Origin of the sequence: Pseudomonas sp. FeS53a (genome assembly GCF_000931385.1) — a bacterium.
GTDB lineage: Bacteria > Pseudomonadota > Gammaproteobacteria > Pseudomonadales > Pseudomonadaceae > Metapseudomonas > Metapseudomonas otitidis.
The window spans coordinates 1-111,085 of sequence record NZ_JYFT01000045.1 but is presented as its reverse complement, the minus strand read 5'-3'; the positions used below and the strand labels follow the sequence as shown (position 1 = coordinate 111,085).

Annotated in this window: 102 protein-coding genes, 4 tRNA genes and 1 pseudogene (1 of these 107 cut by a window edge); 49 read left to right on the top strand and 58 right to left on the bottom strand. The window is 67.1% G+C overall.

Going from position 1 to position 111,085, the window contains the following annotated elements; translation table 11 throughout:
• The 3 genes in view from SZ55_RS13285 to ptsP are tightly spaced (each overlapping or abutting the next) and all read right to left on the bottom strand, a layout consistent with a single transcriptional unit that may run on beyond the window.
• On the bottom strand, positions 1 to 942 hold the 5' portion of the coding sequence (locus SZ55_RS13285) for a fructose-specific PTS transporter subunit EIIC (protein WP_044406550.1). Its footprint begins 786 nt before the window's first position; 942 of the gene's 1,728 nt are visible here — the first part of the coding sequence; its start codon is at positions 940 to 942; the stop codon falls past the left edge of the window.
• Positions 939 to 1,895 carry a 1-phosphofructokinase gene (gene pfkB / locus SZ55_RS13280; protein WP_044406547.1) on the bottom strand — a complete coding sequence of 319 codons (957 nt, stop codon included), beginning with the start codon at positions 1,893 to 1,895 and terminating at the stop codon, positions 939 to 941. Before pfkB ends, SZ55_RS13285 begins: the two co-directional genes overlap by 4 nt.
• Positions 1,895 to 4,762, bottom strand: a complete 2,868-nt coding sequence (ptsP, locus tag SZ55_RS13275) for a phosphoenolpyruvate--protein phosphotransferase (protein WP_044406544.1) — start codon at positions 4,760 to 4,762, stop codon at positions 1,895 to 1,897. The genes pfkB and ptsP overlap by 1 nt, the downstream gene beginning before the upstream one ends.
• Positions 4,763 to 5,019: 257 nt before the next feature.
• Between ptsP and cra the strand changes: the two genes are divergently transcribed.
• Positions 5,020 to 6,009, top strand: a complete 990-nt coding sequence (gene cra, locus SZ55_RS13270; RefSeq protein ID WP_044406541.1) for a catabolite repressor/activator — start codon at positions 5,020 to 5,022, stop codon at positions 6,007 to 6,009.
• 368 nt (positions 6,010 to 6,377) lie between these two features.
• Here the strand turns inward: cra and SZ55_RS27105 are convergent, their stop codons facing one another.
• The 5 genes from SZ55_RS27105 to zwf form a co-directional block, all read right to left on the bottom strand.
• Positions 6,378 to 6,785, bottom strand: a complete 408-nt coding sequence (locus tag SZ55_RS27105) for a DUF4952 domain-containing protein (RefSeq protein WP_052807597.1) — start codon at positions 6,783 to 6,785, stop codon at positions 6,378 to 6,380.
• Positions 6,785 to 8,407, bottom strand: coding sequence for an NADP-dependent glyceraldehyde-3-phosphate dehydrogenase (locus SZ55_RS13260; protein WP_044406538.1), 1,623 nt, complete (start codon positions 8,405 to 8,407; stop codon positions 6,785 to 6,787). The genes SZ55_RS27105 and SZ55_RS13260 overlap by 1 nt, the downstream gene beginning before the upstream one ends.
• Before the next feature lie 20 nt (positions 8,408 to 8,427).
• Positions 8,428 to 9,066: a bifunctional 4-hydroxy-2-oxoglutarate aldolase/2-dehydro-3-deoxy-phosphogluconate aldolase gene (locus SZ55_RS13255; RefSeq protein ID WP_044406639.1), complete on the bottom strand. Its 639-nt coding sequence runs from the start codon at positions 9,064 to 9,066 to the stop codon at positions 8,428 to 8,430.
• A gap of 90 nt (positions 9,067 to 9,156) precedes the next feature.
• Entirely contained in the window at positions 9,157 to 9,873 is a 717-nt protein-coding gene (gene pgl / locus SZ55_RS13250) for a 6-phosphogluconolactonase (protein WP_044406535.1), read from the bottom strand.
• Positions 9,860 to 11,332: a glucose-6-phosphate dehydrogenase gene (gene zwf, locus SZ55_RS13245; RefSeq protein ID WP_044406532.1), complete on the bottom strand. Its 1,473-nt coding sequence runs from the start codon at positions 11,330 to 11,332 to the stop codon at positions 9,860 to 9,862. Before zwf ends, pgl begins: the two co-directional genes overlap by 14 nt.
• Before the next feature lie 182 nt (positions 11,333 to 11,514).
• Between zwf and SZ55_RS13240 the strand changes: the two genes are divergently transcribed.
• On the top strand, positions 11,515 to 12,375 hold the full coding sequence (locus SZ55_RS13240; protein ID WP_172435076.1) for a MurR/RpiR family transcriptional regulator: 861 nt from the start codon (positions 11,515 to 11,517) through the stop codon (positions 12,373 to 12,375).
• Positions 12,376 to 12,810: 435 nt separating this feature from the next.
• Here the strand turns inward: SZ55_RS13240 and SZ55_RS13235 are convergent, their stop codons facing one another.
• From SZ55_RS13235 to SZ55_RS13210, 6 genes are all read right to left on the bottom strand, one after another.
• Entirely contained in the window at positions 12,811 to 13,713 is a 903-nt protein-coding gene (locus SZ55_RS13235; protein ID WP_082078225.1) for a D-hexose-6-phosphate mutarotase, read from the bottom strand.
• Positions 13,714 to 13,725: 12 nt separating this feature from the next.
• On the bottom strand, positions 13,726 to 14,949 hold the full coding sequence (locus tag SZ55_RS13230) for a maltoporin (RefSeq protein ID WP_044406526.1): 1,224 nt from the start codon (positions 14,947 to 14,949) through the stop codon (positions 13,726 to 13,728).
• Between the two features lie 143 nt (positions 14,950 to 15,092).
• Positions 15,093 to 16,253 (bottom strand): ABC transporter ATP-binding protein, encoded by a 1,161-nt coding sequence (locus SZ55_RS13225; protein WP_044406523.1) that lies wholly within the window; start codon positions 16,251 to 16,253, stop codon positions 15,093 to 15,095.
• Between the two features lie 47 nt (positions 16,254 to 16,300).
• Complete coding sequence (locus tag SZ55_RS13220; protein WP_044406521.1) at positions 16,301 to 17,146, bottom strand: carbohydrate ABC transporter permease; 846 nt, start codon at positions 17,144 to 17,146, stop codon at positions 16,301 to 16,303.
• Entirely contained in the window at positions 17,139 to 18,047 is a 909-nt protein-coding gene (locus SZ55_RS13215) for a carbohydrate ABC transporter permease (protein WP_044406518.1), read from the bottom strand. The genes SZ55_RS13220 and SZ55_RS13215 overlap by 8 nt, the downstream gene beginning before the upstream one ends.
• A gap of 108 nt (positions 18,048 to 18,155) precedes the next feature.
• Positions 18,156 to 19,409, bottom strand: a complete 1,254-nt coding sequence (locus tag SZ55_RS13210; protein ID WP_044406515.1) for an ABC transporter substrate-binding protein — start codon at positions 19,407 to 19,409, stop codon at positions 18,156 to 18,158.
• Positions 19,410 to 19,585: 176 nt separating this feature from the next.
• On the opposite strand from SZ55_RS13210, the gene SZ55_RS13205 reads away from it, so the two are divergent.
• The 9 genes from SZ55_RS13205 to SZ55_RS13165 all read left to right on the top strand — a co-directional run bounded on the left by SZ55_RS13205 (position 19,586) and on the right by SZ55_RS13165 (position 28,661).
• Positions 19,586 to 20,836, top strand: coding sequence for a methyl-accepting chemotaxis protein (locus tag SZ55_RS13205; protein WP_152644480.1), 1,251 nt, complete (start codon positions 19,586 to 19,588; stop codon positions 20,834 to 20,836).
• A gap of 14 nt (positions 20,837 to 20,850) precedes the next feature.
• On the top strand, positions 20,851 to 21,216 hold the full coding sequence (locus SZ55_RS13200) for a response regulator (protein WP_044406509.1): 366 nt from the start codon (positions 20,851 to 20,853) through the stop codon (positions 21,214 to 21,216).
• Between the two features lies 1 nt (position 21,217).
• Positions 21,218 to 21,535 carry an STAS domain-containing protein gene (locus SZ55_RS13195; protein ID WP_044406507.1) on the top strand — a complete coding sequence of 106 codons (318 nt, stop codon included), beginning with the start codon at positions 21,218 to 21,220 and terminating at the stop codon, positions 21,533 to 21,535.
• Positions 21,536 to 21,547: 12 nt separating this feature from the next.
• A complete protein-coding gene (locus SZ55_RS13190; RefSeq protein ID WP_044406491.1) occupies positions 21,548 to 23,758 on the top strand; it encodes a chemotaxis protein CheA in 2,211 nt (736 codons plus the stop codon).
• A 12-nt stretch (positions 23,759 to 23,770) separates the two neighbouring features.
• Positions 23,771 to 25,420: a methyl-accepting chemotaxis protein gene (locus SZ55_RS13185; RefSeq protein ID WP_044406488.1), complete on the top strand. Its 1,650-nt coding sequence runs from the start codon at positions 23,771 to 23,773 to the stop codon at positions 25,418 to 25,420.
• Between the two features lie 10 nt (positions 25,421 to 25,430).
• Positions 25,431 to 25,940 carry a chemotaxis protein CheW gene (locus tag SZ55_RS13180; RefSeq protein WP_044406484.1) on the top strand — a complete coding sequence of 170 codons (510 nt, stop codon included), beginning with the start codon at positions 25,431 to 25,433 and terminating at the stop codon, positions 25,938 to 25,940.
• Positions 25,940 to 26,749, top strand: a complete 810-nt coding sequence (locus tag SZ55_RS13175) for a CheR family methyltransferase (RefSeq protein WP_044406481.1) — start codon at positions 25,940 to 25,942, stop codon at positions 26,747 to 26,749. The genes SZ55_RS13180 and SZ55_RS13175 overlap by 1 nt, the downstream gene beginning before the upstream one ends.
• A 23-nt stretch (positions 26,750 to 26,772) precedes the next feature.
• Positions 26,773 to 27,852, top strand: coding sequence for a protein-glutamate methylesterase/protein-glutamine glutaminase (locus SZ55_RS13170; RefSeq protein ID WP_044406479.1), 1,080 nt, complete (start codon positions 26,773 to 26,775; stop codon positions 27,850 to 27,852).
• Between the two features lie 167 nt (positions 27,853 to 28,019).
• A complete protein-coding gene (locus SZ55_RS13165) occupies positions 28,020 to 28,661 on the top strand; it encodes a response regulator (protein ID WP_044406476.1) in 642 nt (213 codons plus the stop codon).
• A gap of 3 nt (positions 28,662 to 28,664) precedes the next feature.
• Here the strand turns inward: SZ55_RS13165 and SZ55_RS13160 are convergent, their stop codons facing one another.
• Complete coding sequence (locus tag SZ55_RS13160) at positions 28,665 to 29,360, bottom strand: dual specificity protein phosphatase family protein (protein WP_044406472.1); 696 nt, start codon at positions 29,358 to 29,360, stop codon at positions 28,665 to 28,667.
• 167 nt (positions 29,361 to 29,527) lie between these two features.
• On the opposite strand from SZ55_RS13160, the gene SZ55_RS13155 reads away from it, so the two are divergent.
• Positions 29,528 to 29,779, top strand: coding sequence for a hypothetical protein (locus tag SZ55_RS13155; protein WP_044406468.1), 252 nt, complete (start codon positions 29,528 to 29,530; stop codon positions 29,777 to 29,779).
• 3 nt (positions 29,780 to 29,782) lie between these two features.
• Here the strand turns inward: SZ55_RS13155 and SZ55_RS13150 are convergent, their stop codons facing one another.
• On the bottom strand, positions 29,783 to 30,187 hold the full coding sequence (locus tag SZ55_RS13150) for a hypothetical protein (protein ID WP_044406465.1): 405 nt from the start codon (positions 30,185 to 30,187) through the stop codon (positions 29,783 to 29,785).
• Positions 30,188 to 30,375: 188 nt separating this feature from the next.
• Here SZ55_RS13150 and SZ55_RS13145 point away from each other — a divergent pair, with 188 nt between their 5' ends.
• Together SZ55_RS13145 and SZ55_RS13140 are read left to right on the top strand one after the other, a co-directional pair.
• Positions 30,376 to 32,748: a glucose/quinate/shikimate family membrane-bound PQQ-dependent dehydrogenase gene (locus tag SZ55_RS13145; protein ID WP_044406464.1), complete on the top strand. Its 2,373-nt coding sequence runs from the start codon at positions 30,376 to 30,378 to the stop codon at positions 32,746 to 32,748.
• A 2-nt stretch (positions 32,749 to 32,750) separates the two neighbouring features.
• The gene (locus tag SZ55_RS13140; protein WP_052807596.1) at positions 32,751 to 33,872 is read left to right on the top strand and encodes a lactonase family protein; all 1,122 of its coding nucleotides are present in this window, start codon (positions 32,751 to 32,753) and stop codon (positions 33,870 to 33,872) included.
• Here the strand turns inward: SZ55_RS13140 and SZ55_RS13135 are convergent, their stop codons facing one another.
• Positions 33,873 to 34,205, bottom strand: a complete 333-nt coding sequence (locus SZ55_RS13135) for a hypothetical protein (RefSeq protein WP_044406462.1) — start codon at positions 34,203 to 34,205, stop codon at positions 33,873 to 33,875.
• 150 nt (positions 34,206 to 34,355) lie between these two features.
• Here SZ55_RS13135 and SZ55_RS13130 point away from each other — a divergent pair, with 150 nt between their 5' ends.
• Positions 34,356 to 35,117: an EAL domain-containing protein gene (locus SZ55_RS13130; RefSeq protein ID WP_044406459.1), complete on the top strand. Its 762-nt coding sequence runs from the start codon at positions 34,356 to 34,358 to the stop codon at positions 35,115 to 35,117.
• A 116-nt stretch (positions 35,118 to 35,233) separates the two neighbouring features.
• Here the strand turns inward: SZ55_RS13130 and SZ55_RS13125 are convergent, their stop codons facing one another.
• The 3 genes from SZ55_RS13125 to SZ55_RS13115 are packed head-to-tail and all read right to left on the bottom strand — an operon-like array spanning position 35,234 to position 40,958.
• A complete protein-coding gene (locus SZ55_RS13125; protein ID WP_044406457.1) occupies positions 35,234 to 36,646 on the bottom strand; it encodes an efflux transporter outer membrane subunit in 1,413 nt (470 codons plus the stop codon).
• Positions 36,647 to 36,651: 5 nt separating this feature from the next.
• Positions 36,652 to 39,783, bottom strand: coding sequence for an efflux RND transporter permease subunit (locus SZ55_RS13120; RefSeq protein WP_044406455.1), 3,132 nt, complete (start codon positions 39,781 to 39,783; stop codon positions 36,652 to 36,654).
• Positions 39,784 to 39,809: 26 nt separating this feature from the next.
• Entirely contained in the window at positions 39,810 to 40,958 is a 1,149-nt protein-coding gene (locus tag SZ55_RS13115) for a MexC family multidrug efflux RND transporter periplasmic adaptor subunit (RefSeq protein WP_044406450.1), read from the bottom strand.
• A 183-nt stretch (positions 40,959 to 41,141) separates the two neighbouring features.
• On the opposite strand from SZ55_RS13115, the gene SZ55_RS13110 reads away from it, so the two are divergent.
• The 4 genes from SZ55_RS13110 to treS all read left to right on the top strand — a co-directional run bounded on the left by SZ55_RS13110 (position 41,142) and on the right by treS (position 46,527).
• Positions 41,142 to 41,699 carry a TetR/AcrR family transcriptional regulator gene (locus tag SZ55_RS13110; RefSeq protein WP_044406448.1) on the top strand — a complete coding sequence of 186 codons (558 nt, stop codon included), beginning with the start codon at positions 41,142 to 41,144 and terminating at the stop codon, positions 41,697 to 41,699.
• Between the two features lie 58 nt (positions 41,700 to 41,757).
• Positions 41,758 to 43,614, top strand: a complete 1,857-nt coding sequence (locus SZ55_RS13105) for a sensor domain-containing diguanylate cyclase (protein WP_044406446.1) — start codon at positions 41,758 to 41,760, stop codon at positions 43,612 to 43,614.
• A gap of 82 nt (positions 43,615 to 43,696) precedes the next feature.
• On the top strand, positions 43,697 to 44,377 hold the full coding sequence (locus SZ55_RS13100; RefSeq protein WP_044406444.1) for an HAD family hydrolase: 681 nt from the start codon (positions 43,697 to 43,699) through the stop codon (positions 44,375 to 44,377).
• Between the two features lie 89 nt (positions 44,378 to 44,466).
• A complete protein-coding gene (gene treS, locus SZ55_RS13095; protein WP_044406439.1) occupies positions 44,467 to 46,527 on the top strand; it encodes a maltose alpha-D-glucosyltransferase in 2,061 nt (686 codons plus the stop codon).
• 1 nt (position 46,528) lies between these two features.
• Here the strand turns inward: treS and SZ55_RS13090 are convergent, their stop codons facing one another.
• On the bottom strand, positions 46,529 to 46,732 hold the full coding sequence (locus SZ55_RS13090) for a hypothetical protein (RefSeq protein ID WP_044406437.1): 204 nt from the start codon (positions 46,730 to 46,732) through the stop codon (positions 46,529 to 46,531).
• A 270-nt stretch (positions 46,733 to 47,002) separates the two neighbouring features.
• Complete coding sequence (locus SZ55_RS13085; RefSeq protein WP_044406436.1) at positions 47,003 to 47,935, bottom strand: LysR family transcriptional regulator; 933 nt, start codon at positions 47,933 to 47,935, stop codon at positions 47,003 to 47,005.
• Positions 47,936 to 48,019: 84 nt separating this feature from the next.
• Between SZ55_RS13085 and SZ55_RS13080 the strand changes: the two genes are divergently transcribed.
• Positions 48,020 to 48,502 carry a GNAT family N-acetyltransferase gene (locus SZ55_RS13080; RefSeq protein ID WP_044406432.1) on the top strand — a complete coding sequence of 161 codons (483 nt, stop codon included), beginning with the start codon at positions 48,020 to 48,022 and terminating at the stop codon, positions 48,500 to 48,502.
• On the opposite strand, the gene SZ55_RS13075 is transcribed toward SZ55_RS13080, so the two are convergent.
• The 5 genes from SZ55_RS13075 to SZ55_RS13055 all read right to left on the bottom strand — a co-directional run bounded on the left by SZ55_RS13075 (position 48,499) and on the right by SZ55_RS13055 (position 54,667).
• Positions 48,499 to 49,902, bottom strand: a complete 1,404-nt coding sequence (locus SZ55_RS13075; RefSeq protein ID WP_082078228.1) for an ATP-binding protein — start codon at positions 49,900 to 49,902, stop codon at positions 48,499 to 48,501. The two genes, SZ55_RS13080 and SZ55_RS13075, sit on opposite strands and share 4 nt — an antisense overlap.
• A 28-nt stretch (positions 49,903 to 49,930) precedes the next feature.
• Positions 49,931 to 50,656 (bottom strand): response regulator, encoded by a 726-nt coding sequence (locus SZ55_RS13070; RefSeq protein WP_044406428.1) that lies wholly within the window; start codon positions 50,654 to 50,656, stop codon positions 49,931 to 49,933.
• Positions 50,657 to 50,836: 180 nt separating this feature from the next.
• Positions 50,837 to 51,796, bottom strand: coding sequence for a glucokinase (locus SZ55_RS13065; protein WP_044406421.1), 960 nt, complete (start codon positions 51,794 to 51,796; stop codon positions 50,837 to 50,839).
• Positions 51,793 to 53,619, bottom strand: a complete 1,827-nt coding sequence (gene edd, locus SZ55_RS13060; RefSeq protein ID WP_044406418.1) for a phosphogluconate dehydratase — start codon at positions 53,617 to 53,619, stop codon at positions 51,793 to 51,795. The genes SZ55_RS13065 and edd overlap by 4 nt, the downstream gene beginning before the upstream one ends.
• Before the next feature lie 241 nt (positions 53,620 to 53,860).
• Complete coding sequence (locus tag SZ55_RS13055; protein WP_044406416.1) at positions 53,861 to 54,667, bottom strand: dienelactone hydrolase family protein; 807 nt, start codon at positions 54,665 to 54,667, stop codon at positions 53,861 to 53,863.
• A gap of 121 nt (positions 54,668 to 54,788) precedes the next feature.
• On the opposite strand from SZ55_RS13055, the gene SZ55_RS13050 reads away from it, so the two are divergent.
• Positions 54,789 to 55,217 carry a copper chaperone PCu(A)C gene (locus SZ55_RS13050; protein ID WP_044406414.1) on the top strand — a complete coding sequence of 143 codons (429 nt, stop codon included), beginning with the start codon at positions 54,789 to 54,791 and terminating at the stop codon, positions 55,215 to 55,217.
• Positions 55,218 to 55,221: 4 nt separating this feature from the next.
• Here the strand turns inward: SZ55_RS13050 and SZ55_RS13045 are convergent, their stop codons facing one another.
• Genes SZ55_RS13045 through gorA form a run of 3 tightly spaced genes read right to left on the bottom strand, consistent with a single transcriptional unit; the run spans position 55,222 to position 57,592 of the window.
• Complete coding sequence (locus SZ55_RS13045; protein ID WP_044406413.1) at positions 55,222 to 55,599, bottom strand: VOC family protein; 378 nt, start codon at positions 55,597 to 55,599, stop codon at positions 55,222 to 55,224.
• Positions 55,600 to 55,602: 3 nt separating this feature from the next.
• Positions 55,603 to 56,226 (bottom strand): trimeric intracellular cation channel family protein, encoded by a 624-nt coding sequence (locus SZ55_RS13040; RefSeq protein WP_044406412.1) that lies wholly within the window; start codon positions 56,224 to 56,226, stop codon positions 55,603 to 55,605.
• Between the two features lie 7 nt (positions 56,227 to 56,233).
• Entirely contained in the window at positions 56,234 to 57,592 is a 1,359-nt protein-coding gene (gene gorA / locus SZ55_RS13035; protein ID WP_044406411.1) for a glutathione-disulfide reductase, read from the bottom strand.
• A gap of 102 nt (positions 57,593 to 57,694) precedes the next feature.
• Between gorA and SZ55_RS13030 the strand changes: the two genes are divergently transcribed.
• On the top strand, positions 57,695 to 58,117 hold the full coding sequence (locus SZ55_RS13030; protein ID WP_044406408.1) for a VOC family protein: 423 nt from the start codon (positions 57,695 to 57,697) through the stop codon (positions 58,115 to 58,117).
• A 91-nt stretch (positions 58,118 to 58,208) separates the two neighbouring features.
• Here the strand turns inward: SZ55_RS13030 and galU are convergent, their stop codons facing one another.
• From galU to SZ55_RS13015, 3 genes are all read right to left on the bottom strand, one after another.
• On the bottom strand, positions 58,209 to 59,048 hold the full coding sequence (gene galU / locus SZ55_RS13025; RefSeq protein WP_044406405.1) for a UTP--glucose-1-phosphate uridylyltransferase GalU: 840 nt from the start codon (positions 59,046 to 59,048) through the stop codon (positions 58,209 to 58,211).
• A 48-nt stretch (positions 59,049 to 59,096) separates the two neighbouring features.
• Positions 59,097 to 60,458, bottom strand: a complete 1,362-nt coding sequence (locus SZ55_RS13020; RefSeq protein WP_044406402.1) for a UDP-glucose dehydrogenase family protein — start codon at positions 60,456 to 60,458, stop codon at positions 59,097 to 59,099.
• 77 nt (positions 60,459 to 60,535) lie between these two features.
• Positions 60,536 to 60,823, bottom strand: coding sequence for a hypothetical protein (locus SZ55_RS13015; RefSeq protein ID WP_044406399.1), 288 nt, complete (start codon positions 60,821 to 60,823; stop codon positions 60,536 to 60,538).
• 194 nt (positions 60,824 to 61,017) lie between these two features.
• On the opposite strand from SZ55_RS13015, the gene SZ55_RS13010 reads away from it, so the two are divergent.
• Positions 61,018 to 61,209: a carbon storage regulator gene (locus SZ55_RS13010; RefSeq protein WP_044406396.1), complete on the top strand. Its 192-nt coding sequence runs from the start codon at positions 61,018 to 61,020 to the stop codon at positions 61,207 to 61,209.
• A 7-nt stretch (positions 61,210 to 61,216) separates the two neighbouring features.
• Here the strand turns inward: SZ55_RS13010 and SZ55_RS13005 are convergent, their stop codons facing one another.
• Positions 61,217 to 61,918: a YoaK family protein gene (locus SZ55_RS13005; RefSeq protein WP_044406392.1), complete on the bottom strand. Its 702-nt coding sequence runs from the start codon at positions 61,916 to 61,918 to the stop codon at positions 61,217 to 61,219.
• Positions 61,919 to 62,003: 85 nt separating this feature from the next.
• Positions 62,004 to 62,882 carry an oxygenase MpaB family protein gene (locus SZ55_RS13000; protein WP_052807595.1) on the bottom strand — a complete coding sequence of 293 codons (879 nt, stop codon included), beginning with the start codon at positions 62,880 to 62,882 and terminating at the stop codon, positions 62,004 to 62,006.
• A gap of 84 nt (positions 62,883 to 62,966) precedes the next feature.
• On the opposite strand from SZ55_RS13000, the gene SZ55_RS12995 reads away from it, so the two are divergent.
• On the top strand, positions 62,967 to 63,575 hold the full coding sequence (locus SZ55_RS12995) for a TetR/AcrR family transcriptional regulator (RefSeq protein WP_052807594.1): 609 nt from the start codon (positions 62,967 to 62,969) through the stop codon (positions 63,573 to 63,575).
• Between the two features lie 7 nt (positions 63,576 to 63,582).
• Here the strand turns inward: SZ55_RS12995 and SZ55_RS12990 are convergent, their stop codons facing one another.
• The 7 genes from SZ55_RS12990 to gacA form a co-directional block, all read right to left on the bottom strand.
• Entirely contained in the window at positions 63,583 to 64,044 is a 462-nt protein-coding gene (locus SZ55_RS12990) for a hypothetical protein (RefSeq protein ID WP_044406388.1), read from the bottom strand.
• Positions 64,045 to 64,200: 156 nt separating this feature from the next.
• Positions 64,201 to 64,287, bottom strand: a tRNA-Leu gene (locus tag SZ55_RS12985).
• 191 nt (positions 64,288 to 64,478) lie between these two features.
• Positions 64,479 to 64,552: transfer RNA gene (locus tag SZ55_RS12980), tRNA-Cys, on the bottom strand.
• Between the two features lie 43 nt (positions 64,553 to 64,595).
• Positions 64,596 to 64,671: transfer RNA gene (locus SZ55_RS12975), tRNA-Gly, on the bottom strand.
• Between the two features lie 68 nt (positions 64,672 to 64,739).
• Positions 64,740 to 65,300 carry a CDP-diacylglycerol--glycerol-3-phosphate 3-phosphatidyltransferase gene (gene pgsA, locus SZ55_RS12970; RefSeq protein WP_044406387.1) on the bottom strand — a complete coding sequence of 187 codons (561 nt, stop codon included), beginning with the start codon at positions 65,298 to 65,300 and terminating at the stop codon, positions 64,740 to 64,742.
• 32 nt (positions 65,301 to 65,332) lie between these two features.
• A complete protein-coding gene (gene uvrC / locus SZ55_RS12965) occupies positions 65,333 to 67,156 on the bottom strand; it encodes an excinuclease ABC subunit UvrC (protein ID WP_044406384.1) in 1,824 nt (607 codons plus the stop codon).
• On the bottom strand, positions 67,156 to 67,800 hold the full coding sequence (gacA, locus tag SZ55_RS12960) for a response regulator transcription factor GacA (protein ID WP_044406381.1): 645 nt from the start codon (positions 67,798 to 67,800) through the stop codon (positions 67,156 to 67,158). Before gacA ends, uvrC begins: the two co-directional genes overlap by 1 nt.
• Positions 67,801 to 68,656: 856 nt before the next feature.
• Between gacA and SZ55_RS12955 the strand changes: the two genes are divergently transcribed.
• Entirely contained in the window at positions 68,657 to 68,905 is a 249-nt protein-coding gene (locus SZ55_RS12955; protein ID WP_044406378.1) for a hypothetical protein, read from the top strand.
• Between the two features lie 472 nt (positions 68,906 to 69,377).
• On the opposite strand, the gene SZ55_RS12950 is transcribed toward SZ55_RS12955, so the two are convergent.
• The 3 genes from SZ55_RS12950 to SZ55_RS28300 form a co-directional block, all read right to left on the bottom strand.
• A complete protein-coding gene (locus SZ55_RS12950) occupies positions 69,378 to 69,641 on the bottom strand; it encodes a hypothetical protein (protein WP_044406375.1) in 264 nt (87 codons plus the stop codon).
• 339 nt (positions 69,642 to 69,980) lie between these two features.
• Entirely contained in the window at positions 69,981 to 70,361 is a 381-nt protein-coding gene (locus SZ55_RS12945; protein ID WP_044406373.1) for a hypothetical protein, read from the bottom strand.
• 17 nt (positions 70,362 to 70,378) lie between these two features.
• The gene (locus SZ55_RS28300; RefSeq protein ID WP_160298838.1) at positions 70,379 to 70,531 is read right to left on the bottom strand and encodes a hypothetical protein; all 153 of its coding nucleotides are present in this window, start codon (positions 70,529 to 70,531) and stop codon (positions 70,379 to 70,381) included.
• A 318-nt stretch (positions 70,532 to 70,849) separates the two neighbouring features.
• On the opposite strand from SZ55_RS28300, the gene SZ55_RS12940 reads away from it, so the two are divergent.
• Positions 70,850 to 71,170 (top strand): hypothetical protein, encoded by a 321-nt coding sequence (locus tag SZ55_RS12940; protein ID WP_152644479.1) that lies wholly within the window; start codon positions 70,850 to 70,852, stop codon positions 71,168 to 71,170.
• 121 nt (positions 71,171 to 71,291) lie between these two features.
• On the opposite strand, the gene SZ55_RS12935 is transcribed toward SZ55_RS12940, so the two are convergent.
• Positions 71,292 to 71,379: transfer RNA gene (locus SZ55_RS12935), tRNA-Ser, on the bottom strand.
• Positions 71,380 to 71,510: 131 nt separating this feature from the next.
• Between SZ55_RS12935 and SZ55_RS12930 the strand changes: the two genes are divergently transcribed.
• The 7 genes from SZ55_RS12930 to SZ55_RS12900 all read left to right on the top strand — a co-directional run bounded on the left by SZ55_RS12930 (position 71,511) and on the right by SZ55_RS12900 (position 75,736).
• A complete protein-coding gene (locus SZ55_RS12930) occupies positions 71,511 to 72,179 on the top strand; it encodes a Bax inhibitor-1/YccA family protein (RefSeq protein WP_044406370.1) in 669 nt (222 codons plus the stop codon).
• 103 nt (positions 72,180 to 72,282) lie between these two features.
• Positions 72,283 to 72,675: a sulfurtransferase complex subunit TusD gene (gene tusD, locus SZ55_RS12925; protein ID WP_044406367.1), complete on the top strand. Its 393-nt coding sequence runs from the start codon at positions 72,283 to 72,285 to the stop codon at positions 72,673 to 72,675.
• The gene (gene tusC / locus SZ55_RS12920) at positions 72,675 to 73,034 is read left to right on the top strand and encodes a sulfurtransferase complex subunit TusC (RefSeq protein ID WP_044406363.1); all 360 of its coding nucleotides are present in this window, start codon (positions 72,675 to 72,677) and stop codon (positions 73,032 to 73,034) included. Before tusD ends, tusC begins: the two co-directional genes overlap by 1 nt.
• Positions 73,034 to 73,336, top strand: a complete 303-nt coding sequence (gene tusB, locus SZ55_RS12915) for a sulfurtransferase complex subunit TusB (protein WP_044406357.1) — start codon at positions 73,034 to 73,036, stop codon at positions 73,334 to 73,336. The genes tusC and tusB overlap by 1 nt, the downstream gene beginning before the upstream one ends.
• Complete coding sequence (locus tag SZ55_RS12910; protein WP_044406354.1) at positions 73,333 to 73,668, top strand: TusE/DsrC/DsvC family sulfur relay protein; 336 nt, start codon at positions 73,333 to 73,335, stop codon at positions 73,666 to 73,668. The genes tusB and SZ55_RS12910 overlap by 4 nt, the downstream gene beginning before the upstream one ends.
• Positions 73,665 to 74,660, top strand: coding sequence for a glycosyl transferase family protein (locus SZ55_RS12905; RefSeq protein ID WP_044406351.1), 996 nt, complete (start codon positions 73,665 to 73,667; stop codon positions 74,658 to 74,660). Before SZ55_RS12910 ends, SZ55_RS12905 begins: the two co-directional genes overlap by 4 nt.
• 74 nt (positions 74,661 to 74,734) lie before the next feature.
• Complete coding sequence (locus tag SZ55_RS12900) at positions 74,735 to 75,736, top strand: glutathione S-transferase family protein (RefSeq protein WP_044406348.1); 1,002 nt, start codon at positions 74,735 to 74,737, stop codon at positions 75,734 to 75,736.
• Here the strand turns inward: SZ55_RS12900 and cysG are convergent.
• The 6 genes from cysG to ftsK form a co-directional block, all read right to left on the bottom strand.
• Positions 75,724 to 77,115, bottom strand: coding sequence for a siroheme synthase CysG (gene cysG, locus SZ55_RS12895; RefSeq protein WP_044406346.1), 1,392 nt, complete (start codon positions 77,113 to 77,115; stop codon positions 75,724 to 75,726). The two genes, SZ55_RS12900 and cysG, sit on opposite strands and share 13 nt — an antisense overlap.
• Before the next feature lie 98 nt (positions 77,116 to 77,213).
• Positions 77,214 to 78,494 carry a serine--tRNA ligase gene (serS, locus tag SZ55_RS12890; protein WP_044406343.1) on the bottom strand — a complete coding sequence of 427 codons (1,281 nt, stop codon included), beginning with the start codon at positions 78,492 to 78,494 and terminating at the stop codon, positions 77,214 to 77,216.
• A 16-nt stretch (positions 78,495 to 78,510) separates the two neighbouring features.
• A complete protein-coding gene (crcB, locus tag SZ55_RS12885) occupies positions 78,511 to 78,891 on the bottom strand; it encodes a fluoride efflux transporter CrcB (RefSeq protein ID WP_044406340.1) in 381 nt (126 codons plus the stop codon).
• Positions 78,888 to 80,210, bottom strand: coding sequence for a replication-associated recombination protein A (locus SZ55_RS12880; RefSeq protein ID WP_044406337.1), 1,323 nt, complete (start codon positions 80,208 to 80,210; stop codon positions 78,888 to 78,890). Before SZ55_RS12880 ends, crcB begins: the two co-directional genes overlap by 4 nt.
• An 18-nt stretch (positions 80,211 to 80,228) precedes the next feature.
• Positions 80,229 to 80,855 (bottom strand): outer membrane lipoprotein chaperone LolA, encoded by a 627-nt coding sequence (lolA, locus tag SZ55_RS12875; RefSeq protein WP_044406334.1) that lies wholly within the window; start codon positions 80,853 to 80,855, stop codon positions 80,229 to 80,231.
• A gap of 29 nt (positions 80,856 to 80,884) precedes the next feature.
• Positions 80,885 to 83,314: a DNA translocase FtsK gene (ftsK, locus tag SZ55_RS12870; RefSeq protein WP_152644478.1), complete on the bottom strand. Its 2,430-nt coding sequence runs from the start codon at positions 83,312 to 83,314 to the stop codon at positions 80,885 to 80,887.
• Positions 83,315 to 83,514: 200 nt separating this feature from the next.
• Between ftsK and trxB the strand changes: the two genes are divergently transcribed.
• The 4 genes from trxB to infA all read left to right on the top strand — a co-directional run bounded on the left by trxB (position 83,515) and on the right by infA (position 86,267).
• On the top strand, positions 83,515 to 84,468 hold the full coding sequence (gene trxB / locus SZ55_RS12865; RefSeq protein WP_044406328.1) for a thioredoxin-disulfide reductase: 954 nt from the start codon (positions 83,515 to 83,517) through the stop codon (positions 84,466 to 84,468).
• Between the two features lie 36 nt (positions 84,469 to 84,504).
• Positions 84,505 to 85,188, top strand: a complete 684-nt coding sequence (aat, locus tag SZ55_RS12860) for a leucyl/phenylalanyl-tRNA--protein transferase (protein WP_044406326.1) — start codon at positions 84,505 to 84,507, stop codon at positions 85,186 to 85,188.
• Between the two features lie 53 nt (positions 85,189 to 85,241).
• The gene (locus SZ55_RS12855; RefSeq protein WP_044406323.1) at positions 85,242 to 85,949 is read left to right on the top strand and encodes an arginyltransferase; all 708 of its coding nucleotides are present in this window, start codon (positions 85,242 to 85,244) and stop codon (positions 85,947 to 85,949) included.
• Positions 85,950 to 86,048: 99 nt separating this feature from the next.
• Entirely contained in the window at positions 86,049 to 86,267 is a 219-nt protein-coding gene (infA, locus tag SZ55_RS12850) for a translation initiation factor IF-1 (protein WP_002553999.1), read from the top strand.
• A 53-nt stretch (positions 86,268 to 86,320) separates the two neighbouring features.
• Here infA and clpA read toward each other — a convergent pair whose 3' ends face one another.
• Both clpA and clpS read right to left on the bottom strand, forming a co-directional pair.
• Positions 86,321 to 88,591 carry an ATP-dependent Clp protease ATP-binding subunit ClpA gene (gene clpA, locus SZ55_RS12845; RefSeq protein WP_044406315.1) on the bottom strand — a complete coding sequence of 757 codons (2,271 nt, stop codon included), beginning with the start codon at positions 88,589 to 88,591 and terminating at the stop codon, positions 86,321 to 86,323.
• A gap of 28 nt (positions 88,592 to 88,619) precedes the next feature.
• A complete protein-coding gene (clpS, locus tag SZ55_RS12840; protein WP_044406310.1) occupies positions 88,620 to 88,982 on the bottom strand; it encodes an ATP-dependent Clp protease adapter ClpS in 363 nt (120 codons plus the stop codon).
• Positions 88,983 to 89,209: 227 nt separating this feature from the next.
• Between clpS and cspD the strand changes: the two are divergent.
• Positions 89,210 to 89,468: pseudogene (gene cspD / locus SZ55_RS12835) on the top strand (cold shock domain-containing protein CspD); the annotation flags it as partial.
• Between the two features lie 79 nt (positions 89,469 to 89,547).
• Here the strand turns inward: cspD and icd are convergent.
• A complete protein-coding gene (gene icd / locus SZ55_RS12830; protein WP_044406307.1) occupies positions 89,548 to 90,804 on the bottom strand; it encodes an NADP-dependent isocitrate dehydrogenase in 1,257 nt (418 codons plus the stop codon).
• A gap of 365 nt (positions 90,805 to 91,169) precedes the next feature.
• On the opposite strand from icd, the gene SZ55_RS12820 reads away from it, so the two are divergent.
• The 10 genes from SZ55_RS12820 to SZ55_RS12775 all read left to right on the top strand — a co-directional run bounded on the left by SZ55_RS12820 (position 91,170) and on the right by SZ55_RS12775 (position 102,385).
• A complete protein-coding gene (locus SZ55_RS12820) occupies positions 91,170 to 93,398 on the top strand; it encodes an NADP-dependent isocitrate dehydrogenase (protein ID WP_044406301.1) in 2,229 nt (742 codons plus the stop codon).
• A gap of 95 nt (positions 93,399 to 93,493) precedes the next feature.
• Positions 93,494 to 93,940, top strand: coding sequence for an NUDIX hydrolase (locus SZ55_RS12815; RefSeq protein WP_044406298.1), 447 nt, complete (start codon positions 93,494 to 93,496; stop codon positions 93,938 to 93,940).
• Between the two features lie 61 nt (positions 93,941 to 94,001).
• Complete coding sequence (mnmA, locus tag SZ55_RS12810) at positions 94,002 to 95,117, top strand: tRNA 2-thiouridine(34) synthase MnmA (protein WP_044406295.1); 1,116 nt, start codon at positions 94,002 to 94,004, stop codon at positions 95,115 to 95,117.
• Positions 95,117 to 95,737 (top strand): high frequency lysogenization protein HflD, encoded by a 621-nt coding sequence (gene hflD / locus SZ55_RS12805; RefSeq protein ID WP_044406292.1) that lies wholly within the window; start codon positions 95,117 to 95,119, stop codon positions 95,735 to 95,737. Before mnmA ends, hflD begins: the two co-directional genes overlap by 1 nt.
• Positions 95,738 to 95,845: 108 nt before the next feature.
• Positions 95,846 to 97,216 (top strand): adenylosuccinate lyase, encoded by a 1,371-nt coding sequence (gene purB / locus SZ55_RS12800; protein ID WP_044406289.1) that lies wholly within the window; start codon positions 95,846 to 95,848, stop codon positions 97,214 to 97,216.
• Between the two features lie 61 nt (positions 97,217 to 97,277).
• Positions 97,278 to 98,444: a ribosomal protein uL16 3-hydroxylase gene (locus SZ55_RS12795; RefSeq protein WP_044406286.1), complete on the top strand. Its 1,167-nt coding sequence runs from the start codon at positions 97,278 to 97,280 to the stop codon at positions 98,442 to 98,444.
• Positions 98,437 to 98,862, top strand: coding sequence for a GNAT family N-acetyltransferase (locus tag SZ55_RS12790; protein WP_044406283.1), 426 nt, complete (start codon positions 98,437 to 98,439; stop codon positions 98,860 to 98,862). Before SZ55_RS12795 ends, SZ55_RS12790 begins: the two co-directional genes overlap by 8 nt.
• Before the next feature lie 8 nt (positions 98,863 to 98,870).
• Positions 98,871 to 99,500, top strand: coding sequence for a DUF7931 domain-containing protein (locus SZ55_RS12785; RefSeq protein ID WP_044406281.1), 630 nt, complete (start codon positions 98,871 to 98,873; stop codon positions 99,498 to 99,500).
• A complete protein-coding gene (locus tag SZ55_RS12780) occupies positions 99,497 to 100,306 on the top strand; it encodes a secretin N-terminal domain-containing protein (RefSeq protein ID WP_044406278.1) in 810 nt (269 codons plus the stop codon). Before SZ55_RS12785 ends, SZ55_RS12780 begins: the two co-directional genes overlap by 4 nt.
• A gap of 483 nt (positions 100,307 to 100,789) precedes the next feature.
• Positions 100,790 to 102,385 (top strand): isocitrate lyase, encoded by a 1,596-nt coding sequence (locus tag SZ55_RS12775; RefSeq protein WP_044406275.1) that lies wholly within the window; start codon positions 100,790 to 100,792, stop codon positions 102,383 to 102,385.
• Positions 102,386 to 102,513: 128 nt separating this feature from the next.
• Here the strand turns inward: SZ55_RS12775 and SZ55_RS12770 are convergent, their stop codons facing one another.
• From SZ55_RS12770 to SZ55_RS12760, 3 genes are all read right to left on the bottom strand, one after another.
• The gene (locus SZ55_RS12770) at positions 102,514 to 102,807 is read right to left on the bottom strand and encodes a hypothetical protein (protein WP_052807592.1); all 294 of its coding nucleotides are present in this window, start codon (positions 102,805 to 102,807) and stop codon (positions 102,514 to 102,516) included.
• Between the two features lie 101 nt (positions 102,808 to 102,908).
• Positions 102,909 to 107,798 carry a PAS domain S-box protein gene (locus SZ55_RS12765; protein WP_152644477.1) on the bottom strand — a complete coding sequence of 1,630 codons (4,890 nt, stop codon included), beginning with the start codon at positions 107,796 to 107,798 and terminating at the stop codon, positions 102,909 to 102,911.
• A 14-nt stretch (positions 107,799 to 107,812) separates the two neighbouring features.
• A complete protein-coding gene (locus SZ55_RS12760; protein ID WP_044406269.1) occupies positions 107,813 to 109,543 on the bottom strand; it encodes a putative bifunctional diguanylate cyclase/phosphodiesterase in 1,731 nt (576 codons plus the stop codon).
• Positions 109,544 to 109,779: 236 nt separating this feature from the next.
• On the opposite strand from SZ55_RS12760, the gene SZ55_RS12755 reads away from it, so the two are divergent.
• Positions 109,780 to 111,030, top strand: coding sequence for an HD-GYP domain-containing protein (locus SZ55_RS12755; protein WP_044406266.1), 1,251 nt, complete (start codon positions 109,780 to 109,782; stop codon positions 111,028 to 111,030).
• Positions 111,031 to 111,085 lie beyond the last annotated feature (55 nt).

Sequence of the window (111,085 nt, the reverse complement as noted above, 5' to 3'; positions counted from 1 at the left end):
GCCGATCATCCCCGGCGCCAGGCCCGGCCGGTCGGCGATGGAATAGGCGATGTAGCCGGCCAGCAGCGGCACCATCAGCTTGAAAGCGGTGTCGCCGCCGATCTGCATCAGCGCAGCGGCCAGGGTGCCCTGCTCCTTGAACGCCTCGATGCCGAAGACGAAGGACAGGGCGATCAGCAGGCCCCCCGCCACCACCATTGGCAGCATGAAGGACACGCCGGTGAGCAGGTGCTTGTACAGACCCTTGGCCTCGCCGCCCTTCTCCGCCGCACGCGGTGCAGGGCCGGAGGAGGCCTCCGTCTGCAGCTCGCGGGCTTCGGCCAGGGCGCGCTCCAGGGTCGCCTCGGCCTGCTTGAGGGCCACGCCAGTGCCGCAGCGGTAGACCCGCTTGCCGGCGAAGCGCGCCAGGTCCACCTCGATGTCGGTGGCCAGCAGCACCACGTCGGCACGGGCGATGGCGTCCGCCGGCAGCGGATCACGGGCGCCCACCGACCCCTGGGTTTCCACCAGCAGGTCGTAGCCCAGGCGCTGGGCGGCCTGCTTGAGGGCCTCGGCAGCCATGAAAGTGTGCGCCACCCCGGTCGGGCAGGCGGTCACCGCCACCAGGCGCGGGCGCTGGACGCGGGCGCCGACCTCGGAGGGCTCGCGCAGGGCCGCACGGGCCTCGGCGCGGCGCAGGAAGTGCTCGGGCGCCTGCAGCGCCTCCACCGGGCTGGAGAGGAACACCCGCTTGCCGCTGAAGCGCGACAGGTCCACCTCGCCGGTGGCCACCACCAGCACCCAGTCGGCCGCGGCCAGGTCGGTGGCGGACAGCGGCGCCCCGCCGGGCATCTCCACGCAGGTGCTCCAGCCCAGGCGGCGGGCGGCGGCGTCCAGCAGGCGGGCGCTGATCAGGCTGGTGACGGCCCCGTTGGGGCACGCCGTGACTAGGGCGAGTTTCATCGGGAGACCTCGTGCTGTGCGGGGGCATCGACCAGGGTGACGGCGCCTTCCAGCGCGGCCAGCTGGGCCCGGTCGTGAATGCCGAAACCGATCTGGGTGACGGCCTGGGCGGCAATGGCGGTGGCGTGGCGCAGGGTCTGCTGCGGCGACCAGCCGCTGAGCAGGCCGTGCAGCATGCCGGCCAGCAGAGAATCCCCGGCGCCGACGGTGCTCGCCACCTGCACCCTGGGCGGACGGGCTGCCAGCACCCCGCCCGGGTTGAACCAGCGCACCCCGTCGGCGCCCAGGGACAGCACCAGGTGCTCGATGCCCATCGCGTGCAGGCGCTGGGCCTCCAGGGCCTGGGCGGCGGCGTCATCCAGGGGGTGGCCGCAGGCGTCCGCCAGTTCCTCCTCGTTCGGCTTCACCAGCCAGGGCGCGCAGTCGAGCCCGGCCCGCAGTGCCGCGCCGCTGGTGTCCAGCGCCACCCGGACACCCAGCCCGCGCAGGCGCTGCAGCAGCGTCCGCAGCCAGTCCGGGTCCACGCCCCGGGGCAGGCTGCCGGCAACCACCACCAGGTCGTGGCCAGGCACCAGTCTGTCCAGCCGCTCCAGCAGCGCGGCCCTGGCGGCCGCGTCGACCTCGGGGCCGGGGCCGTTGATGTCGGTGATGCGGCCGTCGTCCTCGGCCAGCTTGAGGTTGCTGCGGGTCTCCCCGTCGACGCGGACGAAGGCATCGTGGAAGCCGCGCCGGGCGAACAGCGCCTCGAACGGCTGGGCATTGTCGGCACCGAGGAAGCCGGCCACCGACAGGCTGTGGCCGAGGTCGGCCAGCACCTGGGCCACGTTGAGGCCCTTGCCGGCGGCGTGGGCCACCAGGGCATCGCCCCGGTTCACTGCGCCCGGTACCAGCTGGCGCAGGCGCAGGGTGAGGTCCAGCGCGGGGTTGAGGGTCAGGGTGAGGATGCGTGCCATCAGAATCGCTCCGCCAGTTCGCGCACGGCTTCGGCGCTCTCGGCCTGCAGGGCCACGGCGGCCAGTTCCTGGGCGGCCGCCTGGCTCATGGCGCGGATGCGCGCCTTGATTTCCGCAATGCTTCGCGCGGACACGCTCAGCTCGTCCACCCCCAGCCCCACCAGCAGCGGCACCGCCAGCGGGTCGGAGGCCAGTTCGCCACACACGCCGACCCACTTGCCGTGGGCATGGGCGGCGCGCACGGTCATGTCGATCAGCTGCAGCACCGCCGGGTGCAGGCCGTCGGCCTGGGCGGACAGGGTCGGGTGGCCACGGTCGATGGCCAGGGCGTACTGGGTCAGGTCGTTGGTGCCGATGCTGAAGAAGTCCACCTCGCGGGCCAGTACCGGTGCCAGCAAGGCGGCGGACGGCACTTCCACCATGATCCCCAGCTGCACGTCGGCATGGGGCAGCTCGTCCAGCAGCTCACGGGCCATGTCCCGCGCCTGGCGCCACTCGCCGACGCTGCCGACCATGGGGAACATGATGCGCAGCGGTCGGCCCTCGGCGGCCTGCAGCAGCGCGCGCAGCTGGGTGCGCATCACCTGCGGGCGCTGCAGGGTCAGGCGCACGCCGCGCAGGCCGAGGAAGGGGTTCTCCTCGGTGGGGATGGGCCAGTAGGGCAAGGGCTTGTCGCCGCCCACGTCGAGGGTCCGCGCCACCAGCGGGCGCCCGTCCAGGGCGTCGAACACGCGGCGGTAGTCGGCCTCCTGGGTGGCCAGGTCGGGAGCCTGGGCGTGGGCCATGAAGATGAATTCGGTGCGCAGCAGGCCGATGCCTTCGGCCCCCTGGGCCACGGCCGCCGCCGCGCCCTGGGCGTCGCCCAGGTTGGCGCAGACCTCCACTGCATGGCCGTCGCGGGTCACCGCCGGCTCCAGCTTGTGGGCCTCGGCCTCGCGCAGCAGGCGCTCGCGTTCGCTGCGCTCCTGGCGGGCACGCTCCAGCAGCGCCGCCTCGGGTTCCACCACCAGGCGCCCTCGCCCGCCGTCCAGCAGCAGCATGGCGCCCGGCGCCAGGGCCAGGACCCGCGCGCCCGCGCCCACCAGCGCCGGGATGCCCAGCGCCCGCGCGACGATGGCGCTGTGGGAGGTGGCGCCACCCCGGGCGGTGAGGATGCCGGCGACCCGCTCGCGGTCCAGGCGGGCCACGTCCGAGGGGGCCATTTCGTCCAGCACCAGCACGTAGGGCTCGCGGGGCTCGGGCACCTCCTCCACGCCGCACAACTGGGCCAGCACGCGCCGGCCGACGTCGCGCAGGTCGGCGGCACGCTCGGCCAGCAAGGCATCCTGCAGGGCTTCCTGCTGCCGGGCCGCCTCGCCGATGACCGCATTCCAGGCGGCGGCGGCACTCTCGCCACGGACCAGGCGCGCGTCCACGTCCTCCACCAGGGAGGGGTCGGCGAGCATTTCCAGATGGGTGACGAAGATCTCGCGGATGGCCTTGACCTCGCTGCGCGCCACCAGCGCCTCGATCTCGCCCCGCACATGGGCCAGGGCCTGCTCCAGGCGCTGGCGCTCCTGCGCCGGGGACTCGCCCCGGGCCGGGTAGTCGAAGGCCCGCGCCACACGGACATGGGCCGGGCCGATGGCGATGCCGGGGGACGCCGACACGGCCGCCAGCACCTCGCCGGGCTGCGGTGCAACGGCCTCGGCAGCGGGCGCCTCGGGCGCTTCCGAGGGTGCCTCGGGTCGCGCTGCGTCCAGCGGCTCCACGGTTTCGCCGAGGCCGGCCAGGATGGCGTCGCGCAGGGCCGGCAGGGCCTCGTCGGCGATCGCCGGTTCGGCCAGCAGCTCCAGCACCTGCCCCCGGCGCACGCCCAGCGCCAGCAGTTTGCTCAGGCTGCGGGCGCTGACGGCGGGCTGGCCGCTGTCGGCGACACGGATGCGGATTTCCCCGGCAAAGGCCTTGGCCGCCTGGGCCAGCTCCTTGGCGGGGCGGGCATGCAGGCCGTGGGCGTTGGCCAGGGGCACACGCAGGCTCGGCCAGTCGGCGATGGAGTCACCGCCGAGGGTTTCCAGCAGTGCACGGCTGGAGACGGCGTGCACGATCTCGCCACCGCGCCCCTCCACCAGCAGGCTGCACAGGCGCTCCAGCAGCGCCTGGTGGGCATCTCCCAGGCTCGCCAGGCAGAACAGGCCGGCCAGGGGCTGGCCCTGGTACTGCAGGGCCGCCGCCGGGGCGACGAAGGCCAGGCCAGGCCGCTCCACGGCCTGGTCGGTGTCCAGCCACCAGAGGCCGTCGCCCAGGGGCAGCGGCTCGCGCTGCAGCAGGGCCGCCGCAAAGCCCTTGTCGACGCACCCGGCGCGGCGCAGCAGGCGGGCGCCTTGCAGGGCCAGTTCGTCGAGGTCTTCGGCCTCGCTGCCGAGGGCGATCAACTGGTCGTCCAGCGCCAGGTCACGGGGGGCGCCCTGGAGCAGCTGGAGGATCGCCTCGGGGCTCTCGGCCGCGCGCAGGGCCTCGCCCAGCTCGCCTTCGCCGAGGGCGCGGGTCAGCAGTTGCAGCAGGCGCAGGTGCTCGTCGGACTTGGCGGCGATGCCGATGGCCAGGTACACGCGCTGGCCATCGCCCCACTCCACGCCGCCTGGGAAATGCAGCAGGCGTACGCCGGTGGCGTGCACCAGGTGGCGGGTCTCGGGGGTGCCGTGGGGAATCGCGATGCCCTGGCCGAGGCAGGTGGAGCCCTGCGCTTCGCGGGCCTCCAGCGCGGCCAGGTAGCCGTCGGCGGCCAGGCCGTCCGCCACCAGCCGCTGCGCCACCTGGCGCAGGGCGTCGGCCTTGTCCGACGCGGCCAGGCCCATGGACACCTGTCCGGGGGTCAGTTCGAGCATGCGTGCCTCCAAACGGGCCTCGGGGCCCTCTTGTCGTTGTGCCATCTGCATCAGCTTAGGTGCTGCCTTCCGTCACGCCGGGCAGGTGCGTGCGGTCCGTGACCACGCCAGGCAGGACGTGGAAACATCTGGACAAGAGCCTTGCTGAATCGTTTCACTAAGCGTGGGCGGCACGGTAACCGATATCCTTCGCCGCTTGAAGTGCCCGGCGGACGAAATGTGCATCCGTCCGCCGCGCCCCAGTGAGGACCCCGAACGTGAAACTCAGCGACATCGCCCGCCTGGCCGGCGTCTCCCTCACCACCGCCAGCTACGTGGTCAACGGCAAGGCCGAGCAGAAGCGCATCTCCCCCGCCACGGTGGCGCGGGTGCAGGCGGTGGTGGAGGCCCACGGCTTCCGCCCCGACCCCCAGGCCGCCGGCTTGCGCCGGGGGCAGACGCGCACCCTCGGGTTCATCCTCCCGGACCTGGAGAACCCCAGCTATGCGCGCCTGGCCAAGCTGCTGGAGCAGCGGGCGCGTGCCCAGGGCTACCAGGTGCTGATCGCCAGCTCGGACGACGACCCGGCCAGCGAGCGCCAGTTGCTGGAGCTGTTCGCCGCCCGCCGCTGCGACGCGCTGGTGGTCGCCAGTTGCCTGCCGCCCGAGGACCCGACCCTGGCCGACCTGCTGGCCGAAGGGCTGCCGGTGATCGGCGTCGACCGGGTGCTGGACCCGGCGCGCTTCGGCTCGGTGGTCAGCGACGACCGCCCGGCCAGCCAGCAGCTCACCCACAGCCTGCTGGCGCCCGGCCTGCGCCAGGTGGCGCTGCTGGGCGCGCGCCCGGAGCTGAACATCAGCCGCGAGCGGGAGGCGGGCTTCCGCCTGGCGCTGGAGGGGTTCGCGGGTGAGGTGCGGGTGATACAGGGCGCGCAGTTCAGCCGCGAATGCGGGCGCCAGATGATGGAGTCCCTGCTGGACGAACAGGCCCACCTGCCGGACGCCCTGGTGACCACCGCCTATGTGCTGCTGGCCGGGGTGCTGGACGTGCTGCGCGAACGCGGCGCCTGGCCCCGGGCGTTGCGTGTCGGCACCTTCGGCGACACCCAGTTGCTGGACTTCCTCCCCCTGCCGGTGAACGCCATGCGCCAGCAGCACGAACTGATCGCCGATGCCGTCCTGGCCCAGGCCCTGCAAGCCATCGCCGGGGACTACCAGCCCGGCGTCACCGCCGTTCCACGGCAACTGCATGTGCGGCGTAACGGCTGACAGGTCGCACGGACTTCAGTTCGGGGAATGCCCCAACCTTCGCTCCCTGGGCTGAAGCCCAGGCTACGGGTGCCAGTAAACGACTGCGGGTTCAAGCGCTGGGTAGCCCGGACTTCAGTCCGGGGCATGCCCCAACCTCCGCTTCCTGGGCTGAAGCCCAGGCTACGGGTGCCGGTAAACGACTGCGGGTTCAAGCGCTGGGTAGCCCGGACTTCAGTCCGGGGGAATGCCCAACCTCCGCTTCCTGGGCTGAAGCCCAGGCTACGGGTGCCGGTAAACGACTGCGGGTTCGAGCACGGGGTAGCCCGGACTTCAGTCCGGGGAATGCCCAACCTCCGCGCCCTGGACTGTAGCCAGGCTACGGACGGTCAGGGTTCTTCGAGGAAGAGGGTGACGCGGACGTGGAAGCGGTCGATGCGGGTCCAGTCCTTTTCCAGGGTTTCGCCGGAGCCCATGCCGATCTCGTAACCGTAGGGCCGGCCGGCGGGATGGGGGGCGTAGACGGACGGGGCCTCCCAGCCGCAGCAGACGAAGCGCAGCGGCTGCATGCCGAAGCGCTGTTCCAGCCGGGCTTCGAGCGCTCGGGCGTCGCGTCCGGGGATGCTGTACTCGGCCACCCGCTGGCGCAGCTGGCCGCCCTCCTCCAGGCGGCAGCCGTCGAACTGCAACCCGGACGCGCTGACGCCGAGAGCCGCCAGGTAGTCGCCGCACCCCGGCTCCTCGCCCCACGCCAGCAGCGGCAGCAGCGCCACCGCCAGCAACACGCCGCGACGCATCAGAAGATGTAGTCCGTGCTGATGAAGCTGGATTCGCGGTTGCCGAGGATGCGGCTGACCAGCGCCTTGTTGTCCGCGTTGAAGCGGGTCGCCACCAGGGTGCGGATGGAGAAGGTGCGCAGGGCGTCATGCACCGACAGGGTGCCTTCGGCGGAGTTCTTGCGGCCGTTGAAGGGGAAGCTGTCCGGGCCGCGCTGGCACTGGGCGTTGATGTTGATGCGCCCCACCTGGTTGGCGAAGGTGTCCACCAGCCGCCCCACTTCGGCGGGGTCGTTGCCGAAGATCGACAGCTGCTGGCCGTAGTCGGAATCCAGCACGTAGTCGATCACCGTCTGCAGGTCGCGGTAGGGCACCACCGGCACCAGCGGGCCGAACTGCTCCTCGTGGTAGACCCGCATGGCCGGGGTCACCGGGCACAACAGCGCGGGGTAGAAGAAGCTCTGGTGACGCCGGCCGCCGCCTTCGTTGACCACCTGTGCGCCCTGCTCCAGGGCATCGCGCAGCAGGCCGTCGAGGTAGTCCACCTTGCCCGGTTCCGGCAGCGGGGTCAGGGCCACGCCGTCGTCCCAGGGCATGCCGGGGCGCAGGCGTGCCAGGCGCGCGCTGAACCGGGTGAGGAAAGGTTCCAGCACGTCCTCGTGGACGAAGAGGATCTTCAGTGCGGTGCAGCGCTGGCCATTGAACGAGAGCGCGCCGGTGACGGCCTCTTCCACGGCATTGTCCAGGTCCACCTGGGGCAGCACGATGCCGGGGTTCTTCGCGTCCAGCCCGAGAGCAGCGCGCAGGCGATGCGGGCGCGGGTGCAGCTTCTTCAGGTCGGCGGCGCCGGAGTGGGTGCCGATGAAGGCGAACACGTCCACCTTGCCGCTGGCCATGATGGCGCTGACGGTCTCGCGGCCCTTGCCGTAGATGATGTTGATGACGCCGGGCGGGAAGCTGTCGCGGAACGCCTCCAGCAGCGGGCGCATCAGCAGCACGCCGAACTTGGCCGGTTTGAAGACCACGGTGTTGCCCATGATTAGCGCCGGGATCAGCGTGGTGAAGGTTTCATTCAGCGGGTAGTTGTACGGCCCCATGCACAGCGCCACGCCGAGGGGAACGCGGCGGATCTGCCCGAGGGTGCCCTGCACCAGCTCGAAGCGGCTGGAGCGGCGGTCCAGCTCCTTGAGCGCCTCGATGGTGTCGACGATGTAGTCGCAGGTGCGGTCGAACTCCTTCTCGGAGTCCTTGAGGTTCTTGCCGATCTCCCACATCAGCAGTTTCACCACCGCCTGGCGCTGCTCGCGCATGCGCGCCAGGAAGCGTTCCACGTGGGCGATGCGCTCGGCCACCCGCAGGGTCGGCCAGGCGCCCTGCCCTTTGTCGTAGGCACGCACGGCGGCGTCCAGCGCCTGCAGGGCGGCCTCGGCATCCAGCAGCGGTGTGCTGCCGAGCACCACCTGCTCCTCGCCCTGCGGGCCCTTGAGGTAGACCGGGCTGCGCACCGGGGCCAGGGGGCCGGCCCAGTGGCGCAGTTCGCCATCCACCAGGTAGTCACGTTGCTCGACGGGCTCGCCCAGGCGCCAGGCCTCGGGAATCTGGTCGGCGTGGGGGAACAGGGTCTCGGCAGTGAACAGGGACATGGCGCGCTCCGGGTAGGGGTTCAGGCCAGCAGGGCCAGGGCTTCGGCGGTGGTGCGGGTGATGCGGTCCCAGTCGCCGGCACGCTGCCAGGCGCTGTCCAGCATCCAGCTGCCGCCCACGCACATGACGTTGGGTTGGGCCATGTACTGGACCAGGTTGTCCGGCCGCACGCCGCCGGTGGGGCAGAAACGCACCGCCGGGAACGGGCCGCCGAAGGCCTTGAGCGCCGCGACGCCGCCGCAGATCTCCGCCGGGAACAGCTTGAAGCGCCTGTAGCCACGGGCGTGGCCGAGCATGATCTCGGAGGCGCTGCCCACGCCCGGCAGCAGCGGCAGCGGGCTGTGCAACGCGGCATCGAGCAGTTCGGCGGTGCAGCCGGGGCTGACGAGGAACTGGGCGCCGGCGGCCTCGGCCTCGGCCAGCATCGCCTCGTCCAGCACGGTGCCGGCGCCCACCAGCAGGTCCGGGCGCTGCGCCCGCAGCAGGCGGATGGCGCCCAGGCCGTGGGCCGAGCGCAGGGTCACTTCCAGCACCTTGAGGCCACCGGCGGCCAGGGCGTCGGCCAGCGGCAGGATGTGGGCTTCGTCTTCGATGGTGATGACCGGCAGGATGCGCGCCTCGGCGCAGAGCCGGTCGATCATCTCCACCTTCTCGGCCATGCTCGGCACGCGGCGAACGGCGGTTCGCGGCTTGTGGATGGTGGTCATGGCATTACTCCCGTTGCGTGAGCCCTTGAGACGGATGGAGCCTCAGGGGCACCAGTAGATCGACAGCGGCCGGCGCAGGAACGCGCGGATCGGCATGGCCGCCACGTCCTCGCCCTGCAGCGCGGCGGCCAGGGTGTCCAGCTTGCCGTGCCCTTGCAGGGCCAGCAGGGTCAGGCGGCTGCCTTGCAGCAAGGCCAGGGGCAGCGTCAGGCGCTGGTGGGGCACGCTGGGTGCGCGGGTCGCCAGGCACCGGGCGCGGCAGGCCGGGTCCAGGGCCTCGGCCAGGTTCGGGCTGCCGGGGAACAGCGAGGCGGTGTGGCCGTCTTCGCCCATGCCCAGCACCAGCACGTCGATGGGCTGCGGCAGCGCTTCCAGGGCCTGGTCGGCCAGGCGCGCAGCCTCCTCCTGGGTGGCGGCGGCCTGGTAGAGGCCGACGAAGCGGACCTTGGCGGCCTCGCCCTGGAGCAGGTGGCGCCGCACCAGCCCTTCGTTGCTGTCCGGGTGGCTCACCGGCACCCAGCGCTCGTCGGCCAGGCCGACGGTCACGGCGGGCCAGTCCAGCCGCGCTTGCGCCAGGCGTTCGAAGAAGGCCACCGGGCTGCGCCCGCCGGACACCACCAGGGTGGCGCTGCCGCGTGCGGCCAGGGCCTCGCGCAGGGCCTCGGCCACGCGCTGGGCCAGGTGCCCGGCCAGCTCGGCGGCATCCGCCAGGGCTATCGGCTTCACGGCCGGGGGGAATCGGAGGTCAGAGATCGCCATACCAGCTCCTTCCGTCTCGGGTGATCAATGCGATGGAGGCCACCGGCCCCCAGGTGCCGGCGGCATAGGGTTTGGGGGCATCGCCCAGCTGCTTCCAGCCTTCGATGAGCTGGTCGCACCACTGCCAGGCGTATTCGATTTCGTCCTTGCGCACGAAGAGGTTCTGGTTGCCCTGCATCACCTCCAGCAACAGGCGCTCGTAGGCATCGGGGATGCGCGCGCTGCGGTAGGTGTCGGAGAAATTCAGTTGCAGCGGGCCGCTGCGCAGCTGCATGCCCTTGTCCAGGCCCTGCTCCTTGGTCATCACCTGCAGGGAGATGCCTTCGTCCGGTTGCAGGCGGATGATCAGCCGGTTGCTGATCAGCGGCCGCTGCTCGGGGGCGAAGATGTAGTGCGGCGGTTCCTTGAAGTGGATGACGATCTGCGACAGCTTCTGCGGCATGCGCTTGCCGGTGCGCAGGTAGAAGGGCACGCCGCTCCAGCGCCAGTTGCGGATGTCGGCCCGCAGGGCGACGAAGGTCTCGGTGTCGCTGTGGGTATTGGCGTTCTCTTCCTCCAGGTAACCCGGCACCGACCGGCCCTGGCTGCTGCCGGCGATGTACTGGCCGCGCACCACCTGCTGCGCCACCTGGGCGGCAGTGATGGGCGCCAGGGCCTTGAGCACCTTGACCTTCTCGTCGCGGATGCTGTCGGCGGAGAGGTTGCTGGGCGGGTCCATGGCGATCAGGCAGAGCAGCTGCAGCAGGTGGTTCTGCACCATGTCACGCAGCTGGCCGGCCTCGTCGAAATAGCCCCAGCGCCCTTCGATGCCCACCTGCTCGGCCACGGTGATCTCCACGTGGGAGATGTGGTGCTGGTTCCACTGGGTCTCGAACAGGCTGTTGGCGAAGCGTAGGGCGATCAGGTTCTGCACCGTCTCCTTGCCCAGGTAGTGGTCGATCCGGTAGATGCGGCTCTCCGGGAAGTGCACCGCCACGGCGTCGTTGATCCGCCGGGAGGACTCCAGGTCATGGCCGATGGGTTTCTCCAGCACCACCCGGGTGTTCTGCACCAGGCCCACCTGGGCCAGGCCTTCGCAGATGGCGCCGTACACCGAGGCCGGGGTGGCGAAGTAGGCGATCAGCGGCTCGTCCGCCCCCACCCGCTCGGCCAGCTCGCGGTAGCCCTCGGCGTGGAGGAAGAAGTCCATCGACAGGTATTCCAGCCGCGCCATGAAGCGCGCCACCTGGTCGGGGTCGATCTCGCGCTCGGGCACGTGGCGCTCCAGGTGCTCGGCGATGGCGGCCTGGCGGGCGCCGTTCTCGTCGCTTTCACGGGCCAGGGCGAGGATGCGGGTGCGCGGGTGCAGCAGCCCCGCGCGGTCCAGCTGGTAGAGCGCCGGGAACAGCTTGCGCAGGGCCAGGTCGCCAAGGGCGCCGAACAGGGCAAAGGTGCAGGGTTCTACAGTGATGGCAGCCATGATGTTTTGTTCTTCTACAAGGTTGAGAGAGATTTACACCGCCAGAATTCGCAACACAAGAAAAAATGTAGTAATAAACACAACATTTAGTCACACCCCTGTTACCTCTGGCTGGCGACTGTGGCCCTCAGTACGATAGGCCACCGTTTCCGCAGGCCCTGCTAAGGAACCCCATGGACCGCATGCGCAATCTCCTGGAGCAGATCCAGGGCCGTCTCGACGAACTCAACAAGGCCGAACGCAAGGTTGCCGAGGTGATCCTGCAGGACCCGCAGCAGGCCACCCGCTTCAGCATCGCCGCCCTCGCCCAGGCCGCCCAGGTCAGCGAGCCCACGGTGAACCGCTTCTGCCGCTCCTTCGGCGTCAACGGCTACCCGGAGCTGAAGATGCAGCTGGCCCAGAGCCTGGCCAGCGGTGCGGCCTACGTCAGCCAGTCGGTCTCGGCCGACGACGGCCCCGAGGCCTACACGCGGAAGATCTTCGGCAGCGCCATCGCCTCCCTGGACAGCGCCTGCCAGAGCCTCGACCCGCAGCTGATCAGCCGCGCGGTGGACCTGATGATCCAGGCCCGGCAGATCCACTTCTTCGGCCTCGGCGCCTCGGCCTCGGTGGCGCTGGATGCCCAGCACAAGTTCTTCCGCTTCAACCTGGCCGTCTCGGCCCACTCCGACGTGCTGATGCAGCGCATGCTCGCCTCGGTGGCCCACACCGGGGACCTGTTCGTGATCATTTCCTACACCGGGCGCACCCGCGAGCTGGTGGAGGTGGCACGCCTGGCCCGGCAGAACGGCGCCTCGGTGCTCGGCCTCACCGCCGCCGGCTCGCCGCTGGCCAAGGCCAGCACCATCAGCCTCAACATCCCGTTGCCGGAGGACACCGACATCTACATGCCGATGACCTCGCGGATCATTCAGCTCACCGTGCTCGACGTGCTCGCCACCGGCGTGACCCTGCGCCGGGGCATCGACTTCCAGCCGCACCTGCGCAAGATCAAGGAAAGCCTCAACGCCAGCCGCTACCCGGCGGACGAAGAGCCGGCCTGAGAGGGCACGGCGTACATTCCGCACCTCGTCCCGGGCTGAAGCCCGGGCTACGCCGAGTGCCACCCTCTTGTTGGGCAGACCCGCCTGGGCGGGATTGATTCGGGTCCGATGGTCGGGCGGCAGCACCACGGGCGTGGCACGGTGGCCTGGGCTACACCCGTGCCTCGGCAGGTTCAGGAACGTAGCCCGGACTTCAGTCCGGGAAATCCGCGCCAACCGTTCCCGGGCTGAAGCCCGGGCTACCCCGTCGATTGATTCGAACCCAATGGTCGGGCGTTAGCACCGCCCTCGTAGGATGGGCTGAGCTACGCGAAGCCCATCACAGGCGTGGCACGGTGACCTGGGTTGTACCCCGTGCCTCGGGATGTTGATGGGGTTCGCACCACTTACCCGCATCCTACGGTGTGCCTTCCAATACCTTGGACGATGCCCGGGCTACCCCGCGATCCAGGCCTTCAGCGCCAACCTGGCCTCGTCCCCCGGTGCCAGGACCCGCCCCGGGTCGCCGCAGGCGGCGGCCTGCACCGACAGGAACCCCAGGCTCTCCGACCAGCTCACCTCGGGCAGCGGCCGGCTGCCGGGGTGCCAGACCACGGTGTGGGGGTTGTCGCCACCGTCGACGCGCAGCCGCCGTTGCCAGCCCGGGTCCTGTAGGGTCAGCGTCCCGCCCCGCTGGAAGCGCCTGTGCACGCCCTCGGTGACCCGCAGTTCGCCGGTTTGCCGACAGGGCTCTCGGGCCAGCAGGTCGTGCCCGTCGGCGCCATCCAGGCCGAGCAGCGCCACCCGCGCCACATCCGACACCCGCCAATAGGCGTGCAGGGCCTGGCTGAGGACGCACGGCTCGCTGTCACGGTGGGTCGTCACCAGTTCCAGGCTCAGGGCATCCCCCAGGCAGGCCCGCAGCTCCACCTGCCAGTCGTGCAACTGCAGGCGCCACTCCAGGCGTACACCCTGGGCGTCGGCGTCCTTGCCGACCAGCCGCCAGTCGGAGAGCCGCGCCCAGCCGTGGTGGGGCCAGCCGCTTTCCACCGGATGGCGCCCGAACCAGGGCCAGCACACCGGCACGCCACCGCGAATGGCGCCCACGCGCGGCCAGTGGCGGGCGCACCAGAGCAGCGGACGCTCGCCGCGCGGCTGGTAATGCAGCAACTGCCCACCCTGGCGGCTGAACACCGCCGAGCAGCGGGGATGCTCCACCAGCAGCAGCTCGCGCCCCTGGTGTTCACACCAGCGGAACAGCTGCCCGCTGGCCGGCCGCAGCAGGGCGTCGAGGGGATGCGCGCCGCCCTCCCCCGCGTGCCCTGCACGGCGCGCCCCGTCGCGCTCAGCAGCCGCCACGGGCCGCTCCCGTCACTTCCACCAGTACTCCACCTGCACGCCGAAGTTGGAGCCGTGCAGCGCATCGCCGAAGGCCCCGGTGTCGGACAGCGCCGAACCGGCGGCCAGTTCGCTGGCAGCACGCTGGGCGGCCTCGTTCCAGCTGGCGTAGGTGTAGTAGAGGCGGAACTCCGGACGCTGGGAGAACCCCGGCCCGGACGGCGACCAAGTGGGCGCCACGGTGAACTTGGTGAGCTTGCGGGTGCCGCCGGGGGCCTCCACCTGGTCGCGGCCCAGCTCGGTCACCAGCTTGAACTGGTCGGTGAAGGCGTAGACCGGGCGCACGCCGATGGACAGCCAGTTCTGGTCGTCGCCATCCGGGCGGGTGTCCTTCTGGTAGACCACCTCGAACTGTCCGCCGAAATGCGGCGTCACCTGCCAGTCGAAGAACTCCACCAGGCGCCAGCTCTTGTTGGCGTTATCCAGGGTCGGGTCGCCGGTGTAGCCCAGCGCCGTGCCGGGGCCGCGCCCGTATTGCAGGGCCACGGTGTTGACCCCGCCGAGGAAGGCCTGCTGCTTGTGCTGCGCCGAGACCGACCAACCGCTGTGGGCGCCGGTGCTGTCGGGCTTGTCGATGTAGCTGACGCCCAGCTCCACCTCGCCGCCGGGGTTGGTCTGGAAGCCGCCGACGTTGAAGTCGTGGCGGTTGATGTAGGGCTTCTGCTCGTAGTTGTCCTTGCGCGAGAACACGTAGCTGTACTTCAGGTCGCCGATGGCCACTTCGTCGAAGCCGAAGCCCGTGGCGCTCTGGTTCCAGTAGTAGAAGTCGGAGATGTGGATGTCGTTGCGCTTGTAGAAACGGCGCCCCGCCCAGAACGAACCGCCGTTGAGCGCGGGCATGTTGCTCCACTCGGCGTACATCTGGTTCATCCGCGCGAAACCGTAGTCACCGGTGAACTTCGGCGTGTGCCCGTACTGGTTGTACAGCTGCGCCATGCCCTCGATGCTGACCACCGAGCCGTCGTCCAGCTTGAGCAGGTCCTGGCGCAGGTCCAGCTCCATGTACTGCTCGCACTCGTTGCCCAGGCGGTACTTCGACTGCGCCCCCGGCAACTGGAAGCAGGACTGCGTGCCCCCTTCGCTGGAACCGCCGGCGCCGCTGCGCACGTACCCGCTGAACTCGACCGCCTGGGCCAGCCCGGAGGCGGCGAACAGCGTGCAGGGCAGTACCCACAAACCTCGAATCTTCGTGTTCATGTCCACTCCATTCTTATTGTTGTGTTGCGATGGAACGTTCCCTTGGTGCCCTCGCAGGGTGGGCATCAGCCCACCACGGGGCGATCGGCAGGGCTGAGACGAAGCGCCCTGCCTGCCGTGGCCCGGCGTTGCCGGGCCATGGTTCAACGCCCCTTCAGCTGCGCCACGTTGGCGGGCAGCCCGGGGCTGCTGGAAGGGCCTGCCGGGCGCAGCCGCTCGCCGCTGTTGGCGTCGAACAGCAGCACCTTGCTCGGATCGATATGCAGCGTGAGGGTTTCACCTGGCCGAGGAACGGTATCCGGGCCGAGGCGGCAGCAGACCTTGGTGCGGTTGAGGCTGGTGAACACCAGGGTGTCCGGGCCGGTGGGCTCGACCACCTCCACCTCGACCCGCACGCCCGGGGCGCCGCGGCTGTCCGGCGCGGCGCCGAGGATCTGCTCCGGGCGTATCCCGAGGATCACATCGCGCTCCTCGAACCCCACCCCGCGCTCGCCCAAGGGCAGCTCGCAGCGGTCCTGGCCGCTGTCCAGCAGCGCCCACAGCTGACCGTCGCGGCGCTGCAGGCGCAGGGGGATGAAGTTCATCGGCGGCGAGCCCATGAACCCGGCGACGAAGAGGTTGGCCGGGTCGTTGTAGATCTGCTGCGGGGTGCCGAACTGCTGGATGACGCCGTCCTTCATCACCGCCACCTTGTCGCCCAGGGTCATGGCCTCGATCTGGTCGTGGGTGACGTAGACGGTGGTGGTCTTCAGCCGCTGGTGCATCAGCTTGATCTCGGTGCGCATCTCCACCCGCAGCTTGGCGTCGAGGTTGGAGAGCGGCTCGTCGAACAGGTAGATCTTCGGCCGCCGCGCCAGGGCCCGGCCCATGGCGACGCGCTGCTGCTGGCCGCCGGAGAGCTGGCCGGGCTTGCGCTCCAGCAGGTGCTCGATCTGCAGCAGCTTGGCCACGCGGCTCACCTCCGCCTCGATCTCGGCGGCCGGCAGCTTGCGGATCTTCAGGCCGAAGGCGATGTTCTCGCGCACGCTCATGGTCGGGTACAGGGCGTAGGACTGGAACACCATGGCGATGTCCCGGTCCTTGGGGCTCATGCCGCTGATGTCCTGGCCGTCCACGAGGATGGCGCCGCCGCTGATGGCTTCAAGCCCGGCGATGCAGTTCATCAGGGTGGATTTGCCGCAGCCCGAAGGCCCGACGAGGATCAGGAACTCCCCCGAGTCGATGGACAGTTCGATGTCCCGGAGGGTGTCCGCCAGGCCGCTGCCGTAGCGTTTGTTCACGTTGCGCAGTTCGAGGGTTGCCATGTCGATCTCCACTAATCAGAAGCGCCGCGAACGGGCGCAGCCGCTTTTCAGCCCTTGACCGCACCGGCCGTGAGGCCGCGCAGGAAGTACTTGCCGGCGAATACGTAGACGAGCAGGGTCGGCAGGCCGGCGATCATCGCGGCGGCCATGTCGACGTTGTATTCCTTGGCCCCGGTGCTGGTGTTCACCAGGTTGTTGAGGGCCACGGTGATGGGCTGGCTGTCGCCGCTGGCGAACACCACGCCGAAGAGGAAGTCGTTCCAGATCTGGGTGAACTGCCAGATCAGGCAGACCATGATGGTCGGCACCGACATGGGCAGCAGGATGCGCCCGAAGATGGTGAAGAACCCCGCGCCGTCGAGCCGCGCCGCCCGCACCAGGGCATCGGGGATGCTCACGTAGAAGTTGCGGAAGAACAGCGTGGTGAAGGCCAGGCCGTACACCACATGCACCAGCACCAGGCCGCCGGTGGTGTTGGCCAGCCCCAGCTTGCCGAGGGTGAAGGAGGCCGGCAGCAGCACCACCTGGAACGGCAGGAAGCAGCCGAACAGCAGCGCACCGAAGAACAGCTGCGAGCCACGGAAGCGCCACATGGACAGCACATAGCCGTTGAGCGCGCCGAGCAGCGTGGAGATCAGCACCGCCGGCACGGTGATCATCACCGAGTTCCAGAAGTAGCCGCCGACGCTGGCCCAGGCCTTGGTCCAGCCGATCAGGGTGAAGGCATCCGGCAGGGACAGCAGGTTGCCGGCGCGGATGTCGTCGGGGGTCTTGAAGCTGGTCAGCAGCATCACCACCAGCGGCACCAGGTAGAGGGCGCAGGCGACGATCAGGGTGGCGTGGATGGCCAGGCGGCTGACGCTGAGCGGGGACTTTCCGGCCAGGCTAGTCATGGCGCTTGTTCCTCAGTTCGGAATACAGGTAGGGCACGATGATCGCCAGCACGGCGCCGAGCATGAGCATGGCGCTGGCGGCACCGAGGCCCATCTGCCCACGGGTGAAGGTGTGGGCGTACATGAACATCGCCGGCAGGTCGGAGGCGTAGCCGGGGCCGCCGGCGGTCATCGCCGCCACCAGGTCGAAGCTCTTGATGGCGATGTGGGCGAGGATCATCAGTGCGCTGAAGAACACCGGGCGCAGGCTCGGCAGGACGATGCGCAGGTAGATGGTCGGCAGGCTGGCGCCGTCCACCTGGGCGGCGCGGATGATCGACTGGTCGACCCCGCGCAGGCCGGCGAGGAACAACGCCATGACGAAGCCGGAGGATTGCCACACGGCGGCGATCACCAGGCAGTAGACGACCCGCTCCGGGTCCACCAGCCAGTCGAGGCGGAAGCCTTCCCAGCCCCAGTCGCGCAGCAGCTTGTCCAGGCCCAGGCCGGGGTTGAGCAGCCATTTCCAGGCGGTGCCGGTGACGATCATCGACAGCGCCATGGGGTACAGGTAGACGGTGCGGATGAAGCCTTCGCGGCGGATGCGCTGGTCCAGCAGCACGGCGAGGAAAACGCCGATCACCAGACTGATGGCGATGAACAGCCCGCCGTACACCAGCAGGTTCTGGCTCGCCACCCACCAGCGGTCGTTCTCCCACAGGCGCTGGTACTGCTGCAGGCCCACCCAGTTGTAGCTGGGCATGAAGCGCGAGTTGGTGAAGGACAGGACGAAGGTCCAGAGGATGTAGCCGTAGAAGCCCACCAGCACGATGAGCATGCTCGGCGCCAGCACCAGCTTGGGCAGCCAGCGCTGCAGCGCATCCAGCGGTGAGGCCTTGGCGAAGACGGCGGTCGAACTCATGGGTCGCTCCGGGTTGGCAGGTGGCGCGCGCTGAGGCGCGGAAATTCGGGACGGCCGGGCCCGCAGCGCAGGCAGCGGGGCCTGCGCCGTGGGCGGGTCAGTCGGCGGTTACTGGACGGCCTGGATCGCGGCAGCCAGTTGCTGGGCGGCCTTCTTCGGGTCGGCGGCGGGGTCGTTGAAGAAGTTGGTCACCACGTCGAACACCGCGCCCTGCACGTAGCTGGAGGCGGCCATGCCGTGGGCCAGGCTGGGCTGCAGGCCGTTACCGGCAGCGGCGGCCTTGAAGTCCTTCATGGACTGCTGGGCGCAGGCGTCGAAGCTGGACATGTCCTGGTCCAGGCGCACCGGGATCGAGCCCTTCTCCTGGTTGAAGAACTGCTGGAACTGCGGCTCCATCACCGTCCGCGCCAGGTCGTTCTGGGCCTTGCGGTTCTCCGCATTGCTCAGCTTGAACATGGCCAGGGAGTCGATGTTGTAGGCGAAGCTGCCCTGGGTGCCGGGGAACGGCAGGCACTGGTAGTCCTTGCCCGCCACCTTGCCGGCGGCGGTCCACTCGCTCTTGGCCCAGTCGCCCATGATCTGCATGCCGGCCTTGCCGTTGATCACCAGGCCGGTGGCGCTGTTCCAGTCACGGCCGGCAGCATCGGCGTCGATGTAGCCGCGCAGCTTCTTCAGCGCGGCGAAGGCCTGGACCATGGGCTCACCGGTGAGGGTCGCCTTGTCCTGCTCGACGAAGGCCTTGTGGTAGCCCTCGGGGCCGAGGATGGCGAACACCAGGTCCTCGAACACGGTGCCGTCCTGCCAGGGCTGGCCGCCGTGGGCGACGGGGATGAAGCCGGCGGCCTTGAGCTTGTCCGCAGCGGCGAAGAACTCGTCGAGGGTGGTGGGCGGCGTGGCGCCGGCCTTCTTGAACACCTCGGGGTTGATCCACAGCCAGTTGACCCGGTGCACGTTCACCGGCACCGCCACGTAGTGGCCGTCGTACTTCATGATGCTGGCCACCTGCTTGGGCAGCAGCGTGTCCCACTTGCCCTCCTCGGCCACCTCGTCCATCTCGGTGAGCAGGCCCAGCTCGCCCCATTCCTGGATGTCGGGGCCCTTGATCTGCGCCGCCGAGGGCGGGTTGCCGGACACGGCGCGGGTCTTCAGCACGGTCATGGCCGCCTCGCCACCGCCACCGGCGACGGCGAAGTCCTTCCAGGTGTGGCCTTTCTCTTCGACGAGCTTCTTCAGGGTGTCGGCCGCGCGCTTTTCGCCGCCGGAGGTCCACCAGTGCAGGACTTCCACTTCGCCGGCGAGGGCGGACAGGGGGAACAACGAAGCGAGGGAGATGACAGCAGTCAGGCGAGACAGAGCATTCATGGGCAATACCTTGTTGTTCTTATTGGTCATGCAAGTCGGTGCTTGCGCTGATCAGCAGTCTAAACACGCCCCGAAAGGCCCTGGGTAACAAAGGGATTGTCGATGGTCACGGGGCCGTTACAAAGCGCCGCGTGAACGCAAACGCCTGACGGGCTTGGCAAAATCCGCAACCCACCATGGGGCCGTGGTGCCTCAACGGCCCCTTCCCTGGCGCCCGTCGGCACGCAACCGGGGTGCACCGCCCCCTGCCAGCGCCCCTAGGGGCCCTAGGGGGAATCCCTATATCGAGACCCTCTGGCGCGACCTATCTTTGCGCACATTCCGCATTTCACAGGACGTGTCCCGTGCTGGCCTATTCCCTCCTCTGCCTCGCCCTCCTCCTCGGCTTCGCCGGCCTCGGACTCGGCCAACCCTGGGTCACCGGAGCCGGCCTGGCCCTGGCGGCGGGTGCCGCCGTTGCGCTGCGCCCTCGCAGCGCCCAGCCGACTCGCGAACCCCAGGTGGATGACCTGCCGAGCGCGCCGGTGCAGGCCGATTGCGTGCCGCTGCTGACCAGCGTGCTGCCGGCCTGGGGGCAGAACCTCGGCCAGGTGCGCGAACTGGTGTCCAGCAACATCGGCCAGCTGTTCCAGCACTTCTCCAGCCTCGCCCAGCGCCTGGACCAGACCCTGCAGCGCTCGGAGAACGTGGTGGGCGGCTCCGGCGTCGCCGACAACCTGCGCAGCGCCCAGCAGCGCCTGGACGAAGTCACCACCGCCTTCCACAAATCCGCCGATCGCAAGACCGAACTGCTCAACACCATCGGCCACCTGGACAGCTACGCCACCGAGCTGCAGAGCATGTCCAAGCACGTCCAGGACATCGCCAGCCAGACCAACCTGCTGGCCCTCAACGCCGCCATCGAAGCCGCTCGCGCCGGTGACTACGGGCGTGGCTTCTCGGTGGTGGCCGACGAGGTGCGCAAGCTCTCCAGCCTCTCCGCCGAGACCGGCCAGCGCATGGTGGAGAAGGTCGGCGAGATCAACCAGGCCATCCGCGGCACCGTTAACGCCGCCGCCGAGCTGTCCAGCAGCGAGGAAAACAACCTGCGCTACCTGGACCAGGTGGCCGGGGAAATCATGAAGGACCTGGGCGCCAACCTCGACGAGCTGGCCGAGAGCGCCATCGCCCTGCAGCAGGACGCCCGCACCACCCAGGGCGACATCCAGCAGATCATCGTGGGCATGCAGTTCCAGGACCGCACCGACCAGATGCTCGACCACCTGCAGCACGACATCGAGCGCCTGCGCCAGGCCGTGCAGAGCCAGGACCCGATCCTCGGCGAGCCCCATCGCTGGCTGGCCGAGCTGCGCCGGCAGTTCACCACCGACGAAGAACGCACCGGCCGGCGCGCCAAGCCGGCCGACAACGAAGTCACCTTTTTCTGATCCGGGAGCCACACATGAGCAAGACCATCCTCATCGTCGACGACTCATCCTCGATGCGACAGCTGGTGAAGATGACCCTGGGCGGCGCCGGCCACCAGGTCATCGAAGCCGTCGACGGCCGCGACGCCCTGACCAAGCTCAACGGGCAGAAGATCAACCTCATCATCAGCGACGTGAACATGCCCAACCTGGACGGCATCAGCCTGGTGAAGGAGATCAAGAACAGCAAGGACTACCGCTTCACCCCCATCGTCATGCTCACCACCGAGAGCGAGCAGGCGAAGAAGGCCGAAGGCCAGGCCGCCGGCGCCCGCGCCTGGATCGTCAAGCCGTTCCAGCCGCAACAGCTGCTGGCCGCCGTCGAGAAGCTGGTGGGTTGAGATGCTCACGGTCCATGTGAAAGCCCCGGGGCACCTCGAGCTGGAGGGCAGCCTGACCATCTACGAGGTGGCCGACGCCCACGCCGAGCTGACCGCACGACTGGCCGAGCAGGCGGCCGACCAGCCCTGGCGGCTGGACCTGCACGCCCTGGAGGACCTCGACAGCGCCGGCCTGCAACTGCTGCTGGCGCTGCGCCGGCAGGTGCTCGGCAATGGCGCCATGCTGGTCATGGAAGGTATCCAGGGGGGCCCCCTGGAACTCATCACCCTGTTGCGCCTGGAGCACCTGCTCCCGGCCGCCGCCGCACCCACGGCCTGAGCGGAGACCGCCATGCTCAACGGAGACCAGTGGAGCCAGCTGCTGCAGGGGTTCATCGAGGAAGCCCGCGACCTCAGCCAGCAGGCCGAGGAATACCTGCTGCAGCTGGACCAGCAACCCGACGATGCCGAAGCCATCAACGGCCTGTTCCGCGCCATGCACACCCTCAAGGGCTCGGCCGGGCTGTTCTCCCTGACCCCGCTGGCCAGCTTCACCCACCACCTGGAAAACCTGCTGATGGCGGTGCGCGACGGCCAGCGCCGCCTGGAGCCGTCGCTGGTCTCGCTGATGCTGCGCTGCCTCGACGAGATCGTCTCGATGATCGCCCTGATCGATGCGGAGACCGGCGAGTTGCCGGTGGACGAAGCGCACCAGGCCGAGCTGCTGGCCGCCCTAGCGACGCACCTGGGCGAACCCCTGAGCACTGCGCCCGAAGCACCCGAAACGCCGGCAGCCGCCCAGGAGGCGCGCGGCAGCGGCGCCTGGCACCTGTCGCTGCGCTTCGACGGCGACCTGCTGCGCAACGGCTTCGACCCCATGTCGTTCATCCAGTACCTGGGGCGCCTGGGCACGGTCACCAGCCTGGAAGTGCTCGATGACAGCCTGCCGCCCTTCGCCGAGATGGACCCGGAAACCTGCTACCTGGGCCTGGAAATCGACCTGGACACCCCGGCGAGCAAGGCCGAGATCGAGGACGTCTTCGAGTTCATCCGCGACTTCTGCACCCTGCGCATGCTGCCGCCGGCCAGCACCCTGGACGACTGCCTGCGGCTGATCCAGGCCCTGCCGGAAGCCGACGAGCGCATCGGCGGCATCCTCGTCGCCGCCGGCCTGCTCACCGAACACGAACTGCAGCAGGGCCTCGCCGTCCAGGCCAGCGCCCCGGCGGAAAAACCGCCCCTGGGCGCGGTGCTGGTGGAACAGGGCCTGGTGGCGCCCCAGGCGGTGGACGCCGCCCTCGCCCGCCAGCAGAAGACCCGCCGCGACGGCGAGCGCCGTGCGCCGAATACCGAAAGCCCCCTGGTGAAGGTGGCGGCCCACAAGCTCGACGAACTGATCAACCTGGTGGGCGAGCTGGTGATCAGCGCCGCCGCCGCCCGCATGCAGGCCCAGGAGCATGGCAACCCGCTGTGCCAGGAGAGCGCCCAGACGGTGAACCAGCGCGTGGAGCATATCCGCGAGGCAGCGCTGAAGCTGCGCATGATCGAGATCGGCGACACCTTCAACCGTTTCCACCGGGTGGTGCGCGACGTCAGCCAGCAACTGGGCAAGGACATCCGCCTGGAGATACGCGGCGCCGACACCGAGCTGGACAAGACGGTGATCGACAAGCTCGCCGACCCCCTCACCCACCTGGTGCGCAACGCCATCGACCATGGCATCGAACCCGCCGAACAGCGCCTGGCCGCCGGCAAGAGCGCCGAGGGTCACCTGGGCCTGAACGCCTTCCACGAGTCCGGGATGATCGTCATCGAGGTCAGTGACGACGGGCGCGGACTGAACACCGCGCGCATCCGCGAGAAGGCCATCGAGCGCGGCCTGCTGGACCCGCAGGCCAACCCGCCGGAACACGAGGTGCAGCGGCTGATCTTCGCCGCCGGCTTCTCCACCGCCGACAACGTCTCCGACCTCTCCGGCCGGGGGGTCGGCATGGACGTGGTGCGCAGCGCCATCGAGGCCCTGCGCGGCAGCATCGAGATCGACTCGCGGCCCGGCCAGGGCTGCGTCTTCCGCATCCGCCTGCCGCTGACCCTGGCCATCATCGACGGCTTCCTGGTGAGCCTGGGCGGCGAGCATTTCGTGGTGCCGCTGAACCTGGTCACCGAGTGCCTGGAGCTGGACGAGGCGCGCCTCGGCCGCCGTGCCTATGGCCACATCGAACTGCGCGGCCGCCCGCTGCCCTGTATCGACCTGGCCGCCCACTTCGACCTGCCCAGCAGCCCCCACGGTCGCCGCAACATCGTGGTGGTCAGCCTCGGGCGGCGCCAGGCCGGGCTGATCGTCGACGAGCTGCACGGCGAGCTGCAGACGGTGATCAAGCCCCTCGGCCTGCTCTTCGAACACCTGCGGGGCATCAGCGGCTCCACCATCCTCGGCTCCGGCCAGGTGGCGCTGATCCTCGACATCGCCAGCCTGCTCCAGCACCTGCAACAGAACGCGGACGCAGAGCCGCGCGCCCACGCCCATCCCGTACCAGCACGGCCCGACCTCGCGGGCCAGTAGGAGAGCCTCACCATGCAATTCGTCCGCAACATGAAAATCGGAGCCCGGCTCATCGCCGGCTTCTCCCTGGTGGTGCTGCTCACCGCCGCGGTGGGTGGGCTGGGCATCGTCAACCTGCACAAGGTCAACGACCTCACTGACCAGATGTACCTGGGCGAAGTCGGTGCCTTGAAGACCATGATGAAAGGCAACATGGACCTCATCTACATCGGTCGCCACCTGCGCAGCCACCTGCTGGCAACCACCGTGGAAGAACGCCAGCGCACCGCCGACCAGGTCGTGGAGGCGCTGCAGAGCGTGCATGAGCACATCAACAACGCCCGGGGCAGTTTCAAGAGCGAACAGTCCTTGGCCAAGCTGGCGGAGATGGAGGCGAGCCTGGCGGAGTATGAAAAAGTGGTCCGGCAAATGCTCGAGCTGAGCAAGACCGTACCCCTGGCCACAAGCACCGAATTCACCGCCCTGATGCCCCAGCTGCGTGCTCATGGCAATGACGCCGACCGCCTGTTCACTGAGCTGGTGAACCAGAAGGACGCTCGCGCCAAGGAAGCCAACGACACCATCACCGAGATCTACCTTGGCTCACGCGCCCAGTTGATCACCCTGATGATCATTGCCGCCGTGCTCGGCTTCGCCATCGGCATCTTCGTTACCCGTTCCATCACACGGCCGCTGAACCGCGCGGTGGCCGTGGCCGACAACCTGGCCGAGGGCGACCTGTCCACCGAGATCGAGGTGGACAGCCACGACGAGACCGGCCGCCTGCTGGCCTCCATGAAGCACATGACCGAGCGCCTGCGTACCGTCATCAGCGACGTGCGCAGCGCCGCCGATTCGTTGTCGTCGGCCTCCGAGGAGGTCAGCGCCACCTCCCAGTCCCTCAGCCAGGCCGCCACCGAGCAGGCCGCCAGCGTCGAGGAAACCACAGCCTCGGTGGAGCAGATGTCCGCCTCCATCGCGCAGAACACCGAGAGCGCGCAGATCACCGACGGCATCGCCGGCAAGGCCGCCAACGACGCCGTGCAGGGTGGCCAGGCGGTGAGCGAGATGGTCCAGGCGATGAAGCAGATCGCCAACAAGATCGGCATCATCGACGACATCGCCTACCAGACCAACCTGCTGGCCCTCAACGCCGCCATCGAGGCTGCCCGTGCCGGGGACCACGGCAAGGGCTTCGCGGTGGTCGCCGCCGAAGTGCGCAAGCTCGCCGAGCGCAGCCAGGTGGCTGCCCAGGAGATCGGCGGCGTGGCCAGCAACAGCGTGCAACTGGCCGAGCAGGCCGGGCACCTGCTGGACGAGATCGTGCCGAACATCCAGAAGACCTCCGACCTGGTGCAGGAGATCACCGCCGCCTCCCGCGAGCAGAGCACCGGCGCATCGCAGATCAACATCGCCATGGGCCAGATGAACCAGATCACCCAGCAGAACGCCTCCGCCTCCGAGGAGCTGGCCGCCACTGCCGAAGAGATGAACGCCCAGGCCGGGCAGTTGCTGGAGCTGATCAACTACTTCCGCCTCGAAGCCACCACCGCGCGGGCCACCGGGCCGGTGCGGGTGGAACGCCCCGCCGCCGCCGTACGCGAGCTGCGCCGGCCGACCACCGCCGTGGCCCGCAAGCCCCAGCCGGTGGCCGACGAAGGCCACTTCGTGAACTTCAACTGAGGGGGGCGGCATGAGCGAGTTCCAGGCGGTCCTGGCCAGCGAGGCGGTGGAAAGCGTGCAGCACCTGTCGTTCCGGGTGCGTGACGCGCGCTACGCGCTGCCCATCGACCTGGTGCGGGAAATCATCGAATACGGCCAGGTCACCACCGTGCCGATGATGCCGGTCTTCATCCACGGGGTGATCAACCTGCGCGGCAACGTGGTGCCGGTGATGGACCTGGCGGCGCGCTTCGGCCAGGACCTGAGCGTGCCGAACAAGCGCACCTGCATCGTCATCATCGAGCTGGACCTGGACGAACAGCACCAGCGCATCGGCCTGGTGGTGGATGCGGTGGACGCAGTGCTGGACATCGAGTCGGACCAGGTGGAGCAGGCGCCGCCCTTCGGCGCCGGCATCCGCACCGACTTCATCGCCGGGATGGCGCGGGACGACCGCGGCTTCACCATCATTCTCGACGTGCGGCGCGTGCTGTCGCTGGAGGACATCCGCCAGTTGAGCCTCGCCCAGCAGGCCGGCTGATGCCTCATCGGCACCTGCCCAAGCTCAGCGACGCCGACTTCCGGCAGTTGCAACAGCTGATGCTGGACGCGTCGGGCATCCACATGACCGACCAGAAGCGCATCCTCATGGCCGGCCGCCTGATGGGCCGGCTGCGGGCGGTGGGCGCGGGCAACTTCACCGAGTACCTGCGCCTGCTCGGCGATCCGGCCAACCAGGACGAGCGGCGCCTGGTGGTGGACCTGCTGACCACCAACGAAACCTATTTCTTCCGCGAGCCGCAGCACTTCAAGGTGCTCGGCGAATGGGCCGCCCACCAGCGCAAGCCGCTGCACCTGTGGAGCGCGGCCAGCTCATCCGGCCAGGAGGCCTTCAGCATGGCGATGACCCTCGCCGAACATGCACGGACCAAGGACTGGTCCATCTTCGCCAGCGACCTCAGCCTGCGCATGCTGGAAAAGGCCCGCAGCGCCACCTACCCCATGGAGCAGGCCGAGCACTTCCCCCCCGGCTGGCTGCAGCGCCACTGCCTGCGCGGCGTGGAGGAAAGCGACGGGCTGTTCCGCATCAGCCAGGCGCTGCGCCACCGGGTGATGTTCGCCGAACTCAACCTGACCCGGCCGATCCCCCGGGAGATCGGCCCCTTCGACGTGATCTTCCTGCGCAACGTGCTGATCTACTTCGGCCAGGAGGAGAAGCGCGGCATCGTCGAGCGACTGGTGGAGCGCTTGCACCCGGAGGGCCTGTTCTTCATCGGCCACGCCGAAAGCCTGCACGGCTTCAAGCTGCCGCTGCGGGCGGTCCGCCCCTCGGTCTACCAACGCACATGAGCCCGGCCAAGGGGAACGCCGCCATGATCAAGGTCTTCATCGTCGATGACTCGGCCCTGGTGCGCCAGGTGCTCACCGCCTGCCTCGACAACCACCCCGGCATCCAGGTGATCGGCCAGGCCGCCGACCCGCTGTTCGCCCTGGACAAGATGCGCAAGCAATGGCCCGACGTGCTGGTGCTGGACGTGGAGATGCCGCGCATGGACGGCATCACCTTCCTGCGCAAGATCATGGCCGAGCGCCCGACCCCGGCGATCATCTGCTCGACGCTGACCGAGAAAGGCGCGGCGGTGACCCTGGACGCCCTCGCCGCCGGTGCCGTGGGGGTGTTCACCAAGGCCCGCCAGGGGCTCAAGGACAGCCTGCAGCAGATGTCCGGCGAGCTGATCCGGCAGATCGAGGCCGCCGCCCGCAGCCACCCGCGCGCCATGCCCAATACCGCCGTGCCGGCCGCCCCTCCCAAGGAGGCGCCCGCCCCCCGTGCCACTGCCCTGTCCACCACCGACCGGGTGGTGGCACTGGGCACCTCCACCGGCGGTACCCAGGCCCTGGAAGTGGTGCTGCGCCAGTTGCCGGTGGACTGCCCGGGAATCGTCATCGTCCAGCACATGCCGGAGAAGTTCACCGCCGCCTTCGCCCAGCGCCTGGACAGCATCTGCGCCATCGACGTGCGCGAGGCAAAACACATGGATCGGGTGCGCCCGGGGCTGGCGCTGGTGGCACCCGGGGGCAAGCACATGCAGCTCAAGCGCAGCGGTGCGCAGTACCTGGTGGAGGTGCTCGACGGCCCGCCGGTGAACCGCCACCGGCCTTCGGTGGACGTGCTGTTCCGCTCGGTGGCGCGCCACGCCGGGCATAACGCCATGGGCGTGATCATGACCGGCATGGGCGACGACGGTGCCCGTGGCCTGCTGGCCATGCGCGAGGCCGGTGCCCGCACCGTGGCCCAGGACGAGGCCAGCTGCGTGGTGTTCGGCATGCCCAAGGAAGCGCTGCGCATGGGCGCGGCCCAGGTGACGGAGCCGCTCGGCCGTCTGTCGGAAGTGATCGTGCAGTACGCCCGCGGCCAGCCCAGCGCCCGCGCTCACGAAGGCGCACGCTAGGGCCTTCCGCTCCCCGGCCATTGATGATGGCCGGTTGCTACCGTTCGTCCGGACCAAAGAGGCGAACTTTTGCGATCGGTGCTACTCCGTAGCTGTACGGCCTGCCCTTTTTCAGGGCGCGCCGCACGTCTGGAGTACCCGTGTCTCGCAATGAGCAAGGAGCGCCCATGACCTGTCGACTGCTATTGGCCGACGACCACGCCCTGATCCGCGTGGGTGTCCGCGCCATGGTCAACGAACTGGAAGGCTATGAAGTCGTCGGCGAAGCGGAGGATGGCGAACAGGCCGTCGCCATGGCCGAGCGGCTGCGACCCGACATCATCCTCCTGGACATCTCCATGCAGGGCCTCGACGGCCTCGAAGCCCTGCAGCGCCTGGGCCACCAGGTGCCGGAATCCCGTGTACTGATGCTCTCGATGCACGCCGAGGCGGAGCTGGTGCTGTCCGCCCTGAAGAAGGGCGCCTGCGGTTACCTGCTCAAGGATGCGGCCATGGCCGAGTTGCACATGGCCCTCAAAGCCGTGGACCGGGGCCAGTGCTACCTGAGTTCCGCCGTGGCGCAACCGGTGATCGAGCAGGCCCTGGCGACCCACGACGAAGTGGACGCCGAGCTGACCCAGCGCCAGGTGGAGATCCTCCGACTGATCTGCCGGGGCGCCTCGACCCGGGCCATCGCCGACGGGCTGGGCCTGAGCGTGAAGACGGTGGAGGCGCACCGGGCGCAGATCATGAAGCGCCTGGACATCCACGACGTGCCCGGGCTGGTCCTCTACGCGGTGCGCAAGGGCATCATCCGCCCGGACGACTGAGGATCACTGGACGGTGGTGGCGTCTTCCCGGGCGAGCCCGAAGGTCTGCCGCCACCACTGCCCCACCTGGCAGGTGGCCAGGGCGCGGGTGCTGCAGGCACCGCTGGAGAGCGCCTGGCGCAAGCCGTCGATGTCGGCGCGGTTCACGTAGGCAATCGCATCTTCCATGTCCATCGGGTCGCCGAAGCCGCCGGCACGCATCTCTTCCAACGCCTGGTCGCGGCTCCAGCCTTGCAGCAGGATGCGGTACATGGCCGCCATCAGCCCGGTGCGGTCACGCCCGTGCTTGCAGTGCATCAGCACCGGGCCACGGCCTTCGGCCTGCTGCACCACGCGCATCACCTGCAGCACGTCGTCATCGCTGACCCGGTCGGCGTGCAGCGGGATGCTCACCCGCTCTACCGGGCTGTCGCCCAGCCATTCGCGGTCGTCGTCCTTGATGAAGCTGATCACCGTGCGCACCCCCAGGCCGTTGAGCTGGGGCAGGTCGCCGCGGCTCGGCAAGGCGCTGCGGTAGAGGGTCGGGGTCATGCGGTAGAGGTTGATCGCCGGGTTCACCGGGGTGGCCCAGGTGGGGCCGGGGATCGGGCTGCCGGGGGTGTCCAGGGATAGCGTACGGGCCTGGGCGGCGGTGACGCAGAGCAGCAGGAGCGCTGCCACGGCGGCGAAGGTGAGGGAGAAGTGGGGGCCTCGGGACATGGGCGCTTCCTCGTTCAGGTCGCCCACAGACTGGCCAATGGGCCGTAAAGCGCCCATCAAAAGATCGTGAAAAAAACGTTGACCCACCTGCGGACCGATGGGTGCCACGGAGGGGGGTGGCTGGTCTAGAATCCCTACGCATAAATCCGACTGCGCCCTATCAGTCCATGGATATACAAAGCCGTACCCAGCTCCTGCGTGCCCTGATCGACCAACTCAGCGAGGAACACCCTCGCGATGCCCGCCACCTCGACGGCGACCCCCAGCGGGTGCTGATCGGCCTGCGCGACCTCAACGAACTCGGCCTGATCTGCGCCCAGCTCGACTGGTCCGAGTCCTGCGATGCCCAGGGCCTTCTGCTGGCCGATGCCCGTGCCATCACCCTCACCCGCCGTGGCGTCGCCTTCCGCCAGGGTTGAGCCCTACTCCACCGCTGACAGCTCGGTGTTGAGCGACATCGAGGTGTAGGGGCGGTCGTCGAAACGCCGGTATTTCTCCAGCCACGCCGCATAGGCCTCGCCATCGCCGGCGTAGCGACCGCTGCTGCGGTAGCGCAGGCCGTCCACCAGGCGCCGCTCGATCACTGCCGGGTGTGCCGGGTGGCGCTGGGTGGTGAACAGGTACACGGTGCCGTCGCGCTCGTTCTTGATGATGGTCACCTGGTTCGACGAGGAGTAACGGATCGCCGGCAGGGTCAGCGCGCGGTTGTAGTCAGCCAGCCACTGCTGCTCGCTGATGGGCGCCGGCAGGCTCGGGGTTGCCTGGGCCTCGGCGGCATTGTCGCCCGCGCCGAACAGCCCCAGCAGGAATGCGAAGATCGTGTCCATGATGAGCCCCTCGTGAGGTCCTTAACTGGGTGAGAGGCGCCGCGCCCTCCCCGGTTCAGTAAATATATCGGCCAATCCCTGCAAGGCCCCATCCGGTCAACGGGCCTGAACCAATCCCGCCCCCGGGGTTCGATCTTTCATCACCGCCCGGTAGCCAGGCCGGGTCCCGTCGATGAACCGGAGGCCCCATGCACACCCCCCATGCTCGCAATGCCCTGTTCCCTCGTATTCTGGGCGTCGCCCTGCTGGCCATGGCCATTGCGCTGGTGGTGGGTGGCGGCCAGCTCATCGGCCTCGGCGGCTCCTGGTACTACCTGCTGGCCGGACTCGGCGTGGGCGCCAGCGCCCTGCTGCTGCTCACCCATCGTGGCCAGGCGCTGCTGGTATTCGCCGCGGTGCTGGCGGGCTCCACTGTATGGGCCTGGTGGGAAGTGCGTCTTGACTGGTGGCAACTGGTGCCGCGCCTGGCGCTGTGGTTCGTCGTCGGCCTGGTGCTCTGGCTGCCCTGGGTGCGCAACAACCTGTCGGATGCCGGGCGCCTGCCGGCCAACGCCCTGCTGGTGGCCCTGGTGCTGGCCGGAGGCACGGCGCTGGCCGCGCAATTCACCGAGCCGCATCGCTTCCCCGGCATGATCGACCGCGCGGCACCGGCCAGCGCCCCGGCGTCGCCGCCTGCCCAGCCCGCCGGAGACTGGCAGGCCTACGGGCGCAGCAACGCCGGCGACCGATATTCGCCCCTGGACCAGATCACCCCGGAGAACGTCGACCAGCTGGAGCTGGCCTGGAGCTACCGCACCGGCGACCTGCCCGGCCCCGACGACCCGCAGGAGACCACCGCCGAGAACACCCCGCTGAAGGCCAACGGCCTGCTCTACGTGTGTACGCCCCACAGCCAGGTGATCGCGCTCGACCCGGACAGCGGCCGGGAGATCTGGCGCTTCGATCCGAAGATCAGCACCCAGGACGCCGACAGCTTCAAGGGCTGGGCCCACATGACCTGCCGCGGCGTCGCCTACCACCAGCAGGACACCCCCAGCAGCGGCCAGCGCTGCGAACGCCGGCTGTTCCTGCCCACCGCCGACACCCGCCTGATGGCCCTGGACGCCGACGACGGCAAGCCCTGCGAGGCGTTCGGCGACAAGGGCTCCATCGACCTCACCCGAGGCATCGGCCGCTTCACCCCCGGCGGCTACTACTCCACCTCGCCGCCCGGCGTCAGCCGCAACCTGGTGATCATCGGCGGGCACGTGACCGACAACGTCTCCGAGGACGAACCCTCTGGCGTGATCCGCGCCTACGACGTGCGCGACGGCCACCTGGTGTGGAACTGGGACCCGGGCCGCCCCGACGACACCGCGCCGCTGGCCGAGGGCCGCACCTACACCCGCAACTCGCCGAACATGTGGTCGGTCATGAGCCTGGACGAGGAGCTGGGCCTGCTCTACCTGCCCATGGGCAACCAGACGCCGGACCAGTGGGGCGGCCGCCGCACCCCGGCCTCCGAGACCTACAGCGCCGGCGTCACCGCCCTGGAGATCGCCACCGGCAAGGTGCGCTGGACCTTCCAGATGACCCACCACGATCTCTGGGACATGGACGTCGGCGGCCAACCGACCCTGGTGGACCTGCCGGGGCAGAAGCCCGGCGACGCCCCGCGCCCGGCGCTGATCGCCTCCACCAAGCAGGGCAGCCTCTACGTGCTCGACCGACGCACCGGCCAGCCCATCGTCCCGGTGAAGGAAACCCCGGTGCCCCAGGGCGCCGCCAAGGGCGACTTCACTGCCCCCACCCAGCCCATGTCGGCCCTCAACCTGATGCCGCCGCCCCTGCGCGAGCGGGACATGTGGGGCGGCACCCCGTTCGACCAGATGCTCTGCCGCATCCAGTTCCGCTCCCTGCGCTACGAGGGCATCTACACCCCGCCCTCCGAGCAGGGCAGCCTGGTCTATCCGGGCAATTTCGGCGTGTTCGACTGGGGCGGGATCGCCGTCGACCCGGTGCGCCAGGTCGCCTTCCTCAACCCCAACTACATGGCCTTCACTTCCCGGCTGATCCCCGCCGAGCACGCCCGGGACGAGCCGGCGCGCAAGAGCGAGATCGAAGGCGTGCAACCCAACACCGGCGCGCCCTTCGGCGCCGTGCTGGCGCCCCTGCTCTCGCCCCTCGGCCTGCCCTGCCAGAGCCCGCCCTGGGGCTATGTGGCCGGGCTGGACCTGACCACCCTGGAGATCGCCTGGAAGCACAAGAACGGCACCGTGCGCGACAGCTCCCCGCTGCCGTTGCCCTTGCCCATGGGCGTGCCCAGCCTGGGCGGGCCCATCGTCACCGCCGGGGGCGTCGCCTTCCTTGCCGGCACCCTCGACCAGTACCTGCGGGCCTACGACCTGCGCACCGGGGAGCAGCTGTGGCAAGGCCGCCTGCCCGCCGGCGGCCAGGCCACCCCCATGACCTACACCGGCAAGGACGGACGCCAGTACGTGCTGGTGGTGGCCGGCGGCCACGGCTCGCTGCACACCCGCCAGGGCGACTACGTGCTGGCCTTCGCCCTGCCCCGGCATTGACCATGGGGCGCCTGCTCGGCCTCGCGGCCCTGGCCTTGCTCACGGGCTGCACGCTACGGCCGCATGCTCCGCTGCAACTCGTGGTGGGCTGCAGCGGCCCCACCTGCCCGGGCCTGCTGCGCTATGCCTTCGATCCCCAGTCGGGTCGCCTGGAGGCGAGCCCGGCGCAGCGCCTGCCCCTGGCCAATGCCACCTGGCTGGTGGTCGACCCTGGCCGGCCCCTGCTGTTCGCCGTCGACGAGCAGCCCCAGGGGCGCGTGAGCAGCCTGGGCATCGGCGCCCGGAACGAGCTGACGGTGCTCGACAGCGTGGACAGTGGCGGCGCCGAGCCCACCTACGCCAGCCTCAGCGAGGATGGCCGTGCCCTGTTCGTCGCCCACTACGCCACCGAGCCCCGGCCCGGCGGCAGCCTGTCGTTGCTGCCGGTATCGGATGAGGGTCGCCTGGGCCCGGTGCGACAGCGCTGGCACCAGCCCTTCGAGCAACCGGGCTCGCTGCGACAGGGTTCCTCGCACCTGCACGCCGCCGTAGCCATCGACCGGCAGCTGCTGGTCACCGACCTGGGGGCGGACCGGGTGTATGCCTTCGACTACCGAAGCACTGCGAAGGGCCCGACGCTGACGCCTGCCGATCCCCCCTACCTGGCCGTACCGACGGGCAGCGGCCCACGCCACCTGGTGTTCGACGCCCGTGGCCGGCACGGCTACCTCAGCCTGGAACTCGGCAACCAGGTCGCCCTGCTGGAGCGCCAGGGCACACGGCTCACCTACCGTGGGCAGGTGGACCTCGACCCCGCACCGGCTGCCGGCGACAACCGCCTGGGGGCCCTGCACCTGTCGCAGGATGGGCGCTTCCTCTACGTGGCCCGGCGCGGGGTGCACAACCAGATCGTGGCCTACCGGGTGCGCAAGGATGGCGGCCTGGCCGAGCTCCAGCGCCACGACAGCGGCGGCGAAGAGCCGAGGGAGTTCACCCTCTCCCCCGACGGACGCTTCCTGCTGGTGGCCAACCAGCGCAGCGACCGCATCACCGTCCTGCGCCGCGACCCGGCCGGCGGCGGCCTGCAGGAGGTGGTGCAGCAGCTGCAGACACCGGCGCCGGCCACCTTGCGCTTCCTGCCCTGATCAGGCAGCGCGGGCCACGCTGCCGCACAGCTGGGCACAGGCCTCGCAGGCATCGGCACAGGCCAGGCACCAATCCGGGTCATGGCGCTGGCACTCCTGGGCGCAGAGCCGGCACAGCGTCGCGCAGAAGTGGCCGAACGGCGCCGCCTGGGGGCTCTCCGCCGCCACCAGCTCGGTCATCACCAGGCAGGTGTCCGCGCATTCGCGGCCCAGTTCGACGCAGCGTTCGAGGTCCTCGCCGCTTTCGTCCAGGCGACTTTCGCTGACCAGCCGGGAACAGGCCTCGATGCAGGCCCGGCAGGCTTCAAGACAGGCTTCGCGTGGTGTTTCCATGGGCATTCTCCTGGGTTCGATACAGGTTCGGTGCCTGCAACACTCCCGGGTTCCCGTCGGCCGACCGGCTGTCACGCCACGCAGGGCCAGGGACGTCTAGCATTCAGGCGTGATGGGATTCACACTTCGCTTCCCTTCTGGAGAGCCTGCATGGACACCCCGACCGACCGCCCAAGCCCCTGCGCCCACTGCCGTGACGGCAACGCACTCGACTTCGACTTCAGCATAGCGTTCCAGCCCATCGTGGACCTGCGCGACGGCAGCCTGTTCGCCTACGAAGCCCTGGTGCGCGGGCTCGACGGCCAGGGCGCGGGCAGCGTGCTGGAGCGGGTCACCGACGCCAATCGCTACGCCTTCGACCAGGCCTGCCGGGTGAAGGCGGTGGAGCTGGCCGCGCGCCTGGACGTGCCCTGCTTCGTCAGCATCAACTTCCTGCCCAATGCCGTTTACCAGGCTGCCACCTGCATCCGCGCCACCCTTGAGGCCGCACGCCGCTTCGGCTTCCCCACCAGCCGGCTGATCTTCGAGATCACCGAGGGCGAGGAGCTGGTGGACAAGGCCCACCTGAAAAGCATCATCGCCGAGTACCGCAAACAGGGCTTCAAGACCGCCATCGACGACTTCGGCGCCGGCTATTCCGGCCTCAACCTGCTGGCCGAATTCCAGCCGGACATCATCAAGCTGGACATGGCGCTGATCCGCAACATCGACCAGGACCCGGTACGCGAGGCCATCGTCCGGGGCATTCTCGGCGTCTGCCAGGCACTGTCCATCGAGGTCATCGCCGAGGGGGTGGAGACCGACGAGGAGCTGGCCAAGCTCCGGGCGTTGGGTGTTCACCTCTACCAGGGCTTCCTGTTCGCCCGACCAGCGTTCGAGCAGTTGCCGGAGGTGAGGTGGCCGGCGGCCTGACCCCCTGCGCAAAAAAAAGCGCCCCGTAGGGCGCTGGAAGGCCACACGGCGAAAGGAGCCTCGCCGGTGGGGTCGTCGAACCCACCCGGGAGGGCGTGGGCAGGTTCGGCAAGGGCTCATCGCACCACCGGCGTTTCCTCCGACCAACTGCCCCCCAGGGCACGGAACAGGTCCACCAGGGCCAGTTGCCGCTGGGTGCGGGTTTCGATCAGGGCCAGTTCGTTGCCGAAGCTGGTGCGCTCGGCGTCCAGGTAGCGCAGGTGGCTGTCCACCCCGCCCTCGTAGCGCGCACGGGCCAGCTTGAGGGTTTCCCGGCTGGTGTCGGCCAGGGCGCTGCGGGCGGCCTCTTCGCGGCGCAGGGTGTCGTTGGCGGCCAGGGCGTCGGCCACTTCGCGGAATGCCACCTGCACGCTGGCCTCGTAGGCGGCCACGGCTGACTCCTTGCGCACCTCGGCCAGGTCGAGGTTGGCGCGGTTGCGGCCGGCGTCGAACAGCGGCAGCGTCAGGGTCGGCACGAAGCTCCAGCTGCGCGAGCCGCCGTCGAACAGGCCGGACAGCTCGGCGCTGGAGGTGCCGAGGCTGCCGGTGAGGCTGATGCGCGGGAAGAACGCCGCCCGCGCGGCACCGATGTCGGCATTGCGCGCCTTGAGGCGGTGCTCGGCAGCGAGGATGTCGGGGCGGCGCTCGATCAGCGCAGATGGCGTGCCGGGGGCGATGTCCTGCAGCACCCGGGCGGCCTCCGGCAGCGGCTCGGGGACGTCCCGGACGGCCTCGGCGGTGCCCAGCAGCAGCACCAGGGCATTGAAGGCCTGGCGCCGTTCGCGCTCGATGCGCTCCAGCTCGGCATTGGACTGCTCCACCAGGCCCCGGGCCTCCTGATAGTCCAGGGCGGTGGCGGTGCCGGCCTGGCGCCGCCGCTCGGTCAGGGCGAAGGAGGCCTCGCGGCTGGCCAGGGTCCGCCGGGTCAGCTCCAGCCGGCGCACCGCACCGTCATAGGTGAGGTAGGCCTGGGACACCTCGGCCACCAGCGCCACCCGTGCAGCGCGGCCGGCGGCTTCGGTGGCGAGGTACTGCTCCAGCGCCGATTCGCTGAGGCTGGCGACCCGGCCGAACAGGTCCAGCTCGTACTCCGGCACCGCCAGGCCCACCTGGTAGCTGTGGCTGACCGATGAAGTGCCACTGCTGGAAAGATCCCCCGGCACCCGCTGGCGATTGCCCGAGGCCGTGGCGCCCAGGCCGGGCACCCGGTCGGCGCGCTGGATGCGGTACTGGGCGCGAGCCTGCTCGATGTCCAGCAGGGTCTGGCGCAGCGAGCGGTTGTTGTGCAGGGCGATGCCCACCAGGCGACGCAGTTCGGGGTCGGTGATGAAGCCCTGGCCGTCCACCCGCTCCACGGTGGACGGGGACGCCGTGGCACCGCTCCAGGCGCCCGCCACCGGCGCCTCGGGGCGCTGGTAGCTGGGTGCGAGGGAGCAGCCGCCCAGGGCGAGGGCCAGCAGGGTCGATGCGATGAAAACGGGGGTACGCACGGCAATCACTCCTGGGCCGGGACGGGTTGGGCAACGGGTGCCGGCCGGCTGCGCAGCAGCGACAGCACCCAGACGAAGCAGACGGGCACGAACACCACCCCCAGCAGCGTGGCGCCGAGCATGCCGCCGATCACGCCGGTGCCGATGGCGCGCTGGCTCGCGGCCCCGGCGCCGGTGGCCAGGGTCAGCGGCACCACGCCGAGGATGAACGCCAGGGAGGTCATGACGATGGGCCGGAAGCGCAGGCGCGCGGCTTCGATGGCCGCCTCGCCCAGGCTGCGGCCCTGCTCCCACAGTTCCTTGGCGAACTCGACGATGAGGATCGCGTTCTTCGCCGCGAGGCCGATGATGGTGATCAGCCCCACCTTGAAATACACGTCGTTGGCCAGGCCGGCGACGATCACCGCCAGCACCGCGCCCAGGGCGCCGATGGGCACGATGAGCATCACCGTGAAGGGGATCGACCAGCTCTCGTACAGCGCCACCAGCAGCAGGAACACCACCAGGATGGCGAGGGCGAACAGCTGGGTCGCCTGGCCGCTGGCGACCTGCTCCTGGTAGGAGAGCCCGGTCCACTGGTAGCCGATGCCCTCGGGCAGGCGCGAAGCCAGGCGCTCCATCTCGGCCATGGCCTCGCCGGAGCTGACGCCGTACATGGCGTCGCCGGCGATGCGGATGCTGGGGTAGCCGTTGTAGCGCACGATCTGCACCGGCCCCTCTTCCCAGCGCGGGGTGACGAAGGTGGCCAGCGGCACCTGCTCGCCCCGGTCGTTGGGGACGAACAGGCGCAGCACGCTTTCCGGGGTCATCCGCGCGCCCTGCTCCGCCTGCACCACCACGCGTTGCTGGCGACCGCTGTTGGAGAAGTCGTTGATCACCGCCGAACCGAAGGCGGTGGACAGGGTGCTGTTGATCGCCTCGAAGCTGACCCCGTGGGCGCGGGCCTTCTCGCGGTCGATGTCCAGGCGCAGCTGGGGCGCCTCGGCCAGGCCTTCCATCATTGCGTAGAGGATCTTGGGGTTGCCGTAGGCTTCGCCGAGCAACTGGTCACGGGCGGCCAGCAGGGCCTCGCGGCCGAGGCCGGCGCGGTCCTGCAGGCGCAGGGCGAAACCGCCGGAGTTGCCCAGGCCGTCGATGGGCGGCGGCATCACCGCCATGACGCTGCCGTCCTCGGGGGCGGCGAAACGGGCGTTGACGGCGGCGGTCTCCGCCTCGGCGGACTGCTCGGACCCGCGCTGGGACCAGTCCTTGAAGGTGGGGAATGCCAGCGCGGCGTTCTCCCCCTGGCCAGAGAAGCTGAAGCCCATCACCAGGAAGCTGTTGGCAATCGCCTCGCGGGACTGCAGGAAGGCCTCCAGTTGTTGGGCGGTGGCGTCGGTACGGGCGCGGGTGGCCCCCGGAGGCAGCTGCACGTCGACGATGTTGTAGCCCAGGTCCTCTGCCGGCACGAAGGCCTCCGGCAGGCGCACATAGCTGTAGCCGAGCACGGCGACGAGGCCGAGGTAGACCAGCATGAAGCGGCCCGCACGGCGCACCAGCCGGTGGTTGAGCAGCGTGTAGCGCTCGGTGAGCGCGGTGAAGAAGCGATTGAAGGCGCCGAAGAAACCGCGCTTCTCGTGGTGACCACCTTCGATGGGCTTGAGCAGCGTGGCGCACAACGCCGGGGTGAAGGTCAGCGCCAGGAAGCCGGAGAAGAGGATCGACACCGCCAGCGAGAGGGAGAACTGCTGGTAGATCACCCCCACCGAGCCCCCCATGAAGGCCAGGGGCAGGAACACCGCCGCCAGCACCAGGGTGATGCCGACGATGGCGCCGGACACCTGCTGCATCGCCTTCACCGTGGCCGCCACCGGGGGCAGGCCTTCCTCGGCCATGATCCGCTCGACGTTCTCCACCACCACGATGGCGTCGTCCACCAGGATGCCGATGGCCAGCACCATGCCGAACATGGTCATCATGTTCACCGAGAACCCCAGCCCGTACATGATCGCCAGGGTGCCCAGCAGGCACACCGGCACCACGATGGACGGGATCAGCGTGTAGCGCACGTTCTGCAAGAACAGGAACATCACCAGGAACACCAGCACCATGGCTTCCAGCAGGGTGTGGATCACCTTCTCGATGGCCACGTCGACGAAGCGCGAGGTGTCGTAGGGCACCGAATACTCGACGTCATCGGGGAAGTTCGCCGAGAGCTCGGCCAGCCGCTGCCTGACGGCCTCGGCGGTCTGGATGGCGTTGGCGCCCGGGGCCAGCTGGATGGCGCCGGCCACCGCCGGCTTGCCGTTCAGGCGCGCGGCGAAGTTGTAGTTCTCGCTGCCCACCTCGATCCGCGCGACGTCCGCCAGGGTGACGCGGGAGCCGTCGGCGTTGGCCCGCAGCACGATGCGCCCGAAGGCCTGGGGATCGTCCAGGGTGCCCTTCACCGCCAGGGTGGCGGTCAGCTCCTGCTCGCTGCTGCCCGGGGAGCTTCCGAAGGCGCCTGCCGGCACCTGCACGTTCTGCCCACGGATGGCGCTGCCGACGTCGTCGATGGAGAGCCCGTAGCCCACCAGCTTCTGCGGGTCGACCCAGACCCGCATGGCGGCCTCGGAGGAGAAGAACTGCAGCTTGCCCACCCCGGGCACCCGGCGCAGTTCGTTATTGATGTGGCGCGCGGCGTAGTCGCCCAGCGCCGTGGTGTCGGCATGCTCGGTACCGGGCTTGTAGTTCAGCGCGTAGATCAGCAGGAAGCCGGCACTGGCCTGCTCCACCTGCACACCCTGGGTGAGCACCGCCTGGGGCAGGCGCGCCTCGGCCTTCTTCAGGCGGTTCTGCACGTCCACCTGGGCCAGCTGCGGGTCAGTGCCCGGCTGGAAGGTCACCGTCACCTCGGCGCTGCCGTTGGAGTTGCTGGTGGACTCGAAGTACAGCAGGCCCCTGGCGCCGTTGAGCTCCTCTTCGATCACGCTGGTGACCGAGTCCACCAGCACCTGGGCGGAAGCCCCCGGGTAGGTGGCGCCGATGGAGATCTGTGGCGGCGCGACGCTGGGGTACTGCGCCACCGGCAGGGCCGGGATGGCCAGCAGGCCGGCCAGGGAGATGAACAGTGCCACCACCCAGGCGAACTTGGGCCGATTGATGAAGAACTGCGACATTCAATGATCCTCGCGACGGCCGGCGCTCACTGGCGCGCCGCCTGTTGGTCCGCGGCCGGGCGCACCACCACGCCGGCCCCCGGTTGCAGGCCGGCCAGCCCGCTGACGATGACCTGGTCCCCCGGCTGCAGGCCGTGCAGCACCTGCCAGCGGGCGCCCTGCATCACGCCGGTTTCCACCGCGCGGGCCTCGGCACGGCCGTCGCTGCCGACGACCAGCACCTGGGCGACGCCGTCCGCGCCACGCTGCACCGCACGCTGCGGCACCAGCAGCGCCTTGCGGTCGATGCCCTGAGGGGCCAGCACGCGCACGTACATGCCCGGCAGCAGCAGCTTGCCGGGGTTGGCGAAGCGCCCGCGCAGGGCCACCTGGCCGGTGCCGGGGTCCACCGACACATCGGTGAACAGCCACTCGCCGGTGGCCTCGTGGTCGGTGCCCTCCACCCGCAGGCTCAGGGGCAGGTCGCCGCTGCCGTCGAGGCCGCCGGCCTTGAGCGACTCGCGCAGGCGCAGCACCTCGGCAGCGGGCTGGGTGAAGTCGACGTAGACCGGGTCCAGTTGCTGGATGCGCGCCATCAGGGTGGCGTCGCCCTGCCCCACCAGCGCGCCTTCGGTGACCAGCGCACGGCCGATACGCCCGGAGATGGGCGCCGTCACCGAGGCGTAGCCCAGGTTCAGCCGCGCGGTCTCGACGTCGGCGCGGGCCGAGCGGGTCGCCGCCTCGGCGCTGCGCAGGTCGGCGGTGGCGCTGTCGTAGTCCTGGCGGCTGACCGCCTCGATCTTCACCAGCGGCTCGTAGCGGCGAACCCGCGCACGGGCTTCGTACAGCGTCGCCTCGGCCCGGGCCAGCTCGCCTTCGGCACGTGCCAGGGCAGCCTTCAGCGGGGCCGGGTCGATCTGGAACAGCAGGTCGCCGGCCTTGACGTCGGCGCCTTCCTCGAAGCGCTTCTGCACCACGATGCCGGCCACCCGCGCCCGCACCTCGGCCACCCGCACCGGCTCGACGCGCCCGGGCAGCTCGGCGACCCGGGCCAGGGGCTCGGCCCGTACCAACACGGTCTGCACCTCGCGCGGCGGCATCTCGCCCACCGCGGCCTCGCCCGCCTGTTCACACCCGGCGAGCATCACGCCCGCCACCACCAGGGAAAGGATTCCCGTACCGCGCCACCTGCCCATGCTTCACCTGCACCTTGGCCTTGAACCTTGAAGGGCGCGAATAATCCTACCAAAAACCAAATGAGTCAATTTTGTCTCACTGGAGACTTTGTTAAACAAAATTGCACAGTGCCATTGAGGATTGGGACTTTTCCTGCACAATGGCGCCCTCCCTGTCCGTTGAATCGAGCCCGAGGACATGCCATGCCGCAGCCCCACCAAGACGAACGCCTGCTCAAGGCCCTCGCCGTGGCCTTCGTGGACCGACCACGCGCCACCCTCAAGGACCTGGCCGAGGCCGCCGGGGTCAGCAAGGCCACCCTGCACCGCTTCTGCGGCACCCGGGACAACCTGGAAGAGATGCTGATGAGCTACGGCGCCGAGGTGCTGCACCAGATCATTTCCGAGCCGGCCCTGCAGCAGGGCGACCCGCTGACGGGCCTGCGCACGCTGATCCGCGAGCACCTGGCGAACCGCGAGATGCTGGTGTTCCTGATGTTCCAGTACCGCCCCGAGACCCTGCATTCGGAGCTCGAGGCGAGCCGCTGGCAGCCCTATGTGGATGCGCTGGATGCCTTCTTCCTGCGCGGTCAGCAGGACGGCCTGCTGCGCATCGACACCCCTGCACCGGTGATGACGGAACTGTTCATCTCGCTGATCTACGGCATCGCCGACGCCGAGCGCCGGGGGCGCGCCGCGCCGGCCCAGTCGGCACTGGCCGTCGAGCAGTTCTTCCTCCAGGGCGCGGCCCGGGCTTCATGAACAGGTGCCGGGTGACGCTCTACTAGGCTGTAGCAAGGCCAAGCGACCCCGGATCCCCATGAGCAACGTTCAACACGAAGCCGAACGCCTCCAGCTGCTGCGCAGCCTGGAAATCCTCGACACACCGCCTGAGCAGGTGTTCGACCGCATCACCCGCGTGCTGGCCAGCACCCTGGGGGTACCCATCGCCCTGGTGTCCCTGGTGGACGAGCACCGCCAGTGGTTCAAGTCCCGGGTGGGGCTGGACGTGCAGGAGACGCCGCGCGACGCCGCCTTCTGCGTCCACGCCATCGGCGGCAGCGGAACCCTGGTGGTGGAGGACGCCCGCACCGACGCCCGCTTCCGCGACAACCCCATGGTTGTCGGCGCCCCTCACATCCGCTTCTACGCCGGCACGCCGATCCGCACCCGCGACGGCTTCGCCCTGGGCACCCTGTGTGCCATCGACGACCGCCCCCGGCAGCTCACCGACGAACAGCGCCGGGTGCTGGAAGACCTGGGGGCCCTGGTCGCCCGCGAATTCCACCTGCGCGAGGCGGCCCTCGACTCGCGACGCCTGGCCCGGGAGGCCGAAGGCCGCTTCGAGATGCTCTTCGAGCGCGTCGGCTCCGGCCTCGCCGTGGTCAGCCCCGAAGGCCGCTGGCTGCGGGTCAACCAGGCGCTGGTCGATGTGCTCGGCTACAGCCGCGAGGAGCTGGCCGGCATGAGCTTCGCCGACGTCACCGTGCCCGAGGACCTGGATGCCGACCTGGCCCAGGTGGAGCGGCTGATCCGTGGCGAGATCGACCGCTACGAGCTGGAGAAGCGCTACGTGCGCAAGGATGGTCGGCACATCTGGGTGAGCATCACCGTGACCAAGCAGCTCGACCGCCGTGGCGCCCTGGAGCACTTCCTCGCGGTGATCAACGACATCGATGCACGCAAGCACACCGAAGCCCACCTGGCGGAGCTGCAACGCACCCTGGAACAGCGCGTCCACGAGCGCACCCAGGCCCTGGCGGAGCGCGAGATGGAACTGCGCGCAGTGCTGGAGCACACCCAGGACGCCTACGTGGCGATGGACAGCGAGGGCTGCATCAGCGCCTGGAACCGCGCCGCCGAGGCGCTGTTCGGCTGGACCCGGGACGAAGCCATCGGCCAGGCCTTGCACGACCTGCTCATTCCCGAGCCCATGCGCCAGGCGCACCTCGACGGCCTGCGCCATTACCTGCGCACCGGCGAGCACCAGGTGCTGGGCCGGCGCATCGAATTGGACGCCCTGCACAAGGACGGCCGCCTGATGCCCCTGGAGGTTCACATCGACGCCCTGCGGGCCGGCGGCAAGGTGCTGTTCAACGCCTTCCTCCACGAGATCAGCCAGCGCAAGCAGCGCGAAGCCCGCCTGCGCCGCGAGGCCCTGCAGGACCCGCTCACCGGCCTGCCCAACCGCCGCGCGTTGTACGACCACCTGCCGACGCTGATGGAACGTGCCGATCGCCATGGCGAAGCCTTCGCCCTGATGTTCCTCGACCTGGATGGCTTCAAGCAGGTCAACGATGCCCTCGGCCACGACGCCGGCGATGCGCTGCTGCGCGAGGTGGCCCGCCGCCTGCGCGCCAGCCTGCGCAGCGCCGACCAGGTCTACCGCCTGGCCGGCGACGAGTTCACCCTGCTGGTCCACCCCCTGGGCGACCGCCCGGCGGTGCACGCCGTGGCGGAGAAGGTGCTGGCCGCCATCCGTACGCCCTACCAGCTGGAGGGCCGGAGCGCCGAAGTGCAGGTGAGCATCGGCGTGGCGCTGTTCCGCCCCGGCGACGGGCGCAGCCACGCCCAGCTGATCAAGGACGCCGACGCGGCGATGTACCAGGCCAAGCAACAGGGGCGCGACCGCTACCGCATCGCCAAGGCCGACCAAGCCTGGGCCAGCGGCACCTAGCCGCGCGAAACCAGGCGACAGCACCACGCGGATCGTTCAGCATGCGGGCTCCCTCCACGGCACCGACACAGGAGACTCGCCGATGGACCCGACCCGCATCGCCGGCTTCCTGCTGGACCTCGACGGCACCCTGGTGGACACCGAGACCCTCAACCTCGCCTGTTCCCTGCACGCCCTCGAATCCCTGGGCCTGCCGGACGCCGCACAGCTGTGCGAAGGCCTGGTGGGCATCGACTGGCCGGCCTACCGCCAGCGCCTGTTCGACCACTACGGCGCCGACTTCCCGCTGAACGACTTCGGCGCCGCCTACCTGCGCCACAAGACCCTCATGCTGCAGGACGGCCTGCCGCTCAAGCCCGGCGTCGTCCCCCTGCTCAGTGCCATGCGCGAAAGCGGCCGGCCGATGGCCATCGCCACCTCCTCCCACCGCCGCTCGGCCCACGAGCACCTGGCCCTGGGCGGCATCGACGGCTTCTTCGACGTGGTGGTGACCCGCGACGACGTCGACCTGGGCAAGCCCGACCCGGCGCTGTACCTGCTGGCGGCCCAGCGCGTGGGCCTGGCCCCGGCGGACTGCCTGGCGGTGGAGGACTCCATCCCCGGCGTGGCCGCCGCCCATGCCGCCGGTGTGCCGACGCTGATGGTGCCGGACATGACCCAGCCCCCCGAAGACACCCGGCGCCGTTGCCTGGCCGTGCTGCCCGACCTGCACGCGGTGCTCGACCTGCTGCGCCGCGAAGGCGTGCTGGGCGGAGCCGGCTGACGCGTCGCAAGGTGAACGAAGCTCCACTCCCTGCGCTCTGAACTGGAGGACGCCGCGATCGGCGCGGCGCACCGGTCCGGAGGAGCGCCATGCACGACCCCGAGTACCTCGACTGGCTGAGCCAGCGCTCGATGCTGGAAAGCGCGCGCCAGCGAGCCCGTCTCTACGCCGGCCAGCCACGCCTGTGGCAGCAGCCCTACGCCCTCACCCGCCCCCGCAGCGTCACCGCCGTGGCTTCGGTGTGGTTCACCGCCTACCCCGCCTCGATCATCGCCCCCGATGGCATGAGCGTGCTCCAGGCCCTGGCAGACGAACGCCTGTGGAGCGCCCTCTCGGAACTGGGGGTGCAGGGCATCCACACCGGCCCGCTGAAGCGTGCCGGCGGCCTCTCGGGCCGCGACTACACCCCGACGGTGGACGGCAACTTCGACCGCATCGGCCTGGACATCGACCCGCGCTACGGCAACGACGAGCAGCAGGTGCACCTCAGCCGGGTGGCCGCCGCGCACAACGCCGTGACCATCGACGACTGCATCCCCGCCCACACCGGCAAGGGTGCCGACTTCCGCCTGGCAGAGCGCGCCGTGGGCGACTACCCCGGCCTCTACCACATGGTGGAGATCCCTGAGCAGGACTGGGCCCTGCTGCCGGACGTGCCGGAAGGCCGCGACGCGGTCAACCTCTCGCCGGACGCGGTGGACGCCCTGCGCGAGCGCCACTACATCGTCGGCCAGCTGCAGCGGGTGATCTTCTTCGAACCCGGGGTCAAGGAAACCGACTGGAGCGCCACGCCGCCGGTGGAGGGCGCGGACGGCAGGCGTCGGCGCTGGGTCTACCTGCACTACTTCAAGGCCGGCCAGCCCTCGCTGAACTGGCTGGACCCGAGCTTCGCAGCCCAGCAGCTGATCATCGGCGACGCCCTGCACTCCATCGACGTGCTCGGCGCGCGGGTGCTGCGCCTCGACGCCAACGGCTTCCTCGGCGTGGAGCGCCGCGCCCAGGGCACCGCCTGGTCGGAGAGCCACCCGCTGTCGATCACTGCCAACCAGTTGCTCGGCGGGATGATCCGCAAGGCCGGGGCCTTCAGCTTCCAGGAGCTGAACCTGACCCTGGACGACATCGCCGCCATGTCCCGCGGCGGCGCCGACCTCTCCTACGACTTCATCACCCGCCCGGCGGCCCAGCACGCGCTGCTGACCGGCGACACCGAGTTCCTGCGGCTGATGCTGCAGCAGATGCACGCCTACCAGATCGACCCGGCCTCGCTGATCCACGCCCTGCAGAACCACGACGAGCTGACCCTGGAGCTGGTGCACTTCTGGACCCTGCACGCCACCGACACCTACCAGTACAAGGGCCAGAGCCTTTCCGGGGCGCTGCTGCGCGAGCAGGTACGCGGCGAGATGTACGAGCGCCTGGCGGGGCCGGAGGCCCCCTACAACCTCAAGTTCGTCACCAACGGCGTGGCCTGCACCACCGTCAGCCTGATCACCGCCGCCCTGGGCCTGCGTGACCTGGAGGCGCTGACGGCGGAGGACATCGACCGCATCCGCCGGCTGCACCTGCTGCTGCTGATGTTCAACGCGCTGCAGCCGGGGATCGTCGCGCTGTCCGGCTGGGACCTGGTGGGCGCCCTGCCCCTGGCCGCCGAGCAGGTCGCGCCGCTGATGGCCGATGGCGACACCCGCTGGATCCATCGTGGTGCCTACGACCTGGCCGACCTGGCGCCGGACGTGGACCGCTCCACCGAAGGCCTGCCCCGGGCGCGCAGCCTCTACGGCAGCCTGGTGACGCAGCTGCGCGACCCGGACTCCTTCGCCGCCCAGGCCCGCCGGCTGCTGGCCGTGCGCCGCGCCTACGGCATCGCCTCCAGCCACCAGCGCCCGCTGCCGGAAACCCGCCATCCGGGGCTGCTGGTGATGGTCCATGACCTGCCTGCCGGGCGTGGCACCCAGATCACCGCACTGAACTTCAGCGGCGAACCGCTCAGCGAAGTGCTGACCCTGGCGGACGTGCCGCCGGGGCCGGTGGTGAACATCCTGGATGAGCGCCTGGAGGGCGACCTGTCGGAACGGGGGGAGCTGCTGATCGAGCTGGAAGCCTACGAGGGGCGCGCCCTGCGCATCGCCACCAACGCGCCGATGCTCTAGCTCAGGCGCGCTGGTCGATGCGTTCGCGCAGGGTGCGCAGGTCGGCGGCGTCCTGGTGCATGCGCTGGATGATCTCCAGCAGTTGCTGTTTGAGGTGGGCATCACCGATGCGTTCGGCGGCCTTCATCACGGCGATGGCGGCGTCTTCGTTGTTCATGGCGATGGTGTCCAGGAGCTTGCGGCAATCACGTACGGCACGGGTCACGGCGGGGGTCCGAGGGGAAAACTGCGCGCATCCTGCCGGAGGGATGTTGCGATCTGATGTCAGGAGCGGCCAGCCGGAATTTCACAATGCGCTTTCAAGTCGGGAAACCGCGGCAGGATGCGCAGGCGAAAAAAAACCGACCCTTGAAGGTCGGTTCCTGCCCAGCAAGGGCACGATCGATGTGGAAACCACGATATGCACGCACCCACTGCCCGTTGGGTGCAGGGACATGATCGCGCCCCGCGATGACGGGCCGATGACAGTCGCGTTTCAGTCCGGCGAACGCGAGCGGATCGGCAGCGCCTGGAGCTGCTCCAGCATCCACGCATGGGCGTCGCGGCCGGCGTAGCGGGCGTGGCTGTAGAGGCGCAGGGTGTAGCGCGGGATGGCGAAGGGCGCCGGGTAGAGGGCGATGCCGGCCACGTCCCGCAGGGTCTCGGCGGCGTGGCCGGGGGCAGTCATCAGAAGGTCGCTGGCGCCGATGATGAAGGGCGCGGCGAGCACGGAGGGCAGCCACAGCGCCACGTCGCGGCGCAGCCCCATGCGGGCCAGCACCTGGTCGATCACCCCGCTCGGTTCGTTCCACGGCGTCACCACCGCGTGGCGTTCGGCCAGGTAGGCGTCCAGGTCGGGCGCGCCCTGCACACGGGGGTGGTCGCGCCGGGCGATGACCTGGTAGGCGTCGCTGAACCAGTCCAGCGCCTGGATGCCGGCCGGCAACTGGTCCTGCTCTTCGCCGTAGCCCAGGGCGAAGTCGATGCGACCGCTGGCCAGGTCGTCGATGGAGACCTTGCGCTCGGCGTGCACCAGGCGCAGCTGGATGCCCGGGGCGAGGCGCTGCAGGCGCTCCACCAGGGCCGGCATGAGGGCGAAGGCGGTGTAGTCGGTGACGGCGAAGACGAAGGTGCGCTGGCTGCGCGCGGGGTCGAACGGGTCCCACTGTTCCAGCCCCTCGCCGAGGGTGCGCAACGCGACCGCCACCGGGCCGGCGAGTTGCTCGGCCCGCTGGGTCGGCTGCATGCGGTTGCCCTGGCGCAGGAAGAGTTCGTCGTCCAGGGCCTGGCGCAAGCGGGCCAGGGCGTGGCTGAAGGCCGAGGCGCTGATGGCCAGTTCGCTGGCGGCGGTGCTGACGTTGCGGTGGCGATGCAGGGCGTCGAAGGCCAGCAGCAAGTTGAGGTCGAGGCGGCGCAGCAAGTGATGCACAGCATTCAGCTCCTGATGACATAAATGCACTTCATGCAGCTTACCAGCGCCGTTAGCATGGGCGCCCCTTTACTGGAGAGCCCCATGAACATCGAGATTCGCCCCGCCCAACCCGGCGACGCCCAGCAGATCCTGGATTTCATCATCGAACTGGCCGACTATGAGCGCGCCCGCCACGAGGTGATCGCCAGTGTCGAGGACATCCAGCGCACGCTGTTCAGCGAGGGCGCGCCGGCCAAGGCGCTGATGTGCCTGTGCGACGGCCAGCCCATCGGCTACGCGGTGTACTTCTACAGCTACTCCACCTGGCTGGGGCGCAACGGCATCTACCTGGAAGACCTCTACATCACCCCGGCCAAGCGCGGCGTGGGTGCCGGCCGCGACCTGCTGCGCGCCCTGGCCCGCGAGGCGGTGGCCAATGGCTGCGGTCGCCTGGAGTGGAGCGTGCTGGACTGGAACCAGCCGGCCATCGACTTCTACCAGGCCATCGGCGCCAAGCCCCAGGACGAGTGGGTGCGCTACCGCCTAGATGGCGAGGCGCTCAGCGGCTTCGCCGCCGGCGCCTAAGGCGCGTCAGCGCCTGTGCGCGGCAGGCGCAGGGTGACCCGCAGGCCGCCCTCGCGCAGGTTGCGCAGGCTCAGCTCGCCGCCATGGCTATGGGCCAGGCTGCGGGCGATGCCGAGGCCCAGGCCGTAGCCCTGCTGCTGGCCGGCCAGGCGGAAATGCGGTTCGAACACCTGCTCCAGTTTCTGCTCCGGCACCCCCGGCCCTTCGTCGTCCACGTGCAGGACGAAGGCTTCGGGGCCGTCCTCCACCCGCAGGTGGGCGCGCTCGCCGTACTTCAGGGCGTTGTCCAGCAGGTTGCCGATGCAGCGCCGCAGCGCCAGCGGCTTGCCGGGGTAGCGCTCGAGGGCGGCACCGTCGAGGGTGACGCGACCGTTGGCCAGATAGGGCTCCACCAGGCCGTGAAGCAGGTGGTTGAGGTCCACCTGTTCGATGTTTTCGTGGATGTCGGTGTCCTTCACGCACTGCAGCGCGCCCTTCACCAGCAGCTCCAGCTCGTCCAGGTCGCGGTTGAACTTGGCCTGCTGGGCTTCGTCCTCCAGCAGCTCGACCCGCAGGCGCAGGCGGGTGATGGGGGTGCGCAGGTCGTGGGAGATGGCACTGAACAGCTGGCTGCGCTCGCTCAGGTAACGGCTGATGCGCTCGCGCATGGCGTTGAAGGCGCGACTCACCTCCACCACTTCGCTGCCACCGGCCTCGGGCAGCGGGCGCACCTCGGCGCCCAGGTTCATTTCCCGCGCGGCGGCGGCCAGGCGCTTGAGGGGGCGGCTCTGCCAGCGCACCAGCAGACCGATGAACAACAGCAGGAAGGCGCTGGTGATGAGGATGAAACCCCATTGCTGGGCCGGCAGGCCCTGGTCTTCCAGCCCGGCGTAGGGCTCGGGCAGCAGCGAGGCGAGGTACAGCCACTCGTTGGGGCTGATGCGGATCTGCGTCACCAGCACCGGCGGATCAAGGGGCTCCAGGGTCAGGGCGTAGTGGGCCCAGGAGCGCGGCAACTCGTCCAGCTTGAGGCCGCTGTTGAAGAGCCGCAGGTCCTCCGGGTCGACGAAGTGCAGCGACATCTCCACCGGCTTGCCCAGGCGCTCGCGCAGCACCGCCTCCACCTCGGCGAGCACCGCCTGCTTGCGCGGGGTTTCCGGCAGCACACGCATGGCCAGCGGCTTGTCGTTGAGGGAGACGAAGAAGCGCGTGCCGCCCATGCTGCGCAGCTGGTCCAGCACCATGGGCCGGTAGCCCAGGGGCAGCGAGCGGATGTAGCTGACGCTGGCGGCCATGGACTGGCCGAGGCTGCGGGCACTGATCAGCAGGCCCTCCAGCTGGCTGGCACGCAGTTGGGAGACCCAGATCAGGCTCGACAGGGCCTGGGCCAGCACCACCACCAGCAGGGTCAGCAGCAGCATGCGGGCCAGCAGCGAGCGCGGCACGGCCCTAAGCACGGCGGGAGGAAACCTGGGCGGCGAGCAGGTAGCCGGCTCCCCGCACGGTGCGGATCAGCCGGGGCGCCTTGCCGGTGTCGCGCAGGCGCTGGCGCAACCGGCTCACGGCCATGTCGACGATGCGCTCCAGGGGCATCACCTCGCGGCCACGGGTGGCGTTGGCGATGGTGTCGCGGTCGAGGATCTGCTGCGGGTGGTCGAGGAACAGCTTGAGCAGGGCGAAGTCGGCGCCGGAGAGGATCACCTCCTCGCCGTCGAGGTGGAACAGGCGGTGGCTGACCATGTCCAGGCGCCAGGCGTCGAAGCTGACCACCTGGGCCTCGCGCTCCTGGCCGAAGCCGACCCGGCGCAGCAGGGCCTTGACCCGGGCCTGCAGCTCGCGGGGGCTGAAGGGCTTGCCGATGTAGTCGTCGGCGCCCAGTTCCAGGCCGATGACCCGGTCGGCCTCGTCGGAGCTGGCGGTGAGCATGATGATCGGCACCTGGGCCAGGCGCGGGTGTTCGCGCACCCAGCGGCAGAGGCTGAAGCCGTCCTCGTCGGGCAGCATCACGTCGAGGATCGCCAGGTCGGCACCGGCCTCGTCCATGGCGGCACGAAAGCCCGCGCCATCGGCCACGGTGCGCACCTGGAAGCCGGCACGGCTGAGGAAGGCCTGCAGCAGTTCGCGAATTTCCTGGTCGTCATCCACCAGGAGGATGTGCTTTCCGGAAGGGCTCATGTCGGCCGTCCTTTGTTGTTATCGGTCATGTCCGTTTGGATGCGAGGCGTTGAGGCCGCGATCTTTCATCCCGCTGTCGGCGTCGGCGCATCGCCATCGGCGGACCGATGAAGCGCGCTCCACCCTACAACAGGTCGCCTGCCGGGAACGTGCCTCGCGTCCGCTTCCCGTGACTGCGCCTCACGCCTGCATCGCCTGCTGCAGCGCCACGCCGGCACCTTCCAGGCCCGGGTACTCGGCCGTCACCAGCCACACGGGGATGCCCTCCAGGTAACCGCTCATGCAGCCCTTGCTGGCGAAGGCGCGGGCGAAGCCGCTGGCCTTGAAGAACTCGGCGAAGCGCGGCACCACGCCGCCCACCACGTAGACCCCGCCCCGGGCGCCGAGGGTGAGGACGTTGTTGCCCGCGACGCGGCCGAGCCAGGTGCAGAACTGCTCCAGCACCGCCCTCGCCTCGGGGTCACCGGCCAGGGCCGCCGAGGTGATGGCCGCCGGGCTGTCCAGGTGCGGCGCGCTGCCATCCAGGGCGCAGCTGGCGCGATAGAGCTGCAGCAGGCCGTTGCCGCTGAGGACGTTCTCGGCGCTGACATGGCCGAGGCGCTGGTGCAGGTGCTGCCACAGGGCGGCCTCGCGGACGCTGCCCACCGGCAGGTCGACGTGCCCGCCCTCCCCCGGCAAGGCCGTCCAGCGGCCCTCGCCCAGGGGCAGCAGGGTGCCGACGCCAAGCCCGGTGCCGGGCCCGATCACCACGGCGGGGCGATCCGCTTCGGGGGTGCCGGGGCACATCTCCTGGCGCTCCTCGGGGCGCAGGCGGGTCATGCCCAGGGCCATGGCGGTGAAGTCGTTGACCAGCAGCAGGCGCTGGATGCCGAGGCGCTGGCAGAAGGCGGTCCGGTTGAGTCGCCAGTGGTTGTTGGTGAAGCGGAAGTCTTCCCCGCCCACGGGGCCGGCGCAGGCCAGGCAGACGGCCTCCAGCTCGGCGAGGGGCAGGTCGAGCCCGGCCAGGTAGTGCTGGATGGCCGACTCGGGGTCCGGGAAATCAGCGGTGGCCAGCACCTTCACGGCGTCGAGGCGCTGTTCCCGCCACAGGGCGAAGCGGGCGTTGGTCCCGCCGATGTCACCGACCAGCGCCAGGCTCACTTGAGGCCCTCCAGGCTGTGGGTGAAGGCACTGGCGCCCTCTTCGGCGGAGCTGAAGGCGGCACGCATGAAGGCGAACAGCTCACGGCCACAGCCGACTTCGGCCTGGTGCATGGGCGGCGCGGGCTCACGGGCGGCGAACTCGGCGGCGTCCACCTTCAGTTCCAGGGTGCCGGCCACGCCGTCGACGCGAACGATGTCGCCGTCGCGCACACGGGCCAGGGGGCCGCCGTCATAGGCTTCGGGGGTGACGTGGATGGCGGCGGGGATCTTGCCGGAGGCACCGGACATGCGCCCGTCGGTGACCAGTGCGACCTTGAAGCCACGGTCCTGCAGGACGCCGAGGAAGGGGGTCATCTTGTGCAGCTCGGGCATGCCGTTGCAGCGCGGCCCCTGGAAACGCATGACCGCCACCAGGTCGCGGTCCAGCTCGCCGGCCTTGAAGGCATCGGCCAGGGCCTGCTGGTCGTGGAAGACCCGCGCCGGGGCCTCCACCACGCGGTGTTCGGGGGCGACGGCAGAGACCTTCATCACCCCGCGGCCGAGGTTGCCCGTCATCACCCGCAGGCCGCCCTCCGGGGAGAACGGCCGCGCGGCGGGCCGCAGGATGTTCTCGTCCAGGCTCGCGGCGGCGCCTTCGCGCCAGACCAGGCGGCCGTCCTCCAGGAAGGGCTCCTGGGTGTAGCGCCGCAGGCCACGGCCGGCGACGGTCTCGACATCTTCATGGAGCAGGCCGGCATCCAGCAGTTCGCGCACCAGGAAGGCGACGCCGCCGGCGGCCTGGAAGTGATTGATGTCGGCCTTGCCGTTCGGATAGACGTGGGCGAGGGTCGGCACCACTTCGGACAGCTCGGCCATGTCCTGCCAGTCCAGCTGGACACCGGCAGCGCGGGCGATGGCCGGCAGGTGCAGGGTGTGGTTGGTGGAGCCGCCGGTGGCGTGTAGGGCGACCACGGCGTTGATCAGCACGCGCTCGTCGACGATGTGCCCCAGCGGCACGAACTGGCCGGCCTGGCGGGTCAGGCGGGTCACCTGGCGCGCGGCTTCGGCGGTCAGGGCCTCGCGCAGGGGCGTGCCGGGGTTGACGAAGGAGGCGCCCGGCAGGTGCAGGCCCATGATCTCCACGAGCATCTGGTTGGTGTTGGCGGTGCCGTAGAAGGTGCAGGTGCCGGGGCTGTGGTAGGCCTGCATCTCCGCCTCCAGCAGCTCGTCGCGGGTGGCCTTGCCTTCGGCGTAGCGCTGGCGGACCTCGGCCTTCTCCTTGTTGGAGAGGCCCGAGGGCATGGGGCCGGCGGGCACGAACAGCGACGGCAGGTGACCGAAGCGCAGGGCGCCCATCATCAAGCCGGGGACGATCTTGTCGCACACGCCGAGGAACAGCGCGGCGTCGAACATGTTGTGGGACAGGGCGATGGCGGTGGACATCGCGATCACTTCGCGGCTGGCGATGCCCAGCTCCATGCCCGGCTCGCCCTGGGTGACGCCGTCGCACATGGCCGGTACGCCGCCGGCCACCTGGCCGACGGAGCCGATCTCGCGCAGGGCCTGGCGCAGCACCTCGGGGTAGGTCTCGTAGGGCTGGTGGGCGGAGAGCATGTCGTTGTAGGCGGTGACGATGGCGACGTTGGCCGAGTCCATCAGCCGCAGGCGCTGCTTGTCGATGCCGCCGCAGCCCGCCACGCCGTGGGCGAAGTTGGCGCACTGCAGGCTGCCCCGCTGCGGGCCCTTGCTGGCCGCTTCCTGGATCATCGCCAGGTAGCGTTCGCGGGTCGGTCGGCTGCGGGCGATGACCCGCTCGGTGACTTCCAGGATGCGAGGATGCATGTCAGGGGCTCCAGGGAATATCTTGTTTTAATTGCATCAAGATAACGCAGGAAAACAAAATATCACCACATGCGCATGGATATTTTGTTATTCGAACAACATTTTTCAGCTTCAGCCTGTCGTTCTGGTCTGACCGCACACGCCGGCCGAGGTGCCGGTCTGGCGACGGACGCGCGTTCCGCGCCGCGCGCCCCTGCAGAGCGGATGGAGCGGCGCCAGGGGCGAGCCCCGGCGCGGCGTTTCAGCGGGGGAAGATTTCCTTGAAGAAGCCCTGCATGTCGGCCCAGGAGTTCTCGTCGGCCACCTTGCTGTAGGCCAGGTCCGGGCCTTTCTCGCTGCCGTGGCCGGCGTGGCTGAGGCGGTCGGCATCGGGGTTGGTGAAGCCGTGCTTGGCCTTGGGCTGGAGGACGAAGCGGTAGTTGGCCTCGGCGGCGTCCATCTCGTCCTTGAAGGCGGCGACGTCGGCCTTGGTAACCATGCTGTCCTGCCCGCCGTGCTCCACCAGGATGCGCGCCTTGACGCTGCCCTTGGTGGCGGGGGTGGCGGTGGCGAGGGCGCCGTGGAAGCTCACCACCCCGGCCAGCGGGACGCCCTGGCGGGCCATGTCCAGCACCACCTTGCCGCCGAAGCAGTAGCCGATGGCGGCCAGGCGGCTGTTGTCGGTCAGGGGCTGCTGCTTGAGCAGGTCGAGGCCGGCGAGGAAGCGCGCCTTGGCGGCGGGGGCGTCCTTGAGGGCGGCCTGCATGAAGGCGGCGGCGTCGGCCGGGTGCTCGGTGTTCTTGCCTTCGCCGTACATGTCGATGGCCAGGGCGCTGTAGCCCAGCTCGGCGAGGTCGCGGGCGCGGCGCTTGGCGTAGTCGTTCAGGCCCCACCACTCATGCACCACCACCACGCCGGGGCGCTTGCCCTCGATGGCGTCGTCGTAGGCGTAGTAGCCCACCAGGGCGGTACCATCGGCGGTCTTGTAGTGGAGCTCCTTGGTCTTGACCTCGGCCTGGGCGATGCCCGCGAAGGCCAACAGAGCGAACAACAACGACAATCTGGGCATTTCGATTCCTCTCCGGGTTCAGCGAAGCTGGGCAGCGTGCAAGTGTCGCGGTTTTTCCGGGCTTTCGCCAACCGCCGTTGCCAGGTGAAATAGCGCTCCCCCATGCCTTGCCGAGGTTGCCATGCGTCGTTCGTCGATCCTCCTGCTGTCCGCCCTCGCCTGCCCCTGGGCCCTGGCCGATGGGCCACGGGCGGGGAACCTGGAACTGGGGCCAGCCTGGAGCCGGGCCTCGACCTGGGACGCCACGGCGCGGGAGGTCTACCTGGACATCCACGACCGGGGCGGCGATGGCGACCGGCTGAGCGGCGCCAGCTCGCCCCTGGCCTGGCGGGTGGACCTGCAGACCACGGTGCGCATCGGCGAGGCCCGCCGGGTGATGACCCTGGTGTCGTTCGGCATCCCCGCCGGGGGCACGCTGGCGCTCAAGCCGGACGGCAGCCACCTGACACTGGTGGGACTGCGTCAGCCGGTGACGCCCGGCCAGCGCATCCCGCTCGTCCTGCGCTTCGAGAAGGCCGGCGAGGTGCGCGTGGAGGCGACGGCGCAGTGACGGCTCAGGCGAGGTAGCGGCCGATCTCGATCAGGTTGCCGTCCGGGTCGCGAACGTACACCGACTCGATGGGCCCGAGGGCGCCGGTGCGGCGCACCGGCCCCTCCTCCGCCACGCCTTCGGCGGCCAGGTGGGCCAGCAGGCGCTCCAGGGGCCAGGTGGTGACCAGGCACAGGTCGATGGCCCCCGGCAGCGGGTGCGCGGCCTTGGGCTCGAACTCCCGTCCGGCCTGGTGCAGGTTGAGCTTCTGCTGGCCGAAGGCCAGGGCGCTGCGGCCCTCGCCGAACACCTGGTGACGCATGCCCAGCACGCGCTGGTAGAAATCCACGGTGCGGGGGATGTCGGCGACGGTGAGGACCAGGTGATCGATGCGTTCCAGCATGGGTCAGTGCCTGTCGAGGAGGTGGAAACGGGGCAGCGAGAGCCCCCAGCGGATGGCGGCCAGGCGGGTGCCGAGCACCACGGCCATGGCGATGCCGGTGTCGAGCCAGCGCGGCAGCCCGACGGCCAGCAGCCCGATGAACACCAGGGAGCCGGCGATGCAGGCGATGGCGTAGATCTCCTTCTGGAAGATCAGCGGGATCTCGTTGCAGATCACGTCGCGCATCACGCCGCCGGCGACGCCGGTGATGACGCCCATGATCACCGCCGTGCTCAGGGGCACCTGGTGCTGCAGGGCGACCTCGGTGCCGTAGACGGTGAACACGGCCAGGCCGAAGGCATCGGCCACCAGCAGCCCGGTCTCGTGGATGGGCCGGGTCAGGCGGACCCAGAGCACGGTGCCCACGGCGGCCAGGGAGGCGACGAGGATGTAGGTGTCGTCACGGATCCAGCTGACCGGGTGGTTGCCGAGGATGACGTCGCGCAGGGTGCCGCCGCCCAGGGCGGTGATGATGGCGATCACCAGCACGCCGAACAGGTCCATGGACTTGCGCCCGGCCATGAGCGCGCCGGTGATGGCGAAGACGGCGACGCCGAAGAGGTCGGACAGGTAGAAGAGCTGCTCCATGGACCGATCAGTTCCCCACCGGGGTGCGCATGGTGACGAATTCCTCGGCGGCGGTCGGGTGCACGCCGATGGTCTCGTCGAAGATGCGCTTGGTGGCGCCGGCCTTGAGCGCCACGGCCAGGCCCTGGATGATCTCGCCCGCCTCGGGGCCGACCATGTGGCAGCCGAGCACGCGGTCGCTCTCGGCGTCCACCACCAGCTTCATCAGGGTGCGCTCCTGGTTGTCGGTGAGGGTCAGCTTCATGGCGCGGAAGCGGCTCTCGAACACCTTGACCTTGTGCCCGCGCCCCCGTGCCTGCTCTTCGGTCAGGCCGACGGTGCCGATGTTGGGCAGGCTGAAGACGGCGGTGGGGATGTTGTCGTAGTCCACCGGCTGGTACTCGGCTGGGCGGAACAGGCGGCGGGCAACGGCCATGCCCTCGGCCAGGGCCACCGGGGTGAGCTGCACGCGACCGATGACATCGCCCAGGGCGAGGATCGAGGGTTCGGTGGTGCGGTACTCGTCGTCCACCTTGATGAAGCCGCGCTCGTCCAGCTCGACGCCGGTGTTCTCCAGGCCGAGGTTGTCCAGCATCGGTCGGCGACCGGTGGCGTAGAACACGCAGTCGGTCTCCAGGCTGCGGCCATCCTTGAGGGTGGCGAGCAGGCTGCCATCGACCTGCTTCTCGATGCGGGTGATGTCGGCGCTGAACTGCAGGTCGAGGCCCTTGCGGGTCAGCTCGTCACGCAGGTGGGTGCGCACGGCGCCGTCGAAGCCGCGCAGGAACAGTTCCTGGCGATAGAGCAGCGAGGTCTTGGCGCCCAGGCCGTGGAAGATCGAGGCGAATTCGACGGCGATGTAGCCGCCGCCCACCACCAGCACGCGCTTGGGCAGTTCGCGCAGGTGGAAGGCTTCGTTGGAGGTGACGGCATGCTCGCGGCCGGGAATGTCCGGCACCTGGGGCCAGCCACCGGTGGCGATGAGCAGGTGCTCGGCAGTGAAGCGCTGCTCGCCGACCGCCACGGTGTGGGCGTCGAGGATGCGCGCATGGCCTTCCAGCAGGGTGACGCCGGCGTTGACCAGGAGGTTGCGGTAGATGCCGTTGAGGCGGTGGATTTCCTTGTCCTTGTTGGCGATCAGGGTCGCCCAGTCGAACCCGGGCTCGCCGACGGACCAGCCGTAGCCGCGCGCCTGCTCGAAGTCTTCGGCGTAGTGGGCGCCGTACACCAGCATCTTCTTCGGCACGCAGCCGACGTTGACGCAGGTGCCGCCCAGGTAGCGGCTTTCCGCTACCGCGACGCGGGCACCGAAACCGGCGGCGAAGCGAGAGGCACGTACGCCGGCGGAACCGGCGCCTATGACGAAGAGGTCGAAATCGTAGGCCATGGCAGGGGGTCTCCAGAAACAGGCGGCCAGCATACCTGAACCCGTGCCCCTGACCAGTTGCCGCGCCTATCCTTGAGCTTGGTACGCCGAAGGAGGAGCACCATGCGCCCTACCCTCACCCACCTCGCCCTGCACGTGCCCGAGCTGGAGCCGTGCATCGCCTTCTACGAACGCTATTGCGGCATGCGGGTGATCCACTCCCGCGCCGGCAAGGGCTCGCGCATCGTCTGGATGGCGGAGCCGGGCCAGGAGCACCGTTTCATCTTCGTGATCATGCCCGGCGGGCGCCCGCGTGACCTGGCCGCCGACGACTACAGCCACTTCGGCTTCGCCCTGGAAAGCCGCGAGGCGGTGGATGCCCTGGCCGCCCGCGCGGCGGCCGAAGGCTGCCTGGTGTGGGCACCCCGGGACGAGCCCTTCCCGGTGGGCTACTACTGCGGCCTGCGGGACCCGGCGGGCCACTATGTGGAGTTCAGCTACGGGCAGCCGCTGGGGCCGGGTTCGGAGGGGATGGTGATTCCCTGAGGCAGGCTTCCCAGGCTGAAGCCCGGTCTACGTGGAGTGCAGATACGACAAGGCCGCCCGGAGGCGGCCTTGGGTGACGCGGTGGAGCCTATCAGTAGGCCTTGCCGGTCTTGTAGAGGTTCTCGAAGCAGTAGTTGGTCGCCTCGATGTAGCCTTCGGCACCGCCGCAGTCGAAACGCTTGCCCTTGAACTTGTACGCCAGCACGCAACCGTCCTGGGCCTGCTTCATCAGGGCGTCGGTGATCTGGATTTCGCCGCCTTTGCCCGGCTCGGTCTCTTCGATCAGCTTGAAGATGTCCGGAGTCAGGATGTAGCGGCCGATGATCGCCAGGTTGGACGGGGCGTCTTCCGGCTTGGGCTTCTCGACCATGCTGTTCACGCGGTAGATGTCGTCGCGGATCATCTCGCCGGCGATCACGCCGTACTTGGAGGTTTCCTCCGGCGGCACTTCCTGGATGGCGACGATGGAGCAGCGGAACTGGTTGTACAGCTTGACCATCTGGGTCAGCACGCCGTCGCCGTCGAGGTTCAGGCACAGGTCGTCCGCCAGCACCACGGCGAAAGGCTCGTCGCCGATCAGCGGACGGCCGCTGAGGATGGCGTGGCCCAGGCCCTTCATTTCCACCTGGCGGGTGTAGGAGAAGCTGCACTGGTCGATCAGGCGGCGGATGCCGACCAGGTACTTCTCCTTGTCGGTACCCTTGATCTGGTGTTCCAGCTCGTAGCTGATGTCGAAGTGGTCTTCCAGGGCGCGCTTGCCACGGCCGGTGACGATGGAGATCTCGCTGAGACCGGCGTCCAGCGCCTCTTCAACCCCGTACTGGATCAGCGGCTTGTTCACCACCGGCAGCATTTCCTTGGGCATGGCCTTGGTGGCGGGCAGAAAACGGGTACCGTAACCAGCGGCCGGGAACAGGCATTTCTTGATCATGTTGAACCTTGAATAAGGTGGGTGTGGGCTGAATGCGGCGAAGTCTAATCACGCCGCTGTCGCCTTACAATGCCCCGCAGGTGGGCGTCCGACGCCGCGATAGAGGAATCCCAGGTCGGCCAGTTGCAACGGGTCGTAGAGATTCCTGCCATCGAAGATGACCGGCACCTTCATCAGACCGCGAATCCGCTCGAAGTTCGGTTGGCGGAACTGCTTCCATTCGGTCACCAGCACCAGGGCTTCGGCCTGTTCCACCGCCTGGTAGGGGGACTCGCCCAGCCACAGCCGGCCGCTGGCGAGGGCGTCCGGGTAACGGGCTGCGACGGCCTCCCGCGACGCTGGGTCGCAGCCGCGCACGAGGGCGCCGGCGGCCAGCAGGGCGTCGATCAGCACCAGGCTGGGCGCTTCGCGGATGTCATCGGTGCCCGGCTTGAAGGACAGCCCCCACACCGCCACCACCCGCCCGTGCAGGCGCCCCTCGAAATGCGCCACCAGCGCCTGGAACAGCAGGGCCTTCTGCTCGGCATTGCGCGCCTCCACGGCCCGCAGGATGCCGGGGTCGATCCCCTCCTGTTCGGCGCAACGGATCAGCGCTCGCACGTCCTTGGGGAAGCACGAGCCGCCGTAGCCGCAGCCGGCATAGAGGAAGTGCGTGCCGATGCGCCGGTCACTGCCCACGCCGCGCCGCACCTCCTCGATGTCGACGCCCAGGCGGGCGCAGAGCCCGGCCATCTCGTTCATGAAGGAGATGCGCGTGGCGAGGAAGGCGTTGGCAGCGTACTTGGTGAACTCCGCGGCGCGGGTGCCCATGCAGAGGATGCGGTCGTGGTTGCGCGAGAACGGCGCGTAGAGGCGCCGCAGCAGTTCGCGGGCCGCCGGGTCGTCCGTGCCGATGACGATGCGATCGGGGCGCATGAAGTCATCGAGGGCAGCCCCCTCCTTGAGGAACTCGGGGTTGCTCGCCACCTGGATGCGAAAGGCCTTGCCCCGGGCGGCGAGTCGCCCATTGATGCACGCGGCGACCCGCTCGGCGGTGCCGACGGGCACGGTGGACTTGTCCACCACCAGGCACGGGCGCTGCAGCACCCGCCCCAGTTCGTCCGCCACTGCGAGCACATGGCTCAGGTCGGCGGAGCCGTCCTCGCCGCTGGGGGTGCCCACGGCGATGAAGGCGACGTCTGCCTGCTCCAGTCCCTCGGCCAGGCGCGCGGTGAAGTCCAGCTGCCCGCTCTCTAGGTGCTGCGCCAGCAGCGGCGCCAGGCCCGGTTCATGGATCGGTGACTCGCCCCGACGCAATTGCGCCAGGCGCACCGGGTCGCGTTCGACACAGCGCACCCGGTTGCCCATTTCAGCAAAGCACGCCGCCGTCACCAGCCCCACATAGCCCGCCCCGATCACGCATATCCGCATGGCTGCACCTCCGCTGTCGTTGCAGGGATTGCAACGGACTCCGGTGGCAGGGGCGTGACAGCGAGGTGACGGCGAGGTTATCCGGAGCCGCCCTCGTCGACGGGCTGCAGCTCGACTTCGACCAGGCCTTCCACCGGCTCTTCCGGCGGGCCGCCGCCGAAGTCGCCCAGGGCTTGCCAGTGCTCGTCGAGGCCGGCGCTGATGGCGGCGAGGTGGTCGATCATGCGGCGTCCGGCCTGGCGCGCTGCGTCATCCTCGCTGCGCATCAGTTCGAAGGACATTTCGGTCATGGCGGCCGACAGGTGGGTGAGGCTGCGGGTGGTGAGGCCGAGCAGGCGGATCAGATGCTGTTCACGGGTGTCCATTCCACGTCTCCTGGTTCCTTCAGGCAGTCTCAGGCTAGACCATCCGCTGCCGTGCACCGTTCGACCGTGCGTCGCCTGGCGGGGTTCACCGGGTGGAACTTGATCGGGCCAGCGAAGGTCAGGTGTTCAAGCCCGCTGTCGCCGCGAACTGCCGCAGCGACCCTCGCAACCGATTCCCGTCAGGAGAGCCTGATATGCAGCTCCTCATCCGTTCCGTCGGCGAACGTTTCGTCATCGAAGGCGGCATCACCCTGGAGGTGATCAGCATCCACGGCCACCAGGTGAAGTTCGGCATCGTCGCGCCCAAGAACGTCGCCGTGCACCGCAAGGAGGTGTATGAGCGCATCCAGGCCGGCGTGCCCCATCCGCGCAAGATGACGGCCTGAGCGCCGTTCAGCGGGGCATGTAGCCCCGCTGCCAGGGACGCGGCACCCACAACGAGGCAATGGCCAGCAGTGCCGCGAGCCCGGCGCTGAAGGTGAGCGCCAACAGGCCCATGCGGAACTCCAGGAATGCGCCCAGCACAGCGCCCGCCAGCATCCCGCCCCAGGGCACCAGCTGGACCCGCCACCCTTCCCGCCGCTCGCCCAGCAGCCAGCGGCCGAGCCCCCGACCGAAACGCGACAAGGCGCCCGTGACGTAGGTGAGCCCGATGGGCAGGCCGTTCACCTGCTCGACCACGGCGTTGAGCATGCCCATGGCCAGGATCGACAGCACCACCGCCGGCACTCGCCAGGCAAAGGGCCAGAGGGCGGCAATGGCCAGGAGCGTGGCGATCACCGCCAGCAGCGGCGCGGCGCGGCGACCGGAAAAACGCGCGACCACGACCCCGAACGCGTTGCCCAGCACGAAGCAGAGCACCGCCAGGGCCAGGCGCCCGAAGGCGGCGAGGTGCCCCTCGCTCAGGGACACGGCCATCCGCGTGGTGTTGCCGCTCATGAAGGAGACGAAGTCGCCGGTGGCGAGAAAACCGATGGCGTCGGTCATCCCCGCCAGCACGGAAAGCCCGGCCACCAGGCCCAGCCCGACACGTCCACGCACCTTGCGCAAGTGAAAGCGCTGCGCGCTGCCACGGGGGATCGGGGATGGAAGCATGGGGGCACCTCACTGCTCAGTGCGACGGCCGGGACTGCCTGGCCGCGAAACGGGAGGTCGAATTGTCCGCTGCACGCCGTGGCCGTCAAGTCCGGGGGGCCGGGTGCCCTCCAGTGGTAGCCCGGCGGGCACGCCGCATCGCACGCCGCGCCCGGGGGAAATAGCCCCATTCCCGGGGCAGCACGGGCCAGGCCAGCCGCAGGAAGCCGGCAAGCAACCGCAACCGGCGCTGGTCCCATTCGGTCCACCGCAGCCCCAGGCGCTCCCGCAGTACAGGCGGCAAGGTGCCCCGCGCCACCCAGCGCACGCCACCCACCAGCAGGGGTTGCAGGCACCACCACAACGGGCCGCGCATCCAGGGATAGGGCGCGGGCAAGCGCCCGGTCGAACCGAAGTACCAGGCGGTGATCTCCGTCGCCTGCAGGCGCTGCTCCAGCATCTGCTGCCAGTACACCCGGAATGCCGCGTAGTTCTCCGGCACCTCCCCCATCGGCAGGCCGTAGAGGGCGTACCAGTGGACGGACTCCTGGTAGAGGCGCTCGCATTGCTGTTCGTCCAGGGGCGTGCCGAGCCATTCCTGCAGGGCGATCTGCGCTTCGAAGAAGGTGGCGTGGGCCCAGTAGAACAGCTCGGGGCTGAGGGCGTGATAGGGGCGTCCCTGCCCGTCCCGGCCCTTGATATCGCGGTGGAAGGCGCACACCTGGCGCGCGGTACCGGCAGCCAGCTCACCGTCGTAGACCACGCCGAGGATGGGCGGGATGGAGCGCAGCAAGCGGTTCCAGGGGTTGGCGAACAGGTCGGAATGCTGGAGCACGCCGGCAGCCAACCCCGGATGCATGTTCTGCAGGATGCCGGTGCGACCGATCAGCAGCAGGCCACGCAGGTCACCGAAGTAGCGCCAGGTCAGGGAATCCGGCCCCAAGGGGCTCGGCTGGGCGGGTTGAGCGGTGTCAGGTGCGTGCATGAAGGCGGCTCCGGCAGGTGCTTGGAAACGCCTTCACGCTAATGCGACTATCCGCTCGCATTCAATTCGCGTCCGGAGCCCGCCATGCGCAAGCAGCCCCGCCAGCAACGCTCGCAACAGATGGTCGCCGACCTGGTGGAGGCTTGCGCCCGGGTCATCGCCCGCGAAGGCCTGCCACGCCTGAGCACCAACCTCATCGCCGCCGAGGCCGGGGTCAGTGTCGGTTCGCTCTATCAGTACTTCGACTGCAAGGAGGCGCTGGTCGAGGCGCTACTGGACCGGATGAGCCAGGACCTGGTGGGCGTCATCCGCGACAACGCCTCGGCCTTGCTGGCGGACGACGTTCACGCTGCGGTGGAGCGGCTGCTGCAGGCGGTATTCGCATTCCTCGACCGCAACGCCAGCCTGCACCTGGAACTCGCACGGCACTGGCAGGACCTGCGCACGCTGAAGGTGGTCGACAAGATGGAGCAGCACCTCTTCGATTTCTGCCGCCTCTACCTGCTGCGCCACCTGCGGGAAATCCCCATCGAGAACCCGCTGCCCACCTTCTACGTGGTCATCAACAGCGCGTTGATGACCATCATCCGCTTCATGAGCCACCCTCGCCCACCGCTCACCCGCGCCGAACTGATCGGGGCGTTGAGCGACATGTTCGCGGCCTATGTGAAGAGCCTGGGTGAAGCGGAGTGAGCACGCGTCAATTCAGCAGCACATCGCAGGACAGAGCTGTGCTGCATATGTAGACCTGGCCAACGGCAAAGCCCAGCAAGAACCCCAGCAACCCGCCACAAAACAACCAGGACTCCCGCCGCCAGCTGCACAGCCGGCTCACGATTCCGAACACCAGAACCCCGACGGCAGCACCAGGCAACGAGAACAGGTGACCGAGCGCCAACAGATCGTTCGTATGAACGGGGTGCCAGTTGGCCCGGACATAGAACAAGAGGCTAAGCCCCGCAGCCAGGACGGCACCTCCAGCGAACCGTGGTCTGGGATTGACCAGCAACGCGGCGAAAAACGTGCCACCGATGACCACCAGGTAATACCAGAGGCCGACGAACAGCACGTCACCCCTGAAACCGATCAGCGCTACAAATACGGCCACAAAGATCACGCCGATGGCGATATCCAGGCTTCGTGCCTTGACGAAATCCCGCATGACTCACATCCCTGTCGTGTATCGGAAGGCCGGGAGTATAAGCACAGGGCCTTTTCACATCAGAGGGGCACCAAGAAGTGCGGACCGCTCCGCAAGTTGCGGAGCCAGAAACAACAAGGGCCTGCCCGAAAGAATCGTGCAAGCCCTTGATTTATATGGTGCCCGAAGCCGGGGTCGAACCGGCACGCTGTTGCCAGCGAGGGATTTTAAGTCCCTTGCGTCTACCGATTTCGCCATTCGGGCGGTAGCGCTCAATGCAATACGGAGCCAAGCCCCGTTTTTTGCGAGGGCAGGAATATATACACCCCCTCCCCCGCACGCAAGCATCCGCAAGTCCATGACCGGACAGCAAAAAAGCCCAGCCACAATGAGGACGCCAACACGCTGCGGAAATGAAAAAGCCCCGTAGACGTGAATCTACGGGGCTTCTCATATGGAGGCCGAAGTCGGAATCGAACCGGCGTACACGGATTTGCAATCCGCTGCATGACCACTCTGCCATCCGGCCTTAAATGAAGACGCCGCTTTGAGGCGGCGTCTTCATGACAATCTGGAGCGGGAAACGAGACTCGAACTCGCGACCCCGACCTTGGCAAGGTCGTGCTCTACCAACTGAGCTATTCCCGCTTTGTCTTGGTGACGGGCGCCATTCTATAGGATCGTTAGCAGCCGTCAACCCCTTGATTCAAAAAAGTTTATTTATCTTTCGGCTCAGTGCTCAGGTGCGGCCAGGCGGCCAGCAGGTAATGCAGCATCGACCACAGTGTCAGCGCGGCGGCGATGATCAGCAGCAGGAAGCCGAGCACCACCCAGAAGCTCACCACCGGCGGATTGGCCAGCAGGATGACCAGCGCCAGCATCTGCGCCGCCGTCTTCCACTTGCCGAGGTTGGAGACCGCGACCTGGGCACGCGCGCCCAGCTCCGCCATCCATTCCCGCAGCGCCGAGACCACGATCTCCCGCCCGATGATGATGGCCGCCGGCAAGGTCAGCCACAGCGTGTGGTGCTCCTCGACCAGCAGCACCAGCGCCACCGCCACCATCAGCTTGTCCGCCACCGGATCGAGGAAGGCCCCGAACGGGGTGCTCTGCTCCCAGCGACGCGCCAGGTAACCATCGAACCAGTCGGTGACCGCCGCGATGGCGAACACCGCGCTTGCGGCCATGTGGCTCCCCGAAAACGGAAGATAGAACAGCAGGATGAAGACGGGGATCAGCAGAACACGCAGAACGGTGAGCAGGTTTGGAATATTCATCGTCACAGCAAGACCGAAAAAGAGGAGGCATTCTACTCGCTGTGCAGGGCCGCATAAATCGACTCGGCGAGCTTTTTGCTGATGCCAGGTGCCTTGGCGATCTCCTCGATACTGGCGCGGCTCAATTCCTGCAACCCACCGAAATGCTTGAGCAGCTCGCGCCGACGCTTCGGCCCTACTCCCGCCACCTCCTCCAGACTGGAGGTCCGACGGGCCTTGCCGCGTCGTGCACGGTGGCCGGTGATGGCAAAGCGGTGTGCCTCATCGCGAATCTGCTGGATCAGGTGCAGCGCAGGCGCGTCGGCCGGCAGGGTGAACTCATTCTCCGGGCCATTGAGGTAAAGCGTCTCGAAGCCCGGCTTGCGGGTCACGCCCTTGGCCACGCCGAGCAGGATGAGTTCCGGCACTGCCAGCTCCTGCAACACCTCCCGCGCCATGGCCAGCTGGCCTTTGCCGCCATCCACCAGCAGCACGTCCGGCAGCTTGCCCTCTCCATCCTTCAACTTGCTGAAGCGTCGGGTCAGCGCCTGGTGCATCGCCGCATAGTCGTCGCCGGCGGTCACGCCCTCGATGTTGTAGCGACGGTAGTCGGACTTGAGCGCCCCTTCCGGGCCAAACACCACGCAGGACGCCACGGTCGCCTCGCCGCTGGAATGGCTGATGTCGTAGCACTCCAGCCGCTGCGGCGGCTCGGCCAGGCCGAGCACCTCGCCGAGCGCTTCGAACTTGTCCGCCATGTGCTGGCGGTTGGCCAAGCGTGCAGCAAGGGCCTGCTCGGCGTTGGTGACTGCCAGTTGCTGCCAGCGAGCGCGGTTGGTCCGTACCCGGTGGCTGATGCTGAGTTCGCGCCCGCGCGATTCGGCGATGGCCTCGATCAGCGTCGGGAAATCCTCGTGGATGGTATTGACGATCAGCTCCTGCGGCAGATCGCGCTCATGGCTGCCCAGGTAGTACTGCGCAATGAAGGCCACCAGCACGTCCCCCACTTCTTCCTCGATCGCCACCTGGGGGAAGAAATTCTTGCTGCCCAGCACGCGCCCACCCCGGACGCTAATGAGGTGCACACAGGCGCCGCCTGGGTTGACGATGGCGGCGACCACATCGACGTCGCCAGTGCCCCCCTCGATGCTCTGCTGGTCCTGCACGCGCCGCAGCATCGACACCTGGTCGCGCAACTCGGCAGCCCGCTCGAACTCCAGGTTCATCGCCGCCTGCTCCATGCTGCTGGTCAGCTCGGCCGCCAGGGCATTGCTCCGCCCTTCCAGGAACATCACGGAGTGGCGCACGTCCTCGGCGTACTCGTTCGCCTCCACCAGGCCGACACACGGTCCTTTGCAGCGCTTGATCTGGTATTGCAGGCATGGCCGGGTGCGGTTGCGGAAGTAGCTGTCCTCGCACTGGCGCACGAGAAACGCCTTCTGCAGCAGGTTCAGGCTTTCACGGATGGCCCCCGCACTCGGGTAAGGCCCGAAGTAGCGCCCCTTCTGCTTCTTCGCCCCGCGATGGATGCTCAGCCGCGGGAACTCGCCATCGGAGAGGTGCACATAGGGATAGGACTTATCGTCCCGCAGCAGGATGTTGTAAGGCGGCCGCCATTCCTTGATGAGCGTCTGCTCCAGCAGCAGCGCTTCCGTCTCGTTGGCGGTGATGGTGGTCTCGACCTGCGCGATGCGGGCCACCAGGGCAGCCGTCTTGGGCGCCAGACCGGTCTTGCGGAAGTAGCTGGCGAGGCGCTTCTTGAGGTTCTTGGCCTTGCCGACATAAAGCAGCTTGCCGCCCTCGTCGAACATCCGGTAAACCCCCGGACGCCCACTGCAGGCGGCAAGAAAATCACTTGCATCAAATGTGGGTTGCATCAGCTGACGGCGTCCACCATGCCGTGGCGAACCGCCAGCAGAGCCAGCTCGACATCGCTGGAGATGGAGAGCTTGTCGAAGATCCGGTAGCGGTACGTGTTCACCGTCTTCGGCGACAGGCACAGCTTGTCGGAAATGGTCTGGACCTTCTGGCAGTTGGCGATCATCAGCGCGATCTGAATTTCCCGCTCCGACAACAGGTCGAACGGCGAACCACTCGTCTGCGGCTGGAAGGACTTCAGCGCCAACTGCTGGGCAATCTGCGGGCAGATGTAGCGCTGCCCGGCGAAGACCTGGCGAATCGCCTGGACCATCTCCTCAAGCGCAGCGCCCTTGGTGAGGTAGCCCGCCGCACCGGCCTGCAGCAGCCGGGTCGGAAACGGATCCTCTTCGCACACCGTCACCGCCACCACCTTCAGATCGGGGTAGCTGCGCAGCAGCTTGCGGGTCGCCTCGAGACCGCCGATGCCGGGCATCTTCACATCCATCAGCACCACGTCGGGCTTGAGCTCGCGCGCCTTCTTCAGCGCTTCCTCGCCGCTCTCGGCCTGCCCCACCACCTGCAGCCCATCGATGTCCGAGAGCATGCGGCTGATGCCTGTTCTAACCAGATCGTGGTCATCGACCACCAGTACCCTAATCAAGCGACACCTCGCAGTGCACCGCCCGCCAAACTGGGGAGCGTCACATGGAAAGGCCGATACATTAGCAAGTCGGAGCGCTCAGACCTAGCGCGACCGCCACCGTCAAATCACAAGCGCCAGGAAAACATAAGCAGCAAGGACTGACAATCGAGTCCGCCTATCAACACCGGAGGAGTCCGCCGCAGCGGGCGCCCTCACCAAAGGGAAAATCACCTCCGGAACTTCAGCGTAGGACGGCCTGACAGGGCGAGTCAGGCGCCTTGACGACCGGCTACGGGCAGACCGGAAACTGCCGAAGCGCCAGGTACAGAAATCGCCTATCGCGATGCCATCGCGCTTTAGGAAATAAAGAGACCGGCGCCCCCCCAAAAATCACGACCGCCAAAAAGCAGAGCAAAGCCACTGGAAGCGCAACCACAAAAGAGCCAGCGGTGCCCAGCCGGCAAGCGTCAGCGCCGTACGGTACTGGTGGAGCCGCAACCTCGAGAACGCCACCGAAAAGCCAGGACGCAGTAATTGAAGGGGCTGGAAGCACATCGAGAGCTACGTCATCGACGCTTGAAAAGAAAACCCGCAACGCCCCGATGGACCCGAGCCACTGCCGATTGACACCCTCCTTCCCACGCCCTAACGTTGCCGCGCTGCCCAACCTGGGCAGCCGGGATTGGCGTCCCGAACGAGGACAGGTGCATGAACGTTGTTCAGGCACCTTGCATGGCTGCACCCGCGTTATGGGGCGTGCCGTGCAGGGCATCTTCGGATGCACCGTTCGTTCTCGACGGTTACGCCAACCTGCATGGCCCGCTCCACCCTGATTGGCGTCAGGAGGCGGTCAGTCGACCCATCGAGAACAACCATGACTTCTGCAAACCTCAGTTCGTTCTACAAAAACGATCTCCATCACCTGACCCTCTACGAAGCGGCCTCTGTGCGCCAACGCGCCTTGCTCGGCATGCTCGGCTTCCTGTCCAACATTCCCGACCACGGCACACCATCACCCGAACTGCTGGGCGGCGCATTCGCCTGCCTGGAGTACCTCGCCGAAGATGCCGCCCGGCTCTACGAGGCCGCTCAGAACGAGGCGAAAAACAGCCCGAAAGGCTGACAAATCAGTTTCATCCGTTACCTGCCAAGCGTCTCTATCAGAGACTTGAAGCCCGGAAAAGCAAACCTGAAGCACAAAAAGCGAAAGGCGCCTGTAGGGCGCCTTTCTCATTCCAGAGCTATCCAGGACAGCAGTTACCCGGGACGAGGCGCCGCCGTTCAAGCCACCTAATGCGCTACCCCTGCACAAAACGCCTCCAAACTGCGCAGCCAGCTACCCGCCTTTGGATCGGCGGCACCATGAATGACGCAAGCTAGAGTCCAAACGGCAGCATCCGAGGAGAAAACTCTCCAGGGATAGGCCCGCGCACTCGATGGCCACAAACCAAACGTAGACAGGGAAGAACCATGAATCTCACGGCAGGTGCTTTCTCTTTTCTCTTGATTTCCGCGCTGTCACTCAATGCGTCAGCGACATCTTTCAATCCTGCAAATGCCACCTTTGCAGCTCCAGGGGTACTGGCGATAAAGCCTCAGTCGAAATCCCCCTTCACCTGCAGCATGCTGCTAGCCGGCCATACGAACAACGACGACACTGCCACGATTACAAGCGTTAGTTTCTCCACAGAAGGCCAACCACTTTGCTCAACCGTCAGCGCCAGCGGACTGCCATGGACCTGGAAGGCAGTCAGCTTAAGCAGCGCCAGTCTTATGGGAGTAAAAATCAACGCGGCAGGCGTCAGTTGCTCAACTACCCCAGTGACGCTGTCAGCCCTCTGGTCCAATTCAACCGACACGCTGACGCTCCTACCGAATCAGAACACTGGGAACTGCGTGATCCAAGCCCTAGCGGCCGTACCCAGCCCTCCCTTGACCGTCCTTCCCTGATCATCAAAGAGTGGACGGCCGCCTCGCCTTTCGCCGGCCCCATGGCGACACAAAGCAGGCGATGAGCGAGCTGGTGGCCCTGCACCAGGAGAAGCAAGCTGAGGGCAATGACATGGCAGCAGCGATCAGCAACAACGCCTGGGCATCGGCGTCAGCGGGATGAGGAAGAGTTGAGGCACCACGACCGAGACAGCCAAGCGCAACATACTCAACGACACCAAAGAGCAGGACCGGACCAGCTGGTGCAGTCAGGGGCAGTCAGGCTCCTTCACAGGTGTGCGGACGATCTTGGCGGTGGAGGATGACGTAGTCTTCGCCTGCGCATATGCGAGCGCATTGAGCAGTTGCTGACCCCCTGTCTCTTCCATCACCGAATAGTTTCCATCAGAGAGCTTGAGCCAGCAGCCCCTGACCTCGGAGCCCCCGCTGCGGGAGACATAGGCATGCTTCTCCGCTGCACGCGAAACCTGTAACTCGCAGCTTCTCTCCAGGTAAACCAGCTCGGAAACATCATTCAACTGGAACTCATCACCGACGCACTGATGACCTCTCTCAGCTCGAACCAAAATCTCCTCCGCGCTTGCAGTGCCTACAAGTGCGGCACACAGCATCCCAATCGCAAATTTCATCGTGCTCCTCCGTGAGCTCAGTGCTTGTTAATCCCGCCAATGTATGGCGGTGCGGTCGGCGCGATACGGTCGAGAGTTTCCTTGAAACCAGACGGCGAGCGAGCCGCCTCATCAAGGCTTTCCTGCTCCACCTCTTCCTGTTCTTCCTGCTTCTTTTCTTCGTCGCTCATCACTCGCTCCTTGTGCCGGCTCCGAGCCGGTCCACGAAGCCTAACTCCACACCACTACACCGCGCCATCGGCTGCCGCCTCACCACTCACCAGCTGGGCCAGCGCTTCGGCGTCCACCACCGGGCCATCGAGAAAGTCCGGGCGCATGAAGCATGGGGACATCTATAGAAACGCTAGTGTCCGAGCATGCCAGAGCTGTTCCGGAGCCCCGGGATGCAATGGGCGTCGCCTATCTCATCGGACGACGTCATCACGATGCAGAAACCGATATCGACGACGACTACTTCGAGGTCAATCAAGGGACACAAGGTGTGCGTGATGAGAATCGACGGGGTGCTGACAAGCATGGGCGTGCTGGTTGCCCTAATCCTGGCGCGCGATGAAGGGGCCGACAGCCTTTGCATGCTACAGAACCGGTGGAAGGCAGTGCGCGAGGCTACTCAGAAAGCCGTGATCGAGGCCGACGCCCCGGAGCTGGAGGCGCTGATCCGTGAATCCCAGCTCAAGGACATCCGGCCGAAGACTGCTACCGAAATCAACGACCTGAAGGAGGCCAGCCGGCTCCTAGGACACACCGAGGAGGAGATCACCAAGACCGTTTACGTGCGGCGAGGCGCCATCGCCAAGCCCTCGAAATAGTCAGAGTTTCGGAACGCATTCCGAAAAGTTTCGGAACACCAAGCAGGAAACGGTCGGCAACACACAGCTAATACCGCCGCCCAGAAATGAAAAAAGCCCTGATAAATCAGGGCTTTGAATATGGCGGAAGCGGTGAGATTCGAACTCACGGATAGTTTCCCATCGGCGGTTTTCAAGACCGCTGCCTTCAACCACTCGGCCACACTTCCGCATTTGCGGGCGGCAATAGTACCCGAACGCAACACGCTGTCAAACTCTGTCACGTGGGACGTTCGTGCGCTCTGTTATCATTTCGCCCGACTGCGGTCACGGACCTTACAAACTTGCAGGAGTCATGCAAATGAGCGATCACGATTACGCAATCAGCCAGGCGCAGGCCGGCGACCTCGAAGTCAGCCGGGTGCTGCGCAACACCTATGGCCTTCTGGCGCTGACCCTGGCCTTCAGCGGCCTGGTCGCCTACGTCGCGCAGCAGATGCGCGTCGGCTACCCGAGCATCTTCGTGGTGCTGCTGGGCTTCTACGGTCTGTTCTTCCTGACCGTGAAACTGCGCAATTCCGCCTGGGGCCTGCTGTCCACCTTCGCCCTGACCGGCTTCATGGGCTACACCCTCGGCCCCATCCTCAACCGCTACCTGGGCATGCCCAATGGCGGTGAAGTGGTAGCCTCGGCGTTCGCCATGACGGCGCTGGTGTTCTTCGGCCTGTCAGCCTATGTGCTGACCACCCGCAAGGACATGAGCTTCCTGGGCGGCTTCATCACCGCCGGGTTCTTCGTCCTGATCGGCGCCATGCTGGCCAGCTTCTTCTTCGACATCAGCGGCCTGCAACTGGCGATCAGCGCTGGCTTCGTGGTGTTCTCCTCGGTCTGCATCCTGTTCCAGACCAGTGCGATCATCCATGGCGGCGAGCGCAACTACATCATGGCGACCATCAGCCTGTACGTGTCGATCTACAACCTGTTCGTCAGCCTGCTGCAGATATTCGGTGTGATGAGCGGCGACGACTGATCCCGCAGCCTCAAGGAAAGCCCGCTTCGGCGGGCTTTTTCTTGCCTGCAAAACGACGGCCCAAGCCTTATCATGGCGCCCTGCATTCAAGACGATCTGCTCCATGAAATTCGCCATCGCCCTCTTCTCCCCGCCCCACTCGCCAGCCTCTCGCCGGGCACTGCGCTTCACCGAAGCCGTGCTCGCGGCCGGCCATGAAGTGGTGCGGTTGTTCTTCTACCAGGACGGCGTGCACAGCGCCTCGGCCAACATCGTCGCACCGCAGGATGAAACCGATACGGCGCGGGAATGGCAGGCGCTGGTCGCGGCTCATCAACTGGACGGCGTGGTGTGCATCGCCGCTGCGTTGCGCCGGGGCGTGCTGAATGCCGAGGAGGCGGCGCGCTACAGCCGAGAGGCGACCAACCTGGCGGGTGGATGGACACTTTCCGGCCTCGGGCAGTTGCACGAGGCCGCTCAACTGGCAGACCGGCTGGTCTGCTTCGGGGGGGACTGATGGCCAAGTCCATGCTCATCATCAGCCGTCGCGCGCCAGGCTCTGGCCCCAGCGCCCGCGAGGCGCTGGATATCGCGCTGGCCGGCGGAGCCTTCGATCTGCCGCTGGCCATGCTGTTCATGGATGACGGCATCTACCAACTGACGCCTGACCAAGCTCCCCACCATATTCAGCAGAAAGACCTCAGTGCCAATCTGCAGGCCTTGCCGCTGTTCGGGGTCGAGGATCTGTTCGCCTGCGCCTACAGCCTGCAGGAGCGCGGGCTGGATACTTCGCACCTGGCCCTGCCTGCCCAGCCACTGGATGACGAGGCGCTGCGCGCCCTCATCGCGCGCCATGACCTGGTGGTGACCCTCTGATGAGTACGCTGCATATCCTTTCCCACTCACCGTTCGGCGACAGCCGCTTTGCCAGTTGCCTGCGCGTGCTCGGACCGGGCGATGCCCTGCTGCTGACGGGTGAGGCAGTCCAGGCCCTGCGCCAAGGCTCCGCCCCCAGGCTGAAGCTGGACCAGCTCCCTGCCCAGGTGGCGCTGTTCGCCCTGGAGGAAGACATTTTGGCCCGCGCCCTGACCGACCTCCCCAACCATTGCACCGCTTTGGACTACCCGCGCTTCGTGGCGCTGTGCCTGGACTACGACAAGGTGAACAGCTGGCTATGAACACTCTGGAGCATGACGGCCGCAACCTTGCACTGGACAAGGACGGCTACCTGGAAAACCTCTCCGACTGGAGCCCTGCCGTCGCCGAAGCGCTGGCCAGCAGGGAGGAACTGGTACTGACACCAGCCCATTGGGAAATCCTCGAACTGTTGCGCGCCTTCTACGACGAGTTCCAGCTGTCACCGGCCAATCGCCCGCTGATCAAGTACGTCGCCCAGAAGCTGGGCCCGGAAAAGGGCAACAGCCTGCACCTCAATCACCTCTTCAAGGGCGCTCCCGCCAAGCTTGCCGCCAAGCTCGCCGGCCTGCCCCGACCGACGAATTGCCTATGACGCCCGCAGCCCCGACCGAACACCCGTTCGCCCAGTTCGTCCGCATCCTCGGCAAAGGCAAACGCGGCGCCCGTGGCCTGACCCGGGAAGAAGCTCGCGATGCCATGGGCATGCTGCTGGACGGCGAAGTGGAAGAGGCCCAGCTCGGCGCCTTCCTGATGCTGCTGCGGCACAAGGAGGAAAGCGCCGAAGAGCTGGCGGGTTTCACCGAAGCCTTCCGTGCACGCAATAATGCCCCTCGCCTGCCAATCGACCTGGATTGGCCCAGCTATGCGGGCAAGAAGCGCCATCACCCCTGGTTCCTGCTGGCGGCCAAGGCCCTGGCCCAGGGTGGGTACCGCATCCTGCTGCACGGTGGCGGCTTGCACACGGCGGGACGGGTCTATACGGAACAGTACCTGGAGTGTCTGGGCATTCCCGACTGCGCAGACTGGTCGGCTGTCGAAGCCGCACTGACCCGTCACAACATCGCCTTCATTGCCCTGGGGGCCTGGGCGCCGCGCCTGCAACGGATGATCGACCTGCGCAACGTGCTCGGGCTGCGCTCGCCCATCCACTCACTCGCACGCGTACTGAACCCGCTCCAGGCCCGCTGCAGCCTGCAGAGCATCTTCCACCCGGGCTACCAGGCCGTACATCGCGAGGCGAGCCGCTTGCTGGGCGACACCTCGGTGGTGATCAAGGGCGAAGGCGGCGAGATCGAGGTCAACCCCGACAGCGCCTGCACCCTGTTCGGTACCCGCGATGGCGAGGTATGGGACGAGGAATGGCCGGCGCTTTTCGCACTGCGCCATGTGAAGCCTGAGCGCCTGGCCGTCGACCAACTGCTGGGCCTATGGCACGGAAGCCGGGACGACAGCTACGGCCAGTTAGCTGTCACGGCCACTATGGCGCTCGCCCTGCGCGGCCTGGGCCACGACCGGGACGCGGCATTTGCCGAGGCCGAGCGGCTGTGGGCACAGCGCAATCCATCGATACCGTCGATAACCTGAACCCGGATTCTTCATCCCTCTGCCCGCCTCATCGCCTCTAGACTGGCGCCTCGCATTTCAACGAGGTCAGGACAATGGGATTGCTGGTCGACGGCACATGGCACGACACCTGGTACGACACGTCCGGGGATGGGCGCTTCAAGCGCGAGGACGCCCGGCGCCGCAACTGGATCACCCGTGACGGCGAGCCAGGTCCGAGTGGTGTCGGCGGCTTCAAGGCAGAGGCCGGGCGCTATCACCTCTACGTATCCCTGGCGTGCCCCTGGGCTCACCGCACCCTGATCGTGCGTCGCCTGAAAGGGCTGGAATCGCTGATCGGTGTTTCAGTGGTGAGCTGGCTGATGCGGGAAAACGGCTGGACCTTCGACCGGGCACAGGGCTCAACCGGCGACGCGCTCCATGGCCTGGATTTCCTGTACCAGCTCTATACCCGGGAAGACCCGACCTACAGCGGCCGGGTGACCGTGCCGGTACTCTGGGACACACAGCAGCAGCGGATCGTCAGCAACGAGTCATCCGAGATCATCCGGATGTTCAACAGCGCCTTCGATGAACTGACCGGCAACACGCTCGATCTCTACCCTGCCCCGCTGCGGGCCGATATCGACGCCTGGAACGAGCGCATCTACCCGGCGGTGAACAACGGTGTCTACCGGGCCGGCTTCGCCACCACCCAGGCGGCCTATGAAGAGGCGGTGACCACGCTGTTCGGGGAGCTGGATGTCCTGGAGGCGCGACTGGCTGAGTCCCGCTACCTGGCGGGCCAGCACCTCTCCGAGGCCGATTGGCGGCTGTTCACCACCCTGATCCGCTTCGACGCGGTCTACCACGGGCATTTCAAGTGCAACCTCAAGCGCCTGGCGGACTATCCCAATCTTTCAGGCTGGTTGCGGGAGCTGTACCAATGGCCCGGGATTGCGGAGACGGTGGACCTCACCCATATCAAGGGCCACTACTACGCCAGCCACCGGACCATCAACCCGACCGGGATCATCCCCCTCGGCCCCGAACTCGACCTGCTGAGCGCCCACGCTCGCGATCACCTGCCGGGGCGCGGCATTGCTCAGTCCGCCTGAGCGCCTTCGAACCAGGCGAGCTGGTCACGCAGCTTGACCACCTCGCCGACGATCACCAGCGTCGGCGCGTGGACTTCGTGCTCGGCCACCAATTGCGGCAGGTTGCCCAGGGTGCCGGTGAACACCCGCTGGTTGCGGGTGGTGCCCTGCTGCACAAGCGCCGCCGGCGTATCCGCTGAGCGGCCATGGCGCACCAACTGCTCGCAGATGATCGGCAGGCCCACCAAGCCCATGTAGAACACCAGCGTCTGGCCGGGCGAAGTCAGGTCAGCCCAGGGCAGGTCGCTGCTGCCATCCTTCAGGTGCCCGGTGACGAAGCGCACCGACTGCGCATGGTCGCGGTGGGTCAGCGGGATGCCGGCATAAGCGGCGCAACCGGAGGCAGCGGTGATGCCCGGCACCACCTGGAAGGGGATGCCATGGGCGGCCAGTTCGCCGATCTCCTCGCCACCCCGGCCGAAGATGAACGGGTCGCCACCTTTCAGCCGCAGCACCCGCTTGCCCTGCTTGGCCAGGTCGATGAGCAGGCGATTGATCTGCTCCTGGGGGACGGCATGGTCCGCGCGGCGCTTGCCCACGTAGATCCGCTCGGCGTCACGCCGGCACATCTCGATGATGGGCTCGGCCACCAGGCGGTCGTAGAGCACCACGTCCGCCTGCTGCATCAGCCGCAGGGCGCGGAAGGTGAGCAGGTCCGGATCGCCCGGGCCAGCCCCCACCAGGTACACCTCGCCCAGAGGCTTGGGCGCACCGCCCGCGACCCGCTCGGCGAGCATTCGCTCGGCTTCGGCGGGCTGCCCCGAGAGCACGCGTTCGGCGATCGCCCCTTGGAAGACGTCCTCCCAGAACACCCGGCGCTGCTGCACGTCGGGGAACAACTGCTTGACCTGCTGGCGGAAGCGCTTGGCCAGACCGGCCAACTGGCCATAGGCGGATGGGATCCAGGTCTCGATCTTGGCGCGGATCAGCCGGGCCAGGACAGGCGCATCCCCCGCACTGGACACCGCGACGATCAGCGGCGAGCGGTCGACGATGGCAGGGAAGATCACGCTGCACAGGGCCGGCGCATCCACCACGTTGACCGGCACGCCGCGCGCCTGGGCATCGCGGGAAATCTGTGCGTTGAGCGGCTCGTCATCGGTGGCGGCAATGACCAGCACCGCCCCCTCCAGGTCACCCGAGGCATACCCACGGCGATGCACCAGCCCCTGGGACTGCTCGACCAATGCCACCAGCTGGCTGTCGATCTCCGGCGCCACAACCCGCAGGCAGGCGCCGGCGTCCGCCAGCAGGCGCGCCTTGCGCAGGGCGATCTCTCCGCCCCCGACGACAAGCACATGACGACCCTGGAGGTTGTGGAACAGCGGTAGGAAATCCATGGAAAAGCCCTGGGTGAATCGGGAAGAAACAGCCCGCGTCGGCAGAGGCCGAGACGCGGGCTGGACAGGCTGGCAGACGCCGGTGCGGGCGCAGGCAATCAGCCGATGATGTCGATGCCGCCCATGTAGGGCTTGAGCACCTCGGGCACACGAATGCTACCGTCCGCCTGCTGGTAGTTCTCCAGCACGGCCACCAGGGTCCGGCCTACGGCCAGGCCGGAGCCGTTGAGGGTGTGGACCAGCTCCGGCTTGCCGGTTTCCGGGTTGCGGTAGCGCGCCTGCATGCGGCGGGCCTGGAAGTCACCGCAGTTGGAGCAGGAGGAAATCTCGCGGTACTTGTCCTGGCTCGGTACCCAGACTTCGAGGTCGTAGGTCTTGGTGGCGGAGAAGCCCATGTCACCGGTGCACAGGGCGAGCACGCGGTACGGCAGCTCCAGCAACTGCAACACGCGCTCGGCGTTGCCGGTCATGGATTCCAGGGCTTCGAAGGACTTGGACGGCTCGACGATCTGCACCATCTCGACCTTGTCGAACTGGTGCTGGCGGATCATGCCGCGGGTGTCACGGCCGGATGCACCCGCCTCGCTGCGGAAGCACGGGGTGTGGGCGACGAACTTCAGCGGCAGTTGCTTGGCGTCGAGAATCTCGCCCGCCACGATGTTGGTCAGGGACACTTCGGCGGTGGGGATGAGGTAGAAGTCGGCCTCGTTCTCACGGCTGATCTTGAACAGGTCTTCCTCGAACTTCGGCAGCTGGCCGGTACCCTGCAGCGCGGGTGCCTGGACCAGGTAGGGGGTGTAGGCCTCTTCGTAGCCATGATCGCCGGTGTGCAGGTTGATCATGAACTGAGCCAGGGCACGGTGCAGACGGGCGATAGGGCCGCGCAGCAAGGCGAAGCGGGCACCGGAGAGCTTGGCGGCGGTTTCGAAGTCCAGCCAGCCATGCTGCTCGCCCAGGGCGACGTGGTCCTTGATCTCGAAATCGAAGCTGCGCGGGGTGCCCCAGCGACGAACCTCGACGTTGCCCTCTTCATCCGCGCCCACCGGAACGGACTCGTGGGGGATGTTGGGGATGGTCAGCAGCAGGCCATCCAGTTCGGCCTGGATGCGGTCGAGTTCACGCTTGCCCTCTTCCAGCTCGCCGCCCATGCGGTCCACATCGGCCAGCAGCGGTGCAATGTCCTCACCGCGCTGCTTGGCCTGGCCGATGGACTTGGAGCGGGCATTGCGCTCGGCCTGCAACTGCTCGGTGCGGGTCTGCACGGCCTTGCGCTGGTTTTCCAGGGATTCGAGGCGCGCCACGTCCAGTTGGAAGCCACGGGCGGCGAGGCGCTGGGCCACGTCCTGGGTCTGGGTGCGTACCAGTTTGGAGTCGAGCATGTGAGGTTCCCGTCTATCAGAATTTGGTCAAAGTCAGGCCTGCCCAGGTCGCAAGCAGACCACCCAGCACGCTGATTGCCGCATAGCCGAGGGCCAGGGGAACCTGGCCGCTCTCCAGCAGGCGCAACGTGTCGAGGGAAAACGAAGAAAACGTCGTCAGGCCGCCGAGAAATCCGACGATCAAGCCTGCACGAAGCTCGATCGGCACCTCCGGCCGCTGCAAGAACAGGCCATAAAGGAAGCCGATGAGCAGGCAGCCGACGATATTGACGGCAAGAGTACCGAGGTAGAAGTGCCGAGGCCAGTGCGCCGAGACCCAGTTGGCCGTGGCGAAACGCAGCAGGGTGCCGGCAACGCCCCCCAGGGAGACGGAGAGCAGCAAGGGCAGCGGCGTCATGGACGTCTCTTCCTCGGGCTACGGGCATCGAGCGTGGCGAGGTGCTCGAGCTTGTCGCGGATCTTGAGTTCCAGGCCACGGGGCACCGGCTCGTAGTAACGACGCGGCTCGAGGTCTTCGGGGAAGTAGTCCTCCCCGGCGGCATAGGCATCGGGCTCGTCGTGGGCGTAGCGGTATTCGTCCCCGTAGCCGAGTTGCTTCATCAGCTTGGTCGGGGCATTGCGCAGGTGCAGCGGCACCTCGCGGGAGCCGTTCTCGGCCACGTCGCGCATGGCGGCCTTGAAAGCCGTGTAGACCGCGTTGCTCTTGGGCGCGCAGGCCAGGTAGACGATGGCCTGGGCCACGGCCAGCTCGCCCTCGGGGCTGCCAAGGCGCTCCTGCACATCCCAGGCGGCGAGGCACAGGCTGAGCGCCCGTGGGTCGGCGTTACCAATGTCTTCGCTGGCCATGCGTACCACGCGACGGGCGATGTAGAGCGGATCGCAACCGCCATCGATCATCCGCGCGTACCAATAGAGCGCGCCGTCGGGACTGGAGCCGCGCACGGATTTGTGCAAGGCAGAAATCTGGTCGTAGAAGGCCTCGCCCCCCTTGTCGAACCGCCGGCGGCTGTCACCCAGCAGGTTCTGCAGCAATTCGGGGGCGATCTCGCTGCCATCTTCGGCGAGGTCAGCAGCGTTCTCCAGCAGGTTGAGCAACCGGCGACCGTCGCCATCCGCCGCTGCGACGAGAATGGAGAAGGCTTCATCCGAGAGGCTCAGCTTGCGCTTGCCCAACCCCTTCTCCTCATTGAGCGCTCGCCCGACGAGGCGGCGCATCGCCGGCTCGTCGAGGCTCTTGAGCACGTAGACCCGAGCACGGGACAGCAGCGCGTTGTTCAGCTCGAAGGAGGGGTTCTCGGTGGTGGCGCCGATGAAGATCAGCGTGCCGTCTTCCACGTAGGGGAGGAAGGCATCCTGCTGGGACTTGTTGAAGCGGTGCACCTCATCGACGAAGAGGATGGTGCGCCGACCGTACTGGGCGGCCTGCTGGCGGGCCATCTCGACGGACTGGCGAATCTCCTTCACGCCCGAGAGCACGGCGGAGATGGTCTCGAAATGCGCATCGCTGACCTGGGCCAGGAGCTTGGCCAGGGTGGTCTTGCCCACCCCAGGGGGCCCCCAGAAGATCATCGAGTGAAGCGCGCCCTGCTCCAGAGCCTCCCGCAGGGGCTTGCCCGGCGCCAGGAGGTGCTCCTGCCCGACGTACTCGTCCAGCGTGGTGGCGCGCAGGCGCGCGGCCAGTGGCTGGGCAAGGGGCTCGCTGCGGAACAGGTCCATGGGACGCGGTGGGCTCCGTTATTCCTGGATGACGTCGGCGCCTTCGGGGATCTTGAAGTCGAACTGCGCGGCATCGAGTTTCTGGTTCATCTTCACCCCGAGGAACAGGATGTTGGTGCGCTGGCCGACGCTGTCGATCAGTTGCATGTCGTTGATCACGCCATTGCGGAAGGACAGGCGCAGGGTGTCGAACAGGGTGTCCTTGGCCTTCGGCTTGAGGATGAAGTCGACCACGTCACCGCCTTCCTTGTGGGTGATCTCGAAGTTCTCGCTGATCTTCGAAACGTCACCGGACAGCAGCAGGGCCGGGGTGTGGGTCAGGCGCTGGTCCAGGGTCTGGATGGTGACCTGCTGCAGGTCCGGGTCATACAGCCAGACCTTCTCGCCATTGGAGACGAGCAGCTGCTCCATGGGCTCGTCGGTGTGCCAGCGGAACAGACCGGGACGCTTGAGCGCCAGTTCGCCGGAGGTTTCCTGCAGCTGGGTGCCGGAGCCGTCCAGGGTCAGTTGGGAAAAGCGGCCAGTGATGGTCTGTGCCTTGTTGAGCATATCGGTCAGGCGGGAAATGGCTACCTGGTCGTCTGCCTGCACCTGGGAGGCGACAAAGCCGAGGGCAGCAACGAGCAGCATGCGGATCAGGCGCATGGGAATCCTCTTGAGTGAACCGTTCAGGGTTAATCGCGGATCGGCGCGGGAGCGACCACGTCGCGCGAGCCGTTGGAGTTCATCGGAGTGACCACACCGGCCATCTCCATGGCTTCGATCATCCGGGCAGCGCGGTTGTAGCCGATCTTCAGCTTGCGCTGGACTGCCGAGATGGAGGCACGACGGCTTTCGGTGACGAAACGTACGGCTTCGTCATACAGCGGGTCATCCTCGCTGCCCTCGCTACCACCCTCACCACCTTCGAAGCTCCCGGAGGCACCACCGCCCTCCTCCACACCGGCGAGGATGTCTTCGATGTAGTCAGGTGCGCCGCGCAGCTTCCAGGCTTCCACCACGCGGTGCACTTCGTCGTCGGAGACGAAGGCGCCATGGACACGTATCGGCAGGCCGGTGCCCGGCGGCAGGTAGAGCATGTCGCCATGACCCAGCAGTTGCTCGGCGCCGCCTTGGTCGAGGATGGTGCGGGAGTCGATCTTGCTGGAGACCTGGAACGCCATGCGGGTGGGGATGTTCGCCTTGATCAGGCCGGTGATCACATCCACCGACGGACGCTGAGTGGCGAGGATCAGGTGGATGCCCGCTGCCCGCGCCTTCTGGGCGATACGGGCGATGAGTTCTTCGACCTTCTTGCCGACGATCATCATCATGTCGGCGAATTCGTCGACGACCACGACGATGGTGGGCAACTGCTTCAGCAGGGGCGCTTCATCTTCCATGCTCTCGCGACGATAAAGCGGGTCGGGCAGCGGCGTGCCGGCCTCTTCGGCGTCCTTCACCTTGCGGTTGAAGCCCGCCAGGTTACGCACCCCCATCGCGGCCATCAGCTTGTAGCGGCGCTCCATCTCGGCAACGCTCCAGCGCAAGGCGTTGGCCGCTTCCTTCATGTCCGTCACCACAGGACAGAGCAGGTGCGGGATGCCTTCATAGATGGAGAGTTCGAGCATCTTGGGGTCGATCATGATCATCCGCGCCTGTTCAGGCGTGGACTTGAAGAGGATCGACAGGATCATGGCGTTCACGCCCACCGACTTACCGGAGCCGGTGGTACCGGCCACCAGCAGGTGAGGCATCTTGGCGAGGTCGGCGATGACCGGGCGACCGCCGATGTCGTGCCCCAGGGCCAGCGTGACCGGTGATTTGGCGTCGTCGTACTCGGTGGACGACAGCACTTCGGAGAAGCGCACGATCTGTCGGTCTTCGTTGGGGATCTCGATACCGACGGTGGTCTTGCCGGGAATGACCTCGACCACGCGCACGCTGATGACCGCCAGGGAACGGGCCAGGTCCTTCGCCAAGTTGGAGATGCGGCTGACCTTGACGCCAGCCGCCGGCTGGATTTCGAAGCGGGTGATCACCGGACCCGGGTGGACGGACTCCACCATGACCTCGACGCCGAACTCCTTCAGCTTGATCTCCAGCAGGCGCGACATGGCCTCGAGCGACTCCGGCGAGAAGCTTTTCTGCTTCTTCTCGGCAGCGTCCAGCAGGGAGATGGGCGGCAAGGTTCCTTCCACTGCGCTGTCGATGAACAGCGGGACCTGCTTTTCCTTCTGGACGCGTTTGCTGGGCTCGGCGGGCTTGGGTGGCGGCGGCGGTGCGATGGTGGGCGCCGGACGGCTTTCCCGCTCGGTCATGTGCCTGGCAAGGGATTCCTCGCGCTCGATCAGGCGTTCCTTGACCTTGGCCTGCTCGCGGGTGTCCTTGACGACCGGGGCTGCCACCTCGGTGACGCGGTCATCGACCTCGCGGAGCTTGGCAACCAGCTGCTTGCGCTCCATGCGGGCGTTCCACCAACGGGTGATCAGGCTCTGGATCAACTCCACCAGATCAAGGGTAATCTTGCCGGTCAGGTCCATCACCTTGAACCACGACAGGTCGGTGAACACGGTGAGACCAAACAGAAATAGGGCAAAGAACAGCAGCGTACTGCCCTGCACGTTCAACGCATTGACCGAGAGATGGGCGAGGCTCTCGCCCAGCGCGCCACCGGCAGAAGCCGGCATGCCGACGCTGTCCTGGAAGTGGATATCGGCCAGCGCGGCACCGGCCAGCACCAGGAAGACCAGACCAATCAACCGCCAGGAGAACAACCAGCCGCTCCAGTCGATGGGCTGGTGACGGTGGCGGAAGACCTGCAGCGTCTTGATTCCCAGTAGCAACGGGAAGACATAGGCGAAATAGCCCAGCGCCATGAACAGGATGTCGGCGGACCAGGCGCCCAGGCGGCCAGCGGCATTCTGGACCTGCTCGACGTTACTGGTGTGGGTCCAGCCCGGGTCGGTGGAGTCGTAGGTGAGCAGCGCCATCCAGAGATAGAGGCACAAGGCGCCCAGCGCAATCAGCGCTCCCTCTTTCAAGCGGGAGTGCAATTGCTGTCGCCAGACTGGAATCTGGGCAGAGGGGGTGGAATTCTTCAAACGCCTGGTTTCCTGCGCCATTGGCGCGTCCAAGATTCGATCAGGGGCGGAAAAGACGCCCATTGTACGGGTTTAACGCTCGGACGCCACAGCGCACACGGCGCTGCGGGTGCGTTTTGCTGACGCTTCCTGCTTCGGTGTAGCATAGCCCGCAGCGTCTTGCGCAGTGCTCAATTGGAGCACGCATTCTCTTTTGTGACAAAGACTTATGAGGCCTTTTTATGAGCGACGTCAAGCATTCACGCCTGATTATCCTGGGCTCCGGCCCAGCCGGTTATACCGCTGCCGTGTATGCTGCACGCGCCAATCTCAAGCCCACCGTCATCACCGGCATCCAGCCTGGCGGGCAACTGACCACCACCACTGAGGTGGACAACTGGCCCGGCGATGTCGAGGGACTGACCGGCCCGGCGCTGATGGAGCGCATGCAGAAGCATGCCGAGCGCTTCGACACCGAAATCCTCTACGACCACATCCACACCGCCGAGTTGCAGCAACGCCCCTTCATCCTCAAGGGCGACAGCGGCACCTACAGCTGTGACGCGCTGATCATCGCCACGGGCGCCTCCGCCCAGTACCTTGGCCTCCCGTCCGAGGAGGCATTCGCCGGCAAGGGCGTTTCGGCCTGCGCTACCTGCGACGGCTTCTTCTATCGCAACCAGGTTGTCTGCGTGGTGGGCGGCGGCAACACCGCCGTCGAAGAGGCGCTCTATCTGTCCAACATCGCCAAGGAAGTGCACCTGATCCACCGCCGCGACAAGCTGCGCTCGGAGAAGATCCTGCAGGACAAGCTCTTCGAGAAGGCAGCCAACGGCAACGTCCGCCTGCACTGGAACCAGACCCTGGACGAGGTGCTGGGCGACAAAACCGGTGTCACCGGCGTACGCCTGAAGAGCACCGAGGACGGTTCCACCCAAGAGCTGCAGCTGGCAGGCGTGTTCATCGCCATCGGCCACAAACCGAATACCGACCTTTTCCAGGGCCAACTGGAAATGCGCGACGGCTACCTGGTGATCCGTGGTGGCTCAGAGGGCAATGCCACGGCGACCAGTATCGAGGGCGTCTTTGCCGCCGGCGACGTAGCCGACCACGTCTATCGCCAGGCAATCACCTCGGCAGGCGCAGGCTGCATGGCTGCCCTGGACGCCGAGAAATTCCTCGACGACAGCCACTGACGATGAGGTCGGGCGGCCATGCCGCCCTCCCCTTCCATGCTGACCTGGCTGAATCGCGAAACCTACGACTTCCCTCCCTTGGAGCGCGCACTGCGTGAGCCCAACGGCTTGCTCGCCGCAGGCGGCGACCTGAGCGCGGAGCGCCTCCTCGCCGCCTATCGCCACGGTTGCTTCCCCTGGTTCCAGGAGGGGCAGCCGCCACTCTGGTGGTCACCCGACCCACGCACCGTCCTATCCCCCCACGAAGTCCACGTATCACGCAGCCTGGCGAAAATCCTTCGCCAGGGCAGGTTCGAGGTGAGCTTCGACACGGACTTCGCAGCCGTGATCCAGGGTTGCGCAGGCCCTCGCAGCTATGCAGACGGAACCTGGATCACCGACGCCATGCAACAGGCCTATATCGAGCTGCACCGGAGGGGCTTCGCCCACTCGGTGGAAGTCAGGCTGAACGGCGAACTGGTGGGCGGCCTCTATGGCCTGGCTATCGGCAAGCTGTTCTTTGGCGAATCCATGTTCAGCCGAGCAGACAACGCTTCGAAGGTCGGCTTCGCCACGCTGGCCACCCACCTCGTCAAGTGGGGATTCGTATTGATCGACTGCCAGATGCCCACCTCGCACCTCCAGAGCCTGGGCGCCTACGCCATCCCCCGCAGCGAGTACGCCCGCTACCTCCAGCTGTATCTGGACCAGCCGAACACCGCCGACTGGACCGTCGCCTAGGCGAGTCGCCAACCCTGACATACACTTGCGGAAGGCTTTTCCGAGGTTCCGCCATGACCGAGCTGGCCCGCTTGAAGTTCTATGCCACTCAGCCACACCCATGCAGCTATCTGCCCGGGGAACAGGCCACTACGCTGTTCCTCGACCCCAGCCAGCCCATGGACGTGGACGTCTATGCCGAGCTCTCGGAAATGGGTTTCCGCCGTAGCGGAGATCACCTGTACCGCCCCCACTGCCAACGCTGCACCGCCTGCGTTCCTGCCCGAATCCCCGCCGCACCGTTCAGCCCCGACCGCCAACAGCGCCGCATCCTCAAGCGGAACGCGGATATCGAAGTACGCGGAGTGAAACCCTCCTTCACCGAGGAGTACTACGCGCTCTACGTGCGCTACATCGAGGAACGCCATGCCGACGGCGACATGTACCCCCCGAGCCGCGACCAGTTCTCGACCTTCCTGGTCCGCGATCTTTCGTTCTGCCGCTTCTTCGAGTTCCGCCTGCAAGGACGCCTGGTCGCAGTAGCCGTTACCGACGTCCTGCCGAACGGTCTTTCCGCCGTCTACACCTTCTACGACCCCTCGGAAGAACGGCGCAGCCTGGGCCGCTTCGCGATTCTCTGGCAGATCGGCGAAACCCTGCGCCTGGGCCTTGAAGCCGTCTACCTCGGGTACTGGATCAAGAACTGCCGCAAGATGAATTACAAGACCCAGTACCGTCCAATCGAGCTCTTCGTGAACCAGCGCTGGGTCACTCTGACCTGAAGCCCTTGGCGAGCGGTGGCATTTTCGGGCACAATGCACGCCGTTTTTGCCAGGCGCCGATTGCACCCGGCCATTCTTTGATACCGAGGGCTCTACTGCATGTCGAAAGAAGACAGCTTCGAAATGGAAGGCACTGTCGTCGACACCCTACCCAACACCATGTTCCGCGTGGAGTTGGAAAACGGGCACGTCGTCACCGCGCACATTTCCGGCAAGATGCGCAAGAACTACATCCGCATCCTGACCGGTGACAAAGTTCGCGTCGAGCTGACTCCCTATGATCTGAGCAAAGGCCGCATCACCTACCGCGCCCGCTGATCGGATCCAGAAAAAAGCCCGGCAATCGCCGGGCTTTTTCGTTTGCCTGACTATCAGGCCATCTCGGCCGTCGTCTCGAACTCGAAAGCCAGCTCATCCCCCTTCACATCGACGTGCACCACGCCGCCGTGATCGGCCAACTCGCCAAACAGGATCTCCTCCGCCAACGGACGCTTGATCTTGTCCTGGATCAGGCGAGCCATGGGGCGAGCCCCCATCTGTACGTCGTATCCGCGCTCACCGAGCCATTCCCGCGCCTCGTCACTGACAACCAGCTGGACACGCTTGTCCTCCAGCTGGGCCTGCAATTCGGTGAGGAACTTGTCGACCACGTTCTTGATGGTCTCCATCGACAGACGACCAAACTGGATGATGGTGTCCAGGCGATTGCGGAACTCGGGCGTGAAGCTCTTCTTGATCACCTCCATCGCATCGGACGAGTGGTCCTGCTGGGTGAAACCGATGGACGCTCGCGCAGCAGTCTCGGCGCCGGCGTTGGTGGTCATGATCACGATCACGTTGCGGAAGTCAGCCTTGCGCCCGTTGTTGTCGGTGAGGGTGCCGTGGTCCATGACCTGCAGCAGCAGGTTGAAGACCTCGGGATGCGCCTTCTCGATCTCATCCAGCAAGAGCACGCAATGCGGCATCTTGGTAATGGCCTCGGTCAGCAACCCACCCTGGTCGAACCCGACGTATCCGGGAGGCGCGCCAATGAGACGCGAGACGGTGTGCCGCTCCATGTACTCGGACATGTCGAAGCGCACGAGCTCGATCCCCAGCGCTTTCGCCAGCTGGCGTGCAACCTCGGTCTTGCCCACGCCGGTAGGGCCGGCGAACAGGAAGGAACCGACCGGCTTGTCCGGGGACTTCAGACCGGCACGGGAGAGCTTGATGGCCGTCGACAGCGAATCGATGGCAGCATCCTGACCGAACACGGTGAGCTTGAGGTCACGTTCGAGATTGCGCAGCAGCTCCTTGTCGGAACTGGTGACGTGCTTGGGCGGAATGCGCGCGATCTTCGCGACGATATCTTCCACCTGAGCCACCTCGATCCGAGCCACGCGCTTCTCTTCCGGCTGCAGGCGCTGATAGGCGCCGGCCTCATCGATCACATCAATGGCCTTGTCAGGCATGTGGCGATCGTTGATGTAGCGAGCCGCCAGCTCTGCCGCAGCACGGAGCGCTTCGTCGCTGTACTCGATGTGGTGGTGCTGCTCGAAGCGCGGCTTGAGCCCCTTCAGGATGCCAATGGTGTCCTCGACAGAAGGCTCGACCACATCCACTTTCTGGAAGCGCCGCGCCAATGCGCGATCCTTCTCGAAAATGCCACGGAACTCCTGGAAGGTCGTCGAGCCGATGCAACGGATTTCACCCGAGGACAGGAGCGGCTTGAGAAGGTTGGAGGCATCCATCACCCCTCCGGATGCCGCACCCGCACCGATGATGGTGTGAATCTCATCGATGAACAGGATGGCATGGGGGCGCTTGCGCAGCTCGTTCAGCAGGGCCTTGAAGCGCTTCTCGAAGTCGCCACGGTATTTCGTCCCTGCGAGCAACGCGCCGAGATCCAGGGAGTAGACGACACTGTCGGCCAGCAACTCTGGCACCTGATTGTCCACGATGCGCTTGGCCAGCCCCTCGGCAATGGCGGTCTTGCCAACGCCAGCCTCACCGACCAGCAACGGATTGTTCTTGCGACGACGCGCCAGGATCTGCGCTACACGCTCAACCTCATTCTCGCGCCCCACAAGCGGGTCGATGCGTCCTTGCCGAGCAAGCTCGTTCAGGTTGCTGGCATAGGCATCAAGCGGATGGCCTGCCGAAGAAGACTCGCCGCTCTCCTCATCCTGCATTTCCTGCTCGCTTTCGTGCTGCTCGCCATGACCCGGAACCTTGGAGATGCCATGGGCGATGTAGTTGACGACATCGATACGGGCGACACTTTGCTGCTTGAGCAGGAAGACAGCCTGGCTCTCCTGCTCGCTGAAGATGGCGACCAGCACGTTGGCCCCGGTGACTTCACGCTTGCCGGAGCTCTGAACGTGGAAGACTGCACGCTGCAGGACGCGCTGGAAGCCGAGCGTCGGCTGGGTTTCACGATCCTCGTCGTGCTGAGGGATCAGCGGCGTGGTGGAGTCGATGAACTCCTGAAGGTCACGCCGGAGCTTATCCAGGTTGGCGCCACAGGCGCGGAGGACGGCGGAAGCAGCATCATTGTCCAACAGGGCCAGCAGCAGGTGCTCGACCGTCATGAACTCATGACGTTTTGCGCGTGCTTCCTTGAAGGCAAGATTGAGGGTGACTTCGAGCTCGCGGTTCAACATAGCTTCACCTCATACCCAAGTGGCCGGATTAACCGTCCTTCTCGATCTCACAGAGCAGCGGATGCTGGCTCTCTCTCGCGTATTGATTCACCTGCATAGCCTTGGTTTCAGCAATATCGCGCGTGTACACACCACATACGGCCCGCCCTTCGGTATGGACGGTCAGCATGACCCGCGTCGCCACTTCGCGGTCCAGGTTGAAGATGGTTTCCAGCACCTCGACCACGAAATCCATCGGCGTGTAGTCATCATTGAACATCACCACCTTGTACATGGATGGTGCCTTCAGGGCCGGCTTGGCTTCCTGAAGCACCAGGCCGGCATCATCACCGCCGATGTGCTCGGGGTGATCCTGATTGAATGTTAGTCGAATCTGGCTGCTTGCATGCATGCTGGAAAAAGCTTCTTGGCCGATGGAAAGGAACGCCCCATGGAGTTTGACCCGCTTCTCAGCCGGTCGCCGCATCGCCTTGACTAAAGGCAAAAGGGTGTTACAAACAAGGGATACCCACCTACGGGTATCAAGGGTTCCGCACCTTCGTCCGCCCGGTCGGGCCTGGCGCGGGGTCGTAGTGGATGATACTCCAGTGATGGAGTCCTTTGCAGAGGGATATCAGCATGGTTAGCGGTAAGGTCAAGTGGTTCAACAACGCCAAGGGGTATGGATTTATCCTCGCTGAAGGCCGAGATGAGGACCTGTTCGCCCATTACTCGGCGATCCAGATGGAGGGTTACAAGACCCTCAAGGCTGGCCAGCCGGTAAGCTTCGACATTATCCAGGGCCCCAAGGGCCTGCATGCCGTGAACATCAGCCCTGTCATGGCGGCCAGCGATACCCATGGCACCACTGCAGTTGCCACTGCCAAAGGTAGCGCCGTCGAAGCCTGACCCTGAAAGCTGGGGAAACGAAAAGGCCGGTCAAGTTGACCGGCCTTTTTTTGTTGCACGCCTATCGATCACATGTGCGTGATGATGGCGTCGCCGAACTCGGAGCAGGACTGCAGCTTGGCACCGTCCATCAGACGCTCGAAGTCGTAGGTGACGGTCTTCGCCGCAATGGCACCGTTCACGCCCTTGATGATCAGGTCCGCAGCCTCGCCCCAACCCATGTGGCGGAGCATCATTTCGGCGGAAAGAATCACCGAACCCGGGTTCACCTTGTCCAGGCCTGCGTATTTAGGCGCAGTGCCGTGGGTCGCCTCGAACATCGCCACCGAGTCGGACAGGTTGGCGCCCGGAGCGATACCGATACCCCCTACCTCTGCCGCCAGGGCATCGGACAGGTAGTCGCCGTTGAGGTTGAGGGTCGCAATCACGTCGTACTCAGCCGGGCGCAGCAGGATCTGCTGCAGCATGGCGTCGGCGATGACGTCCTTCACCACGATGTTCTTGCCAGTGCGCGGATTCTTGAACTGCATCCACGGCCCACCATCCAGCAGTTCGGCACCGAACTCCTGGCGCGCAATCTCGTAGCCCCACTCTTTGAAGGCGCCTTCGGTGAACTTCATGATATTGCCCTTGTGCACAAGGGTCACGGAGCTGCGGTCATTGTCCACCGCGTACTGCAGGGCCTTGCGAACCAGGCGCTTGGTGCCTTCCTCGGAAACGGGCTTGATACCGATACCGCAGTTCTCGGTGAAGCGGATCTTCTTCACGCCCATTTCCTCGGTGAGGAACTTGATGACCTTCTCGGCCTCGGGGCTACCCGCCTTCCACTCGACACCCGCATAGATGTCCTCGGAGTTCTCGCGGAAGATCACCATGTCCACGTCGCCGGGCTTCTTGACCGGGCTCGGCACGCCTTCGAACCAGCGCACCGGGCGCAGGCAAACGTAAAGATCCAGTTCCTGGCGCAGGGCCACGTTGAGGGAGCGGATACCACCGCCCACCGGCGTGGTCAGCGGGCCCTTGATGGATACGACGTAGTCGCGCACGGCCTCCAGGGTTTCCTTGGGCAGCCAGGTGTCCTGATCGTAGACCTGGGTGGCCTTCTCGCCGGCATAGACCTCCATCCAGGCGATCTTGCGCTCACCGCCATAGGCCTTGGACACGGCAGCGTCCACGACCTTGATCATTACAGGGCTGATGTCGACACCAATACCATCGCCCTCGATGAAGGGAATGATGGGGGTATTCGGTACGTTCAGGGACATATCCGCGTTAACGGTGATTTTGTCACCGACTGCCGGAACCTGGATCTTTTGGTATCCCATGCTGAGCTCCATATTGTGGTTTGAGAATGCTCTTGCGGCCCGTGAGCCTACTCCAAACGGGCGGTCATCGACCATATCTTCCTTAGTCGAAACATCGTGCCAGAGCCAGCCAACCGAAAGGAATGGTACACTGCGCGCCGTGACCTCATGGTCACCTGGGTCGAGCAGTCTGGGACCAGGCTCAACTGACCCTGAAGCGGCCAGACCACCATCATGATCGGGCCGAGCAACGCTCTACTGGCGCTCCATTACCCCTCCGCGGCAATTCTCGGCACTGCTCAACATCGGATCCGTTTGAGCGACTGCATCTACCGGTGCGCTACGAGAGTCTGTGCGCGTCCAGCATAGAAGAGAGTCAAACGTTAATGCCCAACCGTCCGAAGATTACCTACACCTTCACCGACGAAGCCCCAGCGCTCGCCACCTACTCCCTCCTCCCCATCGTCAAGGGATTCGCCGCCTCCGCCGGCATCGACGTGGAGACCCGCGACATCTCCCTCGCCGGACGCATCCTCGCCACCTTCGCCGACATTCTCCCTGCCGACAAGCGCATCGAGGATGACCTGGCCTACCTGGCGACCCTTGCGACCGCTGCCGACGCCAACATCATCAAGCTGCCGAACATCTCCGCATCGGTACCGCAGCTGAAGGGCGCCATCGCAGAACTTCAGGCACTGGGCTACAACGTCCCCAACTTCCCTGAAGATCCGCAAAGCGAAGAAGAGAAGGAAATCCGTGCGCGCTACACCAAGGTGCTGGGCAGCGCCGTGAACCCGGTCCTGCGCGAAGGCAACTCCGACCGTCGCGCCCCGGCAGCCGTCAAGGCGTACGCCCGCAAGCACCCGCACTCCATGGGCAAGTGGAGCATGGCCTCCCGCTCCCACGCCGACTACATGCGTGGCGGCGACTTCTTCTCCAGCGAGCAGTCCATCACCATGGCCAAGGCCGGTGACGTTCGCATCGAATTCGTCGGCAAGGACGGCCAGGTCGAGCTGAAGAAAAAGCTGGCCCTTCAGGACGGCGAAGTGCTCGACAGCATGTTCATGAGCTGCAAGAAGCTGCGCGCCTTCTTCGAACAGACCCTGCAGGACTGCAAGGAAACCGGCGTCATGTGGTCCCTGCACGTCAAGGCCACCATGATGAAGGTCTCCCACCCCATCGTGTTCGGCCACGCCGTCAGCGTTTACTACAAGGACGTCTTCGACAAGTACGGCGACCTGTTCAAGGAACTGGGCGTCAACCCGAACAACGGCATCAGCAGCGTCTACGACAAGATCAAGGCCCTGCCCGCCTCCCAGCAGGAAGAGATCCTGCACGACATCCACGAGGTCTACAGCCACCGCCCCGAAATGGCGATGGTCGACTCCGTCAAGGGCATCACCAACCTGCACATCCCCAGTGACGTGATCGTCGACGCCTCCATGCCGGCCATGATCCGCAACTCCGGCCAGATGTGGGGCAAGGACGGCAAGCAGAAAGACACCAAGGCCGTGATGCCGGAAAGCACCTACGCCCGCATCTACCAGGAAATGATCAACTTCTGCAAAACCAACGGCGCGTTCGATCCCACCACCATGGGCAGCGTACCGAACGTCGGCCTGATGGCGCAGAAAGCCGAGGAATACGGCTCCCACGACAAGACCTTCGAGATGACCGCAGACGGCACCATGCGCGTCGTTGCCGCCGACGGCACTGTCCTGATGCAGCACGAAGTGGAAGCCGGCGACATCTGGCGCGCCTGCCAGACCAAGGACGCCCCGATCCGCGACTGGGTCAAGCTGGCCGTCACCCGTGCCCGCCAGTCCAACACCCCGGCCATCTTCTGGCTGGACCCGGAGCGCGCCCACGACCGAGAACTGCAGAAGAAGGTCGAGCTGTACCTCAAGGACCACGACCTGACCGGCCTGGACATCCGCATGATGGGCTACAACGAAGCCATCCGCGTCTCCATGGAACGCATGATCCGCGGCCTGGACACCATCTCGGTGACCGGCAACGTCCTGCGTGACTACCTGACCGACCTGTTCCCCATCATGGAACTGGGCACCTCGGCCAAGATGCTCTCCATCGTCCCGCTGATGGCGGGCGGCGGCATGTACGAAACCGGCGCCGGCGGTTCCGCGCCCAAGCACGTGCAGCAACTGGTGGAAGAGAACTACCTGCGCTGGGATTCCCTCGGCGAGTTCCTGGCCCTGGCCGTCTCCCTCGAAGAGACCGGCATCAAGACCGGCAACGCCAAGGCCAAGCTGCTGGGCAAGACCCTCGACGAAGCCACCGGCAAACTGCTGGACAACAACAAGTCCCCGTCCCGCAAGGTCGGCGAGATCGACAACCGCGGCAGCCACTTCTACCTGGCGCTCTACTGGGCCCAGGCCCTGGCCGCCCAGGACGAAGACGCCGAACTCAAGGCCCACTTCGCCCCGGTCGCCAAGGCCCTGACCGAGCAGGAAGCCGCCATCGTCGCCGAACTCAACGGCGTACAGGGCAAGCCTGCCGAAATCGGCGGCTACTACCGCTCCAACCCCAAGCTGACCAGCCAGGTGATGCGCCCCAGCGCCACCTTCAACGCGGTCATCGACGGACTGGTCGCCTAAACGACCTGCAGCACCAGAAACCCCGGGCATGTCCCGGGGTTTCTTTTTCCGGCGCAGCCCTGCGAACATGTCGGCCCCTCAGAAGGAGCCACACCATGACCTGGCAACCCCACATCACCGTCGCCACCGTGGTCGAAGACCAGGGCCGCTTCCTCCTGGTCGAGGAAGAAGCCGACGGCCGGGCCGTCCTGAACCAGCCCGCCGGCCACCTCGAAGCCGACGAGACGCTGCCCCAGGCCGCCCTGCGGGAAACCCTCGAAGAGACCGGCTGGGAGGTTGAACTCACCGCCGTCACCGGCATCTACCTGTACACCGCCCCCAGCAATGGCGTGACCTACCAGCGCGTCTGCTTCGCCGCCCGCCCCCTGCGCCATCGCCCCGACCTGGCACTGGACGACGGCATCATCGGCCCGCGCTGGCTCACCCGCGACGAGTTGGCAGCCCAACAGGACCGCTGGCGCAGCCGCCTCGTCCTGCGCTGTGTCGACGACTACCTGGCGGGTGAGCGCTTTCCCCTGGCCCTGATCCGCGACCCGGCCTGATCGCCCCCATTCGCCGCAACTGGTAGAATCCCGTTCTTTTTTGCAGCAGCAACAGATTCCTATGTCCGATAAAGCCAACACCCGCGTCATCGTCGGCATGTCCGGCGGCGTAGACTCCTCGGTTTCCGCTCTCCTGCTGATGGAACAGGGCTACCAGGTGGAAGGCCTGTTCATGAAGAACTGGGACGAGGACGACGGCACCGAGTACTGCACCGCCAAGGAAGACCTGGCCGACGCCCAGGCCGTCTGCGACCGCATCGGCATCAAGCTGCACACCGCCAACTTCGCCGCCGAGTACTGGGACAACGTGTTCGAGCACTTCCTCGCCGAATACAAGGCCGGCCGCACGCCGAACCCGGACATCCTCTGTAACCGCGAGATCAAGTTCAAAGCCTTCCTCGACTACGCCCTGGTGCTCGGTGCCGACCTCATCGCCACCGGCCACTACGTGCGCCGCCGCGATATCGACGGCCGCACCGAACTGCTCAAGGGCCTGGACCCGAACAAGGACCAGAGCTACTTCCTCCACGCCGTCGGCGGCAAGGAAATCGCCCGCACCCTGTTCCCCGTCGGCGAACTGGAGAAGCCGGAAGTCCGCGCCATCGCCGAGAAACACGGCCTGGCCACCGCCAAGAAGAAGGACTCCACCGGCATCTGCTTCATCGGTGAACGCCGCTTCAGCGACTTCCTCAAGCAGTACCTCCCCGCCCAGCCGGGTGACATCGAGACCACCGACGGCGACGTCATCGGCCGCCACCACGGTCTCATGTACCACACCATCGGCCAGCGCCAGGGCCTTGGCATCGGCGGCATGAAGGACGCCAGCGACGAGCCCTGGTACGTCCTCGCCAAGGACGTCGCCCGCAACGTCCTCGTGGTCGGCCAGGGTAATGAGCACCCGTGGCTGTTCTCCCGGGCCCTGCTCGCCTCCGAGATCTTCTGGGTCAACCCCATCGAACTGGACGCCCCGCGCCAACTCACCGCCAAGGTGCGCTACCGCCAGGCCGACCAGGCCTGCACCCTGGAGAAGACCGCCGACGGCTACCGCGCCGTCTTCGCCGAGCCCCAGCGCGCCGTCACCCCCGGCCAGTCCGTGGTCTTCTACGACGGCGAGGTGTGCCTCGGCGGCGGCGTGATCGAGAGCGCCGAGCCCTGGTACAGCGAGGAACGCACCTGATGGCCCCGCTGAACGAACAGCTCATCGCCCTCGGCGGCGTCTTCGAAGCCGCCGCCCTGGTCGACCGCATCGCCAAGACCGGGCAGATCAGCGAAGCCCCCCTCGCCTGCATGATCGGCAGCCTGCTGGTGCGCGACCCGAAGAGCACCCTGGACGTGTACGGCGGCGACGACATCAACCTGCGCGACGGCTACAAGGCCCTGGTCAGTGCACTCGAACGCGAGCCCGCCAGCCTCCAGCGCGAGCCCCTGCGCTACGCCCTGTCGCTGCTCACCCTCGAACGCCAGCTGGCCAAACGCGACGACATGCTCGACCAGATCGGCAGCCGCCTCGACCAGATTCAACAGCAGGTCCAGCACTTCGGCCCGGCCCACGACAACGTCGTCGCCTCCTGCGCTTCGCTCTACCAGGACACCCTCAGCACCTTCCGCCAGCGCATCCAGGTGCATGGCGACATGCGCTACCTGCAGCAATCCACCAACGCCGCCAGGATCCGCGCCCTGCTGCTCGCCGGTATCCGCTCAGCCCGCCTCTGGCGCCAGCTTGGCGGCCACCGCTGGCAGCTGCTGTTCAGCCGTCGCAAGCTGCTCGCCGAGCTCTACCCCCTGCTGCGAGGGTGAGTCCAGCGACCGGTCGCCGGAAGGTGACCGGTCGGGCACGGCGACCGGGTCGGTTTTCATGTATGATGTGCGCCCTTTTCGTTGACCGACCTGCCCGAGACCCCCTCCATGCAGCTCTCTTCGCTCACTGCGGTTTCCCCCGTCGATGGCCGCTACGCCGGCAAAACCAGCGCCCTGCGTCCGATCTTCAGTGAATACGGCCTGATCCGTTTCCGCGTCCAGGTCGAAGTGCGCTGGCTGCAGCGCCTCGCCGCCCACGCCGGCGTCCCGGAAGTGGCGCCCTTCTCCGCCGAAGCCAACGCCCTGCTGGACAAGCTCGCCGAAGACTTCCAGCTCGAGCATGCCGAGCGCATCAAGGAAATCGAACGCACCACCAACCACGACGTGAAGGCCGTGGAGTACCTGCTCAAGGAGCAGGCTGCCACGCTGCCGGAACTGGCCAAGGTCAGCGAGTTCATCCACTTCGCCTGCACCAGCGAGGACATCAACAACCTGTCCCACGCCCTGATGCTGCGCGAAGGCCGCGACCAGGTGATCCTGCCGCTCATGCGCCAGCTGGCCGATGCCATCCGCGATCTCGCCGTGCGCTTCGCCGACGTCCCCATGCTCTCCCGTACCCACGGCCAGCCCGCCTCGCCCACCACCCTCGGCAAGGAAATGGCCAACGTCGTCTACCGCCTGGAGCGCCAGATCGCCCAGGTGGCCGCCGTCCCGCTGCTCGGCAAGATCAACGGCGCCGTCGGCAACTACAACGCCCACCTGTCCGCCTACCCGGACATCGACTGGGAAGCCAACGCCCGCGAATTCATCGAAGGCGACCTGGGCCTGACCTGGAACCCCTACACCACCCAGATCGAGCCCCACGACTACATCGCCGAACTGTTCGATGCCGTCGCCCGCTTCAACACCATCCTCATCGACTTCGACCGCGACGTCTGGGGCTACATCTCCCTCGGCTACTTCAAGCAGAAGACCGTTGCCGGCGAGATCGGCTCCTCCACCATGCCGCACAAGGTCAACCCGATCGACTTCGAGAACTCCGAAGGCAACCTCGGCATCGCCAACGCCCTGTTCCAGCACCTGGCCAGCAAGCTGCCGATCTCCCGCTGGCAGCGCGACCTGACCGACTCCACCGTGCTGCGCAACCTCGGCGTCGGCTTCGCCCACAGCGTCATCGCCTATGAAGCCAGCCTCAAGGGCATCGGCAAGCTGGAGCTGAACGCCCAGCGCATCGCCGAAGACCTGGACGCCTGCTGGGAAGTCCTCGCCGAGCCGGTACAGACCGTCATGCGTCGTTATGGCGTCGAGAACCCCTACGAGAAGCTGAAGGAACTGACCCGCGGCAAGGGCATCAGCCCCGAAGCCCTGCAGACTTTCATCGACGGCCTGGCCATCCCTGCCGAAGCCAAGGCCGAACTGCGCAAACTGACCCCGGCTGCCTACATCGGCAACGCCGTGGCCCAGGCCAAGCGCATCTGACGGGCAACCGCCTCCATACGCCCGGCCGTGCCGGGCGTTTTTATTTCACAGGTTCACTGCCATGACTTCCGATCTTCCCCTGCAAATCCTCGGCGGCATCTCTGCCCGCGAATTCCTCCGTGACTACTGGCAGAAGAAGCCGCTGCTGATCCGCCAGGCCATCCCAGGCTTCGAAAGCCCCATCTCCCCCGATGAGCTGGCCGGCCTGTCCCTGGAAGAGGAAGTCGAGTCGCGCATCATCCTCGAACACGGCGAGCGCCCCTGGGAGCTGCGTCGAGGCCCCTTCGCCGAGGACACCTACCAGAACCTACCCGAGCGCGACTGGACCCTGCTGGTGCAGTCCGTCGACCAGTTCGTCCCGGAAGTCGGCGAACTGCTGGAGCACTTCCGCTTCCTGCCCAACTGGCGCATCGACGACGTCATGATCAGCTACGCCGCCCCGGGCGGCGGTGTCGGCCCGCACTACGACAACTACGACGTCTTCCTGCTCCAGGGCCATGGCCACCGCCGCTGGCGCATCGGCCAGATGTGCGACGCCGACAGCGCGCTGCTGCCCCACGGCGACCTGCGCATCCTCGCCGAATTCATGGGCACCGATGAGTGGGTCCTGGAACCCGGCGACATGCTCTACCTGCCGCCGCGCCTCGCCCACTTCGGCACCGCCGAAGACGACTGCATGACCTACTCGGTCGGCTTCCGCGCCCCCAGCGCCGCCGAAGTGCTCACCCACTTCACCGACTTCCTCGCCCAGTTCATCCCGGACGAGGAGCGCTACAGCGACGCCGACATCCAGCCGGTCGAAGACCCGCACCAGATCCAGCAGGACGCCCTCGACCGCCTCAAGGCCCTGATCGCCGAGCACATGAGCGACGAGCGCCTGCTGCTGACCTGGTTCGGCCAGTTCATGACCGAGCCGCGCTACCCCGAACTGGTCACCGGCATCGAAGTCGATGAAGAAGCCTTCGTCGGCGCCATCGAAGACGGCGCCGTGATCATCCGCAACCCCAGCGCGCGCATGGCCTGGTCGGAAGTGGACATCGGCCTCGTGCTGTTCGCCAGCGGCCAGAGCCGCCTGCTGCCCTCCTCCCTGCGCGAACTGCTGCGCCTGGTGTGCTCCAGCGATGCACTGCACATCGAGAACCTCGGCCGATGGCTGGCCGACGAAGACGGGCGTAAGCTTCTGTGGGAACTGATCAAGCAAGGAAGTCTGGAGTTTGCCGATGAGTGAGATTCACGTCCGAATCGCCGACTGGCAGAAGGACAACGCTGACTTGCGACGCATCCGCGAGGCGGTCTTCATCGCCGAGCAATCCGTGTCGCCTGAACAGGAGTGGGATGCCGAGGATGCCGACGCCGTGCACTTCCTCGCCCTCGAGCACGAGTACGCGATCGGCACCGCACGCCTGCTGCCCGACGGCCACATCGGTCGCGTTTCGGTCCTCAAGGATTGGCGCGGCCTGCATGTCGGTGATCGCCTGCTCGAAGCGGTGATTGCCGAAGCCGAGCGCCGCGGCCTCAAGCAGCAGATGCTCTCGGCCCAGGTCCACGCCACGCCGTTCTACGAGCGCCATGGCTTCCGTGTGGTCAGCGAAGAGTTCATCGAAGCCGGCATCCCCCACGTGGATATGGTGCGCGACAGCCAATAGAGGTCCCCATGGAATCGAACGTCCCGGAAAACGAAGAGATCGAGGCCGAACTGCCTGCCATCGAATTCCATTCACCGGGGCGTTTCGATGTCCATAACCCGGTCCCGGACCTGCGCGAACCCGCCCCCTGGGAACCCGCTCCCTTCGTGCTCGGCCAGCACGACGCCCTGCAGCGCTTCGCCAAACCCGAGGAAGCCCGCCCCCACGCCCTGGCGCTTCTGCAACAGGCCCAGCGCAGCCTCAACCTCTACACGCCCGACCTGGAAGCCTGGCTCTATCACCACAGCAGCATCCAGACAGCCTGCACCCGCTTCCTCCTGGCCAACCCGCGCAACCGCCTGCGCATCCTGATCCGCGACGTGACCCGCCCGGTGAAGGAAGGCCACCGCCTGCTCAACCTCGTGCGCCGCCTGTCCAGCAACAGCCAGATCCGCCGGCTCAACCCGGACCACGCCAGCGAAGAGTGCGCCTACCTGCTGGTGGACGACCGTGGCCTGCTGATGCGCCCGGAGCTGGACAGCTTCGCCGGCTACGCCCTGTACAACGACCCCGGCCGCTGCCGCCTGCGCCAGGTCCAGTTCGACCAGGCCTGGGACCAGAGCGTCAGCGACCCCGACCTGCGGAGTTTCCTGCTATGACGCCACGCGCCCTGCTCGCCGCCCTGTGCCTGGCCCTGAGCCTGCCCCTGCAGGCCGCCACCGAAGTCATCCCGCTCAACTACCGCACCGCCGAGGACGTGATGCCGGTGGTGCAGTCGGTGATCGGCAACGAAGGCCGGGTCAGCGCCTACGGCAACCAGCTGATCGTCAATGCCTCCCCGCAGAAGATCCAGGAACTGCGCGGCGTGCTCGACAAGCTCGACACCGCCCCACGCCGCCTGCTGATCTCGGTGGACACCAGCGACAGCAACTACCAGGACGACCAGGGCTACAGCGTCAACGGCTCGGCCAGCGTCGGCGGCGTCGACGTCCAGGCCGGCCGTGGCGAAGTCAACGGCCGCGACCAGGTGCGCATCATCCGCCGCAGCACCGACAGCCGGGGCGGCGGCGTCCAGCAGGTCCAGGCCACCGAGGGCTACCCCGCCCTCATCCAGGTCGGCCAGAGCGTGCCCATCACCAGCGCCAGCACCGGGCCCTATGGGCAGGTCTACACCAACACCGAATACCGCAACGTCACCCGCGGCTTCTACGTCACCGCCAGCGTCACCGGGCAGACCGTGCACGTCAGCCTCAGCAGCAACCGCGACCGCCTCAGCCAGTCCCAGCCGGGCGCCATCGACATCCAGAGCACCGACACCCGCGTGAGCGGCCGGCTCGGCGAATGGATCACCGTCGGCGGCGTCAACGAATCCAGCCAGAGCGACAGCAGTGGTTTCCTGCACCGCCAGAGCACCCAGGGCAGCGAAAACATGACCCTGCGCCTGAAGGTCGACAGCCTCGACTGAGCCCCCTCCAACTGACCATCCGGTCGCACACACGACTTTTGTAGTAGTCACAAAAAAACACTACAAAAACGTTTGACGAACACTTGTTTGAGGCGCATGATGGCCCCGCTCCCGCTAACCAGGGGCCCTGAAACGGGCCTCCGGGCCGTGCTCCAGACCAACGAGCCGACCCGTGTTGTGTAGCCCAAAAGGCAGTGCGACGAGGTTGCGACTGGAACGAGGTTGTCCTGAGGGACGGGGAAGCACCGCGAAACTGGCAGACGAAACTTCACCCCTATTCGTGCGTCAAGGCATCCACGAGCCGAAAGCGCCACGGGTAGCGATCACCGAAGCCGCCTGCACCGTTCGTCTCAACCCCTCCCTCCGAGTTCACACTCGCTCTGGTCACATTCTCAGCGTACTGCGGTGAGCAACCCGCCATGGCCTTCCAGGTCCTTGCACGGGGAAGTTGGTGCTCAACCATACACATTTGAAGGATTGACCATGTCCGCATATCAGAACGAGATCAAAGCCGTTGCCGCGCTGAAAGAGAAGTACGGCAGCAGCTGGAGCGCGATCAACCCCGAGTACGCAGCTCGCATGCGTGTGCAGAACCGCTTCAAGACCGGTCTGGACATCGCCAAGTACACCGCGGCCATCATGCGCAAGGACATGGCCGAGTACGATGCCGACTCCTCCGTCTACACCCAGTCCCTGGGCTGCTGGCACGGCTTCATCGGTCAGCAGAAGCTGATCTCCATCAAGAAGCACCTGAAGACCACCAACAAGCGCTACCTCTACCTGTCCGGCTGGATGGTTGCCGCCCTGCGTTCCGACTTCGGTCCGCTGCCCGACCAGTCCATGCACGAGAAGACTGCTGTCGCCGGCCTGATCGAAGAGCTGTACACCTTCCTGCGCCAGGCTGACGCCCGCGAACTGGACCTGCTGTTCACCGCCCTGGACGCTGCCCGCGCCGCCGGTGACAAGGCCAAGGAAGCCGAAGTACAGGCCCAGATCGACGGCTACGAAACCCACGTCGTCCCGATCATCGCCGACATCGACGCTGGCTTCGGTAACCCGGAAGCCACCTACCTGCTGGCCAAGAAGATGATCGAAGCCGGTGCATGCTGCATCCAGATCGAGAACCAGGTTTCCGACGAGAAGCAGTGCGGCCACCAGGACGGCAAAGTGACCGTTCCCCACGAAGACTTCCTCGCCAAGATCAACGCCGTTCGCTACGCGTTCCTCGAGCTGGGTGTGGACGACGGCGTGATCGTTGCCCGTACCGACTCCCTGGGTGCCGGCCTGACCAAGCAGATCGCCGTGACCAAGCAACCGGGCGACCTGGGCGACCAGTACAACTCCTTCCTGGACTGCGAAGAGATCTCCGCTGCCGAACTGAAGAACGGCGACGTCGTGATCAACCGCGAAGGCAAGCTGCTGCGTCCCAAGCGCCTGCCGTCCAACCTGTTCCAGTTCCGTCAGGGCACCGGCGAAGACCGCTGCGTACTGGACTGCATCACCAGCCTGCAGAACGGCGCCGACCTGCTGTGGATCGAAACCGAGAAGCCGCACGTTGGCCAGATCAAAGGCATGGTTGACCGCATCCGTCAGGTCATCCCGAATGCCAAGCTGGTCTACAACAACAGCCCGTCCTTCAACTGGACCCTGAACTTCCGCCAGCAGGTGTTCGACGCGTTCGTCGCCGAAGGCAAGGACGTTTCCGCCTACGACCGCGCCAAGCTGATGAGCGTCGAGTACGACGAGACCGAACTGGCCCAGGTTGCAGACGAGAAGATCCGTACCTTCCAGCGTGACGGTTCCGCCCACGCCGGCATCTTCCACCACCTGATCACCCTGCCGACCTACCACACTGCGGCCCTGTCCACCGACAACCTGGCCAAAGGCTACTTCGCCGACGAGGGCATGCTGGCCTACGTGAAAGGTGTTCAGCGCCAGGAACTGCGCCAAGGCATCGCCTGCGTCAAGCACCAGAACATGGCTGGCTCCGACATCGGCGACAACCACAAAGAGTACTTCGCTGGCGAAGCGGCTCTGAAGGCAAGCGGTAAAGACAACACCATGAACCAGTTCCACTAATAGGAGCTGTTCACCGGCGGGCCTTCGGGCCCAGCCGGATGCCTCAAGGCCCCGGTAGCGATACCGGGGCCTTTTTTATTTGCACCTGCTGACCAGGGCGGAATACTCCCGCCTCGCCCGCCCCCGCCTTACTGGCCGTTGACCAGCCGCAGGCGCTTCTCGGTGAACACGCAGATCACCCCCGCGTTGTTGTGCATCACCGGATGGTTGAAGTCGCAATAGGCCGCCGCCACGCTCAACGGCAACTGCTCGTTGCCCCAGCGGGCCGGCTTGAACCAGGCCAGCTCGCCCTCCTTGCACAGCCGTGCATCGGCGTCGGAGGTGAAGGTGCACAACGCCGTCTGGTCCACCTGCTTGTCCAGGCAAGCGGTCAACGGCAGAACCATCAGAAGGGCCAGGAAGGGCTTGAAGGGAAGACGCATGCTGCTCACACCTCGGCAGTGGTTGAAGTGCCGATTTGAGCGAGCCGGCGCCCGCCAGTTCCGCAGCGCCGGGAAGAATTCGGTATCAGGCCCGATACCCTTCAGTCCGGCGAAGACGCCGCATCACTGGGCAACAAGTCACGGGCCAAGGCCTGGGCGCCCTGGAAGTCCAGACGCTCCACCCGCGCGGCAAAGGCAGCTGCCGCCTCCCGCAGGCTATCCGGAGCACGCCCTTTAAGCTCCCGCGCGCGGTCCAGCGCCTGGATCGATCCGCTGGCCAGCAGCTCCAGCGTCTGCTGCAGCACCTCACGCCAGGCGTCCTCATCCAGCGCCGGCAAGGGCTCCTGCCCCTGGCCAGTCGACGCATCCACCTGGAATTGCTCCAGCAGTTGCTGGTTGCTCTCCACCAGCAGCGCACGCATCTGCAGCAGCCAGCTCGGGTCTTCGAGAAAGGGAGCAGCCGTATCCGGGGTCAATCCACGGCCCCGGCTCTCCAGCTCCATGGCCAGGTGTGAAAGCGCCCTGGCTCCCATCGTCCCGGTACTGCCCTTGATGCCATGCAAGGCCGCCAGCACACCGCGCAGGTCGCCATCGTCACGGGCCTGCTGCAGTTGCTCCAGCTGACGCTCGGTCTCCTCGCGGAAGCTGACCAGCACCGTCTGCAGCAATGGCAGGTTGTCGGCAAAACGCGACAGGATCGACGCCGGCGGCTCCAGCAACACCTGCGCACCCGATTCGGCACGGGGGGGCGGAGGCTCCGGCAGCGCCGGGGTAGCCCCACCGGTCCAGAACAGCAGCACCCGGGTCAGTTGCTGGATGTCCACCGGCTTGCCGACGTGGTCGTTCATCCCCGCCTCCAGACAGGTGCGACGGTCCTGCTCCGAGGCATTGGCGGTCATGGCGATGATCGGCAGGGTGCGGCACCGTTCATCCAGGCGGATGCGCCGGGACGCCTCCAGGCCATCGATGTCCGGCATCTGGATGTCCATCAGCACCGCATCGAAACGCTCCGGCTCCGCCAGCACCGTCTGCACCCCCTCCAGGCCGCCCTCGGCCAGGATCACTTCCGCGCCCTCGCCCATCAGCAGCTCCGAAGCCACCTGGCGGTTCAGCGCGTTGTCCTCCACCACCAGCAGGCACAACCCAGCAAGGTGCCGGACCCGCGCTACACCGGCGGTAGGCTGGCCCACCGCCCCCTCCTCGCCCCAGATCGCCCGTTGCACAGCAGTGGCCAACTGCTGGGGCGTCACCGGCTTGGTGAGGAACGCCGCAAACGGTGCCCGTCCCTTCTGCTGCTGGTCCGCCAGCACCTCGCTGCCGTGGGCGGTGATCATCACCACCCGGGGTGCTGCAGCCCCCAGTGCCGCCAGGGCACGGCTGCTGGCCAGCCCGTCCAGCCCCGGCATGCGCCAGTCCATCAGCACCAGGTCGAACGGATCGCCCCGCCGCGCCGCCTGCTGCACCGCCGAGACAGCCGCCTCACCCGACATCACGTATTCACTGCGCCACCCCAGGGACAGCAGCGTGCGCAGCAGCACCTCCCCCGCCACCGGGTTGTCGTCCACCACCAGCAGGTGCAGCGGCGCATCCACGCACGGGCACTCGCTGCGCAGGGCGGCGACCGGCTCGCTGATGCCCAGCCGCACATCGAACCAGAAACGGCTGCCTTCTCCCGGCCGGCTTTCCACCTTCAGCTCGGCCCCCATCAGCTCCACCAGGCGCTTGCAGATCACCAGGCCCAGCCCGGTGCCGCCGAAGCGGCGCGTGGTGGACGCCTCGGCCTGGGTGAAGCCATCGAAGATCCGCTCCAGCTGCTCCGGGCTGATGCCGATGCCGGTGTCGCTGATCGACACCTGCAGCAACACCGAGGAGTCGTCGCAGGCCAGTTGACGGAAGGCCACCACCACCTGGCCACGGCTGGTGAATTTCAGGGCATTGCCACCCAGGTTGATCAGCACCTGCTGCAGGCGGAAGCTGTCCCCCACCAGGTGCAGCGGCAGGTTGGCGTCGAGGTCGAACATCACCTCTACATCCTTGTCGCCCTGGTTACCCGCCAGCACCACTGCCAAGTCGCGCATCAGCGACTCCAGCTCGAACGGGTGCGGATCGAGCTGCAGCTTGCCGGCTTCGATCTTCGAGTAATCGAGAATGTCGTTGAGCAGCCCCAGCAACGAGCGCGCCGCTGTCTGCGCCTTGAGCACGTAGTCCAGCTGGCGGTTGTCCAGCCCGGTGCCTTGCACCAGGTGCAGCATGCCCAACACCGCATTCATCGGCGTGCGGATTTCATGGCTCATGTTGGCCAGGAAGAAGCTCTTCGCCGCGCTGGCCGCATCCGCCTTGTCGCGGGCATCCCGCAGGCGCGACTCCAGTTCCCGCTGGGCGGTGATGTCGAGGTTGATCCCGGTCACCCGGGTGGGGCGTCCCAGGGAATCCCGTTCGATCTGAGCCGCCGCCTGGATGTAACGCACCTGCCCGTCCGGCCGCACGATGCGGAAGATCGGGTCGTAGACCGCCGTCCCGGCAATGGCGCCCTGGAGCTGCGCCACCACCCGGTCCATGTCGTCCGGGTGCACACGCTGGCGCCAATGGTCGAACGTGAGGCCTTGTTCCCGCAGGCTGCGCGGCTGTCCATACAGCTCGAACATGCGGTCGTTCCAGTGCAGCCGGTTGTCTTCCAGGAACCACGACCAGATGCCCAGGCCCGCCACCTCCGAGGCCAGCAGCAGCTGGTCGCGGGTGGCCACCAGCTCCTTGCGCTGGCGATGCTGCTCGCTGAGGTCGGTCACCACGCAGACCATGCGCTGCTCGCCACCCACCAGCATCGGTGCCAGGGTGACCTGCATGGGGAAGGCGCTGTCGTCACTGCGCCGCCCCCACAGCTCCATCCCGCTGGGCCCCAGCCCCTCCACCGGCTGCTCGTAGCCCGTGAGCAGTTCGTGGAAGCGCTCCAGGGACACGGGCTCGATCAGGTCCTCGATGGAGCGCCCGACCATATGCTCGGGCGATACCCCGAACACCACGCCACCCGCCGGGTTGAAGGTCTGGATGCGCCCCTCGCCATCGAAGGTGATCACCGGGTTCACCGCCGTATCCAGCACAGCACGGGTGGTCGCCAGGCTCTCCGCCAGGCGCCGCTCGGTGGCCTTGCGCTCGGTGATGTCGAGGGAAATGCCCAGGTAGCCGGTGATGCGCCCCTGCTCATCGCGCATCGCGGTCACCACCAGGGTCACCGGGAAGCGGCTGCCATCCTTGCGCACATAGGTCCACTCACGTGCCTCGGAACCTTCCAGCTCAGGCACCTGGACGAACACCCGGAACCCCTGCACCGGCTTGTCGTAATAGGCGGAAAGCTCCCGGCCACGGGCCACCACCTCTTCGGTCACATGCAGCAGCGCCGGCGTCTGGCGCCCCACCAGTTCCTCGGCCGAGTACCCCAGCAAGCGCTCGGCACCGCGGTTGAACACCCGGATCAGCCCGTCCGGGTCGGTGGCGATGATCGACACCTCGGTGGCCGCGGTCAGCACGCCGTCCAGCAGCACATTGGTGCGCAACAGCTGGGCTGTACGCTCGGCCACCTGGGTCTCCAGGCTGGCATTGAGCTCGAGGATGCGCGCCTCTGCCTGCTTCTGCGCCGTGATGTCACGCACCGTGCGCGAAATGCCCACCACCCGGCCCAGGCCATCCAGGATCGGCGCGATCGACAGGGCCACATGCACCAGGCTGCCGTCCTGGCGCCGGTAGCGGGTCTCGTAGAGGCTGATGCGTTCCCCGGCCAGCGCCTGGCGCAGCAATGTCTCTTCCTGCTCGTGGCCGCGCTCCGGCACCACCAGCCCGGCCAGGTCCTGGCCGATGGCCTGCTCGGCGCTGTAACCGAGGATCGCCTCGGCCCCCTGGTTCCAACTGGTGATCACGCCACCCAGGGTCTGGCCGACGATGCCATCGGCCGAGTTCTCGACGATGGCCGCCAGCCGCGCCTGCTCCGCCAGCACCTGGTGCTTGCGTCGGCGGCTCATCAGGCTCGCCCCCAGCAACGCCGCCAGCAGCAGGCTCAGCCCTGTCCCTGCCACCCACACCATCGCCGGAGGCGGCAGCGTCAGACGCTCGGCAAACGCCGGCAGCGCAGCCAGTTCGATCTCCCAGCGACGGCCGTAGAGATCCCGCAGGACCTTCTCCTGGTGGATTTCCGGCGCCTCGGCCGAATCCGGCGCGCTCTCGTAGAACAGCGGCTCGTCCGAATCCTCGGTGATGTCCCGCAGGCGCAGGCGCATCGTCTCGTCCACCACCTCCAGCCCCTGCAGCACCTGCTCGGTGATCAGCGGCGAATAGCTCCAGCCCAGGGCCTGACGCTCCCGCTCAGCCTCGGTCGCCGGCACCACCCCGCTGCGGTAGATCGGCATCAGGATCAGGAACGACTGGCGCGGCTTGCCCAGGGACTGCACCAGGGTGATCGGTGCCGTCAGCCGCACCTCACCACTGCGCATCGCCGACAGGGCCGCTTCACGGCGGTTGCGCTCGGAGGCGATGTCCAAGCCAATGGCGGGCTCGTTGCCTGCCAGGGGCTCGATGTACTGGATGATGAAATGCTCGCCCGGGTGGTCCGTCAGTTCATGGATGTCGAAATCCGCCGGCCCGTCGGCCCGCGCCTTGACCAGGAAACCGGCCAGCTCGGCCTGTGGCACACGGCGGATCAACCCGAAGCCCCGCGCACCCGGAAACTCTTTGGCGATATCGCGGGAGCGGGCATAGCGCTGGAAGATCTCCCGCGTCATGCCCCACTCCCCAGCGGTCAGCAGGCTGCCCCGGGTGCCGCGCAAGCCGTACTGGTAAAGCTCCAGGCGCTTGACCACCGCGTCCGCTGCGCGATCGGTCGCGGCGTGCAGCGCCTCGTGCAGGCGATCCTGGTTGGTGCGCTCCAGCAACCCCGCCAGCAGGCCAGTCACCAGCAGGCCGGCCAGCGCCGTGAGGAGCATGGCAACCAGTGGAACGGACACCTGCCCGCGGTTTCTCACTCGGCCTCCCCCTCGCCATCCAGAGTGGTCCAGCAGCGCGGGTGCTCACAGTGCTCGGCGAGGAAGCCACAGGCGTCCTCGTAGGGCAGCGGCCGGCAGAACAGGTAGCCCTGCATCAGCCGGCACCCCAGCTCCTGAAGACGCCGGGCCTGGCGCGGACACTCCACGCCCTCGGCCACCAGTTCCAGGTCCAGCGCCTGGGCCAGGCGGATGACCGCCTCGATGATGGCCGCATCACTGCGGTCGGTGAGCATCTCGCGGACGAAGCTCTGGTCGATCTTCAGCACATCGATGGGCAGGCGCTTGAGGTAGGCCAGGCTGGAGTAACCCGTGCCGAAGTCATCGATGGCGATGCGCACGCCGATCTCCTTCAGCGCCAGCAGGGTGGCACGGGTACGGTCGATGTCGTGGGCCAGCACCCCTTCGGTGATTTCCAGTTCCAGGTGGTTCGGCGGCAGGCCCGACTCCTCCAGGATGGCCGTGACCATGCCCAGGAAGCTCTCCTCGCGGAACTGCACCGCCGAGATGTTCACGCTCATGCACACCGGCCAGCCCATTGCGATCATCCGCTGGGCATCGTTGCAGGCCTGCAGCATCACGAACTTGCCAATGGGGATGATCAGCCCCGTCTCCTCCGCCAGGGGGATGAAGTCCGCCGGCGACACCAGTTGCCCGTCGGAGGTGCGCCAGCGCACCAATGCCTCCACGCCGCTGGGGCGGCCGTCGGTGACGTCCACCTTGGCCTGGTAGAACACCTCGAACACCCGCTGCTCCAGCGCCCGACGCATGTGGCGCTCGAGCATGTGGCGGGCCCGGGTGCTGTTCTCGATCTGCTCGGAGAAGAAGCGGAAGCGGTTGCGGCCTTCCTGCTTGGCCTGGTACATCGCCGCGTCCGCATAGCGGTAAAGCGACTCGAAATTGTCGCAATCATCGGGGAAAAAGCTGATACCGATGCTCCCCGACAAGTCATAGCGGTTGCCATTGATCAGCAGCGGCTGGGCGATGATCCCCAGCAGCCGGTCGGCAAAATCCCCCACCGCATCGAAGCCCTGCACGTCCGGCAGCAGCACCACGAACTCGTCACCGCCCTGGCGGCTCACCGTGTCCACCGAACGCACCGCTGCAGACAGCCGCTGGGCCACCTCGCGCAGCACCTGATCGCCCACGGAGTGGCCGATGGTGTCGTTGAGGAATTTGAAGTTGTCCAGGTCCAGCATCAGCATCGCCACCCGCCCCTCGCTGCGCCGGGCCTTCTGGATGGCCTGGGCTGCCCGGTCCTGCAACAGGGCGCGGTTGGGCAGACTAGTCAGTGCATCGAAGCAGGCCACCCGCTTGGCCTGCTCGCGCAGGTCCAGGTGGGCGCGCACATGGGCGCGGACCAGCGGCAGGTTGAGCGGCTTGCGGATGAAGCCCAGGGCACCGCTCTCCAGCGCCTTCAACTCGTTCTCCGGCCCGCTGTGGGCGGTAACGAACAGCACCGATGCTCCGCGCAGCTTGGGGTCCGACTTGATCGCCCGGCAGATCTCGAAGCCGTCCATCAGCGGCATCTGGATGTCCAGCAGCACCACGTCCGGGCGGCAGGCCCGCGCCACATCCAGCGTTCCCGTTCCCCCGTTGGCGACATGAATGGACGCCAGGTCGCGGATCGCCTCGCTGAGGATGAGGACGTCGCTGGCCTGGTCATCGACGATCAGGATCACCGGCTCGGAGCTGAAAGAATCCTGCATTCCCTGCTACTCGCTTTCCCTGATTGACAGAGAGACTAGACGAATATGGCACGGTGCCATTGGGCCGCCGGACGGTCGTCGGGCGAAGACGGAACGCCGCATGCCGCGCGGCGGCCTTCACTCAAGATAGAACAGCCGTGCAAGCTTGCAGGCGGCGTTTCAAAGCCGGCCATCGCCCGCCTATAGTGAGTGTCAGCCGGCCCTGCCGAGCGCCTTTCCCCCGTCAGAGTAGTGCCATGACACTCAAACGCATCGCCACCACCGACCTGCAATTGGGCATGTACGTTCAGGAGTTCTGCGGTTCATGGATGGACCACCCGTTCTTCCGCGCCAAGTTCGTGGTCAAGACCGACAAGGACCTGCAGCGCATCCGCAACAGCGATGTCCATGAAGTCTGGATCGACACCGACAAGGGCCTGGATATCCACCAGGACCAGCCCAGCGTCAGCGTCGAGGAGGCCGAAGCCGAGATCGACGCCCGCCTGGCCGCCGCCGAACAGGCGCCGCCCATCGAGCGTGCCGACCTGGAAAGCGAAGTCAGCCGTGCAGCCATGCTCTGTGCCAAGGCCAAGGACGCCGTGGTGAGCATGTTCAGCGACGCCCGCATGGGCAAGGCCATCAGCGTCGACGACGCCCAGGGCCTGGTGCAGGAAATCTCCGACTCGGTGCTGCGCCACCCCAATGCGCTGATCAGCCTGGCGCGGCTGAAGACCGCCGACGAATACACCTACATGCACTCCGTGGCCGTGTGCGCCCTGATGATCGCCCTCGCCCGCCAGCTCGGCCTGGGCGAGGCCCAGGTGCGCGAGGCCGGGCTGGCCGGCCTGCTGCACGACATCGGCAAGATGGCCATCCCCATGGACGTGCTGAACAAGCCCGGCAAGCTCACCGACGAGGAGTTCCAGTGCGTGCGCAAGCACCCCGAGGAAGGCGCGCGCATCCTGCTGGAGAGCCACCAGGTCAGCGCCCTGGTGCTGGACGTCTGCCTGCACCACCACGAGAAGGTCGACGGCACCGGCTACCCGCACCGCCTGGCCGGCGACCAGATCAGCCTGCTGGCCAAGATGGGCGCGGTCTGCGACGTCTACGACGCCATCACCTCCGACCGCCCCTACAAGCGTGGCTGGGACCCGGCCGAATCCATCCGCCGCATGGCCGAATGGAGCAAGGACCACTTCGACGAGCTGGTTTTCCAGGCCTTCGTCAAATCCATCGGCATCTACCCCACCGGGTCCCTGGTGCGCCTGGAGAGCGGGCGCCTGGGCGTGGTGATGGAGCAGCACGAGAAGTCCCTCACCACGCCCAAGGTCAAGGTGTTCTATTCCGCCCGGCTGAAGACCGCGATCCCCCAGGAAGTGGTGGACCTGGCCAAGCTCGCCGGCCGCGACCGCATCGTCGGCCGCGAATCCCCGGCGGACTGGAACTTCCGCAACCTCGACGAGCTCTGGTCCGGCATCCCCGATCCCCGGCGCAAGACCACCGGCTGAGGGTCACTAGAAGGCATGGGCCCGGTGCAATGCCGTCAACGCCTCGGCACGCAAC

What these genes read in the sequence shown, in the direction of transcription:
- pfkB (WP_044406547.1), bottom strand. Translation starts at nt 1,895, where the DNA reads ATGGCACGCATCCTCACCCTGACCCTCAACCCCGCGCTGGACCTCACC.
- icd (WP_044406307.1), bottom strand. Translation starts at nt 90,804, where the DNA reads ATGGGATACCAAAAGATCCAGGTTCCGGCAGTCGGTGACAAAATCACC.
- SZ55_RS13140 (WP_052807596.1), top strand. Translation starts at nt 32,751, where the DNA reads ATGGGGCGCCTGCTCGGCCTCGCGGCCCTGGCCTTGCTCACGGGCTGC.
- SZ55_RS12770 (WP_052807592.1), bottom strand. Translation starts at nt 102,807, where the DNA reads ATGCGTCTTCCCTTCAAGCCCTTCCTGGCCCTTCTGATGGTTCTGCCG.
- SZ55_RS13225 (WP_044406523.1), bottom strand. Translation starts at nt 16,253, where the DNA reads ATGGCAACCCTCGAACTGCGCAACGTGAACAAACGCTACGGCAGCGGC.
- SZ55_RS12910 (WP_044406354.1), top strand. Translation starts at nt 73,333, where the DNA reads ATGAACACTCTGGAGCATGACGGCCGCAACCTTGCACTGGACAAGGAC.
- SZ55_RS13105 (WP_044406446.1), top strand. Translation starts at nt 41,758, where the DNA reads ATGAGCAACGTTCAACACGAAGCCGAACGCCTCCAGCTGCTGCGCAGC.
- galU (WP_044406405.1), bottom strand. Translation starts at nt 59,048, where the DNA reads ATGATCAAGAAATGCCTGTTCCCGGCCGCTGGTTACGGTACCCGTTTT.
- SZ55_RS12945 (WP_044406373.1), bottom strand. Translation starts at nt 70,361, where the DNA reads ATGAAATTTGCGATTGGGATGCTGTGTGCCGCACTTGTAGGCACTGCA.
- mnmA (WP_044406295.1), top strand. Translation starts at nt 94,002, where the DNA reads ATGTCCGATAAAGCCAACACCCGCGTCATCGTCGGCATGTCCGGCGGC.
- SZ55_RS13145 (WP_044406464.1), top strand. Translation starts at nt 30,376, where the DNA reads ATGCACACCCCCCATGCTCGCAATGCCCTGTTCCCTCGTATTCTGGGC.
- SZ55_RS13015 (WP_044406399.1), bottom strand. Translation starts at nt 60,823, where the DNA reads ATGGACACCCGTGAACAGCATCTGATCCGCCTGCTCGGCCTCACCACC.
- SZ55_RS13055 (WP_044406416.1), bottom strand. Translation starts at nt 54,667, where the DNA reads ATGCCCAGATTGTCGTTGTTGTTCGCTCTGTTGGCCTTCGCGGGCATC.
- SZ55_RS13205 (WP_152644480.1), top strand. Translation starts at nt 19,586, where the DNA reads ATGGGGCCGTGGTGCCTCAACGGCCCCTTCCCTGGCGCCCGTCGGCAC.
- SZ55_RS12880 (WP_044406337.1), bottom strand. Translation starts at nt 80,210, where the DNA reads ATGGACCTGTTCCGCAGCGAGCCCCTTGCCCAGCCACTGGCCGCGCGC.
- edd (WP_044406418.1), bottom strand. Translation starts at nt 53,619, where the DNA reads ATGCATCCTCGCATCCTGGAAGTCACCGAGCGGGTCATCGCCCGCAGC.
- clpA (WP_044406315.1), bottom strand. Translation starts at nt 88,591, where the DNA reads ATGTTGAACCGCGAGCTCGAAGTCACCCTCAATCTTGCCTTCAAGGAA.
- tusB (WP_044406357.1), top strand. Translation starts at nt 73,034, where the DNA reads ATGAGTACGCTGCATATCCTTTCCCACTCACCGTTCGGCGACAGCCGC.
- SZ55_RS12760 (WP_044406269.1), bottom strand. Translation starts at nt 109,543, where the DNA reads ATGCAGGATTCTTTCAGCTCCGAGCCGGTGATCCTGATCGTCGATGAC.
- SZ55_RS12995 (WP_052807594.1), top strand. Translation starts at nt 62,967, where the DNA reads ATGCGCAAGCAGCCCCGCCAGCAACGCTCGCAACAGATGGTCGCCGAC.
- SZ55_RS13170 (WP_044406479.1), top strand. Translation starts at nt 26,773, where the DNA reads ATGATCAAGGTCTTCATCGTCGATGACTCGGCCCTGGTGCGCCAGGTG.
- SZ55_RS13190 (WP_044406491.1), top strand. Translation starts at nt 21,548, where the DNA reads ATGCTCAACGGAGACCAGTGGAGCCAGCTGCTGCAGGGGTTCATCGAG.
- tusD (WP_044406367.1), top strand. Translation starts at nt 72,283, where the DNA reads ATGAAATTCGCCATCGCCCTCTTCTCCCCGCCCCACTCGCCAGCCTCT.
- SZ55_RS12930 (WP_044406370.1), top strand. Translation starts at nt 71,511, where the DNA reads ATGAGCGATCACGATTACGCAATCAGCCAGGCGCAGGCCGGCGACCTC.
- SZ55_RS12795 (WP_044406286.1), top strand. Translation starts at nt 97,278, where the DNA reads ATGACTTCCGATCTTCCCCTGCAAATCCTCGGCGGCATCTCTGCCCGC.
- SZ55_RS13255 (WP_044406639.1), bottom strand. Translation starts at nt 9,066, where the DNA reads ATGGCCGAGAAGGTGGAGATGATCGACCGGCTCTGCGCCGAGGCGCGC.
- SZ55_RS13030 (WP_044406408.1), top strand. Translation starts at nt 57,695, where the DNA reads ATGCGCCCTACCCTCACCCACCTCGCCCTGCACGTGCCCGAGCTGGAG.
- uvrC (WP_044406384.1), bottom strand. Translation starts at nt 67,156, where the DNA reads ATGCAACCCACATTTGATGCAAGTGATTTTCTTGCCGCCTGCAGTGGG.
- purB (WP_044406289.1), top strand. Translation starts at nt 95,846, where the DNA reads ATGCAGCTCTCTTCGCTCACTGCGGTTTCCCCCGTCGATGGCCGCTAC.
- SZ55_RS13230 (WP_044406526.1), bottom strand. Translation starts at nt 14,949, where the DNA reads ATGAACACGAAGATTCGAGGTTTGTGGGTACTGCCCTGCACGCTGTTC.
- SZ55_RS13050 (WP_044406414.1), top strand. Translation starts at nt 54,789, where the DNA reads ATGCGTCGTTCGTCGATCCTCCTGCTGTCCGCCCTCGCCTGCCCCTGG.
- SZ55_RS12955 (WP_044406378.1), top strand. Translation starts at nt 68,657, where the DNA reads ATGACTTCTGCAAACCTCAGTTCGTTCTACAAAAACGATCTCCATCAC.
- tusC (WP_044406363.1), top strand. Translation starts at nt 72,675, where the DNA reads ATGGCCAAGTCCATGCTCATCATCAGCCGTCGCGCGCCAGGCTCTGGC.
- SZ55_RS13070 (WP_044406428.1), bottom strand. Translation starts at nt 50,656, where the DNA reads ATGAGCCCTTCCGGAAAGCACATCCTCCTGGTGGATGACGACCAGGAA.
- SZ55_RS28300 (WP_160298838.1), bottom strand. Translation starts at nt 70,531, where the DNA reads ATGAGCGACGAAGAAAAGAAGCAGGAAGAACAGGAAGAGGTGGAGCAG.
- SZ55_RS12940 (WP_152644479.1), top strand. Translation starts at nt 70,850, where the DNA reads ATGAGAATCGACGGGGTGCTGACAAGCATGGGCGTGCTGGTTGCCCTA.
- serS (WP_044406343.1), bottom strand. Translation starts at nt 78,494, where the DNA reads ATGCTCGACTCCAAACTGGTACGCACCCAGACCCAGGACGTGGCCCAG.
- SZ55_RS12855 (WP_044406323.1), top strand. Translation starts at nt 85,242, where the DNA reads ATGACCGAGCTGGCCCGCTTGAAGTTCTATGCCACTCAGCCACACCCA.
- zwf (WP_044406532.1), bottom strand. Translation starts at nt 11,332, where the DNA reads ATGGCTGCCATCACTGTAGAACCCTGCACCTTTGCCCTGTTCGGCGCC.
- SZ55_RS13175 (WP_044406481.1), top strand. Translation starts at nt 25,940, where the DNA reads ATGCCTCATCGGCACCTGCCCAAGCTCAGCGACGCCGACTTCCGGCAG.
- cysG (WP_044406346.1), bottom strand. Translation starts at nt 77,115, where the DNA reads ATGGATTTCCTACCGCTGTTCCACAACCTCCAGGGTCGTCATGTGCTT.
- SZ55_RS12905 (WP_044406351.1), top strand. Translation starts at nt 73,665, where the DNA reads ATGACGCCCGCAGCCCCGACCGAACACCCGTTCGCCCAGTTCGTCCGC.
- pgl (WP_044406535.1), bottom strand. Translation starts at nt 9,873, where the DNA reads ATGGCGATCTCTGACCTCCGATTCCCCCCGGCCGTGAAGCCGATAGCC.
- SZ55_RS13220 (WP_044406521.1), bottom strand. Translation starts at nt 17,146, where the DNA reads ATGACTAGCCTGGCCGGAAAGTCCCCGCTCAGCGTCAGCCGCCTGGCC.
- treS (WP_044406439.1), top strand. Translation starts at nt 44,467, where the DNA reads ATGCACGACCCCGAGTACCTCGACTGGCTGAGCCAGCGCTCGATGCTG.
- SZ55_RS13160 (WP_044406472.1), bottom strand. Translation starts at nt 29,360, where the DNA reads ATGTCCCGAGGCCCCCACTTCTCCCTCACCTTCGCCGCCGTGGCAGCG.
- SZ55_RS12815 (WP_044406298.1), top strand. Translation starts at nt 93,494, where the DNA reads ATGACCTGGCAACCCCACATCACCGTCGCCACCGTGGTCGAAGACCAG.
- SZ55_RS12755 (WP_044406266.1), top strand. Translation starts at nt 109,780, where the DNA reads ATGACACTCAAACGCATCGCCACCACCGACCTGCAATTGGGCATGTAC.
- SZ55_RS13215 (WP_044406518.1), bottom strand. Translation starts at nt 18,047, where the DNA reads ATGAGTTCGACCGCCGTCTTCGCCAAGGCCTCACCGCTGGATGCGCTG.
- SZ55_RS13135 (WP_044406462.1), bottom strand. Translation starts at nt 34,205, where the DNA reads ATGGAAACACCACGCGAAGCCTGTCTTGAAGCCTGCCGGGCCTGCATC.
- SZ55_RS13210 (WP_044406515.1), bottom strand. Translation starts at nt 19,409, where the DNA reads ATGAATGCTCTGTCTCGCCTGACTGCTGTCATCTCCCTCGCTTCGTTG.
- SZ55_RS13000 (WP_052807595.1), bottom strand. Translation starts at nt 62,882, where the DNA reads ATGCACGCACCTGACACCGCTCAACCCGCCCAGCCGAGCCCCTTGGGG.
- SZ55_RS13185 (WP_044406488.1), top strand. Translation starts at nt 23,771, where the DNA reads ATGCAATTCGTCCGCAACATGAAAATCGGAGCCCGGCTCATCGCCGGC.
- aat (WP_044406326.1), top strand. Translation starts at nt 84,505, where the DNA reads ATGCTGACCTGGCTGAATCGCGAAACCTACGACTTCCCTCCCTTGGAG.
- SZ55_RS13005 (WP_044406392.1), bottom strand. Translation starts at nt 61,918, where the DNA reads ATGCTTCCATCCCCGATCCCCCGTGGCAGCGCGCAGCGCTTTCACTTG.
- ftsK (WP_152644478.1), bottom strand. Translation starts at nt 83,314, where the DNA reads ATGGCGCAGGAAACCAGGCGTTTGAAGAATTCCACCCCCTCTGCCCAG.
- SZ55_RS27105 (WP_052807597.1), bottom strand. Translation starts at nt 6,785, where the DNA reads ATGCGTCGCGGCGTGTTGCTGGCGGTGGCGCTGCTGCCGCTGCTGGCG.
- crcB (WP_044406340.1), bottom strand. Translation starts at nt 78,891, where the DNA reads ATGACGCCGCTGCCCTTGCTGCTCTCCGTCTCCCTGGGGGGCGTTGCC.
- SZ55_RS12790 (WP_044406283.1), top strand. Translation starts at nt 98,437, where the DNA reads ATGAGTGAGATTCACGTCCGAATCGCCGACTGGCAGAAGGACAACGCT.
- SZ55_RS13115 (WP_044406450.1), bottom strand. Translation starts at nt 40,958, where the DNA reads ATGGGCAGGTGGCGCGGTACGGGAATCCTTTCCCTGGTGGTGGCGGGC.
- hflD (WP_044406292.1), top strand. Translation starts at nt 95,117, where the DNA reads ATGGCCCCGCTGAACGAACAGCTCATCGCCCTCGGCGGCGTCTTCGAA.
- ptsP (WP_044406544.1), bottom strand. Translation starts at nt 4,762, where the DNA reads ATGCTCGAACTGACCCCCGGACAGGTGTCCATGGGCCTGGCCGCGTCG.
- SZ55_RS12820 (WP_044406301.1), top strand. Translation starts at nt 91,170, where the DNA reads ATGCCCAACCGTCCGAAGATTACCTACACCTTCACCGACGAAGCCCCA.
- SZ55_RS12780 (WP_044406278.1), top strand. Translation starts at nt 99,497, where the DNA reads ATGACGCCACGCGCCCTGCTCGCCGCCCTGTGCCTGGCCCTGAGCCTG.
- SZ55_RS13165 (WP_044406476.1), top strand. Translation starts at nt 28,020, where the DNA reads ATGACCTGTCGACTGCTATTGGCCGACGACCACGCCCTGATCCGCGTG.
- SZ55_RS13240 (WP_172435076.1), top strand. Translation starts at nt 11,515, where the DNA reads ATGCGCAATCTCCTGGAGCAGATCCAGGGCCGTCTCGACGAACTCAAC.
- SZ55_RS13040 (WP_044406412.1), bottom strand. Translation starts at nt 56,226, where the DNA reads ATGGAGCAGCTCTTCTACCTGTCCGACCTCTTCGGCGTCGCCGTCTTC.
- SZ55_RS12785 (WP_044406281.1), top strand. Translation starts at nt 98,871, where the DNA reads ATGGAATCGAACGTCCCGGAAAACGAAGAGATCGAGGCCGAACTGCCT.
- lolA (WP_044406334.1), bottom strand. Translation starts at nt 80,855, where the DNA reads ATGCGCCTGATCCGCATGCTGCTCGTTGCTGCCCTCGGCTTTGTCGCC.
- SZ55_RS13120 (WP_044406455.1), bottom strand. Translation starts at nt 39,783, where the DNA reads ATGTCGCAGTTCTTCATCAATCGGCCCAAGTTCGCCTGGGTGGTGGCA.
- clpS (WP_044406310.1), bottom strand. Translation starts at nt 88,982, where the DNA reads ATGCATGCAAGCAGCCAGATTCGACTAACATTCAATCAGGATCACCCC.
- SZ55_RS13155 (WP_044406468.1), top strand. Translation starts at nt 29,528, where the DNA reads ATGGATATACAAAGCCGTACCCAGCTCCTGCGTGCCCTGATCGACCAA.
- trxB (WP_044406328.1), top strand. Translation starts at nt 83,515, where the DNA reads ATGAGCGACGTCAAGCATTCACGCCTGATTATCCTGGGCTCCGGCCCA.
- SZ55_RS13080 (WP_044406432.1), top strand. Translation starts at nt 48,020, where the DNA reads ATGAACATCGAGATTCGCCCCGCCCAACCCGGCGACGCCCAGCAGATC.
- SZ55_RS13010 (WP_044406396.1), top strand. Translation starts at nt 61,018, where the DNA reads ATGCAGCTCCTCATCCGTTCCGTCGGCGAACGTTTCGTCATCGAAGGC.
- SZ55_RS13150 (WP_044406465.1), bottom strand. Translation starts at nt 30,187, where the DNA reads ATGGACACGATCTTCGCATTCCTGCTGGGGCTGTTCGGCGCGGGCGAC.
- SZ55_RS13075 (WP_082078228.1), bottom strand. Translation starts at nt 49,902, where the DNA reads ATGCTGCTGCTGACCCTGCTGGTGGTGGTGCTGGCCCAGGCCCTGTCG.
- SZ55_RS13200 (WP_044406509.1), top strand. Translation starts at nt 20,851, where the DNA reads ATGAGCAAGACCATCCTCATCGTCGACGACTCATCCTCGATGCGACAG.
- SZ55_RS13195 (WP_044406507.1), top strand. Translation starts at nt 21,218, where the DNA reads ATGCTCACGGTCCATGTGAAAGCCCCGGGGCACCTCGAGCTGGAGGGC.
- SZ55_RS13130 (WP_044406459.1), top strand. Translation starts at nt 34,356, where the DNA reads ATGGACACCCCGACCGACCGCCCAAGCCCCTGCGCCCACTGCCGTGAC.
- gorA (WP_044406411.1), bottom strand. Translation starts at nt 57,592, where the DNA reads ATGGCCTACGATTTCGACCTCTTCGTCATAGGCGCCGGTTCCGCCGGC.
- SZ55_RS13260 (WP_044406538.1), bottom strand. Translation starts at nt 8,407, where the DNA reads ATGTCCCTGTTCACTGCCGAGACCCTGTTCCCCCACGCCGACCAGATT.
- SZ55_RS13020 (WP_044406402.1), bottom strand. Translation starts at nt 60,458, where the DNA reads ATGCGGATATGCGTGATCGGGGCGGGCTATGTGGGGCTGGTGACGGCG.
- SZ55_RS13045 (WP_044406413.1), bottom strand. Translation starts at nt 55,599, where the DNA reads ATGCTGGAACGCATCGATCACCTGGTCCTCACCGTCGCCGACATCCCC.
- SZ55_RS12775 (WP_044406275.1), top strand. Translation starts at nt 100,790, where the DNA reads ATGTCCGCATATCAGAACGAGATCAAAGCCGTTGCCGCGCTGAAAGAG.
- SZ55_RS12990 (WP_044406388.1), bottom strand. Translation starts at nt 64,044, where the DNA reads ATGCGGGATTTCGTCAAGGCACGAAGCCTGGATATCGCCATCGGCGTG.
- SZ55_RS13110 (WP_044406448.1), top strand. Translation starts at nt 41,142, where the DNA reads ATGCCGCAGCCCCACCAAGACGAACGCCTGCTCAAGGCCCTCGCCGTG.
- SZ55_RS13100 (WP_044406444.1), top strand. Translation starts at nt 43,697, where the DNA reads ATGGACCCGACCCGCATCGCCGGCTTCCTGCTGGACCTCGACGGCACC.
- SZ55_RS12900 (WP_044406348.1), top strand. Translation starts at nt 74,735, where the DNA reads ATGGGATTGCTGGTCGACGGCACATGGCACGACACCTGGTACGACACG.
- SZ55_RS13180 (WP_044406484.1), top strand. Translation starts at nt 25,431, where the DNA reads ATGAGCGAGTTCCAGGCGGTCCTGGCCAGCGAGGCGGTGGAAAGCGTG.
- pgsA (WP_044406387.1), bottom strand. Translation starts at nt 65,300, where the DNA reads ATGAATATTCCAAACCTGCTCACCGTTCTGCGTGTTCTGCTGATCCCC.
- infA (WP_002553999.1), top strand. Translation starts at nt 86,049, where the DNA reads ATGTCGAAAGAAGACAGCTTCGAAATGGAAGGCACTGTCGTCGACACC.